Raw genomic sequence first — 95961 nt, 5'->3', positions numbered from 1 at the left:
CCCACTGCTGCCTCCCGTAGGAGTTTGGACCGTGTCTCAGTTCCAATGTGGCCGATCACCCTCTCAGGTCGGCTACTGATCGTCGCCTTGGTAAGCCGTTACCTTACCAACTAGCTAATCAGACGCGGGTCCATCCTGTACCGCCGGAGCTTTGATATTTTTACCATGCGATAAAAGTATGTTATCCCGTATTAGCATACCTTTCGGTATGTTATCCGTGTGTACAGGGCAGGTTACCCACGCGTTACTCACCCGTCCGCCGCTCTCTTCCGAAGAAGATCGCTCGACTTGCATGTGTTAGGCACGCCGCCAGCGTTCATCCTGAGCCAGGATCAAACTCTCAAATAAAAGTTGTCCATTGCTCAGCTAATCATTATCTGAATATCTGGCTTGGTTGTTTGTGTTTAATTCTATAAAGAATTATGTTTGTTTCTATAAATTAACCTACTGTTTAATTTTCAAAGTTCTTACTTGCTCTTATTGAGCACATTTATTATACTAACATTTTTATTATAATAGGTCAATATTTTTATCTAAATTTTTTAAAATTTATTAAATTTTAGCTTCAAATATACTTTACGGTCTATATAAATGACTTTTTATCTATATGCATTATCTATTTTATGAAGACCATATCTCTCTATTATATCTATTAACATATCGGCGTATATAAATTCGCCATTTTGATTTTGTTTGGTGCTGTAACCTGCATCTTCTAATGCTTGAGCTTGATCTTTATAATTTTTAGCTTTAAAAACTCCACATTCTTCATATCTGGGGTTCTCAACTAAAAATTTAGCATGATCCTCTATTGATTTGTTTATATCTTCATACTTTCTAAATTTTGCAGTTATTGTATCATCATAATTTTCGGATGTTATTACTTCTACATAATCTCCATTCCAACTTATATCTGCTTTAATTCCAAATATATTATTACTTTCTGTGGATAGCTTTGATTGACCCCATCCAGATTCTAGTATCGCTTGGGCTATAGTTACGGATGGATATATGCCGTATTTTTTATAACTTTTCCTAGCGCCTTTTTCAATACTTTTTATAAAACTTGTTTTATCTTTATCTAATGCCAATTCTATTTCTTTTTTCTCCTCTAATTCTTTTGTCTCTAAATCTTTTGTAATTAAAAATAGTGCCACTATACTTAATAATACACATGCAGTGATACCTATTTTTTTGCTATATAACTTTAACTTATTTATTATTTTTTTATTTTTTCCTAAGTGCTTTATTCTTTTTTTTCCCATTCGTGCCTCCTAATCTTTAAACTATCTTAATTATATTATCGAGAAAATAAAAAAAGTCTTCTATATTTTATTATTTGAGAAGACTTTCAATACAAACTAATTTATTATTATATAATATAAAAAGAGTAGAAAAAAATCTACTCTTTTTATATTATATATTAAATTTACTTAGATTTTAACTCTATCCAAGCTCTATCATATACCTTTATATCACTACCTAAATCTACGAATGTTTCGCACTTATCTAATAGCTCCTTAGATGGGTAAGCAACAGGGTTTGAAGTAATTTCTTTATCTAATAACTTTAATGCTCCTGTATTTGGAATAGAGTATCCTATATATTCTGCATTAACCTTCGCATTTTCTGGATCTAATAAAAAGTTTATGAACATTTCAGATTCTTTTTTATTTTGAGCCGTTTTAGGAATACACATTGCATCTACCCATTTATTAGTACCTTCTTTAGGTATAGCATAGTCTAAATTGGGATTTTGATCCATTAACGTTACTGCATCACCTGAATATATTATACCCATAGCAACTTCTTCACCTAATAATCTATCTTTTCCTTCATCATTTACATAAGCCATAACTAAATCTTTTTGTTTCATTAGAACTTCTTTAGCTTCATTTATCTCTTTAGGATTTGTTGTGTTTATGCTGTATCCTAACTTTTTAAGACCTATAGCCATAGTATCTCTAACTGAGTCAAACATCATTATATTACCCTTATATTTAGGATTCCATAATATATCCCAACTATCTACAGGTTCTTTTATCATTTTTTTATTATATAGTATCCCGAATGTTCCCCACATATAAGGTACACTATACTCATTAGTTTCATCATATATAGGATTTAAAAATGACTTATCTATATACTTTATATTTGGTATATTATTGAAATCTATTTTTTGAATTAAGTTCTCACTCTTCATTTTTTCAACCATATAGTCTGATGGGAATACTAAATCATAATTCGTGCTACCACTTTTAACCTTTTGATACATCATCTCGTTAGTATCATAAGTTTCATAAAGGACATCTATACCAGTTTCTTTTTCAAATTTACTAATAAGTTCTTCATCTATATAATCTCCGACATTATACACATTAAGTACTTTTCTAGAGTCTGTAGATTTTTTACATCCGGTTGTTAAACTCAATGTAAGAACACCTATAGTCATTAGTGATATAACTTTTTTCATTCTACTCATTATTCACCACTCCTTACTATAGATTGCTTCTTGTTAGATAGTAAAAGTAATCCTAAAACTACTACAAACATTATTGTTGATAAAGCATTTATTTCAGGCTTTATACCTCTTCTAGCCATACCATATATTTCTATTGAAAGGTTACTAACCCCATTTCCTGTGTTAAAGAAACTTATTATAAAGTCATCTACTGACATAGTAAATGCAATCAGAAACCCAGATATTATACCTGGTTTTATTTGAGGTAAAATTACCTTTCTAAGTGCATACATTGGCGTTGCACCTAAATCCATTGCTGCTTCCTCTATATTTTGAGGTAAACTCTTTATTTTTGGTAAAACTGATAAAATCACATACGGTATATTAAACATTATGTGTGATAAAAGCATTGTAGTAAATCCAAATTCTATGTTTATAAAAGCAAATAAACTCATTAATGCTACTGCAGTAACTATATCCGGATTTAATACTGGAAGATAGTTTATATTTAGCATTAACTTTCTTCCTTTAGGTCTCATTTTGTGTATACCTATCGCGCTTATCGTACCTATCATTGTTGCTATTATAGATGAAAGGAATGCTACTATTAAAGTATAGTATAAAGCACTCATTATACTTTCATTATGAATTAATCTTTCATACCATTTAAAAGTGAATCCTCCCCAGCGAGCCATTGATTTAGAATCATTGAAAGAGAATACTACTAATGCAAATATTGGTGCATATAAAAAGATAAACACTAAAAATAAATATATGTTAGATACTGCTTTCTTTAACCTTAAAATAATAACCCACCGCCTTCCTTGTCAGATTCATCTTCAAACTTAGCCATTACAGCCATTGATATTAGGATTACTATCATCATAAATATGGAAACAGCAGATCCGAAGTTCCAATCTCCAACTACTGTAAATTGTTGTTCTATTAAGTCTCCAAGTAACATAAACTTACCTCCACCTAATAGTCTTGATATAGCAAAAGTCGTAACAGCTGGCATAAACACCATTGTTATTCCTGATACTACACCTGGTAAACTAAGTGGGAATATAACTTTAGTAAATACTTGTAAACCATTTGCACCTAAGTCTCTAGCTGCATTTACTAAATCATTATCCATTTTAGATAAAGACGTATATATTGGTAAAACCATAAATGGTAAGAAGTTATAAACCATTCCTAGTAATATAGCAAAATTAGTATATAGTATGCCAACTGGTTCTATTCCAAGGAATCCAAGGAACGAATTTATAAGTCCATTTTTACCAAGTATCGCTACCCACGCATATGTTCTTAGTAAGAAGTTCATCCACATAGGAAGGATAAATAATAATATTAAAGTTCCTCTTTTACTTACATGAGCTTTTGATATTATGTAGGCTACAGGATATCCTACCACAAGACATATTAAAGTTGATATTCCCGCTAACATTATTGATCTAAAAAATACTTTAAAATATATCGGGTCCATTAATTCCTTATAGTTTTGTAGTGAAAAAATATATCCATTATCTGTTTCTTGTGAAAAACTAAAAAATACTACTAGTATTAAAGGGATTACAATAAATATTGCACTCCATATTACATATGGATATGCTAAAAAAGATTTCTTCTTCATTTTAATTACTCTCTTTTCTCATTATATGGATATCTTCTGGATATATATCCATACCTAGTTCTGATCCAACTTCAGCGGTTTTAGTATTGTGAAGTATCCACTTTCTATCATTTTCTTCAAGTTCTATTTCATAGTGAACTCCCTTGAATACGGTAGATGTAACTTTTCCCTTTAACATTCCATCTTCTGGTTTAACCATTTTTATATCTTCAGGCCTGATTACAACCTCTATATTTTCATTTTTATTGAAGCCTTTATCTACACAATCAAAAGTTTTATTACAAAACTCAACCTTGTAGTCATCTAACATTATTCCATCAAATATATTACTTTCACCTATAAATCTTGCTACAAAAGAGTTTTTAGGTTCATTATATATATCTTCTGGTGTACCCATTTGTTGTATCTGACCTTTATTCATTACTATTATAGTATCTGACATACTAAGAGCTTCTTCTTGGTCATGTGTTACAAATATGAAAGTTATTCCTAGTTTTTGTTGCATTCTTTTTAATTCTATTTGCATTTCTTGTCTTAGCTTTAAGTCTAACGCTCCTAAAGGTTCGTCAAGTAAAAGTACCTTAGGTTCATTTACTAGTGCTCTTGCTATAGCAATTCTTTGCTGCTGCCCACCACTTAATGAATCAACTTTTCTATTTTCTTTACCTTCTAATGCCACTAGTTTTAACATTTCTCTGACCTTTTTATCTATTTGATCCTTAGGCATTTTTTTTATTTTTAATCCAAATGCTATATTCTCATATACATTCATATGTGGAAATAAAGCATATTTTTGGAATACTGTATTTACTGGTCTTTGATATGGTGGTATCTCATTTATATCTTTACCTTCAAATAAAACTTTTCCTTCATCTGCATATTCAAATCCTGCTATAATTTTTAAAGTTGTTGTCTTTCCACAACCACTTGGTCCTAGTAATGTTAAAAATTCATTTTTCTTTATATCTAAAGATAAATTATCTAATACTTTTAAATCATCATATTGTTTGCATAAATTTCTTAATTCTATTATGTTTTCTTCCAATTTTATTAACACCTCTTTTCTAGAATGACGGCGGAGTACTTACCCAAATCACTTTTGCAGTTGTTTTTCCTGCATTAGATATATAGTGATTTGCTCTTGGTTTAAAGTAAAAACTTTCGCCTTTTCTTACCTTACTCTTTTTATCACCTATATGAACATATACTGCACCTGCAAGTACATAGCCGAACTCTTCACCTTCATGGGGTTTTTCCTCTTTATATTGCCCACCTGGATATAAAGTTATTATTACAGGCTCCATTTCATTCTTTTGTGAGTTTGGTATCAGCCATTTAAATGTATACTTTAATTCTTCATCCTCTGTTTCAAACATATCATCTTTTGTAAAACAGATTCTTTCATCATCTATTTCATTAAAAAATTCCCTTAAATTTGTACCTAATATTTCAAGTATATCTATAAGGGTAGCAATGGATGGTGATGTTAAGTTATTTTCTAATTGAGATATAAACCCCTTTGAAAGTTCACATCTATTAGCTAACTCTTCCTGGGTCAGTTGTTTTTCGATTCTCATTCGTTTTATTTTTTCACCGATATCCATACTTCCACCTCCTAATTTTTATTTTGTTATTATAACTAAACCTAATGTTTAAAATATCTAAACAACAAAACTTATTATATAAAAGTTTATGTTATAATTCAATAGTTTTTGAATATTTTTTTATTTTTTACTAAAACAGAGAAATCTAGCATTTTAAACACTTTGTCTCATTTATTCTATAAAGAGTGTTTATATTAATATTCATAAAGTTTAGTATCTCTAACTTATATAAATATTTATGTTTTTTTTAGATTTAATAAATTTCGCAATATTTATTTGTGATTGCTTGCTTTTTTTACTTAATAATAAATTCTAGTTCACCTTAAAATATATTAATTTTTTTTAGATATAACTTATAGTTTACATTTTTTCATTAATATATTGGTTTTTGCTTATTTTTATATTTATTTATATTTTTTACAAATATAAAAAGAGCATTATAGGTATATATAAACCCTATAAAATGCTCTTTTGTATTTTAATTAAACTAATTTATAATCTTCAGGATTTAATTTACTTGCAGCTGCTTCATCTAGTATAAGTACTATATCATTGTGGAATTGTAATATAGATGCTGGAACTTCTGGTATTACTTTTCCATAAACAGTATTATATATAGCATCTGCTTTACTGTCTCCACATGCTAGTAACATTATTTTTCTAGCTTTAAATATTGAACCTGTACCCATAGTTATAGCCTTTTTAGGTACATCTTCTATTTTTTCAAAAAATCTTGCATTAGCCTCTATCGTACTCTCTTTTAAGTCCACTAGATGAGTTCCTCTTTCAAAATTTATAGTAGGCTCATTGAATCCAATATGTGCATTGTGCCCTATTCCTAGTACTTGTATATCTACACCACCAGATTCCTTTATTTGCTTATCGTATGTTTCACATTCTAACTCTACGTTTGAAGCCATTCCATTTGGTATGTGTATATTTTCATTTTTTACATTTATATGATTAAATAGATTTACCCTCATAAAATAATCATAACTTTGATCACTTGTTTTAGGTAAATTATAATATTCATCTAAATTAAATGTACTTACTTCTGAAAAATCAATCAGCTTCTCATTATACATTTTTACTAATTCTTTATACATGCCTATAGGAGTACTTCCTGTCGCTAAACCTAATACTGAATTTGGCTTTAATGTAACTTGACTTAATATCATCTGAGCTGCTTTTTTGCTCATCTCATCATAATTTTTACAAACTAATATTCTCATTTTTGTTGACCCCCGTAGATTATTTTTTATAGATTACTTTTCCATCACTTATTGTCATATAACAATTTATATCCTTATCAAATATTGCAATATCTGCGTCTTTACCTATTTCTAAACTTCCTTTTTTATCATCTATATTTAGAGATTTTGCAGGATTTATAGATGCTAATTTTATAACTCTTCTTATATCTAAGTCTGTGTTATTCATAAAATTATATACCATTTTATTTAATGGCATTACACTTCCTGCTAAACTTCCACTTTCTAGCCTTGCTTGATTATCTTTTACTATAACTTTTTGACCACCTAAAGAATATTCTCCTGGTTCTAAACCTCCAGCCTCAATTGAATCCGTTATTAAAATAATTTTATCCTCACCTTTATTCTTCAATATAAATTTGAATAAATCTTTTAATATGTGTATCTCATCTGCTATAACTTCACAAAATACATCTGTAGTTAATGCTGCACCAACAACACCTGGATCTCTATGGTTTAATCCACTCATACCATTAAACATATGAGTTATATTATTAGCGCCTAAGTTAATAGCTCCTTTTGCCTCTTCAAACTTAGCTCTACTATGCCCAATAGATAAAACTATATTTGTATTTCTTCTAATTTTTTTTGTAAATTCAAAATTAGAATCTGTTTCTGGAGCATACGTTATAACTTTAATTACATCTTTGTATTCTTCTATAAGATTGTAGCTAGGAGAAACTATAAATTTAGGATTTTGCGCTCCTTTATAATCTACATTTATAAATGGTCCTTCTAAATGAGCTCCTAAAACTCTTGCCCCTTCTATATCTTTATTCATCAAATATTTTATAGTGTCTAGTGCTTTTTTTATAGATTCTTCATCCATAGTCATAGTTGTCGGTAAAAAAGATGTTACTCCATGTCTAGATATTGATTTAGAAATTGTAAATATTGATTCTTCATCTCCATTCATTACATCTCTTCCCATATTCCCATGTATGTGTATATCTATTAATCCTGGGCAGACATAATTTCCTTTTGCGTCAATTACTTGGCATTCTTGTGGTACTTTATCCGTTATATCTAGTATTGTTTCATCGAAAACTAAAACCTTATTTTCTAAAATTTGATTTTCTAAAACTATTTTTCCATTTATTATACATTTCATATATACCACATCCTATTCACTTAGTATTAATTCATACTGATATTTATCACTTCTAAATATTGAGATTGTATATTCTATAGGCTGATTATCTGCATTGTATGAGTTTCTTTGTATTTTAAGTGCTAAAGTTCCATCTTCTGCATCCAATATATTGCACTCTTCTTCTGACAGCATTATCGGTTCCATGGTTTGCTCTGCTTTTTGTATTTTGTAATTATAATTTTCACTTAACATTTTATAAAGTGAATTATTATCTATCATTTTTTTAGTAAAACCTTTGCATGTATCTTCTGACAAGTATACTGTTTCTAATCCAAAAGGTTCTCCATCCATATACCTTAGTCTTATAACCTTATAAACATTTGTTTCTTCATTATCTATATTTAATTTTTTCTTTATTAATTCACTCGGTACTTCCATTTCAAAAGATAATATATCAGTTCTTATATTTATACCTTTTTCTTTCATTACATCTGTAAATCCTTTTACACTTCTGAATTGGTATTTTCTTTTGTTCTTTGCAACAAAAGTTCCTTTGCCTTGAACTCTATATAATAAACCTTCTGATACTAGACCTACAATTGCTTTATTCACAGTCATACGACTTACATTTTGCATATTACATAGCTCTCGTTCTGGGATTATAGAATCACCTTCTTTTAACTCTCCAGTTTCTATCATCTTTTTTATTATAGAGCTAAGTTGAATATGTAAAGGTGTTGTACTACTTTTATCTACTATTTCCATTTATATCACCGCTTTTTTATATGGTATATACCTTTTTGGTATATACCAATTATAACTTATTTTTGTAGTAATTTTCAATACTTTCATACTAATTTGCACAAAATATTTATGTATTATATTTTTTATTTATATGCTATTATATTAAATTATGAATAATGTTTTATAATTTATTTAAGCATAAAACAAAGGAGATGATAATTTTGATAAAAATAGGTGATTACAATAAACTAGAAGTAAAAAGAAAAACTGATTTCGGTTACTTCCTAGATGGTAAAACAAATAATACAAATGATGATATACTACTTCACAACAGATTACTTAACAAAAATACAATCAATGTAGGTGATACTGTAGATGCATTTATATACATAGACTCTGAAGGTAGAAAAGCAGCTACTCTTGTACCTACAAAGGCTAAGGTAAATGAAATTGCATACTTAAAGGTTGTTGCTCATACTAAAATCGGTAGTTTTATAGATATTGGTCTACAAAAAGATATCTTAGTTCCATTTAAGTCTAAAACATATGATTTAGAAAAAGGATGCAGATACCCTTTCTTTATATACCTAGATAAAACTGGAAGACTTGCTGCTACAACAGATATAGATAGCTACCTTACAACTGATCACGAGTATAATGTATCTGATAAAGTTTCAGGTGTAGTTTACGGTTTCCAAACTAATAATTCAGCTATGATTTGTGTAGGTAATAAATATGCTGGTGTTATCCTTCACAATGAATACTTTAGTGAACTAAAAATTGGTGATAATTTAGAAGATTTAACTGTTATAAAGATATATGAAGATGGAAAACTTGGACTTTCTCCTAGATCAGGTAGAAAAGAAGAACTTGATTCTTTAGAAACAAAAATAATGAACTACCTTGAAGGTTCAGATGGATCTATGAGATTTAACGATAAATCAACACCTGAGGAAATTAGCACAGTTTTCAATACAAGTAAGAAAAACTTTAAACGTACTCTTGGAGTATTAATGAAAAAAGGATTAATATCTCAAGACGAAAATGGTACACACATAAAATAATATCTAAAAAATGTTGGTATATAGCCAACATTTTTTTATGCTTGCTAACTTATATATATATGATAAAAGACTAGTTACTATGAGCAACTAGTCTTTATATTAACCATATTATTTTTCTAATCTTTCATATAAATCTATAAACTCTTCAGCTAATTGTTGGAAATTCATAGCATTCATAAGATGATCTTGAGCATGAACTAATATAACACTCATTTCAGTCTTATTTCCACTCGCTTCATTTTGAATTAATTCAGTTTGGAATCTATGAGCTACAACCATTCCTTCTTTAGATTTTTTTATACACTCTCTTGCTGCTTCTATGTTACCTTCTTTAGCTTCTTTTATTGCCTCAAAAGCTAATCCTTTAGCATCGCCTGCATGAGCTATTATATTAAAAGATATTTCTATTATTTTTTCATCCATATGTCAGTGCCTCCCCTGTGTAAACTAACCTCTTGTATATTTATTATACTGTGATAATATCATTTATTGAAATTGTGGTAAATACTCTTTATGAGCTTCCATCATTTCATCTAATATTGTTTTTGCTAAATCATCTGATGGTATTAAAGGATTTGTACTAAGAGCTAAAAGTGCAGCTTCATAATCTCCATAAACTGCTGCCTTAGCAGCTAAAAGTTCAAATGATTTTATTTGTCTTACTAAACCATCAACAGAATCTGGTAAATATCCTATAGATAACGGTTTCGGACCATTTTTAGTTATTATACTACTTACCTCTACAGTTTGATCATCTTTAAAGTTCCTAATTGCTCCATTATTTAAAGTATTTACAACCTGTATATCACCCTTATCATTATATATAGAGCTTATTAGATTACATGCTGCATCACTATAATATGCTCCACCCCTTTTTTCTAACTGCGGTGGTTTTATATCTAAATTTTCATCCTTATATAATTCAAATAATTGATCTTCTAATTCTTTAACTACTTGACCTCTTGCCTTTCCTTTAGCAAATTCTTGTAGTTCATCATCTAACATTTCTTTAGTCTTATAGTAGTATTTATGATAAGGACAAGGTATTACTCCTAAAGCTTTTATAAACTCTGCGTTAAAATCTATTGCTTTTATATTTTGCATAGTTATTTTAGAGTTTGTAAACTTTTCTATCGCTTCTTCTGTAACATCTTCACCATCTAAACATACATTTAAACCATATACCATATGATTAAGACCAGCAAAGTTCATTTGAATTCTTTTGCTATCTACTTCAAATTCTTTTGCTATTCCATTTTTCATGCCTATAGGCACATTACATAATCCTATATAATTTTTAAAATCTGTATATCTAAATACAGTTTCAGTTATTATTCCCGCAGGATTTGTAAAGTTTATAAGCCATGCATTAGGGCATAATTCCTGTATATCCTTAACTATATCTAGTATTACAGGAACAGTTCTTAATGCTTTGAAAAGGCCTCCGGCACCATTAGTTTCTTGACCAATCACACCATGATTTAAAGGTATACTTTCATCTTTTATTCTAGCATCTAAAAGGCCTACTCTTAATTGAGTCGTTACAAAGTCTGCATTCTTTAAAGCTTCTCTTCTATCTAATGTTAGATGTATGTCTATATCTAATCCAGCCTTTTTTATCATTCTTTTAGCAAGATTACCTACTATTTCTAGTTTTTCACGACCTGCTTCTACATCAACTAACCAAAGTTCTGATACAGGAAGTTCTTTATATCTTTTTATAAAACCTTCTACAAGTTCTGGTGTATAACTAGAACCACCACCTATTGTCACTACTTTAAGTCCTTTTTTCATAAATGCTACCATCCAATCTAAATTCTATATTCTTAATTAGCTTTTTGCTCAGCTAATTTCTTTTTTTCCATTCTTCCTTCTGCAGCTACGAATGGTAAGTATACAACAACAGAAATTAATAAGTTAACCGCTGCTAATATTCCTCCCTTTATACTTCCTGTAGCCATTATAGCTCCAAATACTGGTGGAGTTATCCAAGGTATTTTTGCCATTATAACTGGTGGTACTAAGCCTGATGATATAGACATATACGCAACAATTGAACATATAACTGGTGCTAATACAAAAGGTATCATATATATCGGATTTAATACAATTGGCATCCCAAATATCATAGGTTCACTTATGTTAAAGCATGCTGGCGGTCCACCTAAAGCTATCATATCTTTACGTCTTCTACCTGCTATTAATAGTGCTATTACCAACCCAAGTATCATACCTGAACCACCTAAGTATACAAATGCATCTAGGAAAGCTCCTGCAAATACGTGATATCCTTGAGTTGCACCTTGTGCTGCTAACTCAGCATTTTTACCACCTAATTCCATTAAAATTGGTTCTACTGCTGGAAGTGCTATATTTGCACCATGTAATCCAAATATCCATAATACATGTATAAATAATGCAACGAATATTGTTCCTCCTAATGAATCCGCTACTCCTGTTAGAGGTTTTGCTAAATATTGAGATAATAAATCATTTATAAATAATCCGCCAGATAAATTGCTTACTAATACTCCTATAATACCTATTACAAATAGCGCTATTACACCTGGTAATAATTTTGCAAAAGATCTTGATACTGCTGGTGGTACACCATCTGGCATCTTAATTGTTAACCAAGATACTTTAGATAATCTAACATATAATTCCGTAGAAACTATAGCTACTATCATTGCCGTAAATAATGCATTCGTTGAGATATATCCCCAAGGTATGAATCCCCAGCCTACTATAGCTTCAGTTGCACCTTCTGGTGTTATTGATGCTACTTGAGGAGATACTATTAAAAATGCACATAATGCTATAAGACCTGCTTGTAACTCATTTCCTTCATATGATTTCGCTAAGTAATAAGCTACTGATACTACTAAGAATAAAGACATCGCAGCAAGTGATCCCCACCATAAGTTTCCACCTAATGCCGCTATCGATTGCCCTATTGATGTATCCGTTAAAAATGCTTGATATGATTTAACGGGTAAGTTTTTTATAAGTGTTCCAAATGCACCTACCATAGTTACAGGTATCATTGCAACAAATCCATCTCTGATTGCTACTAAGTGTCTCTGCGAGCCTACTTTGGCTGCGATTGGAACTAAATATCTTTCCATGAAAGCCATTAGTTTTTCCATAATATTCCCCCACTCTCCTATTTTTTCAATAAGGTAACCTTTTCCTTACCTCTTTGTATATAATTGTAATCTAAATGTATATACATTTCAATACTTTTTTTATACTTTTCAAAATTTATTTATTATTTTATACATATTAAAAATTGTTGCAAAAATTTAGTTAAAAATATTACTAAATATAATTAAAAGTCGTATTCAAAATGAATACGACTTTTTTATTTTTACTTAGGAACTGCATTTAATGTAAGTGTATACCCATAATGATATGTATGCGAGTACTCAAAAACATCTCCATTTTGTAATTTACATACTTGAGCTATATATAATAAAGCCTCTTTTGATTCTAAATCTAATGCACTTTCAGTTTCATCATCTGATAAAACTGATGTAACTTCTCTTTCAGACATTGCAATTTTATATCCACATTCTCCTTCTATGTATTTATATAAAGAGCCATTACAATGCTCCTTTGTTAAATTTGGGAATAATTTAACAGGCATGTATGTAACCATATAAGATACTTTTTCATCGTTAGCTAATCTTACCCTTTTTATCTCCCAAACGTTATCATTTTCATCTAAGTTTAACTTTTCTTTAAGTATGTCATCAGCTTGGACTATATCTAATGCTATAACTATATTAGAAACCTTATAACCCTTATTCTCCATCTCTTTAGTAAATCCACTTATTGTTGATATATTATCATAAATATTATTTCCTATTACAATACTTCCAACACCACGTCTTCTAGTTATATAACCTCCATTAACTAAATTATTAAGTGCTGATCTAACAGTCATTCTAGTAACATTAAATCGTTCAGTTAATTGTTTTTCTGATGGTATTAAATCTCCCTCTTTTAGTTCTCCGCTTTCAATTAAGTTCATAACATAGTTTTCTATATTCTTATATATGGGTTCCTTCATAACTATCATCCCCTTTCGAATTATTTGTCTATATTTTATTTTAACGTCTCTAGTCATTTTATACTATAGTCAAAAGTATATTACAATTCGTACAAAAATTAAAGACTAGGAAAAATTAATTCTACCTAGTCTAATATTTTATAATTTTATATTCTATTAACTTTTGTTTGTTTTGCTGCTTCTTTTACTGCATTAGCCACATTTTCTACAACATTTTTATTAAATGCATTAGGTATAATATTTTCTGCTGTAATTTCTGAATCTAAAATTGTATTTGCTATTGCATATGCAGCAGCTATTTTCATTTCTTCATTTATTTCTTTTGCTCTTACATCTAAAGCTCCTCTAAATATTCCAGGAAAAGCTAAAACATTATTTACTTGATTTGGAAAATCTGAACGTCCTGTACCAACGACAAGAGCACCACCTAATTTCGCATCTTCTGGCATTATTTCAGGAATAGGATTTGCCATAGCTAATACCATAGAATCTTTAGCCATAGTTTTTACCATATCTGTTGTTAGCATATTAGGTCCTGAAACACCTATAAATATGTCTTTATCTTTTATAACATCTTTTAGTGACCCTTTTTCATTTCTTATATTCGTCACCTCAAGCATATTTCTCTGAGCCCAGTTTAAATCTTCCATATCTTCACTTATTGCACCCTGTAAATTGCAGAATATTATATTTTTCACATTCATACTTAACAGTATTTTTCCTATAGCTATACCAGCTGCTCCTGGACCATTTATCACTATTTCTAAATTTTCTACTCTTTTACCCGATAGTTTAACATAGTTTATTATAGCTGATGCTACTACTATGGCAGTACCATGTTGGTCATCATGGAATACAGGTATATCTAATTCTTTTTTTAATTTTTCTTCTACCTCAAAACATCTAGGAGAGCTTATATCTTCTAAATTTATACCTCCAAATACTGGTTCCATTAATTTAACAGTATTTACGATTTCATCTACTTCATTCGTTTTTAAGCAAATAGGAAAAGCATCTACTCCTGCAAACTCTTTGAATAATATAGCCTTACCTTCCATAACAGGTATTGATGCCTCTGCACCTATGTCACCTAGGCCTAATACCGCACTACCATCACTTACAACTGCTACCATATTTCCTTTAGAAGTATACTTGTAAACATCTTCTTTATTTTTATGTATCTCTCTACAAGGTTGTGCTACTCCTGGCGTATATGCTATAGATAAATCATCTTTATTTTCAACTCTAACTTTACTTTCTAAGCTAATTTTTCCCTTTTTATTTTCATGCATATCAAGTGCTAATTTTGAATAATCTTTATTTTGCATATTCTTCTCTCCCTTTTTCATATATGTTATTACCATAGCTGTCTATAGCTACAATTAATTGCAAATTTTCAACTTCTAATTTTCTAATAGCCTCTGAGTCTAAGTCTTCATATGCTACTATTTCACATGATTTTATAGAATTTGATATATAAGCTCCTGCTCCACCTACAGCAGCAAGATATACTGCATTATAATGCTTAATAGCTTCTATTATCTTTTCATCCCTCTTGCCTTTGCCTATCATAATTTTTAATCCTTGTTCAAGTAAAGGTATAGTTAAATCATCCATTCTATAGCTAGTTGTCGGACCTGCAGATCCAATCACTTGCCCCGGTCTACTAGGCGTAGGACCAACATAATATATCGCTTGGTCTTTTAAGTCAAAGGGTAGTTTTTGACCATTATTTATACATTGTATAATTCTTTTATGAGCTGCATCTCTAGCTGTGTAAATAGTTCCACTTAAAGATACTAAATCTCCACATATAAGATTATTTATTTTTTCTTTATTAAATGGCATTTCTATAGATATCATTAAGCTTCCCCCTTATATAATTACCTTTTTGTGTCTTGATGCATGACAATTTATATTTACTACTACTGGTAAGCCAGCTATATGAGTAGGGAATGTTTCTATATGTACAGCCAATGCTGTAGTATTTCCACCTAACCCTTGCGGACCTATCCCTAAATCATTTATCTTTTTTAATAATTCTATTTCTAATTCAGCTATATTTTCATCTTTATTATGGTTTCCTACATCCCTAAATAACGCTTTCTTAGATATTTGAGCACACTTATCAACAGTACCACCAATTCCAACTCCAACGACTATTGGCGGACAGGGATTAGGTCCAGCATCAGAAACAGCATCTATAATAAATTTCTTTACCCCATCAATTCCATCAGAAGGTTTTAGCATTTTTAATTTACTCATGTTCTCGCTGCCAAATCCTTTAGGCGCGAATTCAATAACTAACTCATCACCTTTAGTTACTTCATAATGGATTATAGCTGGTGTATTATCCTTAGTATTTATCCTACTAATTGGGTCTACCACAGATTTTCTTAAGTAACCTTCTTCATATCCTTGCCTTACGCCTTCATTTATTGCTTCTTCTATTGTATCGCCTTCAATAATTACTTGCTGACCTAGCTTTACAAAAAACACAGCCATACCTGTATCTTGACACAATGGTATATTTTTTTCCCTAGCTATCTTTGTATTATCTATTAATACTTTTAATACATTTTTTCCTAAACTACTTTCCTCTTTTTTTATACCTTCATTAATTGCATTTAATACATCATTTCCTAAATTAATGTTAGCACTGATGCAAATTTCCTTTACTTTTTTTATTATTTCATCTGACTTAATTACCCTCATACGAACATCCCCCATTATTCTTCTTATCAATATTCGTTATATTTAAACTTTAACATTTTTTACTATTTTTAACAAGCACTTATAAAGTAATAATTTATACTCTAAATATTTTATTAAAATTAATCAAAGCATAAAAATAAAAGGAGGATAGGTTCCTCCTTTTATTTTTATAGTATTATTTAACTATATCACTAAATTCGGCATTTATAAGAGATTGTAACTCTTTAGGTGATAGTTCTACTTGATGCCCAATTTTACCAGCACTAACAATTATACTATCTAATGCTATGGCACTCTCATTTATAAATGTTTTATATAACTTCTTCATTCCTATAGGAGAACATCCACCTCTTATATATCCTGTAAACTTATTTATGTCATTAACATTGATCATCTCTATACTTTTTTCATTAGCTACTTTTGCACCTTTCTTCAAATCTAGATGCTCATTTACAGGTATAACATAAACATATATGTTTTTACTAACCCCCATAGCTACCAGTGTTTTATATACTTGATTAACATCTTTTTCTATTTGATGTGCTACTTCGACTCCATCTACATGCTCACCTTTTTTAACATTATATGAATACATATTATAAGCAATTTTATTAGAGTCTAAAATTCTCATTGCATTTGTTTTTACTTTTGACACTACTATATCTCCCTTGTATATTCTTTTAACCATTCTCTTTCTTCATCATTTAAAAATGGTGCTATTTTATTATAAACCTCTTTATGATATTTATTTAAATATTCTTTTTCATCTTTTAATAACAATGTCTTGTCAACTGCATCTAAATCTATTGGTGCAAATGTTACAACTTCAAAATCCATAAACTGTCCATATTCATTTTTTTCTGATTTTCTTACTACTAATTCATTTTCTATTCTTATTCCATGTGAACCTTCTACATATACTCCTGGTTCATTAGTAGTTACCATACCTTCCTCAAGTACACAACTATCATCTCTATCAGGCACAACTCTCCATCTAAATCCGTTTGGAGATTCATGAACATTAAGCACAAATCCTATCCCATGACCTGTACCACACTTATAGTCAATACCCATATCCCATAATGGCCCTCTTGCTAATATATCTAGATTATATCCTCTGCAACCATGTAAAAATTTAGCCTTTGATAATCTAATCATTCCTCTTAAAACATTTGTAAAGTGAGTTTGAGCTTCTTGTGATATAGGTCCTAGTGCAATTGTTCTTGTTATATCTGTTGTTCCATCATAATATTGTCCACCTGAATCTACTAAGAATAAATCTTTTGCTTCTAATGTATAGTCACTTTCTTTTGTTGCGCTATAGTGCATCATAGCTGCATGTTCTTTGTAAGCCGCTATTGTTGAAAAGCTTGGTTCTATAAATTTATCTTGTTCCCTTCTAAATTGCTCTAGCTTTTCAGTTGCACTCATTTCTGTTATTTTCATTTTTTCCACATTAGTTTTTACCCAATACATAAATTTAGTAAATGCAATTCCATCTTTGATATGGCTATTTCTTATATTCTTTAACTCCACTTCATTTTTCATAGCTTTAAATAATATTGTAGGGTTAGTACTTTCTATTTTTTGAACATCTTTAGGTATATTTCTATATATTGCATAACTTACTTTAGCTGGATCTAAAAGCACTTTCTCATCATAATTAAATGATTTTACAAAATCATACACTTCACCATATGGTTTTATATGGACATTTTCTTTATGTAACTCAGATTTAATTTCATCATTTAATTTATTTTCATCTATGAATAAATAAACGTTATCTAAACCTATAACAGCATAAGAAAGAACAACAGGGTTTGATTTTATGTCTCCTCCTCTAATATTAAATATCCATGCAATATCATCTAATGATGTTATTATATGAGCAGTAGCACCTTTTTCTTTCATGGCATCTCTTACTCTGCTTAGTTTTTCAGAAAAACTCGCTCCTGTATATTCAGTACCTAATAAAAATGCTTTTTTACCTGGTAAACTAGTTCTTTCTTTCCATATATGGTCTACTAAATCATCATTATACTCTATAGTTATATTCTTAAAATGTAATTGTTTTTCTAAGTTTTCTCCCTCTTTAGCACCAATAACTTTTCCATCAAATCCTAACTTTGAATCTTTAGGCATTTTTTCAACTAAGTATTTTTCAACTGTTGGTACTCCTTCTTCTCCCATTTTAAATAATTTTATATCACTACCATTTAACTCATTTTCTGCTTGTATAAAATATCGTCCATCAGTCCATAACCCAGCTTCATCTAAAGTTACAACCAAAGTTCCTGCAGATCCTGTAAACCCTGACATAAACTGTCTAGATTTAAAGTATTCACCTACATATTCACTTTGATGATAATCTGCTGATGGTATTATGTATGCATATATTTTTTTTTGCTTCATCAATTCTCTTAATTTTTCTATTCTTGTTTTTATCATAATTTAGCCCTCCTCTAATTCATTTACAATATTATTATAGCCTATTTTTTATCTCATCTATCAAATTAATATAATCTATATACTATTTTCAATCAATTCTTTGTTAAATTTTGATTTATCATTAAAAAAAAGTTTTGATACGGTAGGTGTTTCACCTAATATATTTATATTATCAGATAAATATATAGCTTCTTCAATGTCATGTGTAACAAATATTACAGTTCTTTTTTCCTTTTGTATAATAGTTTTAAAAATATTCATTATTTGCTTTTTGCTTGAAATATCTATAGATTTAAATGGTTCATCCATTATAATTATTTGAGATGGATATACAAATGCTCTTGCAATATTAGCTCTTTGCCTAGTTCCACCACTCAACATTTGAGGATAATATTCTTTATATTCATAAATGCCTACTTCTTTTAAGTATTTTTTACATATATTTTCTCTATCTGATTTTTTATAATTATTTTTTAGTACTAAATTAATGTTATCTTCAATTGTTATCCAGTCTATAAGCCTATCTTCTTGAAATATATAACTTATTTGCATATCTTCTATTTCACTATAAAGTTCAGTATCATTTTTTATTATTTTGCTAAGTATATTTAAAAGAGTACTCTTTCCACAACCTGATTTGCCCAATATACAATTTACTTTATTTTTATATAAAGTTATTTCAAAATCTTTAAATACTACTTTTTCATTATAGGATTTATTTATATTTTTTATAGTTAAACTTATCTCTTCCATATAAAAGTTCTCCTTAGTATAAGCTTTTGTAATATTTCTAGTGCTCCAGATATTATAATTACGATTATCAACCATGCAAATATACCAGGTGTATTGAAATTAACTTTTTCTAATTGTATCATACTCCCAATTCCATAATCTGGCTGTCCATATACTTCTCCTGCTATAACAACCTTTAATCCTAATGACATAGTAGATACTATTATAGTAGCTAATCTAAACTTTATAGACGGTAAATAAATTTTAATAATTTTATCTTTTAAATCTAATTTATAAACATTAGACATCTCTAATAAAGTTTTATCAATTGAACTTAAAGCTCCTAAAATATTTTCATATAATATAGGAAATACAACTAATACACCTACAATATAAGGAGCATTATCCTTATCAAACCATATAAGTGCAAGTACAACCAAAATCATCATAGGTACTGATTGTATAATCATATTTATAGGCCTAAAAAAATTTCTAATAACTCTGCTTATATATCCTGAAACACCTATAAGCATAGCTATAAATAAAGAAATTAAAATACTAACTATAGTTCTTTTTATAGTCATGAATATGTTTATAAAAAATCCAGTTTCTAATATTAAATTATTTAAGGATTTAAAAACCTGGCCTAGTGTTGGTATATAAATTTCATTATTTATAAATAAAGCAATACATTCCCATAAAAATAAGAGGATAGTACATGAAAGTACTACCTCTACAATATTTTTGCCTAATTTATTTTTCAGTAAAGTAAATGCCTTCATCAGGTATCTTTCCTCCTAAAGACTTTTCATCAAAATTCATTAACTTACTATAATAATCTTTATAGTCTTGTTGTGAATTATGTATTTTTATAAATTTTAAATTAGATCTTTCTAATGACTTAGTTATTGTATCTGGTTGAATTGATGCTCCAATTTCCTTAGCATATTCTCCTGCCTTTTCTCCATTTTTATTTGCCCAATCAATACTATTTGATACTTGACCTAAAAATGCATTTATAAACTCTTCATTTTCTTTGACAAAACTTGATTTTACTATTATTGTGGATTGAGGATATCCATTTTCCGATTTATTGATTTCCTTCCAAGTATCATTTAAGCCTTTTATTATTTTTATTTTTGGATTTTTTTCAATCAATGTTGTTAGTGCTGGCTCTGGCACAAATCCTGTAGTTGCTTTCCCTGTTGCCAATAAAGGAACTAGTTCGTTTGTCGTATTTACATAATTAAAATCAATACTTTCTTCACTTATGCCTTTATCTTTAAGTATACTCTTTACTGTTAAATCAGGTGTAAGGCCTTTTCCTGTATTCCAAACATCTTTACCTACTAATTCATCAAAATCATTTATATTTTCTGTAGAAACAAGGTAAAATGATCCACATCCTACTGTTCCTGCAATTTGATAATTAGATGTTTTGTTATAAGCTATAGCAGCCATATTTGATGGAACTATAGCTATATCGGCTTCTTCTTTCATTATAGATGTTGATAGTGTCTCTGGTGTTTTTTCTATTGAATAATTTATATTATAACCTTCTTTTATAATTGTTTTTTCTTTAGCTAATTTCGATATCGCTATAGTAGGTAATCCGTCTGATGTAATAATATTAACATCTTTAGCTACTACTGTATTCTTATTTTCTGTTGATACTTTTTCTACATTAGTACAACCTGTAAAAATCATAGTCCCTAAAACTATAGATAGAATAGTCGGTATAAACTTTTTCATATTTTTATTCCCCCTCTAAATTACTATAATCTAATAATTTCTTTAAATTTAGTGAATTTTCCTTCTTTTTATTTATATTTTTATTTATTAGCAAGCCTCTAATTATAAATATATGAATCCTAAAAGTATTTATTGTATGAATTTAGCTATAAAAACAAAAAAGAAGCTATTTCAAAATTGAAATAGCTTCTTTGTATATGAATTTTAAATAGTATATATCTGGCGTTTTAATTATATAAATGGATTATAGAATCTTGATCCATTTATTTTTACCATTGCTACCGCTACGAATAGCAATAGTATTAATATTGTTATTGCTAAATAATCTTGTTTTTCAAATCTTCTTATATTAAACCATGTACGCTTTTTATTATTTCCAAAAGCTCTTAACTCCATAGCTAGACTTATTTTATCAATTCTCTCTAAACTTGAGAATATTAAAGGCATAAGTATTGCTGCTGAATTCTTAATTCTTTTAATTAGTTTTTCATTTTTTGATAAATCTATACCTCTTGCTTGTTGAGCAAATGCTATATCTTTATAATCTCTTTGTACATCTGGTATATATCTAAGCGCTATAGATACTGTATATGCAGCCTTATAACTTACACCAAGTTTATTTAGAGATGCAGCAAACTCACTTGGATCTGTTGTAAGTATAAACAGTAATGCCATTGGTATTGTTGCAAAGTATTTTAGTACTACATTTAGTTCATAAAATAACTGTTCCTTAGTTAAAGTATAAGGTCCTATAAGGTGAACTAAATCATGTCTAGTTCCATATATATCTACTCCTTGATAAGGTGCAAATAAAAATATCAATAATGTATTTAAAAATAAGAAAAATAGAATAAAATAAAGTACAAATGAAATTTCTTTAAATTCTATTTTAGATAATTTAAACACTATAATACCTATTATAAATAGACCTACTAAAACTCTTGTATCATATGTTATCATTGCTGTTATTGTCCAAAGTAAGAAACAAATTAACTTAGTAGCTCCTGTTAACTTATGAATAGGTGAGTCTTTTTTTATATATGATAACATTTCTGCATTCATATTTATCTTACCCTCCTATCATAATCTATAAATTTATTTACAAATTCAATGCTATTATCTATATTACATTTTTTAGCTAATTCATGAAGTGAAGTTTCTTTTAAATTAGCTTTTTGTATTATTTCATTATTAGTTAAAATATTTGTAGCACTATCATCTGCTATTTTTTCTCCATTTGATAAAACAATTACATTATTAGTATACTCTAGCATAAGATGCATATCATGAGTTACCATTATAACTGTTACACCTTTTTTATTTAAATCTATTAAAAATTCCATTATTTCAGTGTAATGTTTAAAATCTTGTCCAGCTGTTGGTTCATCTAGTATTATTACTTCTGGATTTAGTACTAAGATAGCCGCTATAGTTACTCTTTTCTTTTGACCAAAACTTAGTGCTGATATTGGCCAATTTCTATGACCATATAATCCACAAGTTTTTAAAACATTATGAACTCTTTCTGTTATTTGATTTTCATCTACGCCTCTTATTTTTAATCCAAACGCGACTTCATCAAAAACCTTAGTTTTAGATATCATTTGATTCGGATTTTGCATAACAAATCCTATCTTTTCTGAACGAGATTTTATAGATTCAGTTTCTATATCTTTTCCATCAAATAATATTTTTCCACTAGTTGGTTTATAAAAACCACAAATTAATTTAGATACAGTAGATTTTCCTGCACCATTCCTTCCAACAATACTCACCATATCACCTTTATTAATTTTAAATGATACATCCTTTAGTATTTGCTTTTCTTGTGAATATGAGAAACTGACATCTTGTAATTCTAGTATTGTATCGCATTTTTTTTGCTTTTCAGATATTGTCGTGATTTCAAACCACTCTTTTACTTTAGATTTGCAGTTCTCTATATTTAAAGTTTTTACACTTTTTGGAGACATTTCAGGATTTATATCACATCCAGCATATCTTAATGCTGTTATATATAAAGGTTCTCTAACACCTACAACTCCTAATTTATTACTTGATAAAAGTTCATCGGGTGTAGTATCACAAATAATACATCCATTGTCCATTACAACGATTCTATCAACATCACAATGAAGTACATCTTCTAATCTATGCTCTATTATTACTACTGTTTTATTATCTTGTTTTTGTATATTATCTATAAGCTCCATAGCTCCTTTTCCTGTTGCAGGATCTAAACTTGCTAGTGGCTCATCAAATAATAAAACCTTAACGTCATCAACTGTAACTCCAGCTAAAGTTACTCTTTGCTTTTGACCTCCAGACAATCTATACGGTGATGATTGTAATTCTTCATCTATATCTACTAATCTAGCTGATTTTTCAACCTTTTCTTTCATTTTTTTTTGTTCAACACAATAATTTTCAAGTTTAAAGGCTATATCTTCACCTACTGTAAGACCTATAAATTGACTATCTGGATCCTGTAATACAGTTCCTACTATTTTAGATAATTCAAATATATTTTTTGTTCTTATATCTTGTTCATTAATTTTTAATTCTCCACTCATATCTCCTCTATAATAAAATGGAACTAATCCATTTAAACAATGAGCTAAGGTGCTTTTACCTGATCCAGATGGACCAACTATAAGAACTTTTTCTCCTTCATAGATAGTTAAGTTTATATCTTTTAATGTTGGTTCTGCTTGAACTCTATATTTAAAATTAAAATTTTTGAATTCTATTATCTTTTTTCTCATAAAACCCTCCTTTCATATATTAAATATACACATTTTAAATTACTCTTCTATTCTTAAGCTTCCGCTCTTCATTTTAGTTTTAGAATATGTTAATAAAATTAAAGTTCCTAAAATTCCAATTGTTATCATATTCGAAATTCCACCTATTGCACCTTGCAAATATACTTTATTTGCTGGTTCTGCATATATCACAATATCCAATGTTGGTGCAACTCCAAACCATGCTATTACATTAGCAATTATTTGAGTTATATTAAAAATTATAATTTCTTTTAAAGCAAACTCACCATCATTGACTTTAATTTTTTTATATACCAATCCTATAATTAAGCCTACTATAGCAGATGATATAACCCAGCTAAACCACGGCATACCATAAAATACCAAATCTTTTAATCCATGACCAATAAGTCCAATTAAAAATCCAGCGCAAGGGCCATATAGTATAGCCATTAATGCTAAGTATGCATATGCTGTTTCTATATTAGTATTTGGTATACCACTAGGTATAGAGCCAAATCTACCTAATATCATAAATACAGCAGATCCTATTCCTATTGCAACTATTGTTTTTATTGAAAGTTTATTATTATTCATATTTACACCTCTCTATTTTAGATGTATAGATTACATTTTTTTAATTTATGCACAAATTTTAGTATAAATCTTAAGACGAAAAATGTCAATAATGGTCGACTATATGGTAATTAAAAATAGCAAACAACATCAGCTTGATATTGTTTGCTATTTATTATTTTAAATTATCTTTTTTTCTTTTTTATAGGCTTAGCATTTTTATTACTTTTTGGTTTAAAAGTACTTTTATCCTTATTGGTATTATTACTTCTATTACCTGTTTTACGTCCTGAAGAATTACTTCTCGAATCATTTCCTTTTGAGTTGTTATTCTTTTTCTTTCCTGAAGATACTCTATTTGCGTAAGGTCTAACATCTTTAGGTTTTATTAAGCATCTATGGCCAAGACCTATTAAATCTTCTCTACCTGCTTCAACAAGTGCAGCATGTACTAAGTCATAATTTCTAGGTGCTTTATATTGAAGTAATGCTCTTTGCATAGCTTTTTCATGCTTTGACTTTGGAACATATACAGGTTTCATTGTAAGAGGGTCTAATCCTGTATAGAACATTGTTGTAGATAATGTTCCTGGAGTAGGATAGAAATCCTGTACTTGTTCTGGCTGATAATTTGTATCTCTTAAATATTCAGCTAATTCTATTGCACTATTTAATGTAGAACCTGGATGAGATGACATTAAATAAGGAATTATATATTGTTGCTTTCCTAATTGTTCATTTATAGCAAAGAATTTTTGTCTAAACTTATCATATGTGTTTCCTGCTGGTTTTTGCATATATTGTAAAACTTCTTCAGCCACATGTTCTGGTGCAACTTTTAGTTGACCACTTACATGGTGCTCTATTAGCTCTCTAAGGAATTTATTATCCTTATCTGCCATTATATAATCATATCTAAGTCCTGAACGTACAAATACTTTCTTTATATCAGGAAGCTTTCTTAATTTTCTTAGTAATTGTAAATATTCACTATGATCTACATCTAAATTTTTACATGGTTCTGGATGTAAACATTGTTTGTTTTTACAAGCTCCTAAACCTTCTGTTATTTGTTTTTTACATGCTGCTTTTCTAAAGTTTGCTGTTGGTCCTCCAACATCATGTATATATCCCTTAAAATCAGGTAGAGTAGTTATATACTTAGCTTCCTCTATTATAGAGTTTTGACTTCTACTTTGAACAGCTCTTCCTTGATGGAATGTTATTGCACAGAAAGAACAACTTCCAAAACATCCTCTAGAACTAACAATACTAAATTTAACTTCTTCTATTGCTGGTATACCACCATCTTTTTTATATGTTGGGTGATATGTCTTTTGATAAGGAAGATTATATACTTCATCTAATTGTGCTCTAGTTAAAGGCGTTTCTGGCTTATTTTGAACCACATATTTATCTGCATGCTTTTGAACGATGGCTTTACCTCTAAATGGATCTTGCTCATCATATTGTACTTTAAAAGCTTTTGCATATTTAACTTTATCATCACAAACTTCTTTATATGATGGTATTAAAACATAATCATCGTATATTTCATCTAAAGTATCCGCTACATAGCATGTTCCATTTATATGTCTTATATATTTAGGATCAAATCCATCATTTAGAGCATTTGCAACTTCTACAATTTGCTTTTCACTCATACCATATACTAACATATCTGCACCACTATCTATCAGCATAGATTTTCTTACTTTATCACTCCAATAATCATAATGTGCAAATCTTCTTAAACTAGCTTCTATACCACCTATTATTACTGGTACATTTTTATATGCTTCTCTTATCTTATTACAATATACTATTGTTGCTCTATCAGGTCTAAGACCCATTTTCCCACCTGGAGAATACATATCTTTTTCTCTATGCTTCTTACTTACCGAATAATGGTTGACCATAGAGTCCATATTTCCACCATTAACTAAAAATCCTAATCTAGGTCTTCCTAGCTTCATAAAGTCATCTGTACTTTTCCAGTCAGGTTGTGCTATTATTCCCACCTTATATCCTGCGTTTTCTAAAACTCTTGATATTATAGCAGTTCCAAAACTATGATGGTCAACATATGCGTCTCCTGTTACTAAGACGAAATCTAGTTCTTCCCATCCTCTATCTATCATATCTTGTTTACATATTGGTAAAAACTTATTTTCCATTTTATCACCTGCTTAATCTATTGTTATTTATTATATCCTAACTATTTAAAAGAATAACTTAACTTAATTTTTATAGTAAGATTTAATTATAACACTAATTATATTCTTTTTTCATCACTATTTAAGTATTATACACCTTAATTTATATAAAAAAACAAAAGTTTATAAATACTTACAGAATTTTTAGGCCAAATATATTTTTAATAAAAAAAGTATCTAAAATTAATAGTTACTATTACAATTAGATACTTTACTCATTTTTACATTATATCAATTTTATTACGATACCTTATTATTTGATATTTTGAAGTCGTAGTCCCTTATTTTATATTTACTCCATTCAAACTCTGCAAACATTGCCAATGCGCTTATATTTAATCCTATAGAAATAAGAAGTAATAAATCTAAAATATTAAATATCATATCAAATTTAAATATAGCTAATACTGAACCCATGAACACAAGAATTATATAAATGATATTATTCTTGTATTTGCTATTATCAAGTATATTATTTAAAAGAAAATACCCACCTAATAAGGTTGTCATTCCTGACAATACTATAAATATAAATAATATCATAAATCCAAAATTTCCAGTTACGCTTATAACCGTTTCAAAATAAGATACTAATTTATATACACCTTTAGCCGACAAACTTATTGTTCCTTCATTCATACCATATGATGCTATATATGACGTTACTATAATAGATACTACTACCAATGTCATAGTTAATGTTAAAGATATAAAACCTGCTACTCTAGGGCTAGCCTCTGATTTTGATGCAGCCATAGCTAATGTTCCTAATCCAGGCTCAGCTATTTGTATGACTCTTTGCATACCAAATATAAGGCCTAATGGTATTCCAAATAGTATTGATGTTGGATTTTTAAAACCAACAATCATTCTTTCTATGAATGTTGGAATATAATGAGCTGTTTTTAATGTAAACAATCCAAAGAATACAAAGTAAAATGCTATCGCAACTAGAATCATACCTATCATACTTTTTATAAATATTTTTTCTCTTTTATTAAATATAACGATAGATACTATTCCTATAATTGGAATAACTATATATATATACCTTTGGATTGGTGACAATTCTATATTGCTTACTTTATCAAGGGCTGTAATCATTATTGCATCTATTCCTGTGAATTGAACACCTCCTATTGCAAAAACATAAAGAAATATCAATGAAAGTACATACATTTCTCCTGCATTCTTTGATATAAATTTGCCTATATACTCTCTAGGAGACAAATTTACAATCTTTGCAATCAAAGTCTCACAGTATGAAATTGGTATCAATACAATCGATCCAATTAACGCCCAAATTGCCACAGCTTCTACATATATTTGCCCACTAATTGAAAGTTTGCTAAGAGCACCTAAAAAACCTATTATAGTCCCTGTCCCCACCATTGCTCCTAATGTTACAGATGTTTGAGGTATTATATATTTAAAGTTCAACTTACTTCTTTCAGTTGTAAGATGCCTTATATTGAAAATCACTTGAACACTTACATAAATACCCACTAAGATTAAAAATGGTATAAAAACTGGCCATGCTATATTTGATATTATTCTTAGTAGTTCTTCTATTTCTAGTATAAGATTTTCCATCCCCTATATATCTCCTTTATTCTAGTATATATGCATAAATTAAGCGCTGGCTTATTATTTACCAACGCATAATTTACAATATCAATAACATCTTGTATTTAGTACATATTTATATAATATTTTTAATATTTAATACTTTTTTAAATAGTTTATTTTTATTTGATTTTATCAAAAATATAGCGCAAATATAAATTTGCGCTATATTCATATATTCTTAAATAAATTATGCTTCTTGTAAAACAGCTTCATTTACGAATATAGTATTACCTTCTTTTATAGTTTCTAAGACTTTTATAGTTTCTATTTCATTACTTGCTATCTCAAGTGGGTTTTTGTCTAATATAACTAAATCTGCATATTTTCCAACTTCTATACTTCCTTTTATATCTTCTTCAAAATATTGATAAGCTCCATTTATAGTTACAGCTCTTAGTGCATCCATAACTGATATTCTTTGATGCTCACCTAATACCCTACCTGATTCTGTAGTTCTATTAACCGCTGTATGCATAGCTATTATTTGATTTGGCATTTTTACAGGCGGGTCTTGATGTAGGGTAAACTTTATACCTTTTTCTAACGCCCATCCTATTGGAGATATATTTTGAGCTCTTTCTGGTCCAAATACTTGATCATGGTGTAAATCACCCCAAAATCTTACGTGATCATTAAAGAATGTAGGTATTGCTCCAACTGCTATAACATCATCTAATTGATCTTGTCTTAACGCTTGGCAATGAACCATAACAGGTCTTAGATCTTCTTTGCTTCCTGTTATTTCTAAGGCTTTTTTGTAGCATCTTAAGAATTGAGCGCAAGCTTCATCTCCATTTACATGTGTATGAACTTGTAAATTTGAATTTATGCAATCAACATAGTATTGAGTTACAACTTCATCAGTTTGTGTTCCATATCCACAGTAGTCTTCTGGTTGCCCCTGTGGCACAACATGATATGGCTTACTTAACCAAGCTGTAAATCCTTGTGGAGAACCATCTAACCAAGTTTTAGCTCCTGCTAATTTATAATGATTATTGTATTCTCTCTTTGGAGTTTCTTCATTTTTCATCAATTTCATCGTTGATGGTTGAGTTGCTAATCCTACTATGTCTATTATTAGTCTACCTGTTTTTGCACAAGTATCTAATATATAGTTATATCCATTAGCCTCTTCAACTGATGCATCTTGAGTTGTAGTAACACCTAATGAAGCATATATTTTTTGAACTCTTTCTACAGCTCTTAATACATCTTCAAATCCAGGAGATATAACAATCTTTTTCTTTTCACTATCTAATATAGCATTTTCTTCTAATACTCCATTTGGCTCTTTCGAGTCAGGAGATACAGTTCTAACAACTCCACCTTCTGGAACTACATAATCATCACCATGATATCCATATAGCTCTAAAGCTTTTGAATTAACACATGCTAAATGACCTGATGCATGTGATACAGTTATTGCAATATCTGTACTAACAGAATCTAAATCAAATTTTGTAGGATGTTGACCATCTTCAAACTTAGTATTATCATATCCAAATCCTATTAACCACTTATCTCCTTGTGGTGGATTTTCTTCTAGCTCTTTTTTTAATCTAGCAACAAGTTCTTCTCTTGATGTTACATCACCTAATGTTACTATCATTAGAGTCTGTGCTGTAGCAACTACATGACCATGTGGATCTATAAATCCAGGTATCATAGTCTTACCCTCAAGGTCTATTCTTTCAGTGTCATTTGCTAATGCAAGTATTTCTTCATTAGTTCCTACAGCTTTTATTAACCCTTCTTCTATTAATACAGCTTGAGCAACTGTATTATTATCATCTACTGTTATTATGTTTCCATTAAAATAAATTGTTTTACTCATTTTGTCTTTCTCCCCTCTTCAGGCAAGTTTTTTATGATTTATATTAAAGCTGCTTAATTAATTAAGCAGCTTTTCATCTAATTTATATTTCTTATAATTAAGCAGCTTTCTTTTCTGAAGCGTTTTTACCTAACTTGTAAGCTTCCCAATGCTTGAATGTAAATACAGCTAATGCAGTTACGTTTACTCCACAAAGAACAAATAATAATAAGTCAACAGCTTCGAATACAACATTAGCTCCAAATACTGCTAAAGTACCAGCAGCTACTATTAATCCTAAGTATATTGCTATATTCTTATTTACTGCATTTTTCTTAAATAACTTTGTCATATAATAATATGATCCAAGTATTGTAGTTAATGCTGATAATACTGTGAATGCTGATAATACTACTAATCCAAACATTCCTGTTACACTTTCAGCAGTTGCAATATACCCACCTAATCTTTGTACTGTTCCTACTGAAGCTCCATTAGCATCTACTAAAGCTAAAGTTCCATGCTGAACACCCCAAGAAGCTATATAAGAAGTAACAACTATAGAAACGAATACTGTAACAGCTGTTGGTAATAAAGATATCATAGCAGCTTCTCTTGGCTGAGTATCTGCTTCTTGAGCAGCCATAGCTAACGCTCCAAGACCTGTTTCTGCAGTTTGTAATACTTTTTGCATACCTAATATTAATCCTAATGGTAATCCTAGCATAGCACTTACTGGGTTAGCCATACCTTCCATCATACTTGAGAAGAATGTTGGAACATAATCAGCAGTTTTCATTACGAACATTCCGAAGAATGCAAAATATCCTATAACTGCTGAACCTATCATGTAAGTCATAGCTCCCATAAATAATTCATGCTTCTTAGATAATACTAATGCAGCAACTACTGCTATTACTGGTACTACTATAAATAAATATCTTTGAACTAATGATAATTCCATATTGAATTTATCCATCGCTATAGATGCAACTACTGAATCTATACCACTGAATTGGAATCCACCAAAACCAAATACAGCTAGTGCAACGAATGCTATTGCATATAACTTTCCTAAACTAGGATGTAATAATGATGATATATACTCTTTCGGAGTTTTATTCATTATTTTAGAATTTAATGTTTCAGCATAAGATACTGGTAACATTATTAAAGAACCTATTAAAGCCCATATAGCCATTGCTTCTATATTAGCTTGTCCTGAAGCCGATAATTTTGATAAAGCACCTAACACCCCTATTATAGCTCCAGTACCTATCATTGCTCCTAACGATATAGATGCCGGTCCTATAACATTTTTAATTTGTAGCTTAGCAGACGATGTAGTTTGCTTTTGTATCATAAATATTGTTCTTACTGCCATTGTTGCACCAACCACGAACATGAATGGTAAGAATATTGGCCATATTGCTTCAGATACTTTTGTTATTATTACTTCTAATTGATGTAGCATCTTTTAATTCTCCTTTTTAATATTTAGATTTTTACACATTTATTTTCTGTATAACGTCTTATAAAATTGATTATTTCTAATTAACTCTATTTTTTTTATTTTTTGCAATAAAAAAAATAGGTTCTCCCTAAAATTCAAACATTAAATTTAATCAATAATAACCTTAGATACGTTTTCTTTTATCATAAATATATATCGTTAAAATAGCCATTTTATTTTAAGAGCTATTTTGTTTTAAATATATAACTTGAATAAATACTAACGTATCTAAAAAGCATTACTGAATCTAATGTTATTTTTAAGCGCCTATTTACAATTACAGATTAGCAATTTTTTATACTTTTAGTCAATGTATAATTTTTAATATATTTTACTTATTTCAATAAATTCAATTTTTTATGAATAATTCAACTTAAATCTTATAGCTTTCATTTGGGTTAAATGTTCCATTTATAATTCTTGCATAAGCTAAAGTTTTAGATATTCTTTCTACTATTTCTTCCTTATCACTAATAACTACATCTTCTCTATCATTCCATAGTACTTTAAATAACTCATCACATAAATTTTTAAATTCATTATCTTTAATAATTATATAATCATTTATATTATTTAAAGGATGTGTTTTAGCTAATTTAATATTTTTAGATAGATATAATGATGGATCTGCAGTATTTTTAAAGTCTTCTACAAAACTACCATCTACTAATTTAATTTCTACATTCTCTGATTTTTCTACTATATCTTGTATATATTTTATATGTCTTTCTCTTTGTTCTAATGTTAATTTTATAGGTATATTAAAGAACTTAAGCTCGCCTGTTGATATATATCTTTTTAATTCTGATTCATACATTAAAACCTTAATTTTAGATATATACGTTACATTTTGTAAAAATATATTTATTTGATTTAACTCATTTAAAATTTTTGGATCATCCCCAAATATACTAGCTCCAACTTCCATAAATAAATCATAAGGCATAAAAAATTCATTCATAGAACCTATTAACCATCTTAAATCTTGCCCCATTATATACTGAATATATATTTTATCTTTGATTAAATCAATTGGAGATTTTCTCTCTGCAATAAGCTTTCCTTGATTTTTTAATATATCTTCTAAGCTATAATACATTTCATCTATTATATGTTTTTCTTTAGACATACTAGTGAATAGACATCTTCTATCTTTTGCAAATATAGCACTATGAAAAATTCTATCTTTGATTACAGCTAATATTGCATTTGAATCTACATCACAATTATATATTTCAAACTTCATATTAGGATAAACTGTCATCATATTTATTATTAATATAGTATTAAACACTATATCTTCATGACTTCCTTCAAACCCCATTAGAAACCTAACTCTTATATCACTATCTTTTGATAGTTTATTTAGGCCTTCCTTCATATCAGCTATAGCCATCTTTTCATCATTATTTAACTTATACAAGTTTGCTGAAATTATTAAATCAAACTTATTAGATTTAGTTGCAAATATCCCAAAATCTTTATTTAAATATTGCTTTCTAAGCCTTGGATTTATGTGCATTATACTATTATATGAATCTTCAGATCTTGTACTTTTATAAACATTTAAAGAACCTTTTCCCGCAGTTGTTAAATATGATTCTCTTAAACTTCGCTCTATATACTGAGTTAATACATCCTTGTCACTTACATCTATATCAATTTCAAAATAGTCTATAAGCTCTTGCTTTGATGTAGGTGTAAGAGATTTAACTATAAATTCAGCTGTTGTCTTACATATTATTGATATATTCTTTTGTGTCGGTAAATTTTTAGCATTAATCCATTTACTTATATATGATACATCGTAGCCTAACTCTCTAGCTAACGTACTCTTTTTTTGATTTGATAAATATAATAATTTCTCTAATAACTGCCCAAAAACTATACTTTTCATGTTGCCATTATCCTCCCTGACTTTTATCATTTTGCCTTAAAAATAGTCAATTATTATTTACTATTTACATATAATTCCTATTGTATTCTTTAATTGCTTTTTATTTTAAAGATATCCTAATCTAAGTATAAACTAAATCCGTTTTGAAATTTTATTGAATTCATTGAATTATATTGATTCCATATTTCAATACAATTCAGCATGATTCATTGTGAATCGCTTAGATTTCATACCATTCTATGATATCATAAAATCACACAACGTATTCCTTTAATTTGTACAAAGCCTATTTACAAAAAAAATAAAGGAGAAATCATAAAAATTATGAGTACTTTAAATGAAAACAAGAAAAAATTTGCCACTGGTTGGTTAATAGTTGTTGCATGTATGCTTATACAAGCTATACCATTTGGTGTTGCAGCAAACATTCAACCTCAATTTGTAAGTTATGTTGTTGAGGAAAAGGGATTCACTTTAGCAGGATTCTCATTAATATTTACATTAGGTACAGTAGTATCTGCCATAGCTTCACCATTTATAGGTATGATGTTCAATAAAATAAACGTTAAAATGATGTATTTATTAGGATGTATACTTTCTGGTGGAGGATTCTTAGCATTCTCTATGTGTCAAGAATTATGGCAATTTTACCTTGTTGCAGGTGTAGTTCAAGTTGGTACAGCAGCTATATCTTCAATAGGGGTTCCACTTTTAATAAATGGGTGGTTTGATGAATTATCTAAAGGTAAAGCAATGGGATTAGCTTTTGCAGGGGGATCTATAGGTAATATATTCTTGCAACAAATGACTGCATTTTCACTAGCTACTAATGGAGCTTCTAAATCTTACTTAATGTTTGGAGTTTTATCATTAGTAATAGGTATACCAGTTACATTATTCTTCTTAAGAATGCCTAAAAATGAAAATGAAATAGTTAAAGGTAAGAAAAAAGAAAGCGGAAAAGAAAACACTGAAAAATCAGTTTCAGTTGACTGGGGATATACTTTTAAAGAAGCTAAAAATCTTAAATTCTTCTGGTTATTTGGATTTGGTTTATTCTTCCTAGGTATGTACGTATCTGCTCTAGCAGTACAATATCCAGCATACTTAAAGTTACATTTAAAAATAGATCCTATGATAGTTGGTATGGTTGGTTCTATATTTGCATTATGTTCACTTGGAGGAAACTTATTCGGAGGTATAATATTCGATAAGTTAGGTATAACTAAAGGTTTATTTGTTGCATTTGTATTAGCTGGGTCTTCATGCTTAGCATTAATGTTTGCAGGTCAAATGCCTATGTTAGCTCAAGTATTTGCGGCTTTAAAAGGTTTATCAGTATTTGCTTATATGATGGGACCTTCTCTACTTGCAGGTTCGTTCTTTGGTAAAAAAGAATTCGGTGCTATTCTTGGAGTAGTTCAAATATTTTTTGCTGTAGGATTCGCTGCTGGTTCATCTGTGTTCGGATTATTAGTTGATAAAATGGGATACGGTGTTGCTTGGACTGCTATATTAGTGTTTATATTTATATGTTATGGATCATTAATATTAGCTTCTATAGGTATGTCTAAGTTAAATAAAGAAAGAATAGATAAATTACAAAAAGAAGCTTTAAAAGAAGCTGCTTAAAATGTATTAATTTAAATAATTGTTATGTTAAGTTTAGTTAAAGTCAATGTGTAATATCCTTAAAAATATAATATCTAAGTCTAAAAAAGCTACTGTAATTATAAAATTACAGTAGCTTTTAATGTTCAATTATTTTTAATTTAAATTCTATTTAGTATTATCTTTTTTATTTAATACTTCAAATAACCATATTCCCGTTGATTCACAGATGTAACCTAAAATTCCACCTAAAATCAAAGCTAAAGCTACTGCTTTCCAATTACCACTAGCTGCAAATGTTGACACTGATCCTATGAAAGTTCCAGGAATAAAATCTAAAAATTTAATTTTAGCTTGTATACACATTATAAATGTTATTACTGCAGTTGTAATAGCTCCTATATGCTCAATTTCAATATACTGACATATTTTTATACTTATCATAGCCCAAAAAACACCACTTAAATTTGTTAAGATAGCCTTTTTAAAACCTTTTGATTTTCCTCCTGCTGCGAAAAATGACGTGCAACCTGCAAATCCAGCCCATGCAATTAAGCCTAAGCTAGAGCTTAAAGCACTCCATATTCCACAAAAAATAGCAGTTGTTAAAGAAAGTGCAAATAAACTGTCCATATTGCCCCCTAAGAATTTATATTTTTATGCTATAACAATATAAAACGTTATCATAGTTTTGTCAAGATTTATAATACATATTAAAATATATAAATTTTAGGTATTAACATTTATAATTCTATATACTCAGGTATTTCTTCATTATCTAAAAACCATTCATCTTCATCCAAATTTTCATTAGTTATTTTATCTACCGGCATCTTCATATATTTCCCTGTAGCTGTTACTGCAACCTCTCCATTAGGTAAGATTATTTCTCCGCTACCTTCAAATAGTTTTCTATTTTCTTTAGTTATACGACCTACTATCTTTATAGTTGTATCAGTTGGTACAGGTTTTTTGTATTTTAAATCTAAACTTACTGTAACTCCCCATATAGTTTCATCATTTATACTAATTGCTCTTCCTATTGTTTCATCTAACAAAGCTGCAGACATTCCTCCATGAACTCTACCAGGATAGCTTTGATGCCAATCTTTTGTATCACAAACTGCTACTAACTCATTGTTTTCTAACTCATAAAATGATGCTTTCATGCCTAATTCATTATTTACTCCACAGACTATACATCTACTACTGCTTTTTTGTTTTTTTATAACTTTATGTTTCATTTTACACCATCCTAATAATATATCTATATTTATTAATTTCATATCAAGATCTACTTACTAACTAAAAAATAAAAGCATAGATTTTCTCTACGCTTTCAAGAGAGCTTTTAAAGCTCTCTTTTTATAAATCAAATAACTTTATTATCTCTTCATCATTATAGTTTATAACTAATTCATTAGGGAAGTTATTTTCTTCTATCGCTTTTTTAGAATACGTAAAATCACCTATATCATAAGATATATGAGAATCTGTTCCCATTATTACTTTTACTTCTTGTTTCTTACATTCATCTAATAGCTTAGCTACATTTTCCCATGCTCCTTGTCTAAATGTAGTTGGTTTTAGAGATGAATTATTTATCTCCATTAAAATATTATTTTGTTTAGCTTTTTCAACTACACGTTTGTAATCTACTACGTATCTACTATCATCTAAATGTCCTATTATTTTAACTTTTGGATGATCCATTACCTTAAGAATTGCATTTGTATTTTCCTCTTTAGTTCCAAACTGTATGCATGGTGGATGTAAACTTGCTATCATGTAATCGATATGAGTAAGCATATCATCAGGAACATCTGTATTTCCTTCAAAATCAACGATATTTGCTTCAATTCCTCTAAGTATTTTTAAACCATCGACTTCTTTAGGTATGCAATAAAGGCTATGGAAATAAAATGGATGTGGTCCACCTGGCATTTGAGGTGCATGGTCAGATAGCCCTAAGTATTTTAATCCAGACTTTATAGCTGCTTGAATGTTTTCTTGAACTGTACTATACGCATGTCCACTTACAATGGTATGAGTATGTAAATCTATTAATGCTTTCATTTATTGTCCTCCTAAAATTTCAAACTCAATTAAGCCATACTGATAAATCAATATGGCTTATTTTTTATTACTTTTCTAATCCTTTAAATTTTTCTTTAAATAATTCACCAAGAGTTCCTAATGAATCTTCAGTTTCTAAAAATTCGCTTATATCTTCTTCTGGCTCTCTTGTAGCTTCTTTTATAGATACAACCATTCTTCTATTTCTTGGTTTAAATTCTATTACCATAACATTAACTTCATCACCAACATTTACAACATTAGTAACTCTTGTTACTCTCTCTTCACTTAATTCTGATATAGGTAAGAATGCTTCAACACCTTCTCTTACCTTAACAAAAGCACCTTTTTCTATAGTTCTAACTATAGTTCCAGTTATTATGTCGTCTAACTCGACATCTTGTTTTACTAATTCCCAAGGGTCATTGTTTATATCCTTTAGTGCTAAAGCAAATTTCTTATGTTCAGCATCTATATCAAGTACATAAACTTGAACTTCTTGTCCTTCTTGTAACATATCCTCTACAGATTCAACTCTTTCCCAAGATAGGTTATTTATATGAAGTAATCCTTCTATTCCTCCGATATCAACAAATGCTCCGTAAGACATTAACTTAGTAACCTTACCATCTCTTCTTTGTCCAACTTCTAAAGAATTAAATAATTCTTCCTTTTCTGCTTTAACTTTAGCTATACGAGCTTCCTTCTCTGCTTTTGCCTTTATTCTTGCAGCTTCTTTTTCTTCTTGTATACGAACTCTTCTTTCTTCTCTTTCTTTATCTAAACGTTCTTGTAATACATCTCTATGAGTAGCTACTAATCTATTTTTCTTAGGATCCATTTCTTTTATGTATACTTCTAAGTTATGTCCTACATAAGCTTTTGTATCTGTAACAAACTTAGTATCTAATTGTGATATTGGTATAAATAGAGTTTGTGTTTTATATGTAGCAAACACTCCTCTTTCTATATTTTTTTCTACGTTAACAGTTATTATTCTATGTTCTTGGTAAGCCTTTTCTAAGTCAGCAAAGTCAGATTTTTCGTCTAACTTAAGCTTAGATAAATGTATTACTCCATCCTTATGGTAAACTTTAGTTATAACTGCCGTTATTTCATCTCCTACATTATATACTTCATTAGCGTATTTGCCTTTTGGAAGGTTTAGTTCTTTTATAGATATAACTCCGTCAAATCCATAATTTAACTCTAAAGTTATATCATCATGAGCTATTTTAGTTATTTTTCCTGTTATAGTTTGTCCAACTTTAACACTGTTAAACTCTTGTTCTTGTTGCTCTAATAATTCTTTCATCGATAGATTCTCTGTCATAGTTATCAATCCTTTCATTATATAAATATCATATATAAGTATTATACCATTAATATTTTAAATACTTACATTTTTCTTACAATACAAAAACACTTATTTTAGTAAAGTTTCCACTTATTTTATTATACTAAATTACTAGGAAAAGTTATCATATTTTTTAAATTTATTTTACTTTATAATAATTTTTTATAAAATAACTTTAACTTTATCTTTTAATTTTATGCTATCTGGCTTTATATGACAGTCATATGCTAATACATTTACATCTTTATTTCTAGCGTTTATAAGAGCGTCTCCTAACTCTTTATGCATTTTTTTATTTGGCATAAAATAAGTTACATCACTCATTTGAACTACAAATATTATATAACATAGATATCCTTCACTTCGAGCTTCAATTAATTCATTTATATGTTTAACTCCTCTTTCTGTTTTTGCATCCGGAAACATTACTATATTATCTTCTTCTAATGTCACTCCTTTTATCTCTATAAAAACTTTTTTATTTTCAGTTTCAACATATATATCAAACCTTGAATTACCATAAGTTTTTTCTGGCTTAATAAATGTTATTTCTTCATCTAAACCTGGTAATATTAATTTTTTACTCATCAAAGCTTCATATACAACTTTATTCGGTATCTGTGAGTCCATATTTATTAACCTTTGTCCTTTTTCTACTGCAATTAATGAGTACTTAGTTTTTCTATTTGGATTATCACTTTCTTCTAAATAAACTGTACAATTTGGAGTTAATAGTTCTTTACATCTACCAGTATTTTTAACATGAACTTTTTCAATACATCCATCTATATAACAATAAGCTATAAACCTATTTGGTCTTTCTATAAATTTAGATTTAATTACTTTTTTATAATCCATTAATTTGTTCTCTCCTTTAGTATTTTAATTTTTTATATGTAAAAAACCCTTATGAATATTATTTATATCCATAAGGGCAACTATCTAACTATATTAATGCGTATTTATTATATCTTCTTTCAGAATTTTATCATCAGAATTTTCAATAACAGATAATGTCTTTTTATAAAATACCATAAAGCATACTATTGTTGTAAGTGCAGCTAATATATCTGCTACTGGTTCTGCTAAGAATACTCCCAATAATTGATTTTCTATAAACATTGGTAGTATAAATATTAATGGCACTAGTAATATTATCTTTCTTAATAATGCTAGAACTAAAGATATTTTTGCTTGACCTAGTGCTAGGAATGTTTGTTGGCAGGCAACTTGAATTCCAAATATAAATATTCCAGCAAAATATATTTTTATACTCCATGTAGTTATTTCCATTAAAGCAGGATCATTGTTAAATATACTTACAAATACTTGCGGAGCTAACATAAGAGCTGCCCACATTGCTATTGTATATAATGAACATAGTCCTAAACATAACTTGAATGTTTGTTTTACTCTATCTATTTGCTTAGCTCCATAGTTATAGCTAATTATAGGTTGAGCACCTTGTGTTAATCCCATATTTGGAAGTAATATAATTTGCATTATACTACTCATTATAGTCATTGCACCTACTGCTAAATCTCCACCATACTTTTGTAATTGGCTATTTAGAGATACTAAAACTAAACTCTCCGTTGCTTGCATTATAAATGGTGCTATCCCTAGAGCTAAAATTGGTAATACTATTTTAGATTCTAATTTCAAATATTTTTTTCTTATTTTTAATACACTTTTCTTTCCAAATAAAAATCGTAATACCCATATAGCTGAAACAGCCTGAGCTGTTATTGTTGCAAGAGCTGCTCCTTTAACACCCATATCTAATCCAAATATAAGTATAGGATCTAGTACGATATTTATTATAGCTCCTATACTTACAGTCATCATTCCTACTTTTGCAAATCCTTGTGTATTTATATAAGGATTCATACCTAAAGCAATTTGAACAAATATAGTACCTATAAGATATACACCTAAATAATCTAATGCATAACCTATAGTTGCATCACTTGCTCCAAATGCCCATAATATAGGTTCTTTAAATACTAAAAATCCTACAGTTAATAATACTGCTAATATTATTAAAACAGAAAAGCTATTACTCATTATTTGTTCTGCACCATCGTTGTCCTGTTCACCCATTTTTATAGCAGCTAACGGAGCTCCCCCCATACCTACTAATGCACTAAATGCAGATATAATTAAAATTATAGGAAAAGCTACACCAACACCTGCCATAGCCATGTCTCCACCCTGCATTCGCCCTATAAATATTCTATCAACTATGTTGTATAAGACATTTACCAGCTGTGCAATTATAGCAGGAGCAGCTAATTTAAAAAGAAGTTTTCCTACACTTTCTTTACCTAAATCAGTACTTGAATTGCTCATTTTATTTCCTCCAATAAATTTTTATTTTAAATTTTATATTTACATGCAGCTAATCATATTTAAATATTTTTCACTATTATACTATATACCCAGATTTATTTTCAAGTTAATTCATTTTAATTTAAAATATTTTTTTAAAATTAATATATTCATAATTAGTATAATGATAGCTATTATAGCAAATAAAAAAGTCGCTTCGCTCCTGTTGCTAACGACTTCGTCAGTTGCTCAAAATATTTTTTATGCTCAAAACTAATTTATTAATATAACTTACTTTCATGGGTTATCCACAGAAAATGAAGTATCACAATATCCTTAAGCATAAAAAATAACTTTAATCAATATTGATTAAAGTTATTTTAATTGGAGCTGGTGATAGGAATCGAACCTACAACCTGCTGATTACAAGTCAGCTGCTCTACCGTTGAGCCACACCAGCATATATATTTGGAGGCGACACCCAGATTCGAACTGGGGATCAAGGAGTTGCAGTCCACTGCCTTACCACTTGGCTATGTCGCCTTATTGATTACACTAATAATTATATTAATTTTTGTTAAAATTTTCAACTCTTTTTATTCGTCATATTTTGACTTTTTATGTTATAAGAAACTGCGCTTAAAACGCAGTTTCTTATTTTATTTTATCCTAAAAACATTTTCAAATCATCTTCAACGTTAGTTATTCCACCTATACCAAAGTTTTCAACTAATACTTTTGCTACATTTGGTGATAAAAATGCTGGTAAAGTAGGCCCTAAATGTATATTCTTAACGCCTAAATATAGTAATGATAATAACACTATTACAGCTTTTTGTTCATACCAAGCTATATTGAATGCTATTGGTAATTCATTTATATCTTGTAATTCAAATACTTCTTTTAATTTAAGTGCAATTAGAGCTAGTGAATATGAATCATTACATTGACCTGCATCTAGTACTCTTGGTATACCATTTATATCGCCTAAGTTTAATTTATTATATTTATATTTTGCACATCCTGCTGTAAGTATTACTGTATCATTTGGTAGTGCCTTTGCAAAGTCAGTATAATAATTTCTTGATTTAGCTCTTCCGTCACATCCTGCCATTACAAAGAATTTTTTTATTGCTCCTGTTTTTACTGCTTCTACAACTTGATCTGCAAGTGCAAATACTTGGTTATGTGCAAATCCTCCTATTATTTCTCCTGTTTCTATCTCTATAGGAGGTTGGCATTTTTTAGCTTGTTCTATTATAGCTGAGAAATCTTTATTGTCTTCTGATTCTCCTTTTATATGAGTACAACCAACAAATCCAGTTGCACCAGTAGTATACAATCTATCTTTATAGCTATCTTTTGGTGGTACTATACAGTTTGTAGTCATTAATATTGGTCCATTAAAACTTTCAAATTCTTCTTTTTGCTTCCACCAAGCATTCCCATAATTTCCTGCAAAATGAGAATACTTTTTAAATGCTGGATAGTAATGTGCTGGTAACATTTCTGAATGTGTATAAACATCTATACCTGTACCCTCTGTTTGTTTTAATAATAATTCTAAATCTTTTAAATCATGTCCTGATACTAATATCCCTGGATTATTTCTAACACCTATATTAACTTTTGTTATTTCTGGATTTCCATAAGTACTTGTGTTAGCAGAATCTAATAAAGCCATTCCATCTACTCCAACTTTTCCAGTTTCTAAAGTTAAGGCTATTAATTCATCTACAGTCAAACTATCATTTAGCATTTTTGATAATGTACTTTGCATAAATATATTTATTGATTCATCATCATAACCTAGTGCATTAGCATGTTTCATATACGCAGATAGCCCTTTTATACCATATATTATAAGCTCTCTTAAACTTCTTATATCTTCATCTTTAGTAGCTAATACGCCTACTTTTGTTGATTTTTCATCCATATCTTCATTTGAATTAGCATTATATAATGCAGCTTCAGATAAATTAGATTTATTATCTAATAATGATAATAATTGTTCCTTGATATTTAAGGTTTCTTTTACTCTTTCATAGAATATCGCATCATCAAAATTAGCATTTGTTATTGTAGTAAATAAATTTATTGTTACTATATGATTAACCTCTGAAGATACTTGTTTCCCCTCTTCTCTTAATCTCGTAGTTACTTCTGATAATCCTTTAGTTGTATATATTAATAAATCTTGCATTCTAGCTAAATCTGGTGATTTTCCACATACTCCAAATTTTGTACAGCCTGTACACCCTGCTGTTTCTTGACATTGAAAACAAAACATCTTATCTTTCATTTTGATTCCTCCATTTATAATGTGTATTTTATATACTCATTATATGTTATAATTAGTATATACTTCGGTAACATAGGTTACATTATTATATAATAAAGAAAGTTTGGTGAAATTTATGGTTATGAGTAAAGATGATATACTAAGGTTTTTCGAAGAATCTCCATACACTGTTATAAATTACTCTAAAAATGATGTTATAGCACTTGAGGGAACTCCTTGTACTAAAGTTGGGCTAGTTTTAGATGGAGAAGTTGATATTAAGCGTATCTTAAGTAGCAATAATGTTATCCATTTATCTTCTTTTACTAGAGGTGAATTTTTTGGAGAAGTAATAGCATTTTCTGATACAAATAAATATCCAGCTACAGTTTTAGCATCTAAACCAAGTAAAGTTATGTTTATTAGCAAAAATGATTTTATAAGTTTTTGCTCTCATAATCCTGAATTCTTGTCGATGTTTTTAAATGATTTAACTAATAAAATTATTAACTTAAACAATTCTATTACAGGACTTTCATTGACTAGTATACGTCAAAAAATCGCTAATTATTTAGTAGTAGAATCTAAAAATCAAGAAAGTATTTTTATTAAACTTAATATGACAAAACAAAAATTATCTGAGAAGTTAGGTGTACCAAGACCTTCTCTATCTAGGGAATTAATAAAAATGAAAGATGATGGCCTTATTGACTATGCTCAAGATGTAATTAAAATTATTGATATCAATGAATTAAAATCTATTTTAATGCAATAAACATAAATAAAAAAGTTAGATTTAAATAAATCTAACTTTTTTATTTATCAACTATTTATTATAGTTACTAATTCTTTAAGTTTTTTTTCATCTATCTTTTTAAATGAATCTTTATCAATTCTTACAGCTGTACCAAAATGGAAATCACAATAGGATGTATTTTCTTTAACTTTTTCTATATTATCAAAATTTAGTCCTCCACCTAGCAACACTTTTATATCTTTAGATTCATTAATCATTTTATTTATAGTATCTAAATTATTCATGATATTTCCTTTTCCTCCAGATGTAAGAACATTTGTTATTTTACTATAACAGTTTAATATTTTTATACTTTCTACAGGATTAGTTTCATCTATTGCTTTATGAAAAGTTATATCTAATGAGTTATCATTTTCTATTAATCTCTTTAAATTAACTTCATCTATTTTATTTTTATTGTCCAATAACCCTAACACAATACCATTTGCACCTATACTATTAACAATTTCTATATCCTTTAACATTATATTAATATCTTCTTCGCTATACACAAAGCTATTTGCATGATGTCTAATCATAACATTTACAGGTATATTAACACTATTTACTACTTTTTCTATAAGGCCAAAACTAGGAGTAAGACCACCTTCTGTAAGTGCACTTACCAGTTCTATTCTGTCTGCTCCACAACCCTCTATCATTTTAGCATCTTCAACTGTCATTCCTATAATTTCTAGCATATGTCCCCCCTATTATGTTCTTTTGTAATTAATATTATATTAATATATATAATACTATAAATAGGCCTAATTTTATATTCTATTTTACTTACTTCTATTTTCATAAAATGGCTCTAAATGTACAATAACTTGAACATTTTTATTTAAAGTGTTTTTTATTCTATCTTCAATTTCATGTGTTAAATAATGAGAGTGCTCTATACTAATATAAGGATCTATTAATAAGTGCATATCAATGTGTATATCATTTCCACATCCTCTATTTCTAATCTTATGGACGCCTTTTACTTCTTCGAAAGTTTTAACTATATTTTCTATCTCATTTTCATCTATTATAGCCTGATCTACTAATACAGCTGTTGATGACTTAAATATTTCATAAGCTGAATATATTATAAACCCAGAAACTATTAATGATGCTATTGGATCAATAATAGATGGTAATCCTAATTTGACTCCTATTAAAGTACACAATACACCTATAGATACAAATATATCACTTCTTGTATGCATTGAATCTGATATTAGTATATAACTATTTAATTTTTTTCCTATTCTATTTTCATAAGTAGTTACAAATATATTTATACATAATGTTATAATTAGTGCTATTAAACTTTCTGTAGTTATTGTAGGATGAATAGGATTTGAAATTCTTGATATAGATGTTAATATTATTTTCCCAGCTATTATAAGTAGCATGCCCCCAATAAACATACTTGCAATAACCTCATATTTTGTATGCCCGTATGGATGTTCCTTATCTTTCGGTTTCGATGCAATACCAATTCCAACAATACCAACTATGTTTGACGCTCCATCTGATAGAGAGTGAAATCCATCAGCAGTCATACTTGCACTTTTTATTGTAGTACCAACTATAATTTTAAGTATTGCAACAAAAAAATTTGCAAATAGTATTATCCATAATACTTGTTTTATTTTTTTAAAATTATTATTTTGCATATAAATCCCCCTAAATTAGTTATCCAAGTATTGATATATACTTATACTTGAAACTCTTTTAATTTTAATAATGACTTTCATTAATCTTCTAATTAAAAAATCCATGAAATATATTTCATGGATTTTTATGCTATTTATTTTTATATTAAATTCTAATACTTTTAATTGCTTGTTTTATTCTCTATATTCTCTATATATTCAAAAATCGTTATATTTGTGCACACTTCTTTTATATCATTTAAATTTGAAACTGTTACTCCTAATAATCTAATCTGTTTATTATTACTTTTTATATTCTTCAATAAATTATATATATTAGTTCTAATATCTTCATGTAATGATATTTCATGTTCTAGACTTACACTCCTTGTTATCTGGGTGAAATCATCATATTTTATTTTTAATGTTACTGTTTTGCCAGCTTTAGCTGAATGCCTAAGTCTATTAGCTACATCTTGGCATATCTCATCTAGAATATCTACAACTTCTTCATCTTCAATATTTAAATTTATACTTAATGTACTTTCTGATCCTACAGATTTTCTTTCTCTATGAGGTTGTACTGGTCTATAGTCTATTCCCCTTGCAAATTGATAAAATGTATATCCTCTATTTTTAAAAATTTTCTCTAATTGTTGTAATTCTAACATCCTTAAATCATACCCATTATTTATACCTAAGTTTCTTAATTGTCTTTCTGTGACTTTCCCCACTCCAAAAAATTTATTTATTGGCAAGCTATCTAAAAATTGCTGCTTATTTTTTTTGGTTATAACAGTCAACCCACTGGGTTTTTGATAATCTGATGCTAATTTAGCTAAAAATTTATTATATGAAACTCCAGCAGATGCTGTTAATCCAACCTCTTCATATATCTCTTCTTTTATCCTTTTGGCAATATCTGTAGCATATTTAATATTCATCTTGTTAATAGTTACATCTAAATATGCTTCATCCAACGATAAAGGTTCTACTAAATCGGTATATCTATAAAAAACTTCTCTTATCTGATTAGATACTTTATGATATATATCAAATCTGGGTCTTACAAAAATAGCATATGGACACCTTTTATATGCTGTTTTTGATGGCATGGCTGAGTGTATTCCATATTTTCTAGCTTCATACGAGCATGTAGCTACAACTCCTCTACCGTCTGGATTGCCTCCAACTATCACTGGTTTTCCATTTAAACTAGGATTATCTCTTTGTTCTACAGATGCATAAAATGCATCCATATCTATATGTATTATTTTTCTATTATCATCCAATATAATCACCTATAATAACTTAATTTTTAATACTTTTATCTTTAAATTTATAATTATAACTCTATTTCTTATGCATTTGTAAGTTTATTTTATTCTTTTTTAAAAAATAACTTGCAAATTTGTAAAAAAACATTTAAAATAGTTATTCCAAGGAACTAACTTATTTTAGTAACTTGATGACCGTATATTTATATTTATTTTAGATTGTTCAATTTTATATAATAAAGACCATACTACCTAAAGGGTAATATGGTCTTATATTTTCTTTATTATAATTAAATTATTTTTTAGTTTGCATAGTAAAGATTTTGTGATGGATATTCAGGATCACTAGTTACATCTATTCCAAGTTCTCTAAATGTTTGTTCATCATTTTTACTTAATATTGTTGTTGAATGTGCTTGAGCTCCTTTTAATAAAGGTAATTTATCAAGTACAGCTTGTGCAGTTGGATTTGTAACAGCACATATACTTAATGCAGTTAACACTTCTTCACAACTCAATTCAGGACTTCTACTTCCTAATGTTTTAGTTTTTAAATTTACAATTGGTTCTAATATAGATGGAGCTATTAAATGTAATTCATCATCTATTTTAGCTAAATATTTTATAGCGTTTAATGTAGCTGCTGCAGTTGCATTCATTAAATCAGACCCTTTACCTGTAAGTATAGTTCCATCAGTTAATTCTATAGCAACAACTGGACATACATCGTTCTTTTGAGCAGTTTCTTTTAATTTATTGCTGTAATTTCTAGCAGGCATAACCACAGTTCTATCTTCTGGTTTTAAGTTAAGACCTTCCATTATTACTTTTATTCTTTCATAAGCACCTTTGTCTACTTGTCCTTTTTTATATTCACAAGCAGTTTTAAAGTATCTTCTTATTATTTCTTGTCTTGATGCTTCTGCTACAACTTCATCATCTATTATACCGTATCCAACTCTATTAACACCCATATCTGTAGGAGATTGATATATAGATTCTTTTCCTGTTATTTTCTCTATTATCTTTTTAAGAACTGGGAATAACTCTAAATCTCTATTGTAGTTAACTGACATCTCACCGTATTTTTCAAGGTGGAATGAATCTATCATATTTACATCTTTTAAGTCTACTGTCGCAGCTTCATAAGCTATGTTTAAAGGATGTTTTAATGGTACGTTCCATACTGGGAATGTTTCGAATTTTGAGTATCCAACAACATTTCCTCTTTTATTTTCATGGTATAATTGGCTTAAACAAGTTCCTAATTTACCACTGTTTGGTCCTGGTGCTGTTACAACAACTATTGGCTTAGTAGTTTCTATATATGGATTTGCTCCGTATCCTTCATCACTAACGATTGTATCTACATCAGTAGGATATCCCTTTGTTGGTGCGTGCTTGTATACTTTTATACCTCTACGCTCTAATTTATTTATGAATACTGTAGTTGCAGGTTGTCCTTCAAATCTTGTTATAACAACACTGTTTACATCTAATTCGTACTTTCTTAAATCATCGATAAGTCTTAGAACTTCCATATCATAAGTTATACCAAAATCGCCTCTGATTTTATTTCTTTCAATGTCTCCTGCATAAACACATATAACTACTTCAACTTTTTCCTTTATGTTTTGAAGTACTTTTATCTTTGCATTTTCATCAAATCCTGGTAATACTCTTTTTGCATGTAAGTCTCCCATTAACTTACCACCGAATTCTAAATAAAGCTTATCAAAGTTATTAACTCTTTCTAATATATACTTTGATTGCTCTTCTAAATATTTCTTGTGATCGAATCCTATTTTCATATTGCCACCTCACTAATTATTTAATTTTTGATAACCGTATATTTATATTTATTTTATATTTATATAAAGTGATATTGATTAACATTCTATCGATGTTTTTTCATTTTTTCACTTTAAGTTTATATTATACATTCCAAATATAAATATTTCAAGATTATTTTTGAAGGTTTAAGTTATACTTAGTTTGTTCTTTTGTTAAATTTTATATAAGTTAATAACATGTGTTTTTAATATAAAATAAAAAGGAACTATCTTATTAAAGATAGTCCCTTTTATAGTTTTAGATAATTCAGATGTTTTACTAAAGAATTAGCATCCACATCCTCCATCAAATACATCTCCTGCTCCACAAACTATTAATAATAGTATTAAGAAAGGTATCCAAGCACATATATCTATGTCTACCCAGCAATCAGAAAAAGCTAAGAATATAAAGAATAATACTACTATCCAGATTCCTCCGAATCCGCCTTCACCAAATAATCTGTCTAACATTTTATTACCCCCTGTTGATATATAAAATTTGTGGAGTATTCACTCCTAACATATACTATGAGATCTTATTTGTTTTTGACAGTAATTTATTTGGTCATAATTTACTATTAATCTACAGATTTCAACACTTCTACCATTTCTACATTTTTAATTTGTAATACATTGTAAAATTAACTATTAATCCAAGTATTATAGTTAATATAGCTTTTAATATCTATAGCTATATTTTCTTATCATAGCTCACAAATTATATTTTTTAATCATAATATAATTTGTGATAAAGTTAGGCTATTTGTATCTATTATATAGGAGGAGATATACTTGGATTTTATAAATGTAAAAAACTTTTTTTTAAATGATGGTTTAAAGTTTTTCAATTTAGCTACCTCATACTACTATGGAATTAACGTAGAAAAAAATCTGGTAAAAGCTTATGATCTATACTTAAGATCTGCTTCATTAGGTATATGTGAAGCTCAAAATATGGTTGGAATTATGAATTTTAATGGAGAAGGTATACCTCAAAATACAGAAAATAGTATCAAATATTTTGAAAAAGCAGCAAGTCAAGGTAATACTACTTCTATGTTTAATTTATCTATGATATATTTATCAGATGAAGATAAAAGAGATTATGATAAAGCCCAAGAATACCTTATAAAATTAGCTGAATTAGGTTACATTTTAGCTAATGATGTACTTGGTTATATGTATTTTGAAGGTATTGCAGATGAAAAAAGCTATGATAAAGCTTTAAGTTATTGGGATAAATCTATTGAAAATCAAGATATTAATAATACATCTAATGAAACTATTAATAATTTAATTTCTTCTGATTTAAAAAAGGAAGGATTAAGTACAAATAATAATATAAATTCACTAAATAGTTTAGATAACTTAGAATATACTATCGGAACTATCGATAATTTCGAAGAACTACCTATACCTAAAGATAAAAATTATAACGTTGATCAAATTTCTAAACAAGAAACTGGCCCTGACTTTGAAAAAATGAATTTAGCGGATAATTATTTTTATGGAACTAATGTTGATATAGATTATTTAAAAGCATTTGATATTTATAACGAACTAGCTGAGTTAGGTAATATAAATGCTCAAATAAAGGTTGCTAATATGTACAAAGATGGATTAGGTGTTAATCAAGATTATTATAAATCAATTGAATGGTATTCTAGAGCAATAGGTTCTCAAATTTAAAGGTTAAAAACTCATATATAAATTTATATAAATTTATATATGAGTTTTTTTTATACTTCCATTATTATAGGGAATACACTAGGATTCCTTTTTGTTTTGTGATATAAAAAGTGCTCAACTGATTTTCTTACGCTATTTTTTAATACTTGCCATTCTAAAATTTCTTTTTCTAAGCATCTTTCTATTTCTTCTTTAGATATTTCCTTAACTTTATTAATTATATCTTCAGCTTCTCTAGCATATATAAATCCTCTAGTTATTACATCAGGACCTGCCACTATACTATAATTTTCTTTGTTTATAGCAACTACTATAGTTACCATTCCATCCTTTGCTAAGTCCCTTCTATCTCTTAAAACTATATTACCTACATCTCCTACACCAATTCCATCTACAAATAAAACTCCAGTATGAACAGTTTTAGACGTATTTACACCATCTTCAGATATTTCTAATACTTGTCCTGTTTCTAATGTAAATACACTTTCAGGCTTCATACCTAATTTTATAGCTAAATCTCTATGATGCTTTAGGTGTCTATACTCTCCATGTACAGGCATAAAATATTTTGGCTTTACTAAACTATGTATAAGCTTTAGTTCCTCTTGATATGCATGACCTGATACATGAATTTCTTCTAAGTCTTCATAAATAACGTCTACACCTTTTCTAAATAACTGATTTATAACTCTAGATACTAATTTATCATTTCCAGGTATAGGAGATGCTGAAATTATAAATAAGTCTCCTGGTTGTATAGAAATTAAGCGATGTGAACCATATGCAATTCTTGATAACCCTGCCATTGGTTCTCCTTGACTTCCTGTAGTTATTATGGTTACTTCTTCACTAGGATATTTATTTACATCCTTTATATCAATTATATACTCATCGGGTACATGCAAATATCCTAAATTCATAGCAACTTCAGATATATTCTCCATACTCCTACCACTAAAAGCTATTTTTCTATTGTAAGCAATAGATGCATCTGCAATCTGCTGCATTCTATGAATATTAGATGCAAAAGTAGCTACTATAATTCTTCCTTGTGCACCAGAAAAAATTCTTTTAAGTGTTTCTCCTATACTTTTTTCTGATATAGAATGTCCTTGTCTTTCTACATTAGTACTATCAGCCATTAAAAGTAGCACACCTTTTTTACCTAATGCAGCCATTCTATTAAGATTTGTCATTCTTCCATCTATTGGGGTATAGTCTATTTTAAAGTCTCCAGTATGAAGAATTATACCCATAGGTGTGTATATGGCTAATGCACATGAATCTGCAATACTATGAGTAACTCCTATAAACTCTATTTTTAAATTTTCTAATTTAATAGTTTGACCTGTCCTAACAGGCTTTAATTTAGACTCTCTAAGTATATTGTGTTCTTTTAACTTATTCTCTACTAGCCCTAATGTTAGCCTAGTTCCATATACAGGCATGTTAATTTGCTTTAATATATATGGAATAGCTCCTATATGATCCTCATGACCATGAGTTAAAAACATTCCTTTTATTTTATTTTTATTTTCTAATAAATACCTAATATCAGGTATAACTAAATCTACACCATACATATCTTCATCTGGAAATGAAATTCCACCATCTATTACTATTATTTCATCTTTATATTCTATTGCAGTTATATTTTTCCCAATTTCTCCAAGACCACCTAAGGGAATTACTTTTAAACTTTCTTTATCCATTAAATTTACTCCTTTATATTCTTTTCTTTATATAAAATATAATTGTTAACTAATTTAGCTTTTATTTATTATTTTCTCTTTAATTCATATATTAAATTCATATTTGTAAAAAACTTTTATTTATATATTTTTATAAAAAAAGACTGGTTAGATAATTTTTTATCTAACCAGTCTTTTTTTATTTGTATTATTTTACCATTTCTTTGTATTCTTTTTCAGTCTTAGGAGCTTTTAACTCTCCTTTTTCAAATTTCTTAGCTTCTGCATTTACATAATCTAATATTTCTTGAGGAACTAAATTTTTAGTTGTTTCTGGTATTCCTACAGCGCCTTCTTGCAGACCGTATATAACATTTGTTCCTAATTGTAACTTACCATCTACTAATTCTTTAACTATATCAAATACACCAACATCTACTCTTTTTATTGCTGATGTTAAAACATTTTTTGGAGCTAAATCACTTTGATCTCTATCAACACCTATTGCATATTTTCCATTTTCTTTAGCTGCTTCTATTGCACCTGTACCAACATCTCCACCAGCTGTAAATATTACATCGGCTCCTTTTGAGTACATTTGATTAGCTATAGCCTTTCCTTTAGCTTGATCTGTAAATGAGTTTGCATATTGAACTTGTATATCCATCTTAGGGTTTACAGCTTTAGCTCCTGCCATATATCCGTATTGGAATGCTTCTATAACAGGTAACTCCATACCACCTATAAATCCTATATTGTTAGTTTTAGTCATTTTACCAGCTACTAATCCAGTTAAGTATGCTGATTCTTGAGAGTTAAATTGCACTGTTTTAACATTTTCAGGTATTTTATCATATGTTTCATCTATTAAAGCAAATTTTTGTTCTGGATATAAATCTGCTCCTTCTTGTATCGATGGAGCTAATTTCATACCAACTCCTAATATTAAATCTACGCCTTCATCTACTAATGTTTCTATATTAGCTGCATAATCTGAATCTTGCTTTGATTCTAAGTACTTAACTTTTACACCTAATTCTTTTTCAGCTTTTTGAAGCCCTTCCCATGCTGATTGATTGAATGATTGGTCATTAACCCCAGCCACATCTGTTATCATAGCTATTGTCATTGGCTCATCTGTCTTAGCACCTTCTGTTTCTGTTTTTTTGCTTGAACATCCTACTAATAAAGATGCTGATAAAACTGTTGTTGTAGCTAATGCTATTAATTTTTTGAACTTCATTTTAAAACCTCCATGTATTATTACTAAAAATTCTTAAAAAAAATCCTTTTATCAGCATGATAAAAGGATAGTTATTTTTATATTAATTTAACCATAAATATATCTTTTTAGTCTCTCTGGACTAAATTAAAGCCGATTCTGTTTAAATTTATTTAATTTTTATTTATTATTACATTTTTATACAATTTTGTCAATGTTAAATATTTTTTAAATATAAATTATGTTTATCATTAAAATAATAAACATTAGCAATATGCATAACTGTGCCTATTACTAAACAATTTTCATCAATATTAAAATTAGGTGTGTGAAGTGGATATATTATATTTTTATCTTCATTTCTACATCCTATATGAAAAAATACGCCCTTACAATTTTCTGTATAAAAAGAAAAATCTTCACCTCCTAATGATGGATGCTCTTTCATAATAAATTTATCTTTTCCTAGTATTTTTGATGTATTTTCAATTACTATATCAACCATATCTTTATCATTTATAACTGCTGGAAATCCATCCGATTCTATACTAAGTTCTCCACTACACCCAAAAGCTTCTGAGATTTTTTCTATTAAATTTCTTATTCTTATTATTAGAAAATCTCTAGTTTTTTTATCTAAGGTTCTTAAGATACCTCTCATTGTTATAGTATCACAAATTATATTTTGAGCTTCTCCACCTTGTATTTTTCCTATTGTTAAAACAGCACTATTAAAAGGTGAGATATTTCTACTAATAACGCTTTGTAGAGCAGTAATTATATGAGATGATGCTAACAATGCATCTATTCCATTTTCAGGATACGCTCCATGTGCTTTTTTTCCTTTTATACTTATTTTTAATGAATCTGTATTGGCATTTAAAGCACCATATTTAGTTTCTACATAGCCTACGTCTAAATGTGGCATAACATGCAATCCAAACATATAATCTACCTTAGGATTTTCTAAACACTTGTCTCTTACTAAGAATCTTGCACCACCTAATGTTTCCTCTGCTGGTTGAAATAAAAATTTTATATTTACATTTAAATTTTTTCTATCTTCATATAAAACTTTAATTGCTCCTAACAGCATAGTTATATGCGCATCATGCCCGCAGGCATGCATTACTCCATTATTTATAGATTTATATGAATGATTTGCTTCTTCTTGTATAGGTAAAGCATCCATATCTGCACGTATTCCTATAGTTAGCTTATTCATAGGATTTATTATATAAGCCATAACTCCTGTATGATCGCTAAATTCTTTATATTCGATTCCTATTTCATCTAGGTATTTTAATATTTTTTCTTTAGTTTTATACTCTTTTAACGATAATTCTGGTGTTTTGTGAAAATCTCTTCTTACATTAAAAAGCCACTTTTTTATGTCTTCACAATTTCTAAGTATATTTTCTTTATTCATTAACTTAACCCCTTTATATACTATTAAACTTTTAACCTTATATAGTACTGTGTTAAATATTTATGCTGTATATGTTTTTATATTACAACTCTTAATTTTAGTCTTAATAAAAATAAGCTATATAAAGAATATAGCCTATTTTTTACCTATTCAATTTTGAAAAAATTATATGGATCTTCTCTATTTAATATATCAATAAAAACTTTAACTATATCAGGATCAAATTGAGTTCCTGAATTTTTTTCCAATTCATTTATTGCATCTTTCTTACTTATTGCCTTTTTGTAAATTCTATCATTTGTCATTGCATCATATGAATCTACTACAGATACAATTCTTGATAAAAGAGGTATCTCTTGGCCTTTTAATCCAAGTGGATATCCATTTCCATCCCAACGTTCATGGTGCGTTAAAACACCTCTAGCTACATGAATTAACTCACTTGATGATTGCACAATTCTAAAACCTTTTTCAGTATGACTTTTCATTATTTCATATTCTTCATTAGTTAATTTACCTGGTTTTAATAGTATTTCTTCACTAATACCGATTTTACCGATATCGTGCAATTTAGCAACTAATATTAGTTCATCTAATTCTGCCATAGTTAATCTAAGTTTTTTTCCTATCTTTAATGCATTTTTTACAAGTCTTTCTGTATGTTCTTCAGTCTCTACACTCTTAGTTTCTAATCCTACTTTTAAGGAATTCATTATGGCACTACGTATACTTTTTTCTTGAAGTAACTTTTGTCTGTATACTTTATCTTCAGCTTCCTTGAATGTTTGATGTATATCTTTATTTATATTATCTGTAGTTGATGCTCCTAGGGATATGCTAATATTTATAAAATCTTGTTTCTTATTCTTACACTTATTAAGTATATCTTTAATTATTATTTCACAATACTTTTCATCGGCATGTGGTACTAGTACTACAAACTCATCTCCACCTATTCTGCATACATAACCTTTATCTTTACAACTTTCTTTTATTATATTTGCTATATTTTTAAGCAGCTTATCTCCTTCTAAATGCCCTACACTATCATTTATAAGTTTTAATCCATTTGCATCTCCCATTATTACACCTATAGGAAAATTTTCTTCTTTAAATAGTTCAATTGCCTTTTCTTCAAAAAAAGCTCTATTATGTGTACCGGTAAGAATATCTGTATAACTTAAATATTTTAACTTATTGTTGAACTCTTTTTTAGCAGTTATATCTCTAGAAATACCAACAACACCCATAACATCATTATTTTCATCTAAAGCAGGAAGCTTTGCAACTTCTCTATATTGTTTTGATCCATTTTCTAGAGTAAATGCAACTTCATTGTATATACTTTCTTTATTTTTTATTATATATATATCATCACTGATAAATTTTTGAGCTAATTTCTTGTCCTCATTTATTTCTAAGTCTGTTTTCCCAATTATATTTTTTATTCCTTTTTGTCTATAAAATGATTTACATCCCTCATTACAATAAACATACTTGTGGTTTATATCTTTGTAGAAAATAACTCCTGGTAATGTATCTATTATTGTATTTATTATATTTCTTTGTTCTTTAATCTCTTTGTCTTTTACTTTTATATCATTTATATTTCCAATAAATCCGCCGATTGCAATAGTATTACCTTCATTATTCAATATAGGAAATATAGTACATTCCCTATATTCTCCATTTAAATATCCTTCTTGAGTTCTAGCTTTTTTATTTTTTACTACCCAGTTTAAATGACTATTATATTTTTCAACTAACTCCCTATCAAATATATCTTCATTTTTTTTATCTATAAAATCACTTATGTCCTTTTTGTATATACTTACATATTCCTGTGTTACAAATTTAAATTTTCCATCTAAGCCTTTTATCCAAATAGGAAATGGAATATTTTTTAAAAATAACTTAAATATATTTTCCATAAAACTGTCCCCTTGTGTTTAATGATATTTTCTAGCTTTATTTATAATAATACATTTCCACTTTATACTCAAATAATATGTATATACAATTTAATTTTATTACTAATGTATTATGTATTTTTGAATTTTCTAAAAGGATTCTATTTTCTGAAAATAGAATCATATAATTAAGTAAGACTTATTTTAGTTATATATTTTAAAAAGGTGGGTGTTAAGTATGTTTGAAATGGTTAAATTTCCGTATAACAACAGAGCTGTTGCTAGATTAGATTCTAATAATGTAGTCCATAATCACCTGTATCATAATTGTCCTATTGGAAAAGTTGATGAAAATAATATAATTTATAATATTAGTAACGAGCCTATTGGAAGAGTTGATGAAAATGGCGTAGTATATTCACATCATATTAACAACACTTCTATTGGTAAGGTTTTAGAAAATGGTTTTATAGAAAAAGAAGGCTGTCTAATAGGCAGAATTGATACTAATAATTCTTTAGTAGCTGGAGGTGCATATTTACTATTAGTTCACGAAAATAGATAAATTTATTGTATTAAAAAAGGATAGTTTAAACTATCCTTTTTTTATATAATCATAATTATTTTAAATTTATATCATTTACTATTTTAAATTCATTATATTTGTCTTGGATTATCTCATATCTATATGAAAAAGTTCCTGCAATTAAGACAGAAGCTGCTACTATGATGGCTACTCTTTTCTTCTTTAATAATTCTTTACGATTCTTCATCTTTCTAAATTCATTCATGCTAATTACTTTATTCATATTATCCCCTCCAAGCAAACCTTTTCTTCTTATTAATATTTTACTATATTAACAAGAAAAAAATCTCATTTTTTGTCAAAGTGTTTATAATTTTAATTATATTAATAATCATAAATATTTTTTTGAACAAAAATAAAGTATCCATTAATGAATACTTTATTTTTGCTTTTTATTATTTTAAAAATTCATTTACAAATTCAATCATCATCGTTTTAAATATCCCACTATAATCTACTATTTGAGCTACTTGATTGTTATTTTCAGTATGGCTATTAAAGTTAGCTATTTTAAAAGTTAGAATACCATCTACATCTTCTACTAAGTATCCTATATCTATTGATTTAGATATATCTAAATCTCCCATATCTATATCTAAATCATCTATTATTTTTTTATTTGCACATAATATGCCTTGTGAGTATGAGCTCATATCTGTTGCAAACACTATATACTTAGCACTAGTATCTTTGTCATCTGATTTTATAAAAAGTCTATCAGTCAAGCTACTTTTTATCATTTTTATAGGTATTAAACTTTCATCAATTGCCTCATCTAAATTTTTCTTAGTAGTTTTTATAAAGCTTTCCATATCAAATTTATCAGACTCTATTTTTAATATGTTTAATGTATCTAAATTTTCTTTAGGTATATAATTTACTACATTTTCAAAAACATGATAGACATCTTTTACTTCATATCCCTTTTTAATAAAAGATTCTTTTATTTTATATTCTTTATCAAATTCTTCTATCAATTTAGGTAATTCTTCTTTAGTACTAGCATCTTTTATATTAGTTACAAATGGTATTACTTTACTTGGTTTCATCAAAAACATTTCTAAAGGTTTAATTATTTCATTCGCTTCTTTTATATCACTTTCTTCAAATGCTTTTTCTATTCCATCTTCTAAAAATGCTACTTCTACTTCCATTTCATATTCATCTTCATTTATTATATTGCTTCCAACTGGATACATAACGATTAATTTACTTTTGTCAAATACATATCCAAATGAATAATCTAGTTCTAATTGCTTGTTCATACATTTCTCCTTAGTTAATTATGTAAATAATTTTAGTTTATAAATATATATGCATATCCATATTATATACGTTTCATTATCACATTAATACCATTAGTTATATTTATTTTTATTCGATTGATAAATATTGATAGTATTATTACGGCTCCAAACAATCCTGATAATGGATATATAACTTTTACTAGCATTGCAAATGGCAACCTACCACATACAATCCCAATTACTGTACATAACACTGCTATTTTTATAAATCCAGATGATTTTTCAGGTGCAAAACTACTACAAACACTCCATAATAACGGAACTGCGGTTGTATAAATTCCAGCTATTAACATAATAGAAAACATCATTCCAACTATAGGACCTATTTTATCTGCCATATATAAAGTTGGAATTTCTGTAATATATATATTTTGTATATCTGACATTATACCTAAATTAAGTGCCATAGCAGCCATCATAAATATTACGCCACCAATTACTCCACCCCATATACAGTTTTTTTTATTCTTAGCAGTTGCTCCAACACCCACTAAAAATGGAGTTGCTATCACCAAGTTTAATCCACTATATATGATTCCAGTTAACCACCAATTATCAATAGCTTTGGTTACATTTACAGTAGAGATGATTTGATTTATATTAAAAAATGTCTCATAATTTCTAGCTATAGTTACAATTCCAACGCCAACTGAAACAATAGCTATCATAGGACCTATATTTCCAAGTATATCTATTACCTTATTTATTCCAAGCAGTATAGAAACTAAGGCAAGTATAGCCAATATAAGTGATCCTAAATCTTTATTTATTCCATAGTATTGATTCATTGAAGCTCCTGCTCCTGATACCATAACTACAAAACTACAAAGAAAAAATACTGGCATAAAAATTTTAAAAAATTTGCCAATATAGTTTCCACATAAATATGTAAATATGTCATTGCTAGATTTTAGCCTTACTGTCTTTCCTATTTCAAGCAATGCTGCACCACAGTAAGCTAGTACAATCATACAAATTAAATTAGACACAACGCTAATCATTCCATGAGCTGAAAAAAACTGCATTATTTCTTGACCTGTTGCAAATCCAGATCCAATACATACTGATATATATGTACCTGCAAACTTCATAATTTCTTTTAAATTACTACTCTTACCCATAAATTTCCTCCTTTCTTGTTCAAGCCCTTACTATGTATATGCCTATTTTATTTTATTTATAATTTATTTCATCATAAAAAATTTGATTTTTCCTATTTTATCAATCACTCTCCCAGTTATTTAAATCAAAATTTTCATATCATCTGCAATTTTTGATTTGATATAATCTTCGAAACAAATAAAAAAAGAGCATCTTTAATTAAAGATACTCTTTTTTATTTAATCTATTTTTATTTTTTTATATATTGAATTTAAATAAATTTAAATCCATTGTATTCTAAAACTTTACATGCATTATATACATCATATTCTTTTATTAAAAAGTAATTCTTATCTTCTACTTGCATTTCAAATACATTTATATTGTAATCTTCAAGAACTTTACTTATTTTAGATACTATTCCAACTAAATATAGATTTATTGGTTTTAATATTTCCATCAATCTCCAATCACCATCTACATTTACATCTTTCGGAATACTTTTATTTAAACATATTATACTTAAATTTTCTTTGAATTTAGTTATATAATAAAAACTACTTGTGTCTACACATATCGGTGAACTTATGTTATTACTTAAATTGCATACTGCATAATTTTCTTTAAATAATTTTAAATCCATAAAAATACCTCCGTGTATAGTAATATTTTTAAGCTACTTTTTTATCAAGAACACTGTTATATGCCTCTAAATTTAAATCTTTCTCACTATTTGCTACAACTAATGTACAAACATTATCTCCCATTACATTGACAGTAGTTCTAAACATATCTATAATTCTTTCTACACCCATTATTAGTCCTATACCTTCTAATGGTAACCCTACTGATTGTAATACCATAGATAACATTATCATCCCAACTCCTGGAACTCCAGCTGTCCCTATAGATGCTAGAGTAGCTGTTAGAACTATAGTCATCATATCATTCATACCTAAATCTATTCCATATATTTGTGCTATAAAAAGTGCTGCTACGCCTTGCATTATAGCTGTTCCATCCATGTTTATAGTTGCTCCCATAGGTATTGTAAATGATCTAGTTGATTTACCTACACCCAATTCTTCCATTATTTCTAAACTAACCGGTACAGATGCATTACTTGATGCTGTTGAAAAAGTAACAGCTGCTACTTGTGTGAATTTCTTTAAGAATGGTTTTATGTTTTGTTTTGTAAATAATTTAAATGCTCCTCCGTATACAACGCATACGTGTATCAATAAACCTATAAGCACTACTGCAACATATTTTAATAATGCAAATACAGCATCTGTTCCAACTGTTGCAAAAGTATCTGCAACTAATGCGAATACTCCATATGGTGCGAAAAGCATTATTATGTTTACCATTTTCATACATACTTCATTTGCACTTTCAAATAAAACTTTTAAAGGTTCTGCTTTCTCTCCAACTACATTTATAGCTATTCCTATAAGCATTGCAAAGAATATAACTTGTAGCATTTCTCCATTTGCAAGTGATTGAATCGGATTGCTTGGTATAATATTTAAAATTATTTCAACTATTGATTTCGATTCACCTATTGCTACATCTCCAGATACCATATGACTCATGTCTAATCCTATCCCTGGCTTTAATACATTACCTAATATAAGAGATATTATTATTGCTAATGCAGTAGTTGATAGATAAAACGCCATAGTTTTCCCACCAATTCTACCTAATTTTTTTACATCTCCCATAGATGCTGAACCACATATTAAAGAGATAAATACTAAAGGAACTACCATCATCTTTATAGCACTAGTAAATCCAGTTCCTAATACTTTAAATATTCCACCTAATATTAATGTATCTTTCATATACCCTGATGGTATTTGTTTTAATATTAATCCTACTATAAATCCTAACAATAAACCTAGTAAGATTTTGTTAGTTAATGTCATTTTTTTCTTCATGATCATTCTCTTCCTTTCGAACATTTTTGTTGTTTATATCTTAATTATACACTATTTTTTTATTTTATGCATTAAAAAATAAAGTTATCCAACTTTTATACAGCTTTATTTTTTATTTATTTAAGTTTGTTACTTTTAATACTTAAATAAATAAGTATTTTTAGTTTTGACCCAATTTATTTAATTCGTTTTTATTAAAATTCATTAATTTACATAGTTAGGTGTTTTTACTATTCATTTTCTAATTATTTTAAAGTGTATTTTATTTATAGCTTAATAAATTTAAGTATACATAACATTGATTATACTTATATAAACAAAACATACGTAACTTTATAATTAATAAAATTCCAATAAAAAAATATAGCAATAATTTGTAAACATTTTCACAAATTATTGCTATATTTATAATTTCAATATATTAATTTAAAATGGTAACTCATCTTCTGCAAGATCTAAACTTGATTCAGCTTTATTGAATATAGATGTAGCATCATAATATTGTTCTTGGTTAGATTCAGTTGATGTATTTTTTGAAAAGCTTAAAAACTTTACCATATCTGCTCTAACTTTAGTAGAGTATCTATTTTCTCCATTAGAATTTTGATATCTATCTACCCTTATTTGCCCTTTTATACAAGCCATGCTACCTTTATTTAAATATCTTGAGCAAGTTTCAGCTTGTCTACCCCACACCTCTATCTCTATAAAATCTGCTTTTTTCTCTTTATCTGGATTTGTATAATTTCTGTCTACTGCAAGATTAAATTTAGTCAATGCTGTTGATTCATTACCTATATATTGTATTTCAGGGTCTCTAGTTAGTCTTCCAACTAAAATAACATTATTCATGTAAATATCCTCCAATATAATATTAAGCTTTTCTATATCTTTACCATTCAACTACTATTTAATACATATTTTTCCAACCGATTATTATTTACTTATTCTAAGTTTATTGACATGACTACATTTTGTAACCTATACACAGTTTTTAAAGTATCATAATATCCTTAAGCATAAAAAATAGACATAGAAAAAATCCCTATGTCTATAAAAATGGTCTATCCAATTAAGTTCTTTAAATTAAATACTTTTAAAGTTTTTGCTTTTATATTAATTTCAAAATTTTTATCATCTTTAAATATGTCTTCTATATATTTCTTTAAGTTACTTTCTATATCTATTTCTTCAATAGTATTATCATCTAAATGTAGTTTTATATCATTCTCATTTTCACTTCTATTTACTACAATTAGCAGCTTTTCCTCTTCTGTCTTTCTTATAAAAGCAAATACATCCGCATTTTTCGTGTCTATAAATGAAGTTTCTCCATATATTAATGCTTTGTACTTCTTTCTTATTGTAGTTAAATTCCTGTAATATTCAATCATATCTTCATCTTCTTTCTTCCACGGATATGTTCTTCTATTATCAGGGTCTGTATTACCGCAAATGCCTGCTTCATCGCCATAATATATGTATGGTATGCCTTCAAAAGTCATCTGAATTCCTACTGCTAATTTAACTAATTCTTTATCCTCATCTAATTCTGTTTTTATTCTTTTTACATCGTGACTGCCTATTAAATTTAAATTAGACTTAAAAGCTTCACTTGGGTAATTTTCTTTTATTTGCATAAATCTATTTAACAGATCAATTGATTTAATATCATTTTTTAAGAAAGATACTATATTAGTTCTAAATGGATATCCCATAACAGAATCTAATTGTTCTCCTAAAAGATATTCTCTTCTTTGATTATAACTTATTTTATTAGATGCATCTTCCCATACTTCACCTATTAAAATATTATCATCTGATAAATCCTTCAGCTCTTTTTTAAATTCTTTTATAAATTGTTCAGGTAATTCATCTGCTACATCTAATCGCCAACCTTTAACTCCCATTGTAGTCCATTTTTTTAGGACACTATCATCATTTTTTATTATATAGTCTATATAAGTTGGATCTAATTCATTTACATTTGGTAAAGATTTAACGCCCCACCAACAATCATAATCCTCTGGATAATTATTAAATTTGTACCACGAATTATATTTTGATTCTTCTGATTGATATGCACCTAAATCACTGTATCTATTATATTTGTTAAAGTATATACTATCAGATCCTGTATGGCTAAATACACCATCAAGAATTATATGTATACCTTTTTTGCTAGCTTTATCTAACAACTCTCTAAATATTTCTTCATCACCAAACATAGCATCAATTTTTTTATAGTCCCCTGTATCGTATTTATGATTACTCGATGCTTCAAATATAGGACTTAGATATATTATGCTAACACCTAATTTCTTTAAATAACCCAGTTTATCGATTATTCCTTTTAAATTCCCTCCGTAAAAATCCCATCTAACTATATTTCCTTCATTATCCTTTATATACATTGGATCATCATCCCAATTGGCATATATGAAGCTATTTTTTTTAGGATTACTTACTTTTTTAGTTCTATTACCATTATTGAATCGATCTACAAATATATGATATAAAATACCTTCCTTATACCATTTTGGTACTTCATAGTCTTTATAAACTGTGATTTGATATTTATTTAGATCTTCATATAAATATTCACATGACTCTCCATTTTCCATATTCTTACCATAATATTTAGTTTGAACTACTCCATCTAACTCAACATCTACCTCAAAGTAATAAAAATAAACACCAACTTCATTGAATCCATTAAATTCGCCTTGATAATACTTTTTATTTTCTCTTATCAGACTTGTTTTTACTATTTCTACATTTTCCTTCATAATTACCCAGGAAATATTACTTATTTCATAATCGTCACTTACCCTAACTGATATCCTCATATCTTGGTTTAATGATAAGGCTCCAAAAGGAGCCTTATCTTCCCAAGAGTTATAGTTTATTACGTTCCCCATTAATCTCACATCCTTTAAACCAAATATCTCTTGCATAATCAGATATTGTTCTATCTGATGAAAATATCCCTGAATTAGCTATATTAATTAAGGATATTTTATTCCATTGTTCTTTATTTTTATATAACTTATTAATTTTGTACTGAGCTTCAGTGTAATTTTCTAAATCTCTAAGTACAAAGTACTCATCATTATAGGTTATTAATGAATCATATATAGCTCTACCTTCATTGTCCATATTAGGAATAAATCCATTAATAAGATCATCTACTACTCTCTTTATATATCGATTAGAATTATATAAATCCAATGCAGAATATCCACCATATTTGTTATAATGTAATACTTGATGTGCTTTCAATCCAAATATTACAATATTATCATCTCCAACTTGCTCGTGTATTTCTACATTTGCTCCATCTAAAGTAGCTATCGTTATAGCTCCATTCATCATAAATTTCATATTTCCAGTTCCTGATGCTTCTTTAGTTGTTGTCGATATCTGTTCACTTACTTCAGTTGCAGGTATTATCTTCTCAGCTAGAGAAACTCCATAATTTTCTACAAATACGACTTTTATTTTATTTTTTATTCTTTCATCATTATTAATTTTATTAGCTACAGAATTTATTAATTTAATTATACATTTAGCTAGATAATATCCTGGAGCTGCTTTCGCACCAAATATAAATGTTCTTGGTTCCATATTAAAATTAGGATTTTCTAATAATTCATGATATAAATGAAGTATGTGAAGTACATTCAATAGTTGCCTTTTATATGCATGCAACCTTTTGATCTGAACATCATATATAGAATTCGGATTAATATCTATTTCATATTCCTTTTTTATAAAATCAGCAAAATTTTTCTTATTATTTAATTTTATTTCTGCTAGTTTTTCTAATACTTCTTTGTTTTCTTTATATATTTCTAGCTTTTTTAGATGATTGGTATCTTTCTCCCACTCTTCACCTATTAATTCAGTAATATAATCGCTAAGCTCTTCATTACAACTAATAAGCCATCTTCTATGTGCAATTCCATTAGTTTTATTATTAAATTTTTGAGGTTCATCTAAATAAAAATCATTTAGAACTTCATTTTTTAGTATTTCAGTATGAAGGTATGCCACTCCATTTACACTATGACTCCCAACTATGGATAAATTAGCCATACTAATATTATTCTCGTTGATAATGCTCATTCTTTTTATTCGCTCATAGTCACTATATTTATCTGTTAGATCATTTAGATATCTTCTATTTATTTCTTCTATTATCATATATATTCTAGGTAATAATTTTTTCATCATATCTACTGGCCATTTTTCCATAGCTTCTGCCATTATTGTGTGATTTGTATAAGATATTGTATTTTTTGTAATTTCCCAAGCTTCTTCCCAAGATAAGCCTTCTTCATCTAATAGGATTCTCATAAGCTCTGGTATACATAATGTTGGATGTGTGTCATTTATATGAATCGCTACATTCTTTGATAAGTCAATTATTTTAAGTTTGTTTTTCTTATACTTTCTAATTATGTCTTGTATTCCTGCACTCACTAAAAAATATTCTTGTTTTAATCTTAATAATCTACCTGCATAATTTGAATCATTAGGATATAAAACTTGAGATATCTCTTCAGTATAGTATTTATATTTTAGTGCATCTTCATAGCTTCCTGAATGATTTTTTGCATTTGCTGTTATAGGACCAAAGTCTCTATTTACAATTTCACTTTTAAATAGCCTTAATGTATTTATATAATCATTCTTGTATCCGATTATAGGTATATCATATGGCATAGCCATGACAGGAATATAGTTTTTGTGTATCACTTTAAGTCTATCATTATCATTAACTAAATAAACATCTCCTTCAAATTTAACTACAGTTGCCTTATTTGGTCTAACAGTTTCCCATATATATGAACCTTGAGTAAGCCAGTTATCAGGTACTTCTACCTGATAACCATTTACAAACTTTTGCTCAAATAAACCATATTTATATCTAAGTCCATACCCATGACCACTTATATTAAGAGATGCCATAGAATCTAGAAAACATGCAGCTAATCTACCTAATCCTCCATTACCTAAAGCGGGGTCGCATTCCTCTTCTATTAAGTTTTCTAACTTTATTCCCATTTCTTTCAATCCATCTCTTATTGTATCTTCTATATCTAGATTTAATAGGTTCGACTTTAATTGCCTTCCCATTAAGAATTCTATACTAAAATAGTAAATTTCTTTTTCACAACCTAATCTGGTTCCAATCCATCTTTTAGATATAATATCTTTAATTACACTACATAAAACATTTAATAACTGTTCATTGGTAGCTCCCTCTATAGATTGTGCATATAGACTATACATTTTACTTTCAAAGTATTGTTTGAACTTTTTTTTACTTATTGTGATCATTAAATCGCTCCTTTAACTTAGCATTTCATGATACGTCTTTATATATTCCATAGCTGATTTTTTCCAACTGCTATCTGTATTCATAGCATTTATTACTAAACGTCTCCATTTATCTTTATCTTTGTAAAGTTCCATTGCTCTTTGAATACAATAAAGCATTTCATGAGCATTATAATTTTTGAAACTAAATCCATTTCCTTCTCCAGTAAATTTATTATATGGATTAACAGTATCTTTAAGTCCACCAGTTTCTCTAACTATAGGAAGAGTTCCATATCTCATAGCTAACATTTGTCCTATACCACATGGCTCAAATAAAGATGGCATTAAAAACATATCACTACTTGCATATATTTGTTGTGCAAGAGCACTATCAAAGGTAATATTTGCAGAAACTTTATTAGGATAAATAGATGCATAATAATTAAACATAGATTGATATTGATGCTCTCCTGTTCCTAATATAACCATTTGAATATTTTCTCTCATTATTTCAGGCATAATATAAGATATTAAATCAAGTCCTTTTTGTGATACTAATCTTGATACAATGCCTACTAACGGTATATCTGGGTTTACTTCTAAACCTAGCATTTTTTGAAGATGAAGTTTATTCTCTATTTTTTTGTCTATAGTATCTATATCATAATTTATAAATATGTCCTTATCTGTTTTTGGATTATTCAAGTCGTAATCAATTCCATTTAAAATTCCTTTTAATTTATATGAATTAGCCCTTAATAATCCATCTAAACTTTCACCATAAAATTCAGTTTGTATTTCACTTGTATAAGTAGGGCTAACTGTAGTAACTTTGTCACTATATACTATCCCCGACTTCATAAAGCTTACACCACCATAATATTCTACATCACCATTTTCTAAATATTTATATGGTAGATCTAAAACATCACCTAATACATTATTTGAAAATACACCTTGATATTGTAAATTATGGATTGTATAAACAGTTTTTATATCCTTATATTTTTCTAACCCATTGTATTTTTCCTTTAATATCAATGGTATCATTCCAGTATGCCAATCATTCATGTTGATTATCTCTGGATAAAAATCAAGTATCGCTAAAGCTTCTAATACAGCATTACTAAAGAAAGTATATCTTTCAACATCATCACCATATCCATAAAGATATGCAATCTCACCTTCCCTTTTAAAGTAGTACTCATTGTCTATAAAATAAAATTTAACTCCATCTAATTCCATTTCTAGTAGTCCACAATATTGATTTCTCCATCCAACTTTTACATTAAATACGGCTATTTCTCTTAACTTTTCTTTTAAGTAATTTGGCATAGTCGAGTATTTAGGCAATATAACCCTAACATCAACACCTTCTTTTTTTAATTCTTTAGGTAATGCATAGGCTACATCGCCTAATCCTCCAGTCTTAGCAAATGGCCAACACTCTGATGTTACATAAAGTACTTTCACTAAAAATTTCCCCCTCTAATTAAATACTTATATTTTTTTCTACAACTATAGGATAGTTTTCATCTCCTCTTAATTCTTTTCCTTTTGCTAAGTTTATATTTTTATCAAATATTACATTTTCTAAATTACACTCTTCCCCTATAAATGAATTTTGCATAATTATACAGTTTTCAATATTAGTGCCTTTCTTAATATGAACTTTTCTAAATATAATACTGTTTTTAACATTACCTTCTATAACACATCCACTTGCTATAAACGAATTTTCTACATTTGCATCTTCCGTATATATAGTTGGAGACTCATTTTTTTCTTTAGTAAGTATTTTTCTCTCCGAATAAAGTAATTCTCTAGCAATATTAATATCTAATAATTCTTTACTTATTTCAAAATAAGATTGGATAGACTTTATACATTTTAAGTATCCATCATACTTATATGCTCCTACTTGTTTATACTTAACAGCTTCAATTAAAAAGTCTTCTAAGTATTGGTAATCTCCTGTGTTTGTTAAATTGTATATAGCATCTATAAAATCAGTTCTTTTCATTATATACATTTCCATATATATATTTGCGTTGTTGAATGCACCTATATTGCTCCCCATATTTATAACTTTACTATCTTCATCTAAATTTAGTGTTAAATTACCTTTAAAATCATTATTTGCATTATCTACATTCTTATATATCATAGTTATATAGTTATTTGATTTCTTATGATACTTTAATGCTTCTGTATAATCCATATTGCATACCATATAACTAGGAGATACTAATATATATTCTTCTTCACTTTTCTTTATATAGTCTATGTTGCATAATATATTGTATATATCACCTTTTCTATAAGGATATATATTTTGAGATTCTGTATTTTCTGGACTAAATATTGATAATCCACCTTTTTTTCTACTTAAATCCCAATCCTTACCACTATCTATATGATCAGTTAAAGATCTATATTTTTCTTTAGCGAATATACCAATATTTGTTATACCAGAGTTAACCATATTTGAAAGAGCAAAATCTATAACTCTATATCTTCCTCCTATAGGAGTAGATGCTATCGGTCTTCCATAATTTAATTTACTTATATTTGGATTGCCCTTTTTAGTTAAGTTTATAAGTCCCATACACTCATTTCTCATTATTACATCCCCCCCTGTAATACTAACTCAGCTTTTACAATCTCATATTCTGATACTACATTTATTTCATTATTCTCGTTCTTTATAATTGCATTATCCTCTATTACTGCTCCTTCACCTATCATTGCTTTTTCTATAATTACATTTTTTCCTATCTTTACATTAGGCATTATAACCGAATCTTTTATTTCACTGCTTTCTCCAACCTCTACACCATGAGATAGTACAGAATTCTCAACTTTTCCTAGTATTATGCAGCCATCTGCAACTAATGAATTGGTAGTTTTAGCATCTTTACCAACATATTGAGGTGGCATAGCCATAGTATTTGTATATATCTTCCATTTAGGATCTTGTAAATCTAAAACATCTCTTGATTTTATAAGATCCATATTAGCTTCCCATAGGCTTTGTATAGTACCTACGTCTCTCCAATATCCTTTAAATGGGTATGCATACATCCCCACATTATCTTCTAACATTTTAGGTATTAAATCTTTACCAAAATCATCATAATTTAAATTTTCTTTTTGAGATTCTAAAAAATAGCTTTTTAACATTTCCCAATCGAATATATAAACACCCATAGACGCTAAGTTACTCTTAGGACTCTTTGGCTTTTCATCAAATTCATATATACTTCCATCTGTATTAGTATTCATTATTCCAAATCTAGATGCTTCATCCCATGGAACTTCTATTACAGCAATTGTTGCTTTAGCATTTTTTTCTTTGTGATATTCTAGCATTTTGCTGTAGTCCATTTTATATATATGGTCACCTGATAATATAAGTACATATTTAGGATTATAACTATCTATAAAGTTCATATTTTGGTTTATAGCATGTGCTGTACCCTTATACCAGTTACCTTCTTTTTCATTCATATAAGGTTGTAATATATATACTCCTCCATTTATTCTATCTAAATCCCAATGGCTCCCCATACCTATATGAGAATTTAGTATCAATGGTCTGTATTGCGTTAGGACACCTACTGTGTCTACTCCAGAATTTGAGCAATTGCTCAATACAAAGTCTATTATTCTATATTTACCACCAAATGACACTGCTGGTTTAGCTATCCTCTTTGTAAAAACTCCTAATCTTGAACCTTGACCCCCTGCCAAAATCATTGATAACATTTCCTTTTTCACTAGATATCCCCCTTAAATCTTAGTTAATTTATATTTTTATAATTTTTTTGTTTGTATCTTTACTTTTCTTAGTTTTATTTTTCTTATTATTTATACTAGATACAATTTCATTGTTTCCACCAATTAATATCTTCTCTGTTTTCTTAATTTCAATTTTATTTATTTTTTCTAAATTATACTTACCTTTTATAAATGTTGCGCCTAATGGAGGTACTTTTATTTTTATATGGTATTCTTTATTATGCCATTTTTCTTTTTGAGCAACTAGTTCTGCATTTTTCATAGTTTGATCCGAACCACCATAATTCTTATCATCAGTATTAAATACTTCTTCATATACTCCAGGATAAGGAACTCCTATTTTATAATCATAATGTACTAATGGTGTAAAGTTTATAACCGCTATTATAAAATCTTCTGTTTTCTTTCCTTTTCTCATTAAAACGATTACACTTTGCTCATTATTGTGAGGATCTATAAAATCAAACCCTTCATAACTATTATCAATTTCATATAACGCTTTTTCATTTTTATATAAACAATTAAGATCTTTTACATAATTTTTTATAGCCATATGAGGCTCTCTTTCTAATAACTCCCATTCTAATCCATATGCATATCTCCACTCTAATCCTTGTCCAAACTCACTACCCATAAACAATAATTTTTTACCTGGATGTACCATGTAATAAGCATATAAAGTTCTTAGATTAGCAAATTTTTGCCAAGGATCACCTGGCATTTTGTCTAGTAACGATTTTTTACCATGTACAACTTCATCATGAGATAATGGCAAAATATAATTTTCTGAGAATGCATACATAAAAGAAAATGTTATAAGTTCATGGTGATATTTTTTATATATCGGATCCATTTCCATATATTTCAAAGTATCATTCATCCATCCCATATTCCATTTGTATGTAAATCCTAAAGCCCCTGTATATGTTGGCCCTGTTACCATTGGCCATGCAGTTGATTCCTCTGCTATTATTAACGGATTTTTTACATTTTCATAAATTACTTCATTAAACTTTTTAATAAACTCTATAGCTTCTAAGTTTTCTCTACCACCATATTTATTAGGTTTCCATTCACCTATATCATAATCAAGATACAACATACTCGATACTGCATCAACTCTTATACCATCGATATGAAATTCATTAAACCAATAAATAGCATTAGAAATTAAAAAACTATTTACTTCTGGTTTTCCTAAATCAAAGTGAGAAGTTCCCCACCCTATATTTTCTGATTTTAATGGATCTTTATATTCAAATTGAGGTGAACCATCAAACTTGTATAAGCCATGGTTATCTTTACAGAAGTGACTATATGCAAAATCTACTATTACACCAATATTATTTTCATGACACTTATCTACAAATGCTTTAAATTCATTTGGTTTACCATGTCTACTTGTGCTGCTATAATAGCCTACTGTCTGATACCCCCAAGATTCATCAAGCGGATGTTCGGTTATCGGTAAAATTTCTATGTGCGTATATCCCATTTCTTTAACGTAATCAATCATTTCATACAATTCTTCGTATGAAAAAAAGCCTCCATCCCACTTTCTTTTCCATGAACCTAAATGAGCTTCATATATATTTAATGGCATCTGATTAGGATTTGATTTTTGTTTTTTTAACTGCCAATTTTTATCTTTCCACTTATAGCTTTCTAGATTATATACTATAGATGCTGTATTTGGCCTTAGCTCTGAAAAAAATGCATATGGATCTGATTTTAAACGACTTACGTTATCACATCCTACTACATTATATTTATAAGAATCGCCTTCTTTTACTTCACTTAATGATATATTCCATACACCGCTATTGCCTATATTAGTCATAGGGTGAGAGTTATTATTCCAATTATTAAAATCCCCTACTAAATACACTTCTTTCGCATTAGGTGCCCACACATTAAAAGAAAACATATTTTTTTCTTTATTTATATGACACCCCATAAATTTATAGCTATCATATGATTCTCCAGATTTAAATTGCTCGATACTTTTTACTAGAGAATCATAATAAGTCATCTTCTTCTGATTCATACTATAAATTGCTCTCCCCCTCTCATTAATCCCCTGTATAGTATTTAATTATATATCAATATGTGTTATTATTCACAATCAATTTTTAGCAAAATTCAGTCAATTCACATCTTTTTTCAGCATATTTTTATGTTTTAATACAAATTTATATAAAATAAGCTATAAAATTTTGTATTAACTAAAATTCTCCTTATAAAGACAATTAAGTTTTGAAAACGTTAACCCATTTTTGGATAACTTTTACTTTGTTTCGCTTTCTAATTGTTATTTTTTTAACTTTCTTTAATGGTATCTTTATTACTAAAATAAAAAAAGACTACTTATAAACATTTATAATCTTTATAAGTAGTCTTTATATTAATATCTATTTATCATCGCTTAATACTTCTTTTATTCCTTTAAAAGTTCCTAATAAATTTACAGTTTCTGATGGTAAAACTAATTTAGTTGCATTTCCTTGAGCAACTTTTTCTAAAGCTTCCATTGATTTTAAAGCTAACATATTTTCATCAACTTCTGATTCTTTCATAGCTAAGAATACTTCTCTAAGACCTTTAGCTGTAGCTTGTTGCACTCTTAATATAACTTCTGCTTCTCCTTCGGCTTTAGCTATTGCTATCTGTCTTATAGCTTCGGCCTCACCTTGTGATTTAAGTATAGAAGATTCTTTTTGTCCTTCAGCTTCACGAATCATAGCTTCTTTTTTAGCCTCAGCTCTTAATATTGCAGATTGTTTTTCACCTTCTGCTTGTAATATAGATGATGACTTATTACCTTCTGCTTGAAGTATAGATTCTCTTCTTTCCCTTTCAGCTCTCATTTGCTTTTCCATAGCTACTTGAATATCATGAGGAGGCATTATATTCTTTAACTCAACTCTATTTACTTTTATACCCCATTTGTCTGTAGCTTCATCTAATATTGATCTCATCTTAGTATTTATTACATCTCTAGATGTTAATGTTTCATCTAAGTCAAGTTCCCCAATTAAGTTTCTTAATGTTGTTGCTGTTAAATTTTCTATAGCTGTGATAGGATCTGCTATTTCAAATACATATCTTACAGGATCAGTTACTCTATAATAAACAACTGTATCTATTTGCATAGTTACATTATCTTTAGTTATAACTGGTTGAGGTGGAAAATCAACTACATTTTCTCTCAAGTCTATAACATAACTCATTTGATCAATAAATGGTACTAAAAAATGAACTCCAGTATCAGCTACCTTTCTAAATTTTCCAAGCCTCATTATTATACCTACTTTAGATTGTTTAATTACTTTTACACAAGATAATCCTATTATCACTGCTACTATTATAATCACTATTGGCAGCGCTAATCCTATAATTGATGATAATTCCATATTTTCTCCCCCTAATTTTTATTTTTTACTTACTATTAATTTTACACCTTCTATTTTTAATATTTCTACTTCTGTATTTTCTAATATTGCTTCATTATTTGCAGATATAGCACTCCATTCTTCATTTTCAACTACAACTATTCCAGTTTCATTTGGAAGAATGTCTTTTCTTACAACACCGCTTTTCTTTACTATAGCTTGTAAATTTGTATCATATTGATGATTTTCATCTTTCTTTACTATAATTTTTGTTGCTACTATAAGTAATGTTACTGATATTATTCCAAATAATATTACTTGGATTAAAATACTTTTAATAAAAGTACTTAAGAATATTAATATCAAGGCACCTATACTAAACCAAATTAACGTTAAACTCGGTGTCATAGCTTCTGCTATTCCAAATATAATAGCTACTATTAGCCACAATAGCTTCATATAAATCCCCCTTTCCAATTATTGCTTATTTTCATTATACTATAAGGTTTTTTATATTAGTATTTTTGTAAACATTTGTTACTATAAAGACATATTTTTGTAACTATTAAAAAAACTATTTCAATTAAATTTATTGTATATAATTAATATTAAAATACAATTTAATTTATTGAAATAGTTTTTAGTTACTTATCTTCTTCATACAATATTGAAGTTAATTTAGGATCTAATAATAACTCATCAAAATAACTATGTGCAGAAGTGTAACCAATTCCATATCTATGCTCTTGGTTATTTTTTAATTGATACTCTTTACATGCATTTTTTACTTGATTATATTCTTTATCGTTAGTTACTACATAAGTAGCTTTTTTATTTGAATCTACCTTTTCAGCATATTTAGGTTTTAAGAAATACATTACATCCTTTAATTTACCTTCTTCATATAGTTTATGTATGACCTTTCCATTTTGTCTGTGCATAGGATGATTATCTAACTTGTAACAATGTGATATATGTGTTACATTTCCCAATTGTTTTTCAAAATTTAATGCTACTGTTTGCATAAGATCAAAATGAGTACCTTCATGGTTATCTATATCAGCTAGTATTATTATATTTTTTTCTTTTATACCCATGTGATTTAATGCTGCTTTGAATTCTACATTTCTTAACTCTTCTTTTTCTTTTCTAGTTAAATCTTTATATTTATAGTTATTAAAAACATTTACGCCAGATCCATCTGATACTAATACAACATATACATTATCTTTTCCACACTGTTTAATAGCTTCAATTATTGCACTCCCACCCCATAAAATTTCATCATCTTGATGTTGCGGATAAAACACAACATGATCTTTAAAATTTCTTTGATTCTCTCCTTTATTTAAATCTTCTTTAGTTGATCCTTTAATTAATACACATATTAATCCACACATCATTAATACAAAAATGATTCCATAGATTAATTTGTTTTTTTTAATCATATATGTCCACTTCCTTATTTAAAGATTTAATAACTTGGGATTTAAAAAGATTGTGTATATTTATATAAGTATTAGCATTTTATGAATTAGTTACATTTATTATTATTTATCAAATATATAAAATTTATTAGAAACATAAAATTTAATAAAAAGTCACTTCATTATTGTCGCCAACTCCCTAAAAAACGGCTTCATTTCTAAATTCTAGTATTTAGTATATAAAAAAAGCACTTAATATTAATAAGTGCTTTTCATAATTACTTGTTTTTATGATCTATTATAGTCTTAGTTGTATCTACATCTTTAGCTATACATCTTTGGCTATTAATTCTTTCTGATACTAACATTTCTGCTACTATACCTTTTAACTCTTTTATTAAAGTGTTTATATCTGTTTTGTTTACTTCTTCCTTTTTATTGTCATGCTCTATTATAGTCTTAGTTGTGTCTACATCTTTAGCTATACATTTTTGACTATTTATTCTTTCTGATACTAACATTGTGTTTACTAACTGCTTAGCTTCTTCTGCTAATTTGTTTATTTCTTCTTTAGTAAACTCAGTTTTATTGTCGTTGTGATCTACTATAGTTTTAGTTGTATCTATGTCTTTTGCTATACATCTTTGACTATTTATTCTTTCTGATACTAACATTTCATTAGCCATTCCTTTTAAGTCTTGAGTTAATTTGCCTATTTCCACTCCAATTTTATTTAAATCTTCTTGGCTAAACTCTTCACTTTCATTTTTGTGGTCAATTATAGTTTTAGTTGTATCTACATCTTTTGCTATACATCTTTGACTATTCATTCTTTCTGATACTAGCATTACATTTAATAAACCAGATAGTTCATCCTTTAAATTTTCTAAAACTACACTTACTTTTTTCATATGTATCACCTCGTTGTTAAATTTTATGTCAATTCATTATATATTACCCTAGAAAAATTTGTAAACAATTTATTTATATATATTTAAATATATGGGCTATATGCTATATTTATAGTGTTATTTTCATTATTTATTGTTATGTTAGCATCTACTTCATAAACATCTTTTATTAATTCCTTTGTCAGTATTTCATTAGGTTTTCCGTATGCTACAATTTCACCATCTTTTAATACATAAATTTTATCACAATACATAGCTGCTATATTTAGGTCATGTATTGCTGCTATTACCTCTATATTTAATTGTTTAACTATATTCATTAATTGTAGCTGATACTTTATGTCTAAATGATTAGTTGGTTCATCTAATATTAAACAATCTGTTTGTTGAGCCAATGCTCTAGCTAATATAATTCTTTGTTGTTCTCCTCCTGATAAAGTTGTAAAGCTTCTCTTTTTAAAGTCTTTCATATTAACTTTTTCTAATGCTTCATCTACAATTTTATAATCTTTTATACTATCTCTTTCCATCATTTTTTTATGAGGTGCTCTACCCATTAGTACTATATCTTCAACACTAAAATCGAAGTTATAGTGATTATGTTGTGATACTACACTAATTTTTTTAGCAGTTTCTCTCACCGTTAATTTATTTATATCTATTTTATCTAAATTAATAATCCCACTTGTAGGTTTTAAGTTCCTATATATACATTTTAGAAAAGTTGACTTTCCACTTCCATTAGGTCCTATTATTCCGATAAATTCTTTTTTATTTACATCTATATCTATACCCTTTAATATATGCTTATTACCAATTTTAACACAAATTTTTTCAGTTTTTATATTCATTAGTTTTTGCCTCCAAATCCATACGTCTTTTTAACCATTAACCAAATAAAACAAGGTGCTCCTATCATGGATATTAATATTCCTATAGGTATCTCTGTTCCTTTTATAATAGTTCTAGACAGTACGTCTGCCCATATTAAGAATATAGCTCCTAATATAGCTCCTATTGGTATTATCTTTTTATGATCTGTTCCGAAAATCATTCTAACAATGTGTGGTATTACCAAACCAACAAATCCAATCATACCAGATGCATATACTAATGTACCTATCATTAAAGAGGTTACTATTAAATATAAATGTCTATATTTATGTAAATCTGTTCCCAATGTTACTGAAACTTCATCTCCTAATAACATTAAATTTAAAGTTCTATATTGTGTTATAAAAAATACTGTTCCTAATAAAATAGTTGGTAGTATAAACTGTATTTCACTCCAATTCGCTCCTGCTAAACTTCCCATTAACCAAAACGTTATGCTTTGCATTCCCTCAGCATTATTTGCAAAATATACAATAAAACTAGAAAATGCACTACAAACAGAACTTAAAGCCATTCCAGCTAAAAGGAGCTTTATTGAGTTTGACCTTCCACCTATATTAGATATTAATAATACAAGCATAGATACAATAAATGCACCTATAAATCCACAAACACCTATTGCATTTGTTCCAAATATACTACCTATTCCAAACATAACTGCAACTGTTGCACCTAAAGACGCTCCCGATGATACACCTAATATATATGGGTCTGCCAATGGATTTTTAACTATAGCTTGCATTACTATTCCTACAACGGATAGTCCAATTCCTACCCCTATAGCTAAAATAATTCTTGGTAATCTAATCAACCATACAACATCATTTACAGCTGAATCTATAACTATATTTAAATTAAATAATTTATTAAATATAATTTCATAAACTTCTTTTATACTTATATCTACAGATCCTATAGTAACAGATACTCCTATAGATAAAAATAAAACTGCTATTAGTACTAATGACGTAATAATATAAATTGGCATTGATTGTATTATTCTTTTTTTCTCACATGGTATATGTATCTCTTTCTCCATCTCTAATCTCCTAGTCACTAAATTATTGCATTACATATAGATTAGTATAAGGATACTCCACAAAGTTTTTCGTATATTTTTCATTTAATATTATTTAATATCACCCTTTGTACCGAAGAGTATCGATATTTTTAATATTATAAAAGTATCCTGACTTATAGATCTTCACTTTAACTTGCCTTCCCAGAATATATCCAGTGGCTTTTATAGTTTTAGCTCCCTAATTACAGTAGCGGCACTGTGTGGAAATTTCATCCATCTTCCTTTTTAATATTATCCATATAGTAATTTCATTACTCAAGTATAATTATATTGTAAATATGGATATATAGCCATATTTATACATAATTTTATAAATTCTTTTTATATTATATATAAATAGATAAATTTTTAAATTTATAGTCATAAAAAATAGTGATTATAAATTATCATCAGCATTATAATCACTATTTTTCTATACTATATTTAATTTATTATCAAATAATTGAATCTCTCTTTTAGCTAGATACACATAGTGGTCTTTATATACCTCTATCCATTCAGGTTTTTCTTTAGAATAATCATGCATTGTATGACTATATTTAATTTTTTGTCTTGCTTTTACCCTTTTAGGATCTGGTATTGGTATAGATGATAATAATGATTTTGTATACGGATGTATAGGATTATTATACAACTCATCTGCCGTAGCTAACTCTACTAATTTTCCATTATACATTACACCTATTCTATCACTTATATGCTTAATCATAGATAAATCATGGGCTATAAATAAACAAGTTAAATCAGCTTCTTTTTTTAATTTTTTAAATAAATTTACGATCTGAGCTTGAATAGAAACATCAAGAGATGCAATTGGTTCATCTGCTATTATAAATTCTGGATCTATACAAATTGCCCTAGCTATTTGTATTCTTTGCCTTTGACCTCCTGAAAATTCACTTGGATATTTATTTATAATATTTTCATCTAATCCTACTAAACTTAAAACTTTTTTTACTTTTTCATATCTCTCTTCTTTGTTTTTATAAATTTTTTGTATTTTTAATGGCTCTGCTATTATATCTCCTATTTTCATTCTTGGATTTAAAGCTGATGCAGAATCTTGAAATATTAGTTGCATATTTTTATTTATAAAAGATCTTTCTTTTTTATATACTTTTCTATCAGTTATACATTTATTTCTATAAACTATATTTCCATTAGTCGGCTTATAAATATTCATTATACATCTTCCTATAGTAGATTTTCCTGAGCCTGATTCTCCTACTAATCCAAAAATTTCACCTTTATAAATATCAAACGATATATCATCAACAGCTTTTATTATATTGTTTTTATCTAGTTTAAAATATTGTTTTAAATTTTTTATCTGTAGGATTTTTTCTTTATTCATTGATAACCCTCTTTTCTGATTTTATAAATCTACTTTTATTAAGTTTAGATGCTTTTTCATGAAGTAACCAAGTTGATGCACTATGATTTTCACTTATTTTAAACATAGGTGGTTCTTCAAAATAATCAATTTTTAAAGCATTATCATTTCTACAAGCAAATGCATCTCCTTTAGGAGGGTTTATCAAATCTGGAGGCATACCAGGTATGTTATATAAAAAATCTACGTTATTTTCGATATCAGGCAATGAATTTAAAAGTCCTAATGTATAAGGATGTTTTGCATTATAAAATATATCTTCAGTTGTTCCTATCTCAACTATCTTTCCTGCATACATAACAGCTACTCTATCTGCAATTTCAGCTACTACACCTAAATCATGTGTTATAAACACAATAGATATACCTGTTTTTTCTTGTAAATTTTTAATTAATTGAATTATTTGAGATTGAATAGTAACATCTAGTGCAGTAGTTGGTTCATCTGCTATAAGTATCTTTGGGTTACATGCCAGTGCTATAGCTATTACTATCCTTTGCCTCATTCCTCCTGAAAAATGATGTGGATATTGATTGTATCTACTGATAGCATTATCTATGCCTACTAATTCAATTAACTCTATCGCCTTCTTTTTTGCTTCTTTTTTGTTTATTTTATTATGTATTAGTACAGATTCTTTAATTTGTTTACCTATTGAAATTGTTGGATTCAGCGATGTCATTGGGTCTTGAAATATCATACTTATCTCTTTCCCCCTAACTTTATTCATTTCTTTTTGAGTTTTGTCAACCAAATTTTGATTATTTAAAAGTATCTCTCCCCTTTTTATAAAACCATTTTTCGGTAAAATACTCATTATACTTTTACATAAAACTGATTTTCCACATCCTGATTCTCCTACTATTGCTAAAGTTTCTCCTTTTTTAAGCCTTAAATCTATGTTCCTTACTGCTTTAACTTCTCCATCTTCTGTGTCAAAACTAACTTCTAAATTTTTTATCTCTAAGATATCTTTCATAATAATCTACCCCTATACTATTTAAAGCTTAAGGAGTCTATAACTCCTTAAGCTATTTAAAATAATTATTCTATTGTCCAATCAGCTATATTCCAGAATATACCTACTCCATGATGTCCTAAAGTAGTTTCAGGAGTTATACCTTTTACATTATTTTTTCCAACATATATAGCGTCTATATATGTTATAAATGTATATGGCATATCTTTAACCATTTCTTCTTGGAATTCTTTATAGTATTTCATTCTTTCATCATTGTTATCTGTTTCTCTTGCTTTTTGAAGTAATTCATCAATTTTTTTATTAGAATACATATTAAAATTAGAACCTTTATCTGTTCCAAATACTTTATATGTATGATCATCTGGATCAAATGGACTACCCCATCCAATTAAATAACTATCTTGATTTTCCCAATCAATTTCAGACTTAACCGATACCTTAGCATCAACACCAACTTGTTTTAATTGTTGTGAACATATCTTAGCCATATCTATTCTTACTTGATCACCTTCACCACAAACTATTTCAAAAGATAGCTTTGTTCTATTTTTCTCATATATACTTTGTGAATTTAATTTCCATCCATTTTTTTCTAGTTCTTGCTTAGTTTTCTCTGGATTATAATCAAATTTTTCTATATCTGGATTGTTGTATGGTCCAGCTTGTAGTGGAGAATATGCAATTTGGCCATGTCCAAGTAATACACTCTCTAGTATTGCTTTTCTATCTATTGCATAACTTAATGCATTTGGTAGTTCTTTATTTTCTTTAAATAAAGGTGCATTAAAGTTATACATTATACCTCTATAATCTGAAGTCTTCATTATATTTACATTGAAATCTTTATTTCCTTCAAATATAGCCATGTCTTTAGGTGTAACTTGAGCTAAATCTAACTCTCCAGATTTAAGTTGCATTGCCTTAGCTTTTGCATCTACTACTATCTTAAATACAACCTTATCTAATCCAGGTTCTTTTTCAAAATAGTCTTCATTTTTAACCAAAGTTATACTCTGACCTTTATCCCATTTATCTAATTTGAAAGGTCCTGTACCTATTGGACTTTGATTATATGGATCTGTTGTTATATCTTTACCTTCTAATAAATGCTTTGGTAGCATTCCAATTGTTAAATAATCAAGCATCGCTACATTTGGAGCTTTTAAAGTTATTTTTACAGTTGATTTGTCTACAACTTTTATATTAGTTATATCTTCATAATTTGATGCTATTTCAGAAGCATTCTCTGGATTCATTATTGTTTCTAATGTAAATTTAACATCATCTGCTGTGAAATTCTTGCCATCATGCCATTTTACATCTTCTCTTAACTTAAAAGTATATGTATTAGTATCTTTATCAAACTCCCAACTTTCAGCTAAGCAAGGAACTACTTTATTATTTTTATCATGGGCAGTAAGGCCATTAAATATTAATGAGTTTATTTCTCCATGTTCATATAATGCTGGATTTATACTTGTATAATCTCCACTCCCATAAACTAAAACTTTTTCATCTGACGACTTAACTTTACTATCAGATTGTTTTGTTGAATCTTCTTTAGATGCTGAACATCCTGCCATTAAACTTAAAATCATTACTAAGCTCATAATTTTCAGCTTTTTCAGTTTCATAATTATCCCCCTCGTTTATAGTCTTAATAATTTATTTCAAATACTAGCTCTAGTATTTGCTATATTTTTTATATATTACTCAGCTTTTTATTATTTAGTTTTCTTATATAATTTCCTATATTAGTTATACAAACTAACGTTGTTACTAAAAATATCCCTGGTATTAATATTACCCACCATTGATTGGTCAATAATGATTGCTCTGACAAGGATAACATACTTCCCCATGATATAATTTCTAACGGTAGTCCTATTCCTAAAAAACTAAGAGTAGATTCAGTTCCTATTGCTGTTCCTATATTCGTTACTACCATAAACATTATTGATGATATAAAGTTTGGAACTAAATGTTGATATATTATATACATATAGCTGCCTCCCATAGTTCTTGCTGCTAATATATATTCGCTATTCCTAATTTGCCTCACTTCGCTCCTTACAACTTTAGCTATATTCATCCAACTAGTAATTCCTATTACTATTGAAATAGATATAGGTGTAGACTTTCCTAGTATAGCTTGAACAAATATTATTACTAATATAGATGGTATACTTAAAATAATTTCTGTAAGCCTCATCATAATATCATCAATTAATTCTGATGCTATTCCACTTATACTTCCATATACTATTCCTATAAATGTTGAGATTATAGTCGATAATATTCCTATAAATAAAGATATTTTTCCACCATACCATATCATTGAAAATATATCTCTTCCCATAGAATCTGTTCCAAAATAAAATTCTTTATTTGGAGATAAGCTTGAATTTATTAAATCCATATACTTTGGATCATGATTCATTACTTGCTTATTAAAGCAGCAACATAAAATTATTAGTATTAAGATTCCAACGGATATATATGGCATATTTTTATTTTTTTTATTTTTTATTTCTACATTTTCTTGTTTAAGATAATTTGCACCTACCACTTCAAAGTCACTATATTGCAATCTCACTATTTTCACCTCTATTATGTTTCATTCTAGGATCTATTTTATTGTTAATAACCTGAGCAACCATATTTGAAGTTACTACTAAAGCTCCAGTTAATAAACTTAATATTAAAAGCATATTGTAATCATGGTATTTTGCACTCTCAAAACAAAGAGATCCTAAACCTGGATATGAAAATACTTGTTCTACAATATAGGTTCCTCCTAATATATGAGGTACTGAGATTGCCATTATGCTTATATATGTAGGCATTATATTTCTTAGACAATGTTTATATATTATTGCTTTATTATGCATTCCTTTAGCTTTACAAAGTAAAACATAATCCTCTCTAATTTCATCTAATAATTTATTTCTTATCATATATGTGTAATACCATAAGTGACTTAATATCAAAACGGTTATAGGTAAAATTAAATGTACTATTCTATTAGCTATATCACTTTCTTTGCCCATAGAATACGCTCCACTAGTTGGTAAAATTCCTAAATTAATACTAAAAATTAATATTAATACTAACGATACCCAAAATGACGGGATACAATTAGTTATAGTACCAAATTTGCATATAACTTTATCTATTAACTTATCCTCATGTAATGCACAAAATATACCCAATATCAATGCTAATACAAAAGTTAATACATATCCTAATCCACCTAAAATTAAAGTATTTATATATACATCTTTTATTACTGTTGTAACTGGTTGCTTATATTTAAATGAAATTCCAAAATCACCCTTTAAACAGTTAGATACCCATTTCCCATATTGAATATATATAGGTTCATTTAAGCCTAGTTTGTCTAATGCATTCTCTCTTTCATGTATACTCATTCTTTCAACAGTCTCTCCGTAATAGGATTTTAATGGATCCCCAGGAGCTAATCTTGATATACAAAATACAACTATAGATAATAAAAGCATTACACCTATAAACTGAATTATTTTTTTTAATATATTTATCCCCAAAGTAACACCCCTTATAAAAAAATTCGCTTCGATTATGTTGCCAACGACTTAATCCATTGCTCAAAAGTACATTTTTTATTCTAATCATAATGTATGATGTTGATCAATTTCAGTAATTATTTAAAGATTATGAAGTATCATAATTTGTTTAAACGTAAAAAAGCCATAAAAGTATACACTTATTGTGTAAAACCTTCATGGCTCTAATTTCAGAATTATTCAACTTTTCTTTACAGGATAATTTTAGCACTACTTATTTTAAAAGTAAACAAATTTTTTATCTAAATTTGACTTTAATTGTTTGATTAAAACATATCTTTTATTTATTATTTAATATAATTTTGTATATCCAAAAATAGTTTGCACAGAAACTATTGACTTTTAATATACTTTATATTATATTAGTTCGCATAGGAACTATTTTATTTTAGGAGATGATACTGTGAATTCGAATTGCGATGCATTTAGAATTGCTATGTTGTTGAAAGAACTTTACTCTAAAACAATGTACTCTATTGAAGATAATTTTAAGGAAAATGGATTAACGCATCAACAAGTTATAGTTATTAAATTAATTGCTCACAATAGAGAAATGACTATTTCAGATTTGTGTGATCAAATGTCTTTAGCTAAAGGTACTGTATCAGGCATAGTAAGTAGATTAGAGCAAAATGGATTTGTTGAAAAATTTAAAAAAGAAAATGATAAAAGAAATACTTATCTAAAATTCACTAAAAAAGGATTTGAATTTGCAATTAACTTTAAAGAAAAAATGCAACATAGCTTTGATGATATATTCAAGGATTGCAGTGAAGAGGAATTAAATAACTTAGTTGAAAATTTAAGAAATATTTTATCGAAAATTAAGGAGTGATATTTATGGATTCAAAATTAATAATGGCAATAGTATTTATTACATCAGCTCTAGTACTTTATACAATCGGTGTATTTAGTGAAAGAAAAGCTAATACTTTAAATAAAACACATGTTATTATCTTCTGGTGTGGTTTAATATGTGATACACTTGGTACCCTAACTATGGGTCAAATAGCTAAATCATCTGCTTCTATTGTTACATCTAGTTTTACTCAAAATTTACATGGTATTACAGGATTTTTAGCAATAGTATTAATGCTATTTCATGCTTTATGGGCAACATATGTTTTATTAAAAGGAAATGAAGATAAAAAGAAATTCTTCCATAAATTTAGTATAGTAGTTTGGGCTATATGGCTTATACCATATTTTATAGGTATGTTTATAGGTATGATGGCCTAAAAAATTCGCTTCACTTATAACTCCAACTATTCGTACGTTGTTTATACGTGAAAACTAAAAAAATAGTGTATTTAAGTTTTTAAATACACTATTTTTTATTTATAATATAATGATAAATTTACATCCTTTATCTACTTTACTTTCAACATATATCTCTCCATTATGAAGATCTATTATATGTTTTGTTATTGTTAATCCTAGACCGCTTCCACCCTTTACTTCAGCATGTGCGTCAACTATTTGATTAAATCTATCAAATATTAAATCATGATATTTAGGATCAATTCCAACGCCAGTATCTGAAACAGATATCATAACTCTATCATTTACTTCTTTTATACTTACTTCTATTTTTCCTCCACTTGGAGTAAACTTTGCTGCATTACTAACTAAGTTAACTATACATCTTTCTATTTCATATGCATCACACATAATCATTTTTTCTTCTATCTCTGGATCAATAATTAACTCAATTCCTTTACTTTCTATATAATCTTTTAAAGATAATGTGGCTTCTTCTACAATATAAACTATATCATTTTCCTGTAGATTTATTTTATATTTACCGTGGTCAATTTTTGTAGTATCAATTAAGTTATTTATTAATGTAAGTAATCTTTTTGTATTTCTCCTCATAACTGCCATATATTGAGATAACTTTTCTTGTTCTATTCCATTTCCTGTTTTATTAAACTCCGTTATCAGTTGCTCAGTAGTATAAATTACATTTAAAGGTGTTCTTAATTCATGAGATAAATTTATAAAGTAATTATTTTTATTTCGCTCTAATTCTATTACTTTTTGTAATAATTCATTGCTTATTTCCATCTCTTGGCTTAATTCTTCTGTCTTTTTAGCAACTAACATATCTAAATATTTCATTCTGTTTATATAAGAATAAATAATTATGATAATTATTAATAGATATAATATAAAAGCTATACCGCTTTTATAAAACGGAGGCTTTATAGTAAATGAAATAGAATTCTCTTTTGTTTCATTACCATTATGGCTTCTAGCTTTTATTTTTAAAGTATATTTACCAGGAGCTAGATTATTATAGTTTATATCGTTTGAATCTATCTTTCTCCATTCATCATTTGCCCCTTCTAAAAGATAGTAATATTGAACATTTTCTACATTACTATAATCTGGCAAAAACACATCTACATTGAGGAAGTTTTCATAATGTTTAAATTCCATTCCATCTATATTATTATAATGATTCCCACTAACCTCAAAATCATTAAATTGAACATTTGGAGTATATTCTTTTTCTTGTATTTGTGATGGATTAAAAATATTTAATCCATTTATTCCACCAAAAAACATTTCTCCTTTGCTATTTTTTATCGCTGCATTTCCATTAAATTCATTCCCTTGAAATCCTTCTGTTATTCCAAAATTTTTAAACTTTTTATTTTTATAATCAAATTTTGATATTCCTTTATTAGTACTAATCCAAAGATTATTTTTTTCATCTGGTAGTATTCCATAAATTATATTATTTGGCAATCCATTATAAGTTGTATATCTAGTAAATACTTCAGTATTTTTATCTAATTTATTTAAGCCATAACTAGTACCTATCCATAGATTTCCTGATTTATCTTCAGTTATACTTCTAACTGTGTCTGAACTTATAGTTCTTTTATCATTATCTTTGCTTTTGTATTTTTTAATTATATTTCTATGTGGGTCTATCTTTATTAATCCTCCATTAACAAAACATCCTATCCAATAAACGCCATCTTTATCTTCATATATAACTTTAGCATGCAATTTATCTATTCCAAATTTATTTAAATCCCCTGTTATATCATGTATTTCATCAGTAGCAGTATTTAATATACTGACACCATCATTTGTTCCTATCCAGAGGTATCCTTTACTATCTAATAACAATGATCTTATATTATCTTCACATATACCATCTTTTTTATTATAAACAGTGATAGTTTTTTTATCTTTATCTACTTTATTTACTCCATTATTTGTTGCTATATAAACTATATTATCTTTTCCAGTTATATCATTTATACAATCATCACTAAAAGCATTACTTGTAGTTTTTTTATTTATATGTAAAATTTTATCATCTTTTCTATCTATAATATTTACGCCATTTGAATTTGTACCTACCCATACTAAACCATCTTTATCTTCATATATACCATGAACTGCATTTTCACTTAATGAATTAGGATCTAAAGGATTATTTTTATAATGTTTTATATTATTATCTGGATCAAATATACTAATTCCTGAATATGTTCCCACCCATATAAGACCACTTTTATCTTGAATTATAGTAAATACTTCATCTCCTATTAAACTGTTTTTATCATAAATCTTACTATCATAACTTTTAAAAGTCCCTTTTCCCTTTTCTAGTTTAGCCAAGCCTTTATCGGTAGCTACCCATATATCATTATTATTATCTTTAAATATATCTCTTATATAATTGCCTGGTATAGAATTCTCATCATTAGGATTGTTTTTATAAATAGATATTTCTTTAGTATTTATATTAATTTTATTTAAACCTTGATTATAAGTTCCTACCCATATATACCCTTCATCGTCACAATAAAGACCGTATAAATTATTTTCACTTAAAGTATTTTTTTTTCCAGGTTCGCTATAAAATTTTTCTACTTTATTATTTTTCAAATCTATTTTGTTTAAACCATTCTTAGTAGCTGCCCATATATAACCATTTTTATCCTGTACTAAAGAACGTATATATTGACTAGTTAGATCGTTATCTTTTGATAATATTTTTTTAAATGTATCATGTTCCTTATCATACATATCTAATCCATTAGATGTTCCTATAATTACCTCATTATTATTAGTAATTAATATATCCCCAATATTATTGTGCGATAAATTCCCTCTTTTTTTATCAGAAAAATAGTTCTTTATCTCTTCATTTTTTGTATTTATTTTACTTAATCCATTAGCAGTCCCTACCCATATGTTCCCATTTTTATCTTCTTGCAAATCAACTATATAGTTATTCGCTATACTTTTTCCTAATTTATCATCATGCCTATATACTTTAAATTCGTATCCATTATATTTATTTAATCCATCATTTGTCCCTATCCAAATGTATCCTTTTTTATCTTGGATTATAGTTTCAACAGTTGACTGTGATAATCCGTCCTCATTTCTTATATTTCTAAAATTTATTTCAGAAGCATTTGAGTTAATTATATTTTTATTTAATAATCCAGCTAATATAATAACTATACTTAAAAATCTCAATATTTTTACTTTTTTCATCCTTTTCCCCTTAATTTTAACAATAAATTTATATAGTTAATTAAGATTATACTATACTATATATTATTTTTCCATATTAAGGCAAATTAAAAAAAAGCGCCTATATAAGCGCTTTTTACTATATTCCAACTACTTGTGTAACTCCTTTTACCTCTTTTACTAATAAATTTTCTATTATCATCTTTAGTGTCATTGATGCACCAGGACATCCACTACAAGCACCTTGTAACCTAACCAATACTACACCCTTTTCATTAACATCTATTAATTCAACATCACCTCCATCTTTTTGTAATATCGGTCTTACTCTTTCTAAAACTTTTGCTACTTCTTCTTTCATGCTAATTTCCCCCTGTTATAACCTCTCTGTATTAATATTAATATTTATATAAATAATTCTATAATTTTGTATATTTTCCTTTTAAATATAGATATTCCTTAAATTTTTTAAATATTATTACTTTTTTGGTAATTTATTTACATTGTTCCTTAATTTAGTTATAATTATATTGTATACAATGAAAACGTTATTAATTTAACATTAAAGGGGGTAGCTATATGGTACGAAAATTTCGTTTTTTTTCATACTTATTTATATATATACTCTTTGTAAGTTTATATAGTTTAAATTTTAAAGGTGACCTAACTCTGGTTAATATTAAACTATGCTTAACGTATTCTATATTACCAGCATTAGTAGGTGGAACAGTTACTAGTAAGTTTTTGAAATAATTTATACAAATTAATTTTATTATATAATATATGTTTTAATTAAACACATAAAAATCTCCTCTATAAGTTATATGAGGAGATTTTTTATGCGTTTAAATTTTATCTACGTATTAAAGCTATCGCTTTATTTTTAGATAAATCTATTAGCTCTTTAGCTTCTTTTATATTAAAAACTACTGTAAGTGCAGTATATACTAGCATCCCAATCATAGTACTTACAGCACAACTTACAGCTATTAGCTCTCTTGTTTCATCAATTATATTTATTCCTATTTGCATAATATATCCATATGAAATATGAATTACATATCCCATTATTAATGATGATATAACTACTTTAACAAAAGTTATAATTGTACTTTTTAATCCTAATTTTCCTATTTTTTTTCTAAGGGATACAAGCATTAACAATGTAGCTATAACAGCAGATAAAGAACCTGCTAAAGCAAGACCACCTATTTGCATATATTTTACTAATACTATAGATAAAATTACATTAACTATTACTGATATGCTTGCATTTCTTACCGGTGTTTTTGTATCCTGTAATGAATAAAAGGCTTTTGATAAAATATCTCTTAACCCATAAGCTACAATTCCTATAGAATAATAAAACAATGCTGTTGATGTTAAATAAGTCGCTCTCGAATCAAAAGATCCTTTTTCAAATAACATTTTTATTATAGGAGTTGATAGTACCATTGTAATTACCATAACAGGCACCATAGTTATAATTATAATATTTAAAGATTTTGAAAGATTGTATTTAAAAGCTTTAAATTTATTTTCACTTGCAAGCTTTGATAACACTGGATATAAAACTGTTGATAAAGATATAACGAGTATACCTACTGCAAACATGTTTAATTTATTAGCATAGTTCAAGGCCGTTATCGTACCTGATTCTAATGTTGATGCCAAAGTTCTATTAACAACAGTGTTTATTTGATTAACATATGAACCTAAAAATACAGGTACTATTAAATACAGTATTTTTTTTATATTTTCATCTTTTAAATCTATAATAAATTTATGCTTATATCCTTTCTTTTTTAAAAATGGAATTTGAAATACTAACTGAGCTATGTAAGCAAATAATGTTCCATATACCATCATATAAGAATTAGTCATTGAGCCTAAAAATATTGCTAATATAGCAAATATATTAAATGGAATAGTAACTAATCCAGATATATATGCATCACCAGATGCTATTAAAAACGATGATATTAAACCATTGGCTGCTATGAAAATCATAGAAAATAATAATATCTTAGAGTAAGAAATTGTAAGATCTAATACTTCTCCTTTAAATCCCATAGCAAATATTTTTACTATATATGGTGTAAATATCAGTCCTATAATTATAAATATAATGCTTAATCCTGTAATTATATTTAATATATTGCTCGTAAATTTATTCACTTCTTCTTGACCCATTTTATCTTTAATGCTGAAATACATAGGTATAAATGTTGTACCTAATGATGCACTTATTCCATCAAATAATACCACCGGTATGTTTAATGCAGTAAGATATGCATCCGTCACATTTCCAGCTCCAAATATCTGTCCTAGTACTATATCTCTTAAAAATCCAGTTACTTTTGATGTTAGTATTATTATCATAAGGATAAAGGCTGTTTTTTTCGTTGTTTTAGACATAATGTATCCTCGATTCTAATTTCTATATTATATATTCTTCCCTTTGTAAATTATTTTAATAATATCTCAATTAAAGTATTATAACTAATATTATAACTATTTACTATGTATAATAAAAATTTTTAACATTTTGGCCTATACTAATATGTTTATATGTATAATTTTTTATTAAAACTCTTTGATCTGATATATTTTAAAACACTACTTTTAACTACATTATTATCACTATAAAATAATTTATTATATTTCACACATTACAAAAAGAGTACATACAAATATGTTGTATGTACTCTTTCTTTTATATATTAAATATCAATTTTAATCTATTTTATTTTCTGCAAGTCTTTGATATGATTTATATCTTTCTTTTGCATTTTGTTCTGTCATATTAAATAGTTCCTCTGCTACATCTGGGAATTGTTTAGCTATTGCTGCGTATCTAACTTGACCCATTATAAAATCTCTAAAGCTTGCTGTTGGTTCTTTAGAATCTAAGCTAAATGGATTTTTTCCGCCTTCTTTTAACATAGGATTAAATCTATATAAGTGCCAGTATCCACAAGCAACAGCTTGTGATTCATTTGCAACACTTCTTCCCATACCTTCTTTTAATCCATGACTTATACAAGGAGCATAAGCTATTATTAAAGAAGGACCAGGATAATTTTCAGCCTCCATTACTGCTTTTAATAATTGATTTTTATCTGCACCCATAGAAACTTGAGCTACATACACATTTCCATAACTCATTGCCATCATACCTAAGTCTTTTTTCTTAGATCTCTTACCAGCTGCTGCAAATTTAGCCATAGCTGCTATTGGAGTAGATTTAGATGCCTGTCCTCCTGTATTGGAATATATTTCTGTATCAAATACTAGTACATTTACATCTTCACCTGAAGCAAGTACGTGGTCAAGTCCACCATATCCTATATCATAAGCCCAACCATCTCCACCTAATATCCATTGAGATCTCTTAACTAAATAATCTTTTCTTTCTTTTATCTCATTAATAAGTTCTTGAGCTCTACCTGTAAATGATTTATTTTCTATAATTTCTAATACTTTTTTAGCCGCATCTTTAGATGTTTCTCCATCTTCCATATTACTTATCCAGTTTTCAAGTGACTCTTTAGATTCTGGACAATCAATTATTGATATTAATTCATTTATTGAATCTCTTAGCTTAGCTCTTATTTGTTTAACACCTAAATACATACCATATCCAAATTCTGCGTTATCTTCAAATAATGAGTTTGCCCATGATGGACCTTTTCCTTCATGATTTATAGTATATGGAGTTGTAGGTGCTGATCCACCCCAAATAGAAGAACATCCTGTAGCATTAGCTATCATCATTCTTTCTCCAAATAACTGTGTTACTAATTTAATATATGCAGTTTCTCCACACCCTGCACAAGCTCCTGAGAACTCTATTAATGGAGTTTTAAATTGTGAGTCTTTAACTGTTTTTCCTGCCACTAAATCACCTTTATATGATACTTTAGAAACAGCATATTCCCAATTTGGTATTTCAACATCTGTTTGAGTTCCTAAAGGCTCCATAACTAATGCTTTTTCCTTAGCAGGACATATATCTGCACAGTTTCCGCATCCAGTACAGTCCATAGTATCTACTTGCATTCTGTACTGTAATCCTTCAAATCCTTTACCTATAGCTTTCTTTGTTTTAAATCCTTCAGGCGCATTATTTACCTCTTCTTCTGTTAATAAAAACGGTCTTATAGTTGCATGAGGGCATATATATGCACATTGGTTACATTGAATACAATTATCTATAATCCATTCAGGAACATTTATAGCTATACCACGTTTTTCATATGCTGCTGTACCAGCTGGGAATGTTCCATCTTCTATTCCATTAAATGCACTAACTGGTAAACTATCTCCATCTTGAGCATTTATTGGTCTTAATATATTTTTTATAAATTCTGGTTCTCTATCATTAACCTCTACATTATCAGCAACATTTGCCCATGAAGCAGGTACATTTATCTTAACTAGTGCATTTTTACCTTGTTCAACTGCTTCATAGTTCATATTAACAATTTTTTCACCTTTTTTACCATAAGCCTTACTTATAGATGATTTTAAATACTCTGTCGCTTCTTCTTCTGGTATTATATTAGCTAATTTAAAGAATGCAGATTGCATTATCATATTAATTCTATTTCCAAGGCCTATATCTTGAGCAATTTTAGTGGCATTAACTGTATAGAAGTTTATATTATTTTTAGCTATAAAGTTTTTCATTTTAGCTGGTAAATGTTCCTCTAATTCTTTATCACTCCAAATTGTATTTAATACAAATGTACCACCATTTTTAAGTCCTTTTAATAGATCGTACTGATTCACATATGATTGGTTATGACATGCTATATAGTCAGCATTGTCTATTAAATATGTTGATCTAATAGGTGCATCACCAAATCTTAAGTGAGACATTGTGATTCCACCAGATTTTTTAGAGTCATATGCAAAATATGCTTGTGCATATTTTTTAGTATTCTCACCTATTATTTTTATAGCTTGCTTATTAGCTCCAACTGTACCATCTGAACCTAATCCCCAGAACTTACAGTTTATAGTTCCTTTATGATCTAATTTTAAATCATTTGTAGATTCTAATGATGTATTTGTAACATCATCAACTATACCTACCGTAAATTGATCTTTAGGATTTGAACTTGATAAATTATCAAGTATTGTCTTTATATCAGATGGTGTAACATCTTTTGATCCCAGTCCATATCTACCACCAATTATTAATGGTTTCTTTTCTTCATTATAATAAACTGAACGTACATCTAGATATAAAGGTTCACCTGGTGCTCCAGGTTCTTTAGTTCTATCTAGTACACATATTTTTTCTACACTATTTGGCACTACATCTAAGAAATGTTTCATAGAGAATGGTCTATATAAATGTACCTTTACCAAACCATATTTAGCACCTTTTGAGTTTAATTCATCTATTGTTTCTTCTATTGTTTCTGTTACAGATCCTATGGCTACCAGTATTTCTTTAGCATCTTCTGGTCCATAATAATTAAATAATCCATAATTTCTACCAGTAAGATTGCTCATTTGCTTCATATAATCTTCAACTATTGGTATTATTGCGTCATAGTATTTATTGCTTGCTTCTCTTGTTTGGAAATATATATCTGGATTTTGAGCTGTACCACGAGTCACTGGATGCTCTGGTGATAATGCTCTATTTCTAAATTCTTTTAATGCTTCATTATCTATTAGTTTAGCGTAATCTTCATATTCAAGAACTTCTATTTTTTGTATTTCATGTGATGTTCTAAATCCATCAAAGAAATGTATAAACGGAAGTCTTCCTTTTATAGCTGCTAAGTGAGCTACTGGAGCTAAATCAGCTACTTCTTGTACAGATCCAGATGCTAACATTACACATCCTGTTTGACGTGCAGCCATAACATCTTGATGATCTCCAAATATAGATAAGGCTTGTGCTGCTAATGCACGTGCACTTACATGGAATACTCCAGGAAGTAGTTCTCCTGCTACCTTATACATATTAGGAATCATTAATAATAAACCTTGTGATGCTGTAAATGTTGTTGTTAGAGCACCCGCTTGAAGTGATCCATGGAATGCACCTGCAGCTCCTGCCTCAGATTGCATTTCTACTACATTTACTCTTTGATTGAAAATATTTTTTAGACCTTGAGCTGCCCATTCATCAACTGACTCCGCCATATTTGATGATGGTGTTATTGGGAATATTGCTGCAACATCAGTAAATGCATAAGCAACATGTGCTGCTGCAGTATTTCCATCAATAGTTTTAATTATTTTTGCCATAATGCTTCTCCTTCTATGTAAATAATATAAGTTTACCTACTTATCATTTTTTCCATAAAGGTCATTTAATACTCGCATTTTATAAAATTTATTTTTTATTCAAATATAGCTGTATAAATAAAATTGGACTTATTTTCATAAAAAAAACAACTAGAAATTATCTAGCTGTTTTTAATAAAATAAAAAAGATTACGTGGCTACGTCTTACTCTCCCAGGGGGTCGCCCCCCAAGTACCATCAGCGCTAAAGAGCTTAACTTCTGTGTTCGGAATG

At 28.1% G+C, this 95961-nt stretch carries 80 protein-coding genes, 2 tRNA genes, 2 rRNA genes and 1 riboswitch; of the genes, 8 read left to right on the top strand and 76 right to left on the bottom strand.

Annotated elements, in window-relative coordinates; genetic code table 11:
• From BLP75_RS15310 to BLP75_RS18520, 10 genes are all read right to left on the bottom strand, one after another.
• Positions 1-348, bottom strand: a 16S ribosomal RNA gene (locus BLP75_RS15310); the annotation flags it as partial.
• A gap of 251 nt (positions 349-599) precedes the next feature.
• Positions 600-1265 (bottom strand): glycoside hydrolase family 73 protein, encoded by a 666-nt coding sequence (locus BLP75_RS15305; protein WP_092727408.1) that lies wholly within the window; start codon positions 1263-1265, stop codon positions 600-602.
• 164 nt (positions 1266-1429) lie between these two features.
• Entirely contained in the window at positions 1430-2482 is a 1053-nt protein-coding gene (locus BLP75_RS15300; RefSeq protein ID WP_092727407.1) for an ABC transporter substrate-binding protein, read from the bottom strand.
• Positions 2482-3156 (bottom strand): ABC transporter permease, encoded by a 675-nt coding sequence (locus BLP75_RS15295; protein WP_092727412.1) that lies wholly within the window; start codon positions 3154-3156, stop codon positions 2482-2484. Before BLP75_RS15295 ends, BLP75_RS15300 begins: the two co-directional genes overlap by 1 nt.
• Before the next feature lie 104 nt (positions 3157-3260).
• Positions 3261-4097, bottom strand: a complete 837-nt coding sequence (locus BLP75_RS15290; RefSeq protein ID WP_092727406.1) for an ABC transporter permease — start codon at positions 4095-4097, stop codon at positions 3261-3263.
• A 1-nt stretch (position 4098) separates the two neighbouring features.
• Positions 4099-5142, bottom strand: coding sequence for a spermidine/putrescine ABC transporter ATP-binding protein (potA, locus tag BLP75_RS15285; RefSeq protein WP_092727405.1), 1044 nt, complete (start codon positions 5140-5142; stop codon positions 4099-4101).
• A gap of 19 nt (positions 5143-5161) precedes the next feature.
• Complete coding sequence (locus BLP75_RS15280) at positions 5162-5701, bottom strand: helix-turn-helix domain-containing protein (RefSeq protein ID WP_092727404.1); 540 nt, start codon at positions 5699-5701, stop codon at positions 5162-5164.
• Between the two features lie 482 nt (positions 5702-6183).
• Entirely contained in the window at positions 6184-6933 is a 750-nt protein-coding gene (gene nagB, locus BLP75_RS15275; protein WP_092727403.1) for a glucosamine-6-phosphate deaminase, read from the bottom strand.
• Positions 6934-6952: 19 nt separating this feature from the next.
• Positions 6953-8083: an N-acetylglucosamine-6-phosphate deacetylase gene (gene nagA, locus BLP75_RS15270; RefSeq protein ID WP_092727402.1), complete on the bottom strand. Its 1131-nt coding sequence runs from the start codon at positions 8081-8083 to the stop codon at positions 6953-6955.
• A 12-nt stretch (positions 8084-8095) separates the two neighbouring features.
• Positions 8096-8830 carry a GntR family transcriptional regulator gene (locus tag BLP75_RS18520; RefSeq protein WP_092727401.1) on the bottom strand — a complete coding sequence of 245 codons (735 nt, stop codon included), beginning with the start codon at positions 8828-8830 and terminating at the stop codon, positions 8096-8098.
• A gap of 200 nt (positions 8831-9030) precedes the next feature.
• Between BLP75_RS18520 and BLP75_RS15260 the strand changes: the two genes are divergently transcribed.
• On the top strand, positions 9031-9873 hold the full coding sequence (locus tag BLP75_RS15260) for a CvfB family protein (protein WP_092727400.1): 843 nt from the start codon (positions 9031-9033) through the stop codon (positions 9871-9873).
• 108 nt (positions 9874-9981) lie between these two features.
• Here BLP75_RS15260 and BLP75_RS15255 read toward each other — a convergent pair whose 3' ends face one another.
• The 20 genes from BLP75_RS15255 to BLP75_RS15160 form a co-directional block, all read right to left on the bottom strand.
• Positions 9982-10296 carry a PTS lactose/cellobiose transporter subunit IIA gene (locus BLP75_RS15255; protein WP_092727399.1) on the bottom strand — a complete coding sequence of 105 codons (315 nt, stop codon included), beginning with the start codon at positions 10294-10296 and terminating at the stop codon, positions 9982-9984.
• Between the two features lie 63 nt (positions 10297-10359).
• A complete protein-coding gene (locus tag BLP75_RS15250) occupies positions 10360-11667 on the bottom strand; it encodes a 6-phospho-beta-glucosidase (protein WP_092727398.1) in 1308 nt (435 codons plus the stop codon).
• A gap of 32 nt (positions 11668-11699) precedes the next feature.
• Positions 11700-13022 (bottom strand): PTS sugar transporter subunit IIC, encoded by a 1323-nt coding sequence (locus BLP75_RS15245; protein ID WP_092727397.1) that lies wholly within the window; start codon positions 13020-13022, stop codon positions 11700-11702.
• Positions 13023-13243: 221 nt separating this feature from the next.
• Entirely contained in the window at positions 13244-13948 is a 705-nt protein-coding gene (locus BLP75_RS15240; protein ID WP_092727396.1) for a GntR family transcriptional regulator, read from the bottom strand.
• A 146-nt stretch (positions 13949-14094) separates the two neighbouring features.
• Entirely contained in the window at positions 14095-15276 is a 1182-nt protein-coding gene (locus BLP75_RS15235) for an NAD(P)-dependent malic enzyme (RefSeq protein ID WP_092727395.1), read from the bottom strand.
• Positions 15266-15811: a Fe-S-containing hydro-lyase gene (locus BLP75_RS15230; protein ID WP_092727394.1), complete on the bottom strand. Its 546-nt coding sequence runs from the start codon at positions 15809-15811 to the stop codon at positions 15266-15268. The genes BLP75_RS15235 and BLP75_RS15230 overlap by 11 nt, the downstream gene beginning before the upstream one ends.
• Before the next feature lie 12 nt (positions 15812-15823).
• On the bottom strand, positions 15824-16663 hold the full coding sequence (locus BLP75_RS15225) for a fumarate hydratase (RefSeq protein WP_092727393.1): 840 nt from the start codon (positions 16661-16663) through the stop codon (positions 15824-15826).
• Between the two features lie 175 nt (positions 16664-16838).
• Positions 16839-17351, bottom strand: coding sequence for a Cys-tRNA(Pro) deacylase (gene ybaK / locus BLP75_RS15220; RefSeq protein ID WP_092727392.1), 513 nt, complete (start codon positions 17349-17351; stop codon positions 16839-16841).
• On the bottom strand, positions 17321-19114 hold the full coding sequence (locus BLP75_RS15215; protein WP_092727391.1) for an aminopeptidase P family protein: 1794 nt from the start codon (positions 19112-19114) through the stop codon (positions 17321-17323). Before BLP75_RS15215 ends, ybaK begins: the two co-directional genes overlap by 31 nt.
• 72 nt (positions 19115-19186) lie before the next feature.
• Positions 19187-19864: an ATP-binding cassette domain-containing protein gene (locus tag BLP75_RS15210; protein ID WP_092727390.1), complete on the bottom strand. Its 678-nt coding sequence runs from the start codon at positions 19862-19864 to the stop codon at positions 19187-19189.
• The gene (locus BLP75_RS15205; protein WP_092727389.1) at positions 19852-20625 is read right to left on the bottom strand and encodes an ABC transporter permease; all 774 of its coding nucleotides are present in this window, start codon (positions 20623-20625) and stop codon (positions 19852-19854) included. The genes BLP75_RS15210 and BLP75_RS15205 overlap by 13 nt, the downstream gene beginning before the upstream one ends.
• Entirely contained in the window at positions 20597-21595 is a 999-nt protein-coding gene (locus BLP75_RS15200; RefSeq protein WP_092727388.1) for an ABC transporter substrate-binding protein, read from the bottom strand. Before BLP75_RS15200 ends, BLP75_RS15205 begins: the two co-directional genes overlap by 29 nt.
• A gap of 231 nt (positions 21596-21826) precedes the next feature.
• On the bottom strand, positions 21827-22657 hold the full coding sequence (locus BLP75_RS15195; protein ID WP_092727387.1) for an energy-coupling factor transporter transmembrane component T family protein: 831 nt from the start codon (positions 22655-22657) through the stop codon (positions 21827-21829).
• A 2-nt stretch (positions 22658-22659) separates the two neighbouring features.
• Positions 22660-24360 carry an ABC transporter ATP-binding protein gene (locus tag BLP75_RS15190; protein WP_092727386.1) on the bottom strand — a complete coding sequence of 567 codons (1701 nt, stop codon included), beginning with the start codon at positions 24358-24360 and terminating at the stop codon, positions 22660-22662.
• A 39-nt stretch (positions 24361-24399) separates the two neighbouring features.
• The gene (locus tag BLP75_RS15185; RefSeq protein ID WP_092727385.1) at positions 24400-24957 is read right to left on the bottom strand and encodes an ECF-type riboflavin transporter substrate-binding protein; all 558 of its coding nucleotides are present in this window, start codon (positions 24955-24957) and stop codon (positions 24400-24402) included.
• A 164-nt stretch (positions 24958-25121) separates the two neighbouring features.
• Positions 25122-27113: a YgiQ family radical SAM protein gene (locus BLP75_RS15180; RefSeq protein ID WP_092727384.1), complete on the bottom strand. Its 1992-nt coding sequence runs from the start codon at positions 27111-27113 to the stop codon at positions 25122-25124.
• Positions 27114-27392: 279 nt separating this feature from the next.
• Positions 27393-28745 carry a hypothetical protein gene (locus tag BLP75_RS15175; protein ID WP_092727383.1) on the bottom strand — a complete coding sequence of 451 codons (1353 nt, stop codon included), beginning with the start codon at positions 28743-28745 and terminating at the stop codon, positions 27393-27395.
• 223 nt (positions 28746-28968) lie between these two features.
• Complete coding sequence (locus BLP75_RS15170; RefSeq protein ID WP_092727382.1) at positions 28969-30618, bottom strand: amidohydrolase; 1650 nt, start codon at positions 30616-30618, stop codon at positions 28969-28971.
• 97 nt (positions 30619-30715) lie between these two features.
• The gene (locus BLP75_RS15165; protein ID WP_092727381.1) at positions 30716-32071 is read right to left on the bottom strand and encodes an alanine:cation symporter family protein; all 1356 of its coding nucleotides are present in this window, start codon (positions 32069-32071) and stop codon (positions 30716-30718) included.
• A gap of 412 nt (positions 32072-32483) precedes the next feature.
• A complete protein-coding gene (locus BLP75_RS15160) occupies positions 32484-34007 on the bottom strand; it encodes a helix-turn-helix domain-containing protein (RefSeq protein ID WP_092727380.1) in 1524 nt (507 codons plus the stop codon).
• A gap of 324 nt (positions 34008-34331) precedes the next feature.
• Between BLP75_RS15160 and BLP75_RS15155 the strand changes: the two genes are divergently transcribed.
• Positions 34332-35639 (top strand): conjugated bile salt MFS transporter, encoded by a 1308-nt coding sequence (locus BLP75_RS15155; RefSeq protein WP_092727379.1) that lies wholly within the window; start codon positions 34332-34334, stop codon positions 35637-35639.
• Between the two features lie 147 nt (positions 35640-35786).
• On the opposite strand, the gene BLP75_RS15150 is transcribed toward BLP75_RS15155, so the two are convergent.
• The 9 genes from BLP75_RS15150 to hcp all read right to left on the bottom strand — a co-directional run bounded on the left by BLP75_RS15150 (position 35787) and on the right by hcp (position 43684).
• Positions 35787-36251, bottom strand: a complete 465-nt coding sequence (locus tag BLP75_RS15150) for a DUF1097 domain-containing protein (RefSeq protein WP_092727378.1) — start codon at positions 36249-36251, stop codon at positions 35787-35789.
• Between the two features lie 110 nt (positions 36252-36361).
• On the bottom strand, positions 36362-36904 hold the full coding sequence (locus BLP75_RS15145; RefSeq protein ID WP_330385824.1) for a PaaI family thioesterase: 543 nt from the start codon (positions 36902-36904) through the stop codon (positions 36362-36364).
• A 79-nt stretch (positions 36905-36983) separates the two neighbouring features.
• A complete protein-coding gene (locus tag BLP75_RS15140) occupies positions 36984-37694 on the bottom strand; it encodes a phosphatase (protein WP_092727377.1) in 711 nt (236 codons plus the stop codon).
• Positions 37695-37761: 67 nt separating this feature from the next.
• On the bottom strand, positions 37762-39027 hold the full coding sequence (locus BLP75_RS15135; protein ID WP_092727376.1) for a 30S ribosomal protein S1: 1266 nt from the start codon (positions 39025-39027) through the stop codon (positions 37762-37764).
• Between the two features lie 186 nt (positions 39028-39213).
• Positions 39214-39909, bottom strand: coding sequence for a DNA/RNA nuclease SfsA (gene sfsA, locus BLP75_RS15130; protein ID WP_092727375.1), 696 nt, complete (start codon positions 39907-39909; stop codon positions 39214-39216).
• A gap of 93 nt (positions 39910-40002) precedes the next feature.
• Complete coding sequence (locus BLP75_RS15125; protein ID WP_092727374.1) at positions 40003-41403, bottom strand: MATE family efflux transporter; 1401 nt, start codon at positions 41401-41403, stop codon at positions 40003-40005.
• Between the two features lie 364 nt (positions 41404-41767).
• Positions 41768-41842, bottom strand: a tRNA-Thr gene (locus BLP75_RS15120).
• 9 nt (positions 41843-41851) lie between these two features.
• A tRNA-Cys gene (locus BLP75_RS15115) sits at positions 41852-41925 on the bottom strand.
• A gap of 121 nt (positions 41926-42046) precedes the next feature.
• Entirely contained in the window at positions 42047-43684 is a 1638-nt protein-coding gene (gene hcp / locus BLP75_RS15110; RefSeq protein ID WP_092727373.1) for a hydroxylamine reductase, read from the bottom strand.
• Between the two features lie 115 nt (positions 43685-43799).
• Between hcp and BLP75_RS15105 the strand changes: the two genes are divergently transcribed.
• A complete protein-coding gene (locus tag BLP75_RS15105) occupies positions 43800-44438 on the top strand; it encodes a Crp/Fnr family transcriptional regulator (protein ID WP_092727372.1) in 639 nt (212 codons plus the stop codon).
• A gap of 47 nt (positions 44439-44485) precedes the next feature.
• Here BLP75_RS15105 and BLP75_RS15100 read toward each other — a convergent pair whose 3' ends face one another.
• The 5 genes from BLP75_RS15100 to BLP75_RS15080 form a co-directional block, all read right to left on the bottom strand.
• A complete protein-coding gene (locus tag BLP75_RS15100) occupies positions 44486-45160 on the bottom strand; it encodes a copper homeostasis protein CutC (RefSeq protein WP_092727371.1) in 675 nt (224 codons plus the stop codon).
• Positions 45161-45244: 84 nt separating this feature from the next.
• Positions 45245-46126: a cation diffusion facilitator family transporter gene (locus tag BLP75_RS15095; protein ID WP_092727370.1), complete on the bottom strand. Its 882-nt coding sequence runs from the start codon at positions 46124-46126 to the stop codon at positions 45245-45247.
• A 161-nt stretch (positions 46127-46287) separates the two neighbouring features.
• Positions 46288-47397 (bottom strand): DNA polymerase IV, encoded by a 1110-nt coding sequence (gene dinB / locus BLP75_RS15090; RefSeq protein ID WP_092727369.1) that lies wholly within the window; start codon positions 47395-47397, stop codon positions 46288-46290.
• A gap of 287 nt (positions 47398-47684) precedes the next feature.
• On the bottom strand, positions 47685-49193 hold the full coding sequence (locus tag BLP75_RS15085) for a DUF1846 domain-containing protein (protein WP_092727368.1): 1509 nt from the start codon (positions 49191-49193) through the stop codon (positions 47685-47687).
• A gap of 309 nt (positions 49194-49502) precedes the next feature.
• Complete coding sequence (locus BLP75_RS15080) at positions 49503-49688, bottom strand: hypothetical protein (RefSeq protein ID WP_092727367.1); 186 nt, start codon at positions 49686-49688, stop codon at positions 49503-49505.
• A 321-nt stretch (positions 49689-50009) separates the two neighbouring features.
• On the opposite strand from BLP75_RS15080, the gene BLP75_RS15075 reads away from it, so the two are divergent.
• On the top strand, positions 50010-50906 hold the full coding sequence (locus tag BLP75_RS15075) for an SEL1-like repeat protein (RefSeq protein WP_092727366.1): 897 nt from the start codon (positions 50010-50012) through the stop codon (positions 50904-50906).
• A 50-nt stretch (positions 50907-50956) separates the two neighbouring features.
• Here BLP75_RS15075 and BLP75_RS15070 read toward each other — a convergent pair whose 3' ends face one another.
• From BLP75_RS15070 to BLP75_RS15055, 4 genes are all read right to left on the bottom strand, one after another.
• The gene (locus BLP75_RS15070) at positions 50957-52618 is read right to left on the bottom strand and encodes a ribonuclease J (protein WP_092727365.1); all 1662 of its coding nucleotides are present in this window, start codon (positions 52616-52618) and stop codon (positions 50957-50959) included.
• Positions 52619-52805: 187 nt separating this feature from the next.
• Positions 52806-53840: a BMP family lipoprotein gene (locus tag BLP75_RS15065; RefSeq protein WP_092727364.1), complete on the bottom strand. Its 1035-nt coding sequence runs from the start codon at positions 53838-53840 to the stop codon at positions 52806-52808.
• 196 nt (positions 53841-54036) lie between these two features.
• The gene (locus BLP75_RS15060) at positions 54037-55248 is read right to left on the bottom strand and encodes a M20 metallopeptidase family protein (protein ID WP_092727363.1); all 1212 of its coding nucleotides are present in this window, start codon (positions 55246-55248) and stop codon (positions 54037-54039) included.
• A gap of 146 nt (positions 55249-55394) precedes the next feature.
• Positions 55395-57179, bottom strand: a complete 1785-nt coding sequence (locus tag BLP75_RS15055) for an HD domain-containing phosphohydrolase (RefSeq protein WP_092727362.1) — start codon at positions 57177-57179, stop codon at positions 55395-55397.
• A gap of 217 nt (positions 57180-57396) precedes the next feature.
• On the opposite strand from BLP75_RS15055, the gene BLP75_RS15050 reads away from it, so the two are divergent.
• Entirely contained in the window at positions 57397-57723 is a 327-nt protein-coding gene (locus tag BLP75_RS15050; RefSeq protein WP_092727361.1) for a hypothetical protein, read from the top strand.
• 55 nt (positions 57724-57778) lie between these two features.
• Here BLP75_RS15050 and BLP75_RS15045 read toward each other — a convergent pair whose 3' ends face one another.
• The 23 genes from BLP75_RS15045 to BLP75_RS14935 all read right to left on the bottom strand — a co-directional run bounded on the left by BLP75_RS15045 (position 57779) and on the right by BLP75_RS14935 (position 84867).
• Entirely contained in the window at positions 57779-57967 is a 189-nt protein-coding gene (locus tag BLP75_RS15045; RefSeq protein WP_092727360.1) for a hypothetical protein, read from the bottom strand.
• A 172-nt stretch (positions 57968-58139) separates the two neighbouring features.
• Complete coding sequence (locus BLP75_RS15040; RefSeq protein WP_092727359.1) at positions 58140-59009, bottom strand: hypothetical protein; 870 nt, start codon at positions 59007-59009, stop codon at positions 58140-58142.
• Positions 59010-59071: 62 nt separating this feature from the next.
• Entirely contained in the window at positions 59072-60172 is a 1101-nt protein-coding gene (locus tag BLP75_RS15035) for a YkvI family membrane protein (RefSeq protein WP_092727358.1), read from the bottom strand.
• A gap of 251 nt (positions 60173-60423) precedes the next feature.
• Positions 60424-60795 carry an ACT domain-containing protein gene (locus tag BLP75_RS15030; RefSeq protein WP_092727357.1) on the bottom strand — a complete coding sequence of 124 codons (372 nt, stop codon included), beginning with the start codon at positions 60793-60795 and terminating at the stop codon, positions 60424-60426.
• 28 nt (positions 60796-60823) lie between these two features.
• Positions 60824-62092 (bottom strand): dicarboxylate/amino acid:cation symporter, encoded by a 1269-nt coding sequence (locus BLP75_RS15025; RefSeq protein ID WP_092727356.1) that lies wholly within the window; start codon positions 62090-62092, stop codon positions 60824-60826.
• A 426-nt stretch (positions 62093-62518) separates the two neighbouring features.
• On the bottom strand, positions 62519-62944 hold the full coding sequence (locus tag BLP75_RS15020; protein ID WP_092727355.1) for a single-stranded DNA-binding protein: 426 nt from the start codon (positions 62942-62944) through the stop codon (positions 62519-62521).
• 212 nt (positions 62945-63156) lie between these two features.
• On the bottom strand, positions 63157-65013 hold the full coding sequence (locus BLP75_RS15015; RefSeq protein ID WP_092727354.1) for a glycoside hydrolase family 13 protein: 1857 nt from the start codon (positions 65011-65013) through the stop codon (positions 63157-63159).
• Positions 64991-67438, bottom strand: a complete 2448-nt coding sequence (locus BLP75_RS15010) for a glycogen/starch/alpha-glucan phosphorylase (RefSeq protein WP_092727353.1) — start codon at positions 67436-67438, stop codon at positions 64991-64993. The genes BLP75_RS15015 and BLP75_RS15010 overlap by 23 nt, the downstream gene beginning before the upstream one ends.
• A gap of 12 nt (positions 67439-67450) precedes the next feature.
• Positions 67451-68893, bottom strand: a complete 1443-nt coding sequence (gene glgA / locus BLP75_RS15005; protein ID WP_092727352.1) for a glycogen synthase GlgA — start codon at positions 68891-68893, stop codon at positions 67451-67453.
• A 19-nt stretch (positions 68894-68912) separates the two neighbouring features.
• Positions 68913-70043, bottom strand: coding sequence for a glucose-1-phosphate adenylyltransferase subunit GlgD (glgD, locus tag BLP75_RS15000; RefSeq protein ID WP_092727351.1), 1131 nt, complete (start codon positions 70041-70043; stop codon positions 68913-68915).
• A 2-nt stretch (positions 70044-70045) separates the two neighbouring features.
• Complete coding sequence (locus BLP75_RS14995) at positions 70046-71200, bottom strand: glucose-1-phosphate adenylyltransferase (protein ID WP_092727350.1); 1155 nt, start codon at positions 71198-71200, stop codon at positions 70046-70048.
• A 28-nt stretch (positions 71201-71228) separates the two neighbouring features.
• Positions 71229-73268, bottom strand: coding sequence for a 1,4-alpha-glucan branching protein GlgB (glgB, locus tag BLP75_RS14990; RefSeq protein WP_242872448.1), 2040 nt, complete (start codon positions 73266-73268; stop codon positions 71229-71231).
• 364 nt (positions 73269-73632) lie between these two features.
• The gene (locus BLP75_RS14985; RefSeq protein ID WP_170139051.1) at positions 73633-74634 is read right to left on the bottom strand and encodes an SPFH domain-containing protein; all 1002 of its coding nucleotides are present in this window, start codon (positions 74632-74634) and stop codon (positions 73633-73635) included.
• An 18-nt stretch (positions 74635-74652) separates the two neighbouring features.
• Positions 74653-75072: an NfeD family protein gene (locus tag BLP75_RS14980; RefSeq protein WP_092727348.1), complete on the bottom strand. Its 420-nt coding sequence runs from the start codon at positions 75070-75072 to the stop codon at positions 74653-74655.
• 185 nt (positions 75073-75257) lie between these two features.
• The gene (locus BLP75_RS14975) at positions 75258-76061 is read right to left on the bottom strand and encodes a PIG-L family deacetylase (protein WP_092727347.1); all 804 of its coding nucleotides are present in this window, start codon (positions 76059-76061) and stop codon (positions 75258-75260) included.
• A 257-nt stretch (positions 76062-76318) separates the two neighbouring features.
• On the bottom strand, positions 76319-76951 hold the full coding sequence (locus BLP75_RS14970) for a hypothetical protein (protein ID WP_092727346.1): 633 nt from the start codon (positions 76949-76951) through the stop codon (positions 76319-76321).
• 83 nt (positions 76952-77034) lie between these two features.
• A complete protein-coding gene (locus BLP75_RS14965) occupies positions 77035-77802 on the bottom strand; it encodes an ABC transporter ATP-binding protein (protein WP_092727345.1) in 768 nt (255 codons plus the stop codon).
• Positions 77802-78884 (bottom strand): FecCD family ABC transporter permease, encoded by a 1083-nt coding sequence (locus BLP75_RS14960; protein WP_170827958.1) that lies wholly within the window; start codon positions 78882-78884, stop codon positions 77802-77804. Before BLP75_RS14960 ends, BLP75_RS14965 begins: the two co-directional genes overlap by 1 nt.
• Before the next feature lie 143 nt (positions 78885-79027).
• A riboswitch (cobalamin riboswitch) is annotated at positions 79028-79171 on the bottom strand.
• Between the two features lie 167 nt (positions 79172-79338).
• Positions 79339-80280 (bottom strand): ATP-binding cassette domain-containing protein, encoded by a 942-nt coding sequence (locus BLP75_RS14955; protein ID WP_092727344.1) that lies wholly within the window; start codon positions 80278-80280, stop codon positions 79339-79341.
• On the bottom strand, positions 80273-81298 hold the full coding sequence (locus BLP75_RS14950) for an ABC transporter ATP-binding protein (RefSeq protein ID WP_092727343.1): 1026 nt from the start codon (positions 81296-81298) through the stop codon (positions 80273-80275). Before BLP75_RS14950 ends, BLP75_RS14955 begins: the two co-directional genes overlap by 8 nt.
• A gap of 65 nt (positions 81299-81363) precedes the next feature.
• Positions 81364-82935: an ABC transporter substrate-binding protein gene (locus BLP75_RS14945; protein WP_092727342.1), complete on the bottom strand. Its 1572-nt coding sequence runs from the start codon at positions 82933-82935 to the stop codon at positions 81364-81366.
• 68 nt (positions 82936-83003) lie between these two features.
• A complete protein-coding gene (locus BLP75_RS14940) occupies positions 83004-83897 on the bottom strand; it encodes an ABC transporter permease (RefSeq protein WP_092727341.1) in 894 nt (297 codons plus the stop codon).
• The gene (locus BLP75_RS14935) at positions 83881-84867 is read right to left on the bottom strand and encodes an ABC transporter permease (RefSeq protein ID WP_092727340.1); all 987 of its coding nucleotides are present in this window, start codon (positions 84865-84867) and stop codon (positions 83881-83883) included. The genes BLP75_RS14940 and BLP75_RS14935 overlap by 17 nt, the downstream gene beginning before the upstream one ends.
• Positions 84868-85309: 442 nt before the next feature.
• Between BLP75_RS14935 and BLP75_RS14930 the strand changes: the two genes are divergently transcribed.
• A complete protein-coding gene (locus tag BLP75_RS14930; protein WP_092727339.1) occupies positions 85310-85741 on the top strand; it encodes a MarR family winged helix-turn-helix transcriptional regulator in 432 nt (143 codons plus the stop codon).
• A gap of 5 nt (positions 85742-85746) precedes the next feature.
• Complete coding sequence (locus BLP75_RS14925; RefSeq protein ID WP_092727338.1) at positions 85747-86145, top strand: HsmA family protein; 399 nt, start codon at positions 85747-85749, stop codon at positions 86143-86145.
• A gap of 99 nt (positions 86146-86244) precedes the next feature.
• Here BLP75_RS14925 and BLP75_RS14920 read toward each other — a convergent pair whose 3' ends face one another.
• Together BLP75_RS14920 and BLP75_RS14915 are read right to left on the bottom strand one after the other, a co-directional pair.
• Complete coding sequence (locus BLP75_RS14920; protein ID WP_092727337.1) at positions 86245-89436, bottom strand: ligand-binding sensor domain-containing protein; 3192 nt, start codon at positions 89434-89436, stop codon at positions 86245-86247.
• A 118-nt stretch (positions 89437-89554) separates the two neighbouring features.
• Positions 89555-89776, bottom strand: a complete 222-nt coding sequence (locus BLP75_RS14915) for a NifU family protein (RefSeq protein ID WP_092727336.1) — start codon at positions 89774-89776, stop codon at positions 89555-89557.
• A 218-nt stretch (positions 89777-89994) separates the two neighbouring features.
• Between BLP75_RS14915 and BLP75_RS18200 the strand changes: the two genes are divergently transcribed.
• Positions 89995-90168, top strand: coding sequence for a hypothetical protein (locus BLP75_RS18200; protein ID WP_170827957.1), 174 nt, complete (start codon positions 89995-89997; stop codon positions 90166-90168).
• Between the two features lie 99 nt (positions 90169-90267).
• Here BLP75_RS18200 and murJ read toward each other — a convergent pair whose 3' ends face one another.
• The 3 genes from murJ to rrf all read right to left on the bottom strand — a co-directional run.
• Positions 90268-91833: a murein biosynthesis integral membrane protein MurJ gene (gene murJ, locus BLP75_RS14910; protein WP_092727335.1), complete on the bottom strand. Its 1566-nt coding sequence runs from the start codon at positions 91831-91833 to the stop codon at positions 90268-90270.
• A 318-nt stretch (positions 91834-92151) separates the two neighbouring features.
• On the bottom strand, positions 92152-95688 hold the full coding sequence (gene nifJ / locus BLP75_RS14905; RefSeq protein ID WP_092727334.1) for a pyruvate:ferredoxin (flavodoxin) oxidoreductase: 3537 nt from the start codon (positions 95686-95688) through the stop codon (positions 92152-92154).
• Positions 95689-95879: 191 nt separating this feature from the next.
• Positions 95880-95961 (bottom strand): 5S ribosomal RNA (gene rrf / locus BLP75_RS14900); the annotation flags it as partial.

It is taken from the genome of Romboutsia lituseburensis DSM 797, from assembly GCF_900103615.1.
GTDB classification, from domain to species: Bacteria; Bacillota; Clostridia; order Peptostreptococcales; family Peptostreptococcaceae; genus Romboutsia_F; species Romboutsia_F lituseburensis.
The sequence above is the reverse complement of the archived record's forward strand: the minus strand, read 5'-3'. Positions and strand labels throughout refer to the sequence as shown.

Coding starts and splice junctions, on each gene's coding strand:
- BLP75_RS15080 (WP_092727367.1), bottom strand. CDS start 49,688: ATGTTAGACAGATTATTTGGTGAAGGCGGATTCGGAGGAATCTGGATA.
- BLP75_RS15255 (WP_092727399.1), bottom strand. CDS start 10,296: ATGGATGAAAAAATAATAGAAATATCTTTTAATATAATAGCTCATGCA.
- BLP75_RS15035 (WP_092727358.1), bottom strand. CDS start 60,172: ATGGGTAAGAGTAGTAATTTAAAAGAAATTATGAAGTTTGCAGGTACA.
- BLP75_RS14915 (WP_092727336.1), bottom strand. CDS start 89,776: ATGAAAGAAGAAGTAGCAAAAGTTTTAGAAAGAGTAAGACCGATATTA.
- murJ (WP_092727335.1), bottom strand. CDS start 91,833: ATGTCTAAAACAACGAAAAAAACAGCCTTTATCCTTATGATAATAATA.
- BLP75_RS15125 (WP_092727374.1), bottom strand. CDS start 41,403: ATGAGCAATTCAAGTACTGATTTAGGTAAAGAAAGTGTAGGAAAACTT.
- BLP75_RS15065 (WP_092727364.1), bottom strand. CDS start 53,840: ATGAAGTTCAAAAAATTAATAGCATTAGCTACAACAACAGTTTTATCA.
- BLP75_RS15015 (WP_092727354.1), bottom strand. CDS start 65,013: ATGGGGAACGTAATAAACTATAACTCTTGGGAAGATAAGGCTCCTTTT.
- BLP75_RS15200 (WP_092727388.1), bottom strand. CDS start 21,595: ATGAAAAAGTTTATACCGACTATTCTATCTATAGTTTTAGGGACTATG.
- BLP75_RS15060 (WP_092727363.1), bottom strand. CDS start 55,248: ATGAATAAAGAAAATATACTTAGAAATTGTGAAGACATAAAAAAGTGG.
- BLP75_RS15195 (WP_092727387.1), bottom strand. CDS start 22,657: ATGAATGCAGAAATGTTATCATATATAAAAAAAGACTCACCTATTCAT.
- BLP75_RS15160 (WP_092727380.1), bottom strand. CDS start 34,007: ATGAAAAGTATAGTTTTTGGGCAGTTATTAGAGAAATTATTATATTTA.
- glgD (WP_092727351.1), bottom strand. CDS start 70,043: ATGAGAAATGAGTGTATGGGACTTATAAACTTAACTAAAAAGGGCAAT.
- glgB (WP_242872448.1), bottom strand. CDS start 73,268: ATGAATCAGAAGAAGATGACTTATTATGATTCTCTAGTAAAAAGTATC.
- hcp (WP_092727373.1), bottom strand. CDS start 43,684: ATGAAAGATAAGATGTTTTGTTTTCAATGTCAAGAAACAGCAGGGTGT.
- BLP75_RS14985 (WP_170139051.1), bottom strand. CDS start 74,634: ATGGAATTATCATCAATTATAGGATTAGCGCTGCCAATAGTGATTATA.
- nifJ (WP_092727334.1), bottom strand. CDS start 95,688: ATGGCAAAAATAATTAAAACTATTGATGGAAATACTGCAGCAGCACAT.
- BLP75_RS15165 (WP_092727381.1), bottom strand. CDS start 32,071: ATGCTACATCAATTAGAAGTAATAATAACAAAAGTATCTGAAGCAATA.
- BLP75_RS14925 (WP_092727338.1), top strand. CDS start 85,747: ATGGATTCAAAATTAATAATGGCAATAGTATTTATTACATCAGCTCTA.
- BLP75_RS15225 (WP_092727393.1), bottom strand. CDS start 16,663: ATGAGGGTAATTAAGTCAGATGAAATAATAAAAAAAGTAAAGGAAATT.
- nagA (WP_092727402.1), bottom strand. CDS start 8,083: ATGAAATGTATAATAAATGGAAAAATAGTTTTAGAAAATCAAATTTTA.
- BLP75_RS14975 (WP_092727347.1), bottom strand. CDS start 76,061: ATGATTAAAAAAAACAAATTAATCTATGGAATCATTTTTGTATTAATG.
- BLP75_RS14945 (WP_092727342.1), bottom strand. CDS start 82,935: ATGAAACTGAAAAAGCTGAAAATTATGAGCTTAGTAATGATTTTAAGT.
- BLP75_RS15240 (WP_092727396.1), bottom strand. CDS start 13,948: ATGAAGGAACCCATATATAAGAATATAGAAAACTATGTTATGAACTTA.
- BLP75_RS15070 (WP_092727365.1), bottom strand. CDS start 52,618: ATGGATAAAGAAAGTTTAAAAGTAATTCCCTTAGGTGGTCTTGGAGAA.
- BLP75_RS14955 (WP_092727344.1), bottom strand. CDS start 80,280: ATGAATAAAGAAAAAATCCTACAGATAAAAAATTTAAAACAATATTTT.
- BLP75_RS15205 (WP_092727389.1), bottom strand. CDS start 20,625: ATGAAGGCATTTACTTTACTGAAAAATAAATTAGGCAAAAATATTGTA.
- BLP75_RS18200 (WP_170827957.1), top strand. CDS start 89,995: ATGGTACGAAAATTTCGTTTTTTTTCATACTTATTTATATATATACTC.
- BLP75_RS14980 (WP_092727348.1), bottom strand. CDS start 75,072: ATGAAGCTATTGTGGCTAATAGTAGCTATTATATTTGGAATAGCAGAA.
- BLP75_RS15300 (WP_092727407.1), bottom strand. CDS start 2,482: ATGAGTAGAATGAAAAAAGTTATATCACTAATGACTATAGGTGTTCTT.
- BLP75_RS15235 (WP_092727395.1), bottom strand. CDS start 15,276: ATGCAAAATAAAGATTATTCAAAATTAGCACTTGATATGCATGAAAAT.
- BLP75_RS15100 (WP_092727371.1), bottom strand. CDS start 45,160: ATGCTAGAAATTATAGGAATGACAGTTGAAGATGCTAAAATGATAGAG.
- BLP75_RS15020 (WP_092727355.1), bottom strand. CDS start 62,944: ATGAATAATGTTATTTTAGTTGGAAGACTAACTAGAGACCCTGAAATA.
- ybaK (WP_092727392.1), bottom strand. CDS start 17,351: ATGGTTAAAAGAATATACAAGGGAGATATAGTAGTGTCAAAAGTAAAA.
- BLP75_RS15230 (WP_092727394.1), bottom strand. CDS start 15,811: ATGATATCTATAGAAATGCCATTTAATAAAGAAAAAATAAATAATCTT.
- BLP75_RS15155 (WP_092727379.1), top strand. CDS start 34,332: ATGAGTACTTTAAATGAAAACAAGAAAAAATTTGCCACTGGTTGGTTA.
- BLP75_RS14920 (WP_092727337.1), bottom strand. CDS start 89,436: ATGAAAAAAGTAAAAATATTGAGATTTTTAAGTATAGTTATTATATTA.
- BLP75_RS15295 (WP_092727412.1), bottom strand. CDS start 3,156: ATGGCTCGCTGGGGAGGATTCACTTTTAAATGGTATGAAAGATTAATT.
- BLP75_RS18520 (WP_092727401.1), bottom strand. CDS start 8,830: ATGGAAATAGTAGATAAAAGTAGTACAACACCTTTACATATTCAACTT.
- BLP75_RS15140 (WP_092727377.1), bottom strand. CDS start 37,694: ATGAAAGCATTAATAGATTTACATACTCATACCATTGTAAGTGGACAT.
- BLP75_RS15245 (WP_092727397.1), bottom strand. CDS start 13,022: ATGGAAAAACTAATGGCTTTCATGGAAAGATATTTAGTTCCAATCGCA.
- BLP75_RS14960 (WP_170827958.1), bottom strand. CDS start 78,884: ATGGAGAAAGAGATACATATACCATGTGAGAAAAAAAGAATAATACAA.
- BLP75_RS15180 (WP_092727384.1), bottom strand. CDS start 27,113: ATGGAAAATAAGTTTTTACCAATATGTAAACAAGATATGATAGATAGA.
- BLP75_RS15055 (WP_092727362.1), bottom strand. CDS start 57,179: ATGGAAAATATATTTAAGTTATTTTTAAAAAATATTCCATTTCCTATT.
- BLP75_RS15210 (WP_092727390.1), bottom strand. CDS start 19,864: ATGGAAGAGATAAGTTTAACTATAAAAAATATAAATAAATCCTATAAT.
- BLP75_RS15095 (WP_092727370.1), bottom strand. CDS start 46,126: ATGCAAAATAATAATTTTAAAAAAATAAAACAAGTATTATGGATAATA.
- BLP75_RS15030 (WP_092727357.1), bottom strand. CDS start 60,795: ATGGATTTAAAATTATTTAAAGAAAATTATGCAGTATGCAATTTAAGT.
- sfsA (WP_092727375.1), bottom strand. CDS start 39,909: ATGGATTATAAAAAAGTAATTAAATCTAAATTTATAGAAAGACCAAAT.
- BLP75_RS15040 (WP_092727359.1), bottom strand. CDS start 59,009: ATGAACAAGCAATTAGAACTAGATTATTCATTTGGATATGTATTTGAC.
- BLP75_RS15010 (WP_092727353.1), bottom strand. CDS start 67,438: ATGATCACAATAAGTAAAAAAAAGTTCAAACAATACTTTGAAAGTAAA.
- BLP75_RS15045 (WP_092727360.1), bottom strand. CDS start 57,967: ATGAATAAAGTAATTAGCATGAATGAATTTAGAAAGATGAAGAATCGT.
- BLP75_RS15145 (WP_330385824.1), bottom strand. CDS start 36,904: ATGAAATTAATAAATATAGATATATTATTAGGATGGTGTAAAATGAAA.
- BLP75_RS15150 (WP_092727378.1), bottom strand. CDS start 36,251: ATGGACAGTTTATTTGCACTTTCTTTAACAACTGCTATTTTTTGTGGA.
- BLP75_RS15290 (WP_092727406.1), bottom strand. CDS start 4,097: ATGAAGAAGAAATCTTTTTTAGCATATCCATATGTAATATGGAGTGCA.
- BLP75_RS15190 (WP_092727386.1), bottom strand. CDS start 24,360: ATGAGAAAAAAGATAATAGAATTCAAAAATTTTAATTTTAAATATAGA.
- BLP75_RS14950 (WP_092727343.1), bottom strand. CDS start 81,298: ATGAAAGATATCTTAGAGATAAAAAATTTAGAAGTTAGTTTTGACACA.
- BLP75_RS14970 (WP_092727346.1), bottom strand. CDS start 76,951: ATGAAAAAAGTAAGTGTAGTTTTAGAAAATTTAAAGGATGAACTATCT.
- BLP75_RS15105 (WP_092727372.1), top strand. CDS start 43,800: ATGGTTATGAGTAAAGATGATATACTAAGGTTTTTCGAAGAATCTCCA.
- BLP75_RS15175 (WP_092727383.1), bottom strand. CDS start 28,745: ATGGAAAATCTTATACTAGAAATAGAAGAACTACTAAGAATAATATCA.
- BLP75_RS15185 (WP_092727385.1), bottom strand. CDS start 24,957: ATGAATAATAATAAACTTTCAATAAAAACAATAGTTGCAATAGGAATA.
- BLP75_RS14965 (WP_092727345.1), bottom strand. CDS start 77,802: ATGAATATAAAAACTGAAAAAATTTGTGTTAAAATTGGTAATAAGCAT.
- BLP75_RS15305 (WP_092727408.1), bottom strand. CDS start 1,265: ATGGGAAAAAAAAGAATAAAGCACTTAGGAAAAAATAAAAAAATAATA.
- nagB (WP_092727403.1), bottom strand. CDS start 6,933: ATGAGAATATTAGTTTGTAAAAATTATGATGAGATGAGCAAAAAAGCA.
- BLP75_RS15170 (WP_092727382.1), bottom strand. CDS start 30,618: ATGAGTAAAACAATTTATTTTAATGGAAACATAATAACAGTAGATGAT.
- BLP75_RS15280 (WP_092727404.1), bottom strand. CDS start 5,701: ATGGATATCGGTGAAAAAATAAAACGAATGAGAATCGAAAAACAACTG.
- BLP75_RS15050 (WP_092727361.1), top strand. CDS start 57,397: ATGTTTGAAATGGTTAAATTTCCGTATAACAACAGAGCTGTTGCTAGA.
- BLP75_RS15250 (WP_092727398.1), bottom strand. CDS start 11,667: ATGAAAAAAGGACTTAAAGTAGTGACAATAGGTGGTGGTTCTAGTTAT.
- BLP75_RS15135 (WP_092727376.1), bottom strand. CDS start 39,027: ATGACAGAGAATCTATCGATGAAAGAATTATTAGAGCAACAAGAACAA.
- BLP75_RS15025 (WP_092727356.1), bottom strand. CDS start 62,092: ATGAAGAAAAAAATGACATTAACTAACAAAATCTTACTAGGTTTATTG.
- BLP75_RS15085 (WP_092727368.1), bottom strand. CDS start 49,193: ATGAAAATAGGATTCGATCACAAGAAATATTTAGAAGAGCAATCAAAG.